The organism is Mycobacterium marseillense, from assembly GCF_010731675.1.
GTDB lineage: Bacteria > Actinomycetota > Actinomycetes > Mycobacteriales > Mycobacteriaceae > Mycobacterium > Mycobacterium marseillense.
Map to the genome: position 1 here is coordinate 57,672 of NZ_AP022584.1, position 113,643 is coordinate 171,314.

Annotated in this window: 107 protein-coding genes (2 of these 107 running past the window's edge); 54 read left to right on the forward strand and 53 right to left on the reverse strand. The window is 64.9% G+C overall.

What is annotated here, in order from left to right; genetic code table 11:
* The 3 genes in view from G6N26_RS00210 to G6N26_RS00220 are tightly spaced (each overlapping or abutting the next) and all read left to right on the forward strand, a layout consistent with a single transcriptional unit that may run on beyond the window.
* Positions 1-571 carry the 3' end of a circularly permuted type 2 ATP-grasp protein gene (locus G6N26_RS00210; RefSeq protein WP_067171561.1) on the forward strand. It extends 1,079 nt beyond the left edge of the window, so the window shows 571 of its 1,650 coding nt (coding positions 1,080-1,650); its start codon lies off the left edge, out of view; the stop codon is at positions 569-571.
* The gene (locus G6N26_RS00215; RefSeq protein ID WP_067171562.1) at positions 571-1,548 is read left to right on the forward strand and encodes an alpha-E domain-containing protein; all 978 of its coding nucleotides are present in this window, start codon (positions 571-573) and stop codon (positions 1,546-1,548) included. The genes G6N26_RS00210 and G6N26_RS00215 overlap by 1 nt, the downstream gene beginning before the upstream one ends.
* Positions 1,548-2,387 (forward strand): transglutaminase family protein, encoded by an 840-nt coding sequence (locus G6N26_RS00220; RefSeq protein ID WP_083015565.1) that lies wholly within the window; start codon positions 1,548-1,550, stop codon positions 2,385-2,387. The genes G6N26_RS00215 and G6N26_RS00220 overlap by 1 nt, the downstream gene beginning before the upstream one ends.
* A 13-nt stretch (positions 2,388-2,400) precedes the next feature.
* On the opposite strand, the gene G6N26_RS00225 is transcribed toward G6N26_RS00220, so the two are convergent.
* Positions 2,401-2,760, reverse strand: a complete 360-nt coding sequence (locus G6N26_RS00225) for a winged helix-turn-helix transcriptional regulator (protein ID WP_067171566.1) — start codon at positions 2,758-2,760, stop codon at positions 2,401-2,403.
* Between the two features lie 93 nt (positions 2,761-2,853).
* On the opposite strand from G6N26_RS00225, the gene G6N26_RS00230 reads away from it, so the two are divergent.
* Both G6N26_RS00230 and G6N26_RS00235 read left to right on the forward strand, forming a co-directional pair.
* Positions 2,854-3,234: a DoxX family protein gene (locus tag G6N26_RS00230; RefSeq protein ID WP_179960270.1), complete on the forward strand. Its 381-nt coding sequence runs from the start codon at positions 2,854-2,856 to the stop codon at positions 3,232-3,234.
* Positions 3,235-3,331: 97 nt separating this feature from the next.
* On the forward strand, positions 3,332-3,994 hold the full coding sequence (locus G6N26_RS00235; protein WP_083015569.1) for a hypothetical protein: 663 nt from the start codon (positions 3,332-3,334) through the stop codon (positions 3,992-3,994).
* A 4-nt stretch (positions 3,995-3,998) separates the two neighbouring features.
* On the opposite strand, the gene G6N26_RS00240 is transcribed toward G6N26_RS00235, so the two are convergent.
* Entirely contained in the window at positions 3,999-4,841 is an 843-nt protein-coding gene (locus G6N26_RS00240; RefSeq protein WP_083015572.1) for a ribonuclease Z, read from the reverse strand.
* A 168-nt stretch (positions 4,842-5,009) separates the two neighbouring features.
* Between G6N26_RS00240 and G6N26_RS00245 the strand changes: the two genes are divergently transcribed.
* Positions 5,010-5,438, forward strand: coding sequence for a CBS domain-containing protein (locus tag G6N26_RS00245; RefSeq protein ID WP_067171573.1), 429 nt, complete (start codon positions 5,010-5,012; stop codon positions 5,436-5,438).
* Positions 5,439-5,555: 117 nt separating this feature from the next.
* Here G6N26_RS00245 and G6N26_RS00250 read toward each other — a convergent pair whose 3' ends face one another.
* Positions 5,556-6,758 (reverse strand): IS30 family transposase, encoded by a 1,203-nt coding sequence (locus tag G6N26_RS00250; protein WP_083020638.1) that lies wholly within the window; start codon positions 6,756-6,758, stop codon positions 5,556-5,558.
* Between the two features lie 97 nt (positions 6,759-6,855).
* The gene (locus G6N26_RS00255) at positions 6,856-7,458 is read right to left on the reverse strand and encodes a type II toxin-antitoxin system PemK/MazF family toxin (protein ID WP_067171575.1); all 603 of its coding nucleotides are present in this window, start codon (positions 7,456-7,458) and stop codon (positions 6,856-6,858) included.
* A 117-nt stretch (positions 7,459-7,575) separates the two neighbouring features.
* On the opposite strand from G6N26_RS00255, the gene lepA reads away from it, so the two are divergent.
* Genes lepA through G6N26_RS00270 form a run of 3 tightly spaced genes read left to right on the forward strand, consistent with a single transcriptional unit; the run spans position 7,576 to position 10,981 of the window.
* A complete protein-coding gene (lepA, locus tag G6N26_RS00260; RefSeq protein WP_082991447.1) occupies positions 7,576-9,447 on the forward strand; it encodes a translation elongation factor 4 in 1,872 nt (623 codons plus the stop codon).
* Positions 9,448-9,449: 2 nt separating this feature from the next.
* Positions 9,450-10,220 (forward strand): sensor domain-containing protein, encoded by a 771-nt coding sequence (locus G6N26_RS00265; protein ID WP_067171579.1) that lies wholly within the window; start codon positions 9,450-9,452, stop codon positions 10,218-10,220.
* Between the two features lie 17 nt (positions 10,221-10,237).
* Complete coding sequence (locus tag G6N26_RS00270) at positions 10,238-10,981, forward strand: sensor domain-containing protein (protein WP_067171581.1); 744 nt, start codon at positions 10,238-10,240, stop codon at positions 10,979-10,981.
* A 10-nt stretch (positions 10,982-10,991) separates the two neighbouring features.
* Here G6N26_RS00270 and G6N26_RS00275 read toward each other — a convergent pair whose 3' ends face one another.
* Positions 10,992-13,040, reverse strand: a complete 2,049-nt coding sequence (locus tag G6N26_RS00275) for a glycoside hydrolase family 15 protein (RefSeq protein WP_067171681.1) — start codon at positions 13,038-13,040, stop codon at positions 10,992-10,994.
* A gap of 127 nt (positions 13,041-13,167) precedes the next feature.
* On the opposite strand from G6N26_RS00275, the gene G6N26_RS00280 reads away from it, so the two are divergent.
* The 5 genes from G6N26_RS00280 to G6N26_RS00300 all read left to right on the forward strand — a co-directional run bounded on the left by G6N26_RS00280 (position 13,168) and on the right by G6N26_RS00300 (position 17,518).
* Positions 13,168-13,362, forward strand: a complete 195-nt coding sequence (locus tag G6N26_RS00280; protein WP_067171583.1) for a hypothetical protein — start codon at positions 13,168-13,170, stop codon at positions 13,360-13,362.
* A gap of 335 nt (positions 13,363-13,697) precedes the next feature.
* Positions 13,698-14,738 carry a sulfate ABC transporter substrate-binding protein gene (locus G6N26_RS00285; RefSeq protein ID WP_083016253.1) on the forward strand — a complete coding sequence of 347 codons (1,041 nt, stop codon included), beginning with the start codon at positions 13,698-13,700 and terminating at the stop codon, positions 14,736-14,738.
* On the forward strand, positions 14,735-15,607 hold the full coding sequence (gene cysT / locus G6N26_RS00290; protein ID WP_067171587.1) for a sulfate ABC transporter permease subunit CysT: 873 nt from the start codon (positions 14,735-14,737) through the stop codon (positions 15,605-15,607). The genes G6N26_RS00285 and cysT overlap by 4 nt, the downstream gene beginning before the upstream one ends.
* A complete protein-coding gene (gene cysW / locus G6N26_RS00295; RefSeq protein ID WP_067171589.1) occupies positions 15,604-16,422 on the forward strand; it encodes a sulfate ABC transporter permease subunit CysW in 819 nt (272 codons plus the stop codon). Before cysT ends, cysW begins: the two co-directional genes overlap by 4 nt.
* 13 nt (positions 16,423-16,435) lie before the next feature.
* Positions 16,436-17,518 carry a sulfate/molybdate ABC transporter ATP-binding protein gene (locus G6N26_RS00300; RefSeq protein WP_067171591.1) on the forward strand — a complete coding sequence of 361 codons (1,083 nt, stop codon included), beginning with the start codon at positions 16,436-16,438 and terminating at the stop codon, positions 17,516-17,518.
* A gap of 4 nt (positions 17,519-17,522) precedes the next feature.
* Here G6N26_RS00300 and G6N26_RS00305 read toward each other — a convergent pair whose 3' ends face one another.
* The 3 genes from G6N26_RS00305 to G6N26_RS26480 form a co-directional block, all read right to left on the reverse strand.
* Positions 17,523-18,266 carry a phosphoadenylyl-sulfate reductase gene (locus tag G6N26_RS00305; RefSeq protein WP_067171593.1) on the reverse strand — a complete coding sequence of 248 codons (744 nt, stop codon included), beginning with the start codon at positions 18,264-18,266 and terminating at the stop codon, positions 17,523-17,525.
* Complete coding sequence (locus G6N26_RS00310; protein ID WP_067171595.1) at positions 18,263-19,930, reverse strand: nitrite/sulfite reductase; 1,668 nt, start codon at positions 19,928-19,930, stop codon at positions 18,263-18,265. The genes G6N26_RS00305 and G6N26_RS00310 overlap by 4 nt, the downstream gene beginning before the upstream one ends.
* Positions 19,931-20,043: 113 nt before the next feature.
* Entirely contained in the window at positions 20,044-20,136 is a 93-nt protein-coding gene (locus G6N26_RS26480) for an Ms4527A family Cys-rich leader peptide (protein WP_350494745.1), read from the reverse strand.
* A 199-nt stretch (positions 20,137-20,335) separates the two neighbouring features.
* On the opposite strand from G6N26_RS26480, the gene hemW reads away from it, so the two are divergent.
* On the forward strand, positions 20,336-21,508 hold the full coding sequence (gene hemW / locus G6N26_RS00315; RefSeq protein ID WP_067171597.1) for a radical SAM family heme chaperone HemW: 1,173 nt from the start codon (positions 20,336-20,338) through the stop codon (positions 21,506-21,508).
* 8 nt (positions 21,509-21,516) lie between these two features.
* On the opposite strand, the gene G6N26_RS00320 is transcribed toward hemW, so the two are convergent.
* Entirely contained in the window at positions 21,517-22,749 is a 1,233-nt protein-coding gene (locus G6N26_RS00320; RefSeq protein ID WP_067171599.1) for a sodium-dependent bicarbonate transport family permease, read from the reverse strand.
* Between the two features lie 712 nt (positions 22,750-23,461).
* Between G6N26_RS00320 and G6N26_RS00325 the strand changes: the two genes are divergently transcribed.
* A complete protein-coding gene (locus tag G6N26_RS00325) occupies positions 23,462-24,814 on the forward strand; it encodes a salicylate synthase (RefSeq protein WP_067171601.1) in 1,353 nt (450 codons plus the stop codon).
* A 173-nt stretch (positions 24,815-24,987) separates the two neighbouring features.
* The gene (locus tag G6N26_RS00330; protein WP_067171603.1) at positions 24,988-26,004 is read left to right on the forward strand and encodes an acyl-ACP desaturase; all 1,017 of its coding nucleotides are present in this window, start codon (positions 24,988-24,990) and stop codon (positions 26,002-26,004) included.
* 337 nt (positions 26,005-26,341) lie between these two features.
* Here G6N26_RS00330 and G6N26_RS00335 read toward each other — a convergent pair whose 3' ends face one another.
* From G6N26_RS00335 to G6N26_RS00355, 5 genes are read right to left on the reverse strand one after another with little or no spacing between them, the layout of a single operon-like run.
* Positions 26,342-27,259: a MerR family transcriptional regulator gene (locus G6N26_RS00335; protein ID WP_067171605.1), complete on the reverse strand. Its 918-nt coding sequence runs from the start codon at positions 27,257-27,259 to the stop codon at positions 26,342-26,344.
* A gap of 14 nt (positions 27,260-27,273) precedes the next feature.
* On the reverse strand, positions 27,274-28,776 hold the full coding sequence (locus tag G6N26_RS00340) for a flavin-containing monooxygenase (RefSeq protein ID WP_083016256.1): 1,503 nt from the start codon (positions 28,774-28,776) through the stop codon (positions 27,274-27,276).
* Positions 28,773-29,693, reverse strand: a complete 921-nt coding sequence (locus tag G6N26_RS00345; RefSeq protein ID WP_067171607.1) for a reductase — start codon at positions 29,691-29,693, stop codon at positions 28,773-28,775. The genes G6N26_RS00340 and G6N26_RS00345 overlap by 4 nt, the downstream gene beginning before the upstream one ends.
* A gap of 26 nt (positions 29,694-29,719) precedes the next feature.
* Positions 29,720-30,568, reverse strand: coding sequence for an SDR family NAD(P)-dependent oxidoreductase (locus G6N26_RS00350; protein ID WP_083016259.1), 849 nt, complete (start codon positions 30,566-30,568; stop codon positions 29,720-29,722).
* 1 nt (position 30,569) lies between these two features.
* Positions 30,570-31,574 (reverse strand): alpha/beta hydrolase, encoded by a 1,005-nt coding sequence (locus tag G6N26_RS00355; RefSeq protein ID WP_083016262.1) that lies wholly within the window; start codon positions 31,572-31,574, stop codon positions 30,570-30,572.
* A gap of 1,282 nt (positions 31,575-32,856) precedes the next feature.
* Here G6N26_RS00355 and G6N26_RS00360 point away from each other — a divergent pair.
* From G6N26_RS00360 to G6N26_RS00395, 8 genes are all read left to right on the forward strand, one after another.
* Positions 32,857-33,753, forward strand: coding sequence for an SAM-dependent methyltransferase (locus G6N26_RS00360; protein WP_083016265.1), 897 nt, complete (start codon positions 32,857-32,859; stop codon positions 33,751-33,753).
* Positions 33,754-34,789: 1,036 nt separating this feature from the next.
* A complete protein-coding gene (locus G6N26_RS00365; protein WP_083016269.1) occupies positions 34,790-35,617 on the forward strand; it encodes a helix-turn-helix transcriptional regulator in 828 nt (275 codons plus the stop codon).
* A gap of 291 nt (positions 35,618-35,908) precedes the next feature.
* Positions 35,909-36,571: a class I SAM-dependent methyltransferase gene (locus tag G6N26_RS00370; RefSeq protein WP_083016272.1), complete on the forward strand. Its 663-nt coding sequence runs from the start codon at positions 35,909-35,911 to the stop codon at positions 36,569-36,571.
* Between the two features lie 284 nt (positions 36,572-36,855).
* Positions 36,856-37,497, forward strand: a complete 642-nt coding sequence (locus G6N26_RS00375; protein WP_232067515.1) for an alpha/beta fold hydrolase — start codon at positions 36,856-36,858, stop codon at positions 37,495-37,497.
* Positions 37,498-37,571: 74 nt separating this feature from the next.
* Positions 37,572-38,990, forward strand: a complete 1,419-nt coding sequence (locus G6N26_RS00380; RefSeq protein ID WP_163648693.1) for an FAD-dependent oxidoreductase — start codon at positions 37,572-37,574, stop codon at positions 38,988-38,990.
* 39 nt (positions 38,991-39,029) lie between these two features.
* Positions 39,030-39,536, forward strand: a complete 507-nt coding sequence (locus G6N26_RS00385; RefSeq protein ID WP_083016285.1) for a cupin domain-containing protein — start codon at positions 39,030-39,032, stop codon at positions 39,534-39,536.
* Positions 39,523-41,088, forward strand: coding sequence for a GMC family oxidoreductase (locus G6N26_RS00390; protein WP_067171621.1), 1,566 nt, complete (start codon positions 39,523-39,525; stop codon positions 41,086-41,088). Before G6N26_RS00385 ends, G6N26_RS00390 begins: the two co-directional genes overlap by 14 nt.
* Before the next feature lie 547 nt (positions 41,089-41,635).
* A complete protein-coding gene (locus tag G6N26_RS00395; protein WP_083016289.1) occupies positions 41,636-43,006 on the forward strand; it encodes a hypothetical protein in 1,371 nt (456 codons plus the stop codon).
* Between the two features lie 137 nt (positions 43,007-43,143).
* Here the strand turns inward: G6N26_RS00395 and G6N26_RS00400 are convergent, their stop codons facing one another.
* The 5 genes from G6N26_RS00400 to G6N26_RS00420 form a co-directional block, all read right to left on the reverse strand.
* Complete coding sequence (locus tag G6N26_RS00400) at positions 43,144-44,307, reverse strand: NDMA-dependent alcohol dehydrogenase (RefSeq protein WP_067171624.1); 1,164 nt, start codon at positions 44,305-44,307, stop codon at positions 43,144-43,146.
* A gap of 29 nt (positions 44,308-44,336) precedes the next feature.
* The gene (locus tag G6N26_RS00405; protein ID WP_083016292.1) at positions 44,337-45,809 is read right to left on the reverse strand and encodes an aldehyde dehydrogenase family protein; all 1,473 of its coding nucleotides are present in this window, start codon (positions 45,807-45,809) and stop codon (positions 44,337-44,339) included.
* On the reverse strand, positions 45,803-46,597 hold the full coding sequence (locus tag G6N26_RS00410; RefSeq protein ID WP_067171632.1) for an SDR family oxidoreductase: 795 nt from the start codon (positions 46,595-46,597) through the stop codon (positions 45,803-45,805). Before G6N26_RS00410 ends, G6N26_RS00405 begins: the two co-directional genes overlap by 7 nt.
* Positions 46,598-46,599: 2 nt before the next feature.
* Complete coding sequence (locus G6N26_RS00415; protein WP_067171633.1) at positions 46,600-47,880, reverse strand: amidohydrolase family protein; 1,281 nt, start codon at positions 47,878-47,880, stop codon at positions 46,600-46,602.
* Positions 47,881-47,998: 118 nt separating this feature from the next.
* Complete coding sequence (locus tag G6N26_RS00420) at positions 47,999-48,631, reverse strand: TetR/AcrR family transcriptional regulator (RefSeq protein ID WP_067171634.1); 633 nt, start codon at positions 48,629-48,631, stop codon at positions 47,999-48,001.
* A gap of 121 nt (positions 48,632-48,752) precedes the next feature.
* Here G6N26_RS00420 and G6N26_RS00425 point away from each other — a divergent pair, with 121 nt between their 5' ends.
* Positions 48,753-49,895: an ABC transporter substrate-binding protein gene (locus tag G6N26_RS00425; RefSeq protein WP_083016296.1), complete on the forward strand. Its 1,143-nt coding sequence runs from the start codon at positions 48,753-48,755 to the stop codon at positions 49,893-49,895.
* A 40-nt stretch (positions 49,896-49,935) separates the two neighbouring features.
* Here G6N26_RS00425 and G6N26_RS00430 read toward each other — a convergent pair whose 3' ends face one another.
* The gene (locus G6N26_RS00430) at positions 49,936-51,030 is read right to left on the reverse strand and encodes a dihydrodipicolinate synthase (RefSeq protein ID WP_083016300.1); all 1,095 of its coding nucleotides are present in this window, start codon (positions 51,028-51,030) and stop codon (positions 49,936-49,938) included.
* A 131-nt stretch (positions 51,031-51,161) separates the two neighbouring features.
* Between G6N26_RS00430 and G6N26_RS00435 the strand changes: the two genes are divergently transcribed.
* From G6N26_RS00435 to G6N26_RS00445, 3 genes are read left to right on the forward strand one after another with little or no spacing between them, the layout of a single operon-like run.
* Entirely contained in the window at positions 51,162-52,400 is a 1,239-nt protein-coding gene (locus G6N26_RS00435; RefSeq protein WP_083016304.1) for a cytochrome P450, read from the forward strand.
* A 15-nt stretch (positions 52,401-52,415) separates the two neighbouring features.
* The gene (locus G6N26_RS00440) at positions 52,416-53,480 is read left to right on the forward strand and encodes an NAD(P)H-dependent amine dehydrogenase family protein (protein ID WP_067171643.1); all 1,065 of its coding nucleotides are present in this window, start codon (positions 52,416-52,418) and stop codon (positions 53,478-53,480) included.
* Between the two features lie 40 nt (positions 53,481-53,520).
* Positions 53,521-54,519: a hypothetical protein gene (locus G6N26_RS00445; RefSeq protein ID WP_067171644.1), complete on the forward strand. Its 999-nt coding sequence runs from the start codon at positions 53,521-53,523 to the stop codon at positions 54,517-54,519.
* A gap of 65 nt (positions 54,520-54,584) precedes the next feature.
* Here the strand turns inward: G6N26_RS00445 and G6N26_RS00450 are convergent, their stop codons facing one another.
* Both G6N26_RS00450 and G6N26_RS00455 read right to left on the reverse strand, forming a co-directional pair.
* Entirely contained in the window at positions 54,585-55,388 is an 804-nt protein-coding gene (locus G6N26_RS00450; protein ID WP_067171646.1) for an SDR family NAD(P)-dependent oxidoreductase, read from the reverse strand.
* 15 nt (positions 55,389-55,403) lie between these two features.
* The gene (locus tag G6N26_RS00455) at positions 55,404-56,183 is read right to left on the reverse strand and encodes an SDR family oxidoreductase (protein WP_067171648.1); all 780 of its coding nucleotides are present in this window, start codon (positions 56,181-56,183) and stop codon (positions 55,404-55,406) included.
* Positions 56,184-56,517: 334 nt separating this feature from the next.
* Between G6N26_RS00455 and G6N26_RS00460 the strand changes: the two genes are divergently transcribed.
* The 3 genes from G6N26_RS00460 to G6N26_RS00470 are packed head-to-tail and all read left to right on the forward strand — an operon-like array spanning position 56,518 to position 59,522.
* Positions 56,518-57,588 (forward strand): spirocyclase AveC family protein, encoded by a 1,071-nt coding sequence (locus tag G6N26_RS00460; RefSeq protein ID WP_083016308.1) that lies wholly within the window; start codon positions 56,518-56,520, stop codon positions 57,586-57,588.
* A gap of 54 nt (positions 57,589-57,642) precedes the next feature.
* Positions 57,643-58,746 carry an NAD(P)H-dependent amine dehydrogenase family protein gene (locus tag G6N26_RS00465; RefSeq protein ID WP_225323246.1) on the forward strand — a complete coding sequence of 368 codons (1,104 nt, stop codon included), beginning with the start codon at positions 57,643-57,645 and terminating at the stop codon, positions 58,744-58,746.
* Complete coding sequence (locus G6N26_RS00470; RefSeq protein WP_083016312.1) at positions 58,743-59,522, forward strand: alpha/beta hydrolase; 780 nt, start codon at positions 58,743-58,745, stop codon at positions 59,520-59,522. Before G6N26_RS00465 ends, G6N26_RS00470 begins: the two co-directional genes overlap by 4 nt.
* Positions 59,523-59,547: 25 nt before the next feature.
* Here G6N26_RS00470 and G6N26_RS00475 read toward each other — a convergent pair whose 3' ends face one another.
* A complete protein-coding gene (locus tag G6N26_RS00475; RefSeq protein ID WP_083016316.1) occupies positions 59,548-61,158 on the reverse strand; it encodes a class I adenylate-forming enzyme family protein in 1,611 nt (536 codons plus the stop codon).
* A 165-nt stretch (positions 61,159-61,323) separates the two neighbouring features.
* Between G6N26_RS00475 and G6N26_RS00480 the strand changes: the two genes are divergently transcribed.
* The 4 genes from G6N26_RS00480 to G6N26_RS00495 all read left to right on the forward strand — a co-directional run bounded on the left by G6N26_RS00480 (position 61,324) and on the right by G6N26_RS00495 (position 65,038).
* On the forward strand, positions 61,324-61,800 hold the full coding sequence (locus G6N26_RS00480; protein ID WP_232067632.1) for a nuclear transport factor 2 family protein: 477 nt from the start codon (positions 61,324-61,326) through the stop codon (positions 61,798-61,800).
* A 132-nt stretch (positions 61,801-61,932) separates the two neighbouring features.
* Complete coding sequence (locus G6N26_RS00485; RefSeq protein WP_083016320.1) at positions 61,933-63,165, forward strand: CaiB/BaiF CoA transferase family protein; 1,233 nt, start codon at positions 61,933-61,935, stop codon at positions 63,163-63,165.
* Positions 63,162-64,394 carry a cytochrome P450 gene (locus tag G6N26_RS00490; protein ID WP_083016324.1) on the forward strand — a complete coding sequence of 411 codons (1,233 nt, stop codon included), beginning with the start codon at positions 63,162-63,164 and terminating at the stop codon, positions 64,392-64,394. The genes G6N26_RS00485 and G6N26_RS00490 overlap by 4 nt, the downstream gene beginning before the upstream one ends.
* Positions 64,395-64,453: 59 nt before the next feature.
* On the forward strand, positions 64,454-65,038 hold the full coding sequence (locus G6N26_RS00495) for a hypothetical protein (protein ID WP_225323245.1): 585 nt from the start codon (positions 64,454-64,456) through the stop codon (positions 65,036-65,038).
* Here G6N26_RS00495 and G6N26_RS00500 read toward each other — a convergent pair.
* Genes G6N26_RS00500 through G6N26_RS00535 form a run of 8 tightly spaced genes read right to left on the reverse strand, consistent with a single transcriptional unit; the run spans position 65,007 to position 71,735 of the window.
* Positions 65,007-65,645 (reverse strand): TetR/AcrR family transcriptional regulator, encoded by a 639-nt coding sequence (locus tag G6N26_RS00500; RefSeq protein WP_067171662.1) that lies wholly within the window; start codon positions 65,643-65,645, stop codon positions 65,007-65,009. The two genes, G6N26_RS00495 and G6N26_RS00500, sit on opposite strands and share 32 nt — an antisense overlap.
* A gap of 12 nt (positions 65,646-65,657) precedes the next feature.
* A complete protein-coding gene (locus G6N26_RS00505; protein WP_067171663.1) occupies positions 65,658-66,827 on the reverse strand; it encodes a lipid-transfer protein in 1,170 nt (389 codons plus the stop codon).
* Positions 66,824-67,276: a MaoC family dehydratase gene (locus tag G6N26_RS00510; protein ID WP_083016328.1), complete on the reverse strand. Its 453-nt coding sequence runs from the start codon at positions 67,274-67,276 to the stop codon at positions 66,824-66,826. The genes G6N26_RS00505 and G6N26_RS00510 overlap by 4 nt, the downstream gene beginning before the upstream one ends.
* Positions 67,273-68,382 (reverse strand): acyl-CoA dehydrogenase family protein, encoded by a 1,110-nt coding sequence (locus tag G6N26_RS00515; RefSeq protein ID WP_083016332.1) that lies wholly within the window; start codon positions 68,380-68,382, stop codon positions 67,273-67,275. The genes G6N26_RS00510 and G6N26_RS00515 overlap by 4 nt, the downstream gene beginning before the upstream one ends.
* Before the next feature lie 20 nt (positions 68,383-68,402).
* A complete protein-coding gene (locus G6N26_RS00520; RefSeq protein ID WP_083016335.1) occupies positions 68,403-68,816 on the reverse strand; it encodes a Zn-ribbon domain-containing OB-fold protein in 414 nt (137 codons plus the stop codon).
* Positions 68,816-69,367 (reverse strand): FAS1-like dehydratase domain-containing protein, encoded by a 552-nt coding sequence (locus tag G6N26_RS00525; RefSeq protein ID WP_083016339.1) that lies wholly within the window; start codon positions 69,365-69,367, stop codon positions 68,816-68,818. Before G6N26_RS00525 ends, G6N26_RS00520 begins: the two co-directional genes overlap by 1 nt.
* Positions 69,364-70,563 (reverse strand): acyl-CoA dehydrogenase family protein, encoded by a 1,200-nt coding sequence (locus G6N26_RS00530; protein WP_083016343.1) that lies wholly within the window; start codon positions 70,561-70,563, stop codon positions 69,364-69,366. Before G6N26_RS00530 ends, G6N26_RS00525 begins: the two co-directional genes overlap by 4 nt.
* Entirely contained in the window at positions 70,563-71,735 is a 1,173-nt protein-coding gene (locus G6N26_RS00535; protein WP_083016347.1) for a cytochrome P450, read from the reverse strand. Before G6N26_RS00535 ends, G6N26_RS00530 begins: the two co-directional genes overlap by 1 nt.
* A 257-nt stretch (positions 71,736-71,992) precedes the next feature.
* Between G6N26_RS00535 and G6N26_RS00545 the strand changes: the two genes are divergently transcribed.
* Positions 71,993-73,453: an aldehyde dehydrogenase family protein gene (locus G6N26_RS00545; protein WP_067171673.1), complete on the forward strand. Its 1,461-nt coding sequence runs from the start codon at positions 71,993-71,995 to the stop codon at positions 73,451-73,453.
* Positions 73,450-75,846: a CaiB/BaiF CoA transferase family protein gene (locus tag G6N26_RS00550; RefSeq protein WP_083016350.1), complete on the forward strand. Its 2,397-nt coding sequence runs from the start codon at positions 73,450-73,452 to the stop codon at positions 75,844-75,846. The genes G6N26_RS00545 and G6N26_RS00550 overlap by 4 nt, the downstream gene beginning before the upstream one ends.
* 23 nt (positions 75,847-75,869) lie before the next feature.
* Here G6N26_RS00550 and G6N26_RS00555 read toward each other — a convergent pair whose 3' ends face one another.
* The 3 genes from G6N26_RS00555 to G6N26_RS00565 all read right to left on the reverse strand — a co-directional run bounded on the left by G6N26_RS00555 (position 75,870) and on the right by G6N26_RS00565 (position 78,267).
* Positions 75,870-76,346 (reverse strand): MaoC family dehydratase, encoded by a 477-nt coding sequence (locus G6N26_RS00555; protein WP_083016354.1) that lies wholly within the window; start codon positions 76,344-76,346, stop codon positions 75,870-75,872.
* Complete coding sequence (locus G6N26_RS00560) at positions 76,343-77,536, reverse strand: amidohydrolase family protein (protein ID WP_083016357.1); 1,194 nt, start codon at positions 77,534-77,536, stop codon at positions 76,343-76,345. The genes G6N26_RS00555 and G6N26_RS00560 overlap by 4 nt, the downstream gene beginning before the upstream one ends.
* A 101-nt stretch (positions 77,537-77,637) precedes the next feature.
* Positions 77,638-78,267 carry a cysteine hydrolase family protein gene (locus tag G6N26_RS00565; protein ID WP_083016361.1) on the reverse strand — a complete coding sequence of 210 codons (630 nt, stop codon included), beginning with the start codon at positions 78,265-78,267 and terminating at the stop codon, positions 77,638-77,640.
* A gap of 50 nt (positions 78,268-78,317) precedes the next feature.
* Between G6N26_RS00565 and G6N26_RS00570 the strand changes: the two genes are divergently transcribed.
* Positions 78,318-78,764: a nuclear transport factor 2 family protein gene (locus G6N26_RS00570; protein ID WP_067166779.1), complete on the forward strand. Its 447-nt coding sequence runs from the start codon at positions 78,318-78,320 to the stop codon at positions 78,762-78,764.
* Between the two features lie 7 nt (positions 78,765-78,771).
* Here G6N26_RS00570 and G6N26_RS00575 read toward each other — a convergent pair whose 3' ends face one another.
* The gene (locus G6N26_RS00575) at positions 78,772-79,674 is read right to left on the reverse strand and encodes a TIGR03619 family F420-dependent LLM class oxidoreductase (RefSeq protein ID WP_067166775.1); all 903 of its coding nucleotides are present in this window, start codon (positions 79,672-79,674) and stop codon (positions 78,772-78,774) included.
* Positions 79,675-79,684: 10 nt separating this feature from the next.
* Entirely contained in the window at positions 79,685-80,785 is a 1,101-nt protein-coding gene (locus G6N26_RS00580; RefSeq protein ID WP_067166771.1) for an acyl-CoA dehydrogenase family protein, read from the reverse strand.
* A 211-nt stretch (positions 80,786-80,996) separates the two neighbouring features.
* Between G6N26_RS00580 and G6N26_RS00585 the strand changes: the two genes are divergently transcribed.
* From G6N26_RS00585 to G6N26_RS00600, 4 genes are read left to right on the forward strand one after another with little or no spacing between them, the layout of a single operon-like run.
* Positions 80,997-82,193 (forward strand): amidohydrolase family protein, encoded by a 1,197-nt coding sequence (locus G6N26_RS00585; protein WP_067166767.1) that lies wholly within the window; start codon positions 80,997-80,999, stop codon positions 82,191-82,193.
* Positions 82,194-82,200: 7 nt separating this feature from the next.
* Positions 82,201-83,169, forward strand: a complete 969-nt coding sequence (locus tag G6N26_RS00590) for an acyl-CoA dehydrogenase family protein (RefSeq protein WP_083016364.1) — start codon at positions 82,201-82,203, stop codon at positions 83,167-83,169.
* A complete protein-coding gene (locus G6N26_RS00595) occupies positions 83,166-84,368 on the forward strand; it encodes an acyl-CoA dehydrogenase family protein (protein ID WP_067166759.1) in 1,203 nt (400 codons plus the stop codon). The genes G6N26_RS00590 and G6N26_RS00595 overlap by 4 nt, the downstream gene beginning before the upstream one ends.
* A complete protein-coding gene (locus G6N26_RS00600) occupies positions 84,365-85,933 on the forward strand; it encodes a class I adenylate-forming enzyme family protein (protein ID WP_067166756.1) in 1,569 nt (522 codons plus the stop codon). Before G6N26_RS00595 ends, G6N26_RS00600 begins: the two co-directional genes overlap by 4 nt.
* A 7-nt stretch (positions 85,934-85,940) precedes the next feature.
* Here the strand turns inward: G6N26_RS00600 and G6N26_RS00605 are convergent, their stop codons facing one another.
* The 9 genes from G6N26_RS00605 to G6N26_RS00645 are packed head-to-tail and all read right to left on the reverse strand — an operon-like array spanning position 85,941 to position 94,839.
* Positions 85,941-87,134, reverse strand: a complete 1,194-nt coding sequence (locus G6N26_RS00605) for an amidohydrolase family protein (RefSeq protein WP_067166753.1) — start codon at positions 87,132-87,134, stop codon at positions 85,941-85,943.
* Positions 87,135-87,190: 56 nt separating this feature from the next.
* Positions 87,191-87,943: an SDR family NAD(P)-dependent oxidoreductase gene (locus G6N26_RS00610; RefSeq protein WP_067166749.1), complete on the reverse strand. Its 753-nt coding sequence runs from the start codon at positions 87,941-87,943 to the stop codon at positions 87,191-87,193.
* On the reverse strand, positions 87,940-88,428 hold the full coding sequence (locus tag G6N26_RS00615; RefSeq protein ID WP_067166746.1) for an SDR family oxidoreductase: 489 nt from the start codon (positions 88,426-88,428) through the stop codon (positions 87,940-87,942). The genes G6N26_RS00610 and G6N26_RS00615 overlap by 4 nt, the downstream gene beginning before the upstream one ends.
* A complete protein-coding gene (locus G6N26_RS00620) occupies positions 88,425-89,894 on the reverse strand; it encodes a class I adenylate-forming enzyme family protein (protein ID WP_083016368.1) in 1,470 nt (489 codons plus the stop codon). The genes G6N26_RS00615 and G6N26_RS00620 overlap by 4 nt, the downstream gene beginning before the upstream one ends.
* Complete coding sequence (locus G6N26_RS00625) at positions 89,891-90,691, reverse strand: enoyl-CoA hydratase/isomerase family protein (RefSeq protein WP_067166740.1); 801 nt, start codon at positions 90,689-90,691, stop codon at positions 89,891-89,893. The genes G6N26_RS00620 and G6N26_RS00625 overlap by 4 nt, the downstream gene beginning before the upstream one ends.
* A complete protein-coding gene (locus tag G6N26_RS00630; RefSeq protein ID WP_083016372.1) occupies positions 90,688-91,503 on the reverse strand; it encodes an enoyl-CoA hydratase/isomerase family protein in 816 nt (271 codons plus the stop codon). Before G6N26_RS00630 ends, G6N26_RS00625 begins: the two co-directional genes overlap by 4 nt.
* Complete coding sequence (locus tag G6N26_RS00635) at positions 91,500-92,759, reverse strand: acyl-CoA dehydrogenase family protein (protein ID WP_083016375.1); 1,260 nt, start codon at positions 92,757-92,759, stop codon at positions 91,500-91,502. Before G6N26_RS00635 ends, G6N26_RS00630 begins: the two co-directional genes overlap by 4 nt.
* A gap of 18 nt (positions 92,760-92,777) precedes the next feature.
* A complete protein-coding gene (locus G6N26_RS00640) occupies positions 92,778-93,584 on the reverse strand; it encodes an enoyl-CoA hydratase/isomerase family protein (RefSeq protein WP_083016379.1) in 807 nt (268 codons plus the stop codon).
* Positions 93,585-93,588: 4 nt separating this feature from the next.
* Positions 93,589-94,839 (reverse strand): hotdog family protein, encoded by a 1,251-nt coding sequence (locus G6N26_RS00645; RefSeq protein WP_083016384.1) that lies wholly within the window; start codon positions 94,837-94,839, stop codon positions 93,589-93,591.
* A 92-nt stretch (positions 94,840-94,931) separates the two neighbouring features.
* On the opposite strand from G6N26_RS00645, the gene G6N26_RS00650 reads away from it, so the two are divergent.
* Positions 94,932-95,765, forward strand: a complete 834-nt coding sequence (locus G6N26_RS00650; RefSeq protein WP_083016388.1) for an enoyl-CoA hydratase/isomerase family protein — start codon at positions 94,932-94,934, stop codon at positions 95,763-95,765.
* Between the two features lie 11 nt (positions 95,766-95,776).
* Here the strand turns inward: G6N26_RS00650 and G6N26_RS00655 are convergent, their stop codons facing one another.
* Positions 95,777-96,643, reverse strand: a complete 867-nt coding sequence (locus G6N26_RS00655) for an SDR family NAD(P)-dependent oxidoreductase (RefSeq protein WP_083016392.1) — start codon at positions 96,641-96,643, stop codon at positions 95,777-95,779.
* A gap of 107 nt (positions 96,644-96,750) precedes the next feature.
* On the opposite strand from G6N26_RS00655, the gene G6N26_RS00660 reads away from it, so the two are divergent.
* Entirely contained in the window at positions 96,751-98,271 is a 1,521-nt protein-coding gene (locus G6N26_RS00660; RefSeq protein WP_083016395.1) for a class I adenylate-forming enzyme family protein, read from the forward strand.
* Here the strand turns inward: G6N26_RS00660 and G6N26_RS00665 are convergent.
* Together G6N26_RS00665 and G6N26_RS00670 are read right to left on the reverse strand one after the other, a co-directional pair.
* A complete protein-coding gene (locus G6N26_RS00665) occupies positions 98,261-98,695 on the reverse strand; it encodes a Zn-ribbon domain-containing OB-fold protein (protein ID WP_083016399.1) in 435 nt (144 codons plus the stop codon). The two genes, G6N26_RS00660 and G6N26_RS00665, sit on opposite strands and share 11 nt — an antisense overlap.
* Positions 98,695-99,840 carry an acetyl-CoA acetyltransferase gene (locus tag G6N26_RS00670; protein WP_067166710.1) on the reverse strand — a complete coding sequence of 382 codons (1,146 nt, stop codon included), beginning with the start codon at positions 99,838-99,840 and terminating at the stop codon, positions 98,695-98,697. The genes G6N26_RS00665 and G6N26_RS00670 overlap by 1 nt, the downstream gene beginning before the upstream one ends.
* A gap of 89 nt (positions 99,841-99,929) precedes the next feature.
* On the opposite strand from G6N26_RS00670, the gene G6N26_RS00675 reads away from it, so the two are divergent.
* The 4 genes from G6N26_RS00675 to G6N26_RS00690 are packed head-to-tail and all read left to right on the forward strand — an operon-like array spanning position 99,930 to position 103,858.
* Positions 99,930-100,721: an HpcH/HpaI aldolase family protein gene (locus G6N26_RS00675; protein ID WP_225323240.1), complete on the forward strand. Its 792-nt coding sequence runs from the start codon at positions 99,930-99,932 to the stop codon at positions 100,719-100,721.
* Positions 100,722-100,764: 43 nt separating this feature from the next.
* Positions 100,765-101,880, forward strand: a complete 1,116-nt coding sequence (locus G6N26_RS00680) for a TauD/TfdA family dioxygenase (RefSeq protein ID WP_067166707.1) — start codon at positions 100,765-100,767, stop codon at positions 101,878-101,880.
* A 28-nt stretch (positions 101,881-101,908) separates the two neighbouring features.
* On the forward strand, positions 101,909-102,991 hold the full coding sequence (locus G6N26_RS00685) for a hydroxyacid dehydrogenase (protein ID WP_067166703.1): 1,083 nt from the start codon (positions 101,909-101,911) through the stop codon (positions 102,989-102,991).
* A gap of 42 nt (positions 102,992-103,033) precedes the next feature.
* Entirely contained in the window at positions 103,034-103,858 is an 825-nt protein-coding gene (locus tag G6N26_RS00690) for an enoyl-CoA hydratase/isomerase family protein (RefSeq protein WP_083016402.1), read from the forward strand.
* A gap of 15 nt (positions 103,859-103,873) precedes the next feature.
* On the opposite strand, the gene G6N26_RS00695 is transcribed toward G6N26_RS00690, so the two are convergent.
* Positions 103,874-105,061 (reverse strand): amidohydrolase family protein, encoded by a 1,188-nt coding sequence (locus G6N26_RS00695; RefSeq protein ID WP_083016405.1) that lies wholly within the window; start codon positions 105,059-105,061, stop codon positions 103,874-103,876.
* Positions 105,062-105,320: 259 nt separating this feature from the next.
* On the opposite strand from G6N26_RS00695, the gene G6N26_RS00700 reads away from it, so the two are divergent.
* Positions 105,321-106,121 carry a TetR/AcrR family transcriptional regulator gene (locus G6N26_RS00700; RefSeq protein WP_083016409.1) on the forward strand — a complete coding sequence of 267 codons (801 nt, stop codon included), beginning with the start codon at positions 105,321-105,323 and terminating at the stop codon, positions 106,119-106,121.
* Here G6N26_RS00700 and G6N26_RS00705 read toward each other — a convergent pair.
* Entirely contained in the window at positions 106,110-107,270 is a 1,161-nt protein-coding gene (locus G6N26_RS00705; RefSeq protein ID WP_067166691.1) for an acyl-CoA dehydrogenase family protein, read from the reverse strand. The two genes, G6N26_RS00700 and G6N26_RS00705, sit on opposite strands and share 12 nt — an antisense overlap.
* A gap of 105 nt (positions 107,271-107,375) precedes the next feature.
* Here G6N26_RS00705 and G6N26_RS00710 point away from each other — a divergent pair, with 105 nt between their 5' ends.
* Entirely contained in the window at positions 107,376-108,395 is a 1,020-nt protein-coding gene (locus G6N26_RS00710) for an acyl-CoA dehydrogenase family protein (RefSeq protein ID WP_067166687.1), read from the forward strand.
* Here the strand turns inward: G6N26_RS00710 and G6N26_RS00715 are convergent.
* Together G6N26_RS00715 and G6N26_RS00720 are read right to left on the reverse strand one after the other, a co-directional pair.
* Entirely contained in the window at positions 108,374-108,790 is a 417-nt protein-coding gene (locus G6N26_RS00715) for a PaaI family thioesterase (RefSeq protein ID WP_067166814.1), read from the reverse strand. The genes G6N26_RS00710 and G6N26_RS00715 overlap by 22 nt on opposite strands.
* Positions 108,791-108,833: 43 nt before the next feature.
* On the reverse strand, positions 108,834-109,742 hold the full coding sequence (locus G6N26_RS00720; protein ID WP_083016412.1) for an enoyl-CoA hydratase: 909 nt from the start codon (positions 109,740-109,742) through the stop codon (positions 108,834-108,836).
* Positions 109,743-109,838: 96 nt separating this feature from the next.
* Here G6N26_RS00720 and G6N26_RS00725 point away from each other — a divergent pair, with 96 nt between their 5' ends.
* A complete protein-coding gene (locus G6N26_RS00725) occupies positions 109,839-110,951 on the forward strand; it encodes an NAD(P)H-dependent amine dehydrogenase family protein (protein WP_067166682.1) in 1,113 nt (370 codons plus the stop codon).
* 44 nt (positions 110,952-110,995) lie between these two features.
* Positions 110,996-111,607: a nitroreductase family protein gene (locus tag G6N26_RS00730; RefSeq protein WP_067166680.1), complete on the forward strand. Its 612-nt coding sequence runs from the start codon at positions 110,996-110,998 to the stop codon at positions 111,605-111,607.
* 162 nt (positions 111,608-111,769) lie between these two features.
* Here the strand turns inward: G6N26_RS00730 and G6N26_RS00735 are convergent, their stop codons facing one another.
* A complete protein-coding gene (locus G6N26_RS00735; protein WP_083016416.1) occupies positions 111,770-112,348 on the reverse strand; it encodes a TetR/AcrR family transcriptional regulator in 579 nt (192 codons plus the stop codon).
* A 197-nt stretch (positions 112,349-112,545) separates the two neighbouring features.
* Here G6N26_RS00735 and G6N26_RS00740 point away from each other — a divergent pair, with 197 nt between their 5' ends.
* On the forward strand, positions 112,546-113,643 hold the 5' portion of the coding sequence (locus G6N26_RS00740) for a cytochrome P450 (protein WP_232067633.1). It continues 117 nt past the right edge of the window; only the first 1,098 of its 1,215 coding nucleotides appear in the window; its start codon is at positions 112,546-112,548; its stop codon lies off the right edge, out of view.

The following is a 113,643-nucleotide window of genomic DNA, read 5'->3' on the forward strand; positions in this document are numbered from 1 at the left end:
CGAGAAACCGCTGCTGGCCAACGTCGAGACGATGCGCTGCTGGCTCGACGACGAACGCGAAGAGGTGCTCGACCGGATCGACGAGCTGGTCCTCAAGCCGGTCGAGGGGTCCGGCGGCTACGGCATCGTGTTCGGCCCGGAGGCCTCCGAGAAGGAGTTGGCCGCCGTCGCCAAGAAGATCCGCGACGACCCGCGGAGCTGGATCGCCCAGCCGATGATGGAGCTGTCGACCGTGCCGACGCAGGTCGGCAGCGCGCTGGCCCCCCGCTACGTCGACCTGCGGCCGTTCGCGGTCAACGACGGCAACGACGTGTGGGTGCTACCCGGCGGGCTGACCCGGGTGGCCCTGGTCGAGGGCTCACGGGTGGTCAACTCCAGCCAGGGCGGTGGCTCGAAGGACACCTGGGTGTTGGCGTCGCGGGCAGCAGACGGCGACCACGAGCTCGGGGCCGCCGAAGTGGTCCGGTCGCTGCCGGATTCCATGGCGGACCCGGCCGCGGACGGTCAGGCCGACACCCCACCGGGCAACGAACCACAGCAACAGCAGCAGCAACAGATCGTGATCCGCTGATGCTGGCCCGTAACGCCGAGGCGCTCTACTGGATCGGCCGCTACGTCGAGCGCGCCGACGACACCGCCCGCATTCTGGACGTGGTGCTGCACCAATTGCTCGAGGATTCCAGCGTCGACCCGGATCAGGCCTCGCGCCTGCTGTTGCGCGTACTCGGCATCGATCCACCAGCGCATGACCTGGACGTGTGGTCGTTGACCGATTTGGTCGCCTATAGCACCAACGCCCAGGGTGGCTCCTCGATCGTCGACGCCATCACCGCGGCGCGCGAGAACGCGAAGTCGGCGCGCGAGGTGACGTCCAGCGAGATCTGGGAGTGCCTCAACACCACCTACCACGCCCTGCCCGAACGCGAACGCGCCGCCAAACGCCTTGGGCCACACGACTTCCTGTCGTTCGTCGAGCGGCGGGCGGCGATGTTCGCCGGGCTGGCCGACTCGACGCTGTCCCGGGACGACGGGTATCGCTTCATGGTGTTGGGCCGGGCGATCGAGCGGGTCGACATGACCGTGCGGCTGTTGCTGTCGCGGGTCGGGGACAGCGCCTCGTCCCCGGCGTGGGTGACGCTGTTGCGCTCGGCGGGCGCGCACGATACCTATCTGCGCACCTATCGCGGTGTGCTCGATGCGGGCCGGGTGGTCGAGTTCATGTTGCTCGACCGGCTGTTTCCGCGTTCGGTGTTCTACTCGCTGCGGCTGGCCGAACACAACCTCGACGAACTGGTCCGCACCCGGCAGAGCCGGATCGGGCCCACCGCCGAGGCGCAGCGGTTGCTCGGGCAGGCCCGCAGCGAGCTGGAGTTCGTCCAGCCCGGTGTGCTGCTCGAGACGCTGGAGAGCCGGCTGGCGGGCCTACAACGCACGTGCCGCGATGTCGGGGAAGCCTTGGCGCTGCAGTACTTTCACGTCACGCCGTGGGTGGCGTGGTCGGACGCCGGTCAGCGCGCCCGGCTGGCCAGCAGGAAAGAGGACGGCTGATGTGGCGGCTGCGGGTGGTGCACACCACGGGATACGCCTATCAGTCACCGGTGACCGCCTCCTACAACGAAGCCCGGCTGACGCCGCGGTCGAACAACCGCCAAAACGTCATCCTCAACCGCGTCGAAACCATCCCGGCAACCCGGTCCTACCGCTACATCGACTATTGGGGCACCGCGGTGACGGCGTTCGACTTGCACGCGCCCCATACCGATCTCACGGTGATGTCCTCCTCGGTCGTGGAGACCGAACGCGCCGAGGCGCCACCCGCCGAGGTGGGGTGGGACGAGCTGCGCTCGGATGCGGTGATCGATCGGTTCGACGACCTGCTCCGCCCGACCGAACACGCCCCGGCCAGCAAGCGGGTCGCCTCGGTGGGCAAGAAGATCAGCAAAACCCATGGGCCGGCCGAAGCCGTTGTCGCCGCGGCCAATTGGGTGCGTGAGGAGCTGGACTACCTTCCGGGCACCACCAGCGTGCACTCGTCCGGGCTGGACGCACTGAAGGCGGGCAAGGGTGTCTGCCAGGACTTTGTGCACCTGTCGCTGATGTTGTTGCGCGGCATGGGAATTCCCGCGCACTACGTTTCGGGTTACCTGCATCCCAAACGCGACGCCGTCGTCGGGGACACCGTGGACGGGCGCAGTCACGCCTGGATCGAGGCGTGGACGGGCGCTTGGTGGAGCTTTGACCCCACCAACGACGCCGAGATCACCGAGCAGTACGTGGGTGTGGGTGCGGGTCGCGACTACGCCGATGTTTCGCCGTTAAAGGGCATCTACTCGGGGGAGGGCGCCACCGACCTCGACGTGATCGTGGAGGTGACCCGGCTCGCCTAGCCGGTATGCAGCGCTACCGTGACGTGCGGTTGGCGTTGATCTCCTCGTGGTGCGCCATGGCCCACCGGGCCAGGGAGATCACCAGCGGTAGCAATGTCCGCCCGAGTTCGGTCAATTCGTACTCGACCCGCGGTGGCACCTCGGCGTAGGCGGTGCGGTCGACCAGGCCATCCTCGACCAGATGCTTGAGCGTCAGGGTGAGCATCCGCTGCGAGATGCCTTCCACGGCCGCCTCCAGCGCGCCGAACCGCATTGGCCCGTCACGCAACGTGCCGATTACCAGCAGGCTCCACTTGTCGCCGATGCGATCCAGGACCTCCCGGACCGCGCCGCCCTCGGGTATCCGCGGCGTCTTTCGTGTGACGTTGGTCATAGCGAAGTCTCCGTCCCGGATACATACATCGGTGTGCCTTATGCGGCCGCCCCAGCGCTGACACACGATGTGGCTACGCACAAATAGTAAGGATTGGAGAGCACCGTGAACATTGCTCTGTGGGTCGTGCAGGGTCTGCTCGCATTCGTCTATCTCGTCGCGGGCGGGCTCAAAGTCGTTCGGCCGCGCGAACGACTCGTAGCGTCGGGCCGACTCGACTGGATGAAGGACCACTCGGACGCCGCTGTCAAGGCCGTCGGCGCGGTCGAGATCGCCGGCGCGCTCGGCGTGATCCTGCCCGAGGCAACCGGCATCGCCCGCATCCTGACCCCGATCGCCGCGGTAGGCCTGGTCATCGTGCAGATCGGCGCAATGCGCGTGCACCTGACGCGTAACGAGCGACAACCTTTGCCGATCAACGTGATTCTGCTGCTGCTCGCGGCTTTCGTCACCGTCGGCCGATCCGTAAGTTGAGCCCTCCGCGAGGGTGCCGCTGTCCTCTCGCCCGATGCGCTAGGTAGCCCGACGCCAAGTCGCCAACGGGCGAGCGGATGCGCGATACCGTTTGGCAATGAACGGTTTCCGTGAAACCGGCGCCCTGACGGCGCTGTCCCTGATTTGCCTCGGGCTGCTCTTCGGCGGCATCGCGATCGGCGTCGCGTTGGGCGGCCTGATGCCGTTGCCGTACGGCCCCGTCGGCGCGGTGGTGGCGTACGTGCGTGCCCAGCCAATGGCCGTGCGCGTCATGGCCGTGGCGACATTCGCGTCGTCGGTCCCGCTGGCGGTCTACGCGGCGACAGCCGCCGCGCGGCTGAGGCAACTCGGCGCCGGCGCCGCGGCCGCCGCGATCGCGCTCACGGGCGGCGCTGTGGCCGCCGGGGCGCTCGGGCTGGCCGGATTGATCGGGTGGACGCTGTCGTGGCCGGAAGTCAGCGTCGACACCGGGTTGGTGAGGGCGCTGTACTTGCTGGTCTTTCTCACCGGCGGCCCGGGCCACATCGTGGCGTTGGGCGTGTTGGTCGCCGCGATGGCTGCGCCCGGGGGAGTGCTGCCCAGGCCGCTCGCCCGGATCGGCCTGGCGATCGCCGTCCTCGCCGAATCGGCGGGCGGGGTGTTGGTCTGGCCCGCGCTGGGGGTGCTGTTGCCGATCGCGCGCGTGGTGACGCTGGCCTGGCTGGTGGTGGCAGGAGTCGCGATTACCCGTGCAGCGCAACGGGATTCGTTGTCCCGGTAGTGCGTCAGGAGGGCGCGTCGATCTGAACGCGGTGCAGGTCGTCGCCGAGCTCGATGCGCCCACTGAACGCCCCGGCGGCCAGCGCCCGCCATTGCTCCTCCTGGCCGGGCACCAGCGCGGGCACATAGTGCGTCATGACAAGGGTGTCCACGCCCGCGCGGGCCGCGGTCGCCGCCGCCTCTTCCACCGACGAGTGGTAATCGCAGATGTCGACGAGCCGCTGCTGCGGGATGGTCGCGACGATGTCCTTGCGGATCACGGTGTGCACCAGAGCGCCTGCGCCGGCCGCCAGCTCGTCCAGGCTCGCGCACGGCACGGTGTCGCCGGCCAGCACCACCGACGCCCCCTCGTATTCGATACGGAAGCCGAGGGTCGGGGCCACCGGCCGGTGATCGGTCGGAGCCACTCGGATCGAGACGCCGTCGCGGTCCCACACGGGACCGTCGGTGTATTCGTGGACCTCGACTGCCGGTGGCGCAGTGAGATCGGCGTGATGGGCGATCCGGTAGCCGACGTCGTGGTGGAAGGCCTTCAGCGTCGCCTCCACCAGTTCGGCGGTGCCGGGCGGCCCGATGATGGGCAGCGGCGCCGGATCGGGGGTGAAGGTGCTGATCCACCGCGTGATGAGGACGTCGCCGAGGTCGCCGACGTGATCGCTGTGCAGGTGGGTGAGCAGCAGCGCCGACAATCCGGCCGCGCCCACCCCGACAGCCGCCGCGCGCTGGAGCACCCCCCGCCCGCAGTCGGCCAGAAACACCTGCCCGCCGGCCCGCACCAGCGTCGACGGCCCCGCCCGGTTCGGGTCGGGGATCGGACTTCCGGTGCCCAGCAGAGTGACCTCGATCATGGCCCTATCTTGCAGGTCCCCGCCCTGAGCAGTGGCCCAATCGAACGATCCGGCCGGTCGCCGGCTTTTGGACACGATCTGTTTGCAGGTTCTGCTGGTGGCTTTTCCGCCGCGCGAGTTGGCCGTAGCCTGATGTGAAGCGGATCACAAACCCGGCTGGAGGCCTCGATGCGGATTGCGGACGTCTTGCGGAATAAGGGCGCGGCGGTGGTGACCATCAACCCGGACGCGACGGTTCGCGAGCTGCTTGCGGGCCTGACCGAACAGAACATCGGCGCCATGGTGGTGGTCGGCGCCGAGGGTGTCGTCGGCATCGTGTCGGAGCGCGACGTCGTGCGCCAGCTGCACACCCACGGTGCCAGCGTGCTGTCTCGCCCGGTATCCAAGATCATGACCAGCATGCTGGCCACGTGCACGAAGGCCGACACGGTCGATGCGATCAGCGTGCTGATGACCAAGAACCGGGTGCGCCACGTGCCGGTCCTGGACGGCAAGAAGCTGATCGGCATCGTCAGCATCGGTGACGTGGTGAAGACCAGGATGGAAGAGCTCGAGGCCGAGCAGCAGCAGCTGCAGTCCTACATCACTCAGGGCTAGTTGCGGGGCGGGCCGGATCGGTCCGCCCCGCCCGGCCCGTCGCGCTTTCGCTCGCCGAACGTGCGATCAGGGCGAAAATTCGGCGGCATTGTCAAGCGGTGAATGCAACATTTTGGGTTAGGCGGCTTGGTCGAGGAGGGCGGTTAGGCGTTGGGCCGGGGTATCGAGGTTCAGCGTGGGTCGGGGGCGTTGGTTGAGGGTGTCTTGGATTCGTCTGAGGTCAGCTTTGGTGTAACCGCTTAAGTCGCTGCCTTTTTCGAACCAGAATCGCAACAGGCGGTTGGTGTTTTCGTTGCTGCCTCGTTGCCACGGTGAGTGGGGATCGCAGAAGTAGACCGGAGCGGCCAGCTGTAGCTGGATGTCGCGCCAGCTAGCCATTTCGCTGCCACGATCCCAGGTGATCGAGCGGCGCAGGTGCTCGGGCAGTTCGCTCATTGCCTCGATCATCGCGGCGGCTACCGTGGCCGCGGTGCGGTCACCGGGCAGGTGCAGCAGGATCGTGAAGCGGGTGCTGCGCTCCACCAGGGTGCCGATTGCGCTGTTGTGGGGTCCCACGATCAAGTCGCCCTCCCAGTGGCCCGGCACGGCGCGGTCATCAGCCTCAGGTGGGCGATCAGCGATGGTGAATTCCTCACCGGCGCTAAACACCCCACGACGATTGTCTGAGCCTCGATGCTTTCGTGCGGCCCGCTTCGTGGACAGGCATTTGTGCAGATCAGCGCGCAAACTGCCGCGAGTCTGCACATACAGGCACTGATAAATGGTTTCGTGGCTCACTTGTGCCAGCCTGTCACCGGGGTGATCGCGGGCCAACACCTCGGCGATCAGTTTCGGACTCCAGCCCTGATCCATCCAGCCTTCGATCATCGCGCACAACGGGTTATCGGCGAGCTTGAATTCCTTGGGCCGCCGCGCTTTCTGCGCGGCCCGCGCATGCGCCATCAGAGCGTGGTAGTCGCCGTCGGCATTGCAGTTACGCCGAATCTCGCGGTAGATCGTTGTGCGGTCGCGACCCAGCCGCTCGGCGATGTCGGCGGCGCTGAGTCCGCCGTCGCGGCCGCGCATGATCTCCACGCGTTCGCTGACACTGAGCCGATGACCCGCTCCACCGGGCAAGGACATGTTGCCCGGCTTGAGCAGGCCACGTTGACCCCGGCCTCCGATATGCAGTTTCATCGCTCCAGCGTCACGCCACCACACCCACGCCCTGGTCGTTGACACGCCCATACCTTGAGCCGCCACAACCAGCGGGGCTCCCCGACATACCCGGTCGAACAACTCCCGACGCACCGCCGGCGAATGCGGAAAACCACTCGGCATCGCAACTCCTAAATCCACGGATGTTGCATTGACCGTATGAATCCGCCCGCCGTTTTCTCGCCGTGAGTACACGCTCGGCGCGACACCCGCGACGAACTCAGCGCCAGGAATAGTCGGCGCGCAGGCGGGCCGCGATCACGTCGAAGATCTCGCGGTCCAAAATCGCCCCCTCGCGCCGGATGCCCTCTTCGGGCACGTCGAGCACGCGGTCCAGCCGGACCCAGCTGGATCTTCCCTCGTAATCCCAACTGCCAGAACCGATTCCAACCCACTCGGGATCGGCGGCGTGGCGCTCCTGGCTGGAGACCATCAACCCGAGCAAAGTGCCGCGGTCGCGTCCCACCACCAGCACGGGCCGGTCCTTGCCCCGGCTGGGGTCGTCCTCGTAGACCACCCACGTCCAGACGATCTCGCCGGGATCGGCCCGGCCGTCCAGGCTCGGCGCGTACACGAGTTTGCGGGCCCGCTGCGCGGTGGGCAGGCTGCTGCTGGTCACCGGACGGCCCGCGACCGTCGCGTCGGACGGTGGCGGCGCCACGGCGGCGATGACGTTCGCGGTGATCCGCACGGCCTGCTGCAACTCGCGCAGGACGGTCTGGGAATTCTGCACGTGCCGGGCCAGCCGTGGGGCCCCGTTGAACACCAGATTCTCGGCAAACCGCTGGAACGTCTTCCACTGCGATTTCCGGGCAGACGCCATATTCGCAGCATAGACGCGAGCAACCGGGCGCGACTGTGTCCAAGTAGGTCTCCACGGCGCTGCCTAGATACGCTGGACATGCCCGCGAACCGCCAGTAAAACGGCCGCGCAGCGCCCATCACGTTTGAAGCAGACCAGGAGATTCCCATCAGCAGTTTCGCCGACAAGACCTTCACCGCGCCGGCGCAGATTCGGAACTTCTGCATCATCGCCCACATCGATCACGGCAAGTCGACGCTGGCCGACCGGATGCTGCAGCTCACCGGCGTCGTCGACGAGCGTTCGATGCGCGCCCAGTACCTGGACCGGATGGACATCGAGCGCGAGCGCGGCATCACCATCAAGGCGCAGAACGTGCGGCTCCCGTGGGAGGTGCAGGGCCAGCAGTACGTGCTGCACCTGATCGACACCCCGGGCCACGTCGACTTCACCTACGAGGTGTCGCGCGCGCTGGAGGCCTGTGAGGGCGCGGTGCTGCTGGTCGACGCCGCCCAGGGCATCGAGGCGCAGACCCTGGCCAACCTCTACCTGGCGCTGGACCGCGACCTGACCATCATCCCGGTGCTCAACAAGATCGACCTGCCGGCGGCCGACCCGGACCGCTACGCCGGAGAACTCGCCCACATCATCGGCTGCGAGCCCGACGACGTGCTGCGGGTGTCCGGCAAGACCGGCGAGGGAGTGGCGGACCTGCTCAACGAGGTGGTGCGGCAGGTGCCGCCCCCGCAGGGCAAGGCCGACGCACCGCTGCGCGCGATGATCTTCGACTCCGTCTACGACATCTACCGCGGCGTGGTGACCTATGTGCGGGTGGTCGACGGCAAGATCACCCCACGCGAACGCATCGCGATGATGTCCACCGGCGCCACCCACGAACTGCTCGAGGTCGGCATCGTCTCGCCCGAGCCGAAGGCCAGCGAGGGCCTGGGAGTGGGCGAGGTGGGTTACCTGATCACCGGGGTGAAGGACGTCCGGCAGTCCAAGGTCGGTGACACCGTGACGACGGCCAAGCACGGCGCCGCCGAAGCGCTGACCGGGTACCGCGAACCCAGGCCGATGGTCTACTCGGGGCTGTATCCCGTGGACGGTTCGGACTACCCGGTCCTGCGCGACGCGTTGGACAGGCTGCAGCTCAACGACGCGGCCCTGACGTACGAGCCGGAGACGTCGGTTGCGCTGGGCTTCGGATTCCGTTGTGGCTTTTTGGGTTTGCTGCACATGGAGATCACCCGCGAGCGTCTGGAGCGTGAATTCGACCTGGATCTGATCTCGACGTCACCCAACGTCGTGTATCGCGTGGTCAAAGAGGACAACACCGAGATCGTCGTGACGAACCCGTCGGACTGGCCCGAAGGCAAGGTCCGCACCGTCTACGAGCCGGTGGTGAAGACCACCATCATCGCGCCCAGCGAGTTCATCGGCACGATCATGGAGCTGTGCCAGTCGCGCCGCGGCGAACTCGGCGGGATGGACTACCTGTCGCCCGAACGGGTGGAGCTGCGCTACACCATGCCGCTGGGCGAGATCATCTTCGACTTTTTCGACTCCCTGAAGTCACGCACGCGCGGCTACGCCAGCCTCGACTACGAGGAGGCCGGTGAGCAGGAGGCCCAGCTGGTCAAGGTCGACATCCTGTTGCAGGGCGAGCCGGTCGACGCGTTCAGCGCGATCGTGCACAAGGACGGCGCCTCGGCCTACGGCAACAAGATGACCACCAAGCTCAAGGAGCTGATCCCGCGCCAACAGTTCGAGGTGCCGGTTCAGGCGGCGATCGGATCGAAAATCATTGCGCGCGAAAACATCCGAGCCATTCGCAAGGACGTGCTGTCCAAGTGTTACGGCGGTGACATCACCCGCAAGCGCAAACTTCTGGAAAAGCAGAAGGAAGGCAAGAAGCGGATGAAGACCATCGGGCGGGTCGACGTGCCGCAGGAGGCGTTCGTCGCGGCGCTGTCCGCGGACGCGGCGGGGGACAAGGGCAAGAAGTAGCGATGCGATTACTCAAAGCGGCGGCGACGCTCGCGGCGCTCGCCGCGTTGGTGACCGGATGTGGGTCCGTGGTCGACGGCACGGCCAAGCCGGCGCCGAACCTGAAGCTGCGGCCGCTGAGTGGTGCCACGGTCAGCAAGGTCCCTCTCGACGGCGCGGCGCTGTCGCGGATGCTCGACCAGACCTTGATCTCCCGCGAGCCGGCCCAAGTCGGCGGCCCCGAGAAGCTCTACCAGGTCAAGCGGTCGACGTCGCAGGCCGGCTGCCTCGGTGTGACGGCGATGCTGCAGAAGAGCGTGTACCGCTCCGGCCCCCAGCCTGCCCAAGTCCAGGACGTCGCGTCGGAGTCCTGGTGGAACAACGGTGAACCCGCACAGGTGATCACGGTGATGGAGGGCGTGGTCACGTTGCCCTCGGCCGCGCAGGCTCAGGCGCTGTTCGCGCAGTTCTCCCAGCAGTGGCAACAGTGCAATGGCATGACGACCTCGGAACAGACCGGCCCGATCAGCACCACGAACGTCATCAGCGATGTCCGCGGCACCGCCACCACCATCGCGGCGACCAAAACCGCCACCTCGGTGCTGCCTAACATGCCGGCCCTGCGGCCCACACCCCAGGCGCGTGCCATCGGTGTCCGGTCGAACTGCCTCGTCGAAGTCGAGGTGGTCTTCTTCGGCGGGCGGCGATCCACCGACCCGGGATCGGCCAACATCAACACCAGCGCACTCGACATCGCGCGCGCCATGATGGACAGGGTCAACGCGCTGAGCTGAGGTCGGAGGGGGAAGAAGTGAAATGCAGCTGGCGTGCGCTGGCCGCTTTGACTGCGGCGCTGCTGGTGGGCGGCTGCACCGAAACCATCTCCGGCACAAGCACTCTGGCACCCAGCGCGGGGCGGGTACCAGCCATTAAACGGGCCTTATTCGACGGTGCCGCCCTGGCGAAGCTGCTCGACCAGCCGTTCCAACCGTACCCGCGTTTCTCGGAGTTCGGGGGCGTCGACAAATTGGGAACCACGTGGGATGAGGCGAAGCCCGCCGACTGCATCGGGGTCGTCCACCTGATGCAGCGGATCGCGTATGGCTCCGCGCCCGTACAGGAAACGGCCGCCGAAATGTGGGTGCACAAAGGTGATTCGGTGAAGGCCGACTTCGTCCAGGAAGGCATCGTCGAGTTGCGGACGGCCGCGGACGCCGACGCGCTGTTCGCGAGGTTTGCCGCGCAGTGGCAGAAGTGCGACGGGACCACGCTGATGGCGCCGCCGACCGATATATACGGTACGGACGCCATCTCCGACGTGCGCGTCCTGGATTCGGTTGTCGCGGCTACGGTTTCGATGGGGTCGGGACCGCATTCGGTCTTGTCGGCTCAGCCCATCGGCCGTGCCCTCGGCGTTCGGGGCAGATTCCTCGTCGAGGTCGCGGTCTACTTCGTGCCCAACACTTATCCGGGCGACAGGGGCAACGCCGACATCGGCACCACCGCCGTCGACCTCACCCACGCGCTCATGGACAGGCTCAGCGCCGTCGCTTGACCGCGGCTTTCTACATCGGCGCGTTCGCGGGCTGGAACATCCCCGAGCCGTCGGCTTCTTCCTCGGCCCGAATGACGTGCACCACCGCGTTGATCAGTGCCAGGTGGGTGAACGCCTGCGGGAAGTTGCCCAGCTGGCGACCGGTGCGCGGCTCGATCTCCTCGGCGTAGAGGTGCAGCGGGCTGGCGTAGGACAGCAACCGCTCGCACAGGCGTTTGGCGCGGCGGACCTCCCCGATTTCGACCAGCGCCGAGACCAGCCAGAACGAGCAGATCGTGAAGGTGCCCTCCTCGCCGGACAGGCCGTCGTCGGTCTCTTCGACCCGGTAGCGCAGCACCAGGCCCTCCTGAGTGAGTTCGTCGGCGATCGCCAGCACGGTGTTGCGCACCCGCGGGTCGTCCGGCGGTAGGAACCGCGTCAGCACCACCAACAGCAGGGAGGCGTCCAGCGCGTCGCTGCCATAGCGCTGAGTGAAGACGCCGCGGGAATCCACGCCGTGCGCCAGGATGTCGGCCTTGATCTCCTCGGCAATGGCCCGCCACTGCTGGGCGTAGCTCTTCTCGCCCTGCCGCTCGGCCAGCTTCGCCCCGCGGTCGAGCGCCACCCAGCACATGACCTTCGACGACGTGAAGTGCTGCGGCTCCCCGCGCACCTCCCAGATGCCGCGGTCGGGCTCGCGCCAGTGCTTGATCGCCTCCTCGACCTGCTTCTTCAGCACCGGCCACAACGTCTCCGGGACCTGCTCGCGCGACTTGGCGTGCAGGTAGAAGGAGTCGAGGATGGAGCCCCAGATGTCGTGCTGGACCTGGTCGAAGGCGCCGTTGCCGATGCGCACCGGCCGGGCCTGGTCATAGCCGGACAGGTGATGCAGCTCTTCTTCGACCAGGCTGCGCTCGCCGCCCACGCCGTACATGACCTGCAGCGGGTGCCGCTCGTTGTGGTTGGCCCCCGAGACGTCGGCGATGAACGCGAAGAAGTCGTCGGCCTCGCGATCGAGCCCGAGCGTGTACAGGCCCCACAGCGCGAAGGTGGAGTCGCGCACCCAGGCGTAGCGGTAGTCCCAGTTACGTTCGCCCTGCGGTGTTTCCGGCAGCGACGTGGTGCTGGCCGCCAGCAGCGCGCCGGTGGGCGAGTAGGTCAAGCCCTTCAGGGTGAGCGCGCTGCGCTGCAGGTACGCCCGCCACGGGTGGTCGGGGAAGTTACCGATGTTGATCCACTGCCGCCAGCACTCGGTGGTCTGCCACATCTTGTCGGCGGCCTCTTCGTAGGTCTGCGGCGCCGGGTGTTTGGTCCAGCTCAGGGCCACGAACACGTCGTCGCCCTCCTTCATCCGGGTGCGTGCGCGCGCTTCCCGGCCCTCCAGCCCGATCCGCAGATTGGTGGTGAGTCGCAGCGTGGGGTGGGCGTCGGGTTGCTTGGTGGCGCGGGCGATGGCCTCGCCGTACGCGTTGGCGGAGTATTCCCAGCTGGCGCCGACCCGGTGGTAGTCGAACGCCGGCTCGCAGCTCATCATCAGTTCGACGGTGCCGCTGACGCAGCGCACCGTGCGCAGCAGGATGTGCTCGGCATCCCAGTCCATCGGGGTGCGGCGATGCGTCCGGGACCGGCGGTCGAGGTCGTGCCAGGGGCCCATGACCAGCGCGTCACGCACGATCAGCCACCCGGTGTGCGTCTGCCAGGTGGTCTCCATGATGAGGCTGCCCGGCAGGTACCGACGGGCCGAGGGCACCGAGACGCCGTAGGGCCCCAACCGGAAGTGGCCGGCGCTGCGGTCCAGGATCGCGCCGAACACGCTCGGCGAGTCCGGCCGCGGCACACACAGCCATTCCACGGATCCGGCGGGCGAGATCAGGCAGGTGGTTTCCCAGTCGGACAGGAACGCGTAGTCGGCGATCGGCGGAAACGGGTTACGCAGGGCTGCGCTGGGAGCGAGGGGCCCGGCCGTGCGCAGGTCGATGGATGAAGTCATCGACGTCGCGGACGCCGATTGAAAGGCGTCGTCGGGCATGTCTTCGTCCGGCTGGGCCGGTTGGTCGTCGGGCTGAACATGCAGAACCATCTGGACATCATCGACCGCGCGGCGGCCCGGCGTCCAACGTTTCGCCGAGGCGGCGTGGCGCGCACTGACCCGGGCGCCGATCTTCACGCATTGGTTTTGTGTGGCGGCGCCGAATAGGGTGAGCTCCGTGAATGCGTTCCTCAACTGGTGGGACGGCAACGAGCTGTGGCTTTCGGGGCTCCCTTTCGTGCTGCAGGCCATGGTGGTGATGCCGGTCGTGCTGGCGGTGGCCTACGTGACGGCCGCCCTACTCGACGGCCTGCTCGGCAAGGGCATCGAGCTGATGCGTCGCGCCCGCCATGCCGGTGAGACCTCCGGGTAACGCGCATGCCCCGCTCGCACGTGACGCTGGTTCTGCTCATCTTGGTGGCGCTGGTGATCGGCACTTGGCTGGTCACCCACCTGCTACACCGGTGAGGCGCCCGCAGCCGCCGCCCGGCCCCGGTCGCGGTGGCGGCACCGTCAATTCCTGTTAGGCTTCCCGCCATGCGCGTGGCGTTTGGCATTCCAGGGTGCTATGCCTTCGTGCACTGTTGTCGCTGACTCCCAAACCCGTGTGCGGTCTGGTTCTGGAGTTCTCGAATTCTCCTGAAGTTCTGGTTGCCTTTCCGCTGAGACGGGACCGAGATCCGATAAATCCCCACCGGAAGGCCTTCGATGGACATCAGGACCGCGTTGCGTTGGCGGCCTGTTCTCGCACTGGTTGCGCTTGCCGGCATAGCGGCAAGCGTCGCCGGGTGCCACGGGGGCGCCAGCGACGCCGTCGGCGGCGGTGGGCTCGCCGGCGCGCACACCAGCATCACGCTGGTTGCCTACTCGGTCCCAGAACCCGGATGGAGCAAGATAATTCCGGCGTTCAATGCCTCCGAGGAAGGCAAGGGCGTGCAGGTGGTGACCTCCTACGGCGCCTCCGGTGACCAGTCCCGCGGCGTTGCGGACGGCAAGCCGGCCGACGTCGTGAACTTCTCCGTCGAGCCCGACATCGAACGATTGGTCAAGGCCGGCAAGGTTTCTCAAGACTGGAACACCGATGCTACCAAGGGAACTCCGTTCGGTTCGGTGGTCACGCTGGTAGTGCGCAAGGGCAACCCGAAGAACATCAAGGATTGGGATGACCTGTTGCGGCCCGGCATCGAGGTCATCACGCCCAGCCCGCTCAGTTCGGGGTCGGCCAAGTGGAATCTGCTCGCGCCGTACGCCGTCAAGAGCGAAGGCGGCGCCAACAGCGCGGCCGGTGTGGATTTCATCAAGAAGCTGGTGACCGAGCACGTCAAACTCCGTCCCGGATCGGGCCGCGAAGCCACCGACGTCTTCATCCAGGGCAGCGGTGACGTGCTGATCAGCTACGAGAACGAGGCCATCGCGACCGAGCGGGCGGGCAAACCCATCGACCACGTCAACTTGCCGCAGACCTTCAAGATCGACAACCCGGTCGCCGTCGTCAACACCAGCCCCCACCTGCAGGCAGCCGTCGCCTTCAAGAACTTCCAGTACACCGCGGCGGCCCAAAAGGTTTGGGCGCAGGCGGGTTTCCGGCCGGTCGACCCGTCCGTCGCCGCCGACTTCCGCGCCCAATACCCGGTGCCGGCGAAACTGTGGACCATCGCCGACCTCGGCGGCTGGAGCGCGGCGGATCCGCAGCTGTTCGACAAGAGCACCGGCAGCATCACCAAGATCTACACCCAGGCCACCGGATGACCGCCATCACGCCGGACCCTATGGCGATCCGACCCGAACTCAGCGGCGAGCCCGAGTACGTCCCGCTGCCCGGCCGAGGCCGCGGCACCACCGCCCTGCGGGTCGGGGTGGCCACGGTGTGGCTGTCGGTGATCGTGCTGCTGCCGTTGGCGGCGATCGCCTGGCAGGCCGCCGGTGGCGGCTGGCACGCGTTCTGGCTCGCGGTCACCTCGAACGCCGCGTTGGAGTCGTTCCAGGTGACCCTGACGATCTCGGCCGGGGTGACTGTGCTCAACCTGATTTTTGGTCTGGTGATCGCGTGGGTGCTGGTGCGCGACGACTTCGTCGGGAAGCGCCTCGTCGACGCCATCATCGATCTGCCGTTCGCGCTGCCCACCATCGTCGCCAGCCTGGTCATGCTGGCGTTGTACGGCAACAACAGCCCGGTGGGTCTGCACCTGCAGCACACCGCGTGGGGCGTGGCGGTGGCGCTGGCCTTCGTCACGCTGCCGTTCGTGGTCCGCGCGGTCCAACCGGTGCTGCTGGAGCTGGACCGCGAAGTCGAGGAGGCGGCGGCGTCGCTGGGCGCCAGCGGCCCCAAGATCTTCACCTCCGTGGTGCTGCCGGCGCTGCTACCCGCGTTGTTGTCCGGTGCGGGCCTGGCCTTCTCCCGCGCGATCGGCGAGTTCGGGTCGGTGGTGCTGATCGGCGGCGCGGTGCCGGGCAAGACCGAAGTGTCATCGCAGTGGATACGGACATTGATCGAGAACGACGACCGCACCGGCGCGGCCGCAATATCCATTGTGCTGTTGGCGATTTCGTTCGTGGTCCTGCTCATTTTGCGGCTCGTGGGTGGGTACGCGGCCAAACGCGAGGAGCTGGCCGCATGACGTCGTCCGCGGGAGTCCGCTATTGGTTGCGATTCGTGGCGCTCGGATACATCTTCGTGTTGCTGGTCGTGCCCGTGTCGTTGATCCTGTGGCGGACGTTTCGGCCCGGGTTCGGCCAGTTCTACGCCTGGGTCAGCACTCCCGCGGCGATATCGGCGCTGAACTTGACGCTGCTGGTCGTGGCGATCGTGGTCCCGCTCAATGTGGTTTTCGGCATCCCGACGGCATTGGTGCTCGCGCGCAACAGGTTTCGTGGCAAGGGCGTGCTGCAGGCGATCATCGACCTGCCGTTCGCGGTCTCGCCCGTCATCGTGGGCGTGGCGCTGATCGTGTTGTGGGGCTCGGCCGGTGCGCTGGGGTTCGTCGAAAAGGACCTTGGGTTCAAAATCATCTTCGGTCTGCCGGGCATCGTGCTCGCCAGCATCTTCGTCACCCTGCCGTTCGTGGTGCGTGAGGTGGAACCGGTGCTGCACGAGCTGGGAACCGACCAGGAGGAGGCGGCGGCGACGCTGGGTTCGGGCTGGTGGCAGACGTTTTGGCGGATCACGCTGCCGTCCATCCGGTGGGGCCTGACCTACGGCATCGTGTTGACGATCGCACGTACCCTGGGGGAATACGGTGCGGTGCTCATAGTGTCGTCGAACCTGCCGGGGAAGTCGCAAACACTGACATTGCTTGTTTCGGACCGATACAACCGCGGCGCCGAGTACGGCGCCTATGCGCTGTCGACCTTGCTGATGGGGGTTGCGGTGCTGGTGCTGATTTTCCAGGTGGTTCTCGACGCCCGTCGCGCCCGAGCGGCGAGACAGGCCTGACGAGGAGGACGACGTGACAGACACCGGTACCGGCCGGGACGACCTCGCCATCATCGTGCGCGACGCCTACAAGCGCTATGGCGATTTCGTCGCGCTGGACCACGTGGACTTCGTCGTGCCCACGGGGTCGCTGACGGCACTGTTGGGACCCAGCGGGTCGGGCAAATCGACCCTGCTGCGTACCATCGCCGGTCTCGACCAGCCCGACAGTGGCACCGTCACGATCTACGGTCGTGACGTCACCCGGGTGCCACCGCAGCGCCGCGGCATCGGGTTCGTCTTCCAGCACTACGCGGCGTTCAAGCACCTGACCGTCCGCGACAACGTGGCCTACGGGCTCAAGGTCCGCAAGCGGCCCAAATCCGAGATCAAGGACAAGGTCGACAACCTGCTGGAAGTGGTGGGGCTCACCGGTTTTCAGGGTCGCTATCCCAATCAGCTCTCCGGCGGTCAGCGACAGCGGATGGCGCTGGCGCGAGCGCTGGCGGTCGACCCGCAGGTGCTGCTGCTCGACGAGCCGTTCGGCGCGCTGGACGCCAAGGTGCGTGAGGATCTGCGGGCCTGGTTGCGCCGCCTGCACGACGAGGTGCACGTCACCACGGTCCTGGTCACCCACGACCAGGCGGAGGCGCTGGATGTCGCCGACCGGATCGCGGTGCTGAATCACGGCCGCATCGAGCAGATCGGATCGCCGACCGACGTCTATGACGCCCCGGCGAACGCGTTCGTGATGTCGTTCCTCGGCGCGGTATCCATGCTGAACGGAACTCTGGTGCGACCGCACGATATCCGGGTGGGTCGCACACCCGAGATGGCGGTGGCGGCCGAAGACGGAACCGCGGAGTCCACCGGTGTGGCGCGGGCCGTCGTCGATCGGGTGGTGAAGCTGGGTTTCGAGGTGCGCGTCGAGTTGACCAGCGCCGCCACCGGCGGTTTATTCACGGCGCAGATCACGCGCGGCGACGCCGAGGCCCTGGCATTGCGCGACGGCGACACCGTGTACGTGCGTGCCACCCGGGTCCCACCGATCGCCCCCAGTGCGGCCGAGCCTGGTCGCGAAGCGGACGAGGATGAGAACACGCTGACATCAGCGTGACGTCTTACGAGGCGTGCAGCCCGCACTCCGTCTTGGACAGACCCTGCCAGCGCCCGCTGCGCGGGTCGGCGCCCGCCAGCGGCTTGGCCGTGCACGGGGCGCAACCGATCGACGAATAGCCTTCGTAAATCAGCGGATTGACCAACACGCTGTGCTCGTCGATGTAGTTCTGCACGTCGTCGTCGGTCCAGGCGACCATCGGGTTGACCTTCACCAGCTTGAAGCCCTCGTCGAAGCCGACCACCGGGGCGTTGGCGCGTGCGGCGGTTTCGCCCCGGCGCAGCCCGGTCACCCACGCCGAGTATCCGCGCAGCGTCTTGCCCAGCGGAGCCACCTTGCGCAGCCGGCAGCATTCACCGGGATCACGCGCGAACAGGTCCTTGCCCAGCAGTTTGTCCTGCTCGGCGACGGTCTGCTCGGGAGTGACGTTGAGCACCCGAATGTCGTAAACGGACTCGATGGCGTCGCGCGTACCGATGGTCTCCACGAAGTGGTAGCCGGTGTCCAGAAACACCACCGGCACACCCGGGCGCACCTTGGCGGCCAGGTCGATCAACACGGCCTCTTGCATGCTGGAGGCCACCACGTAGTTACAGGTGGCCCACCCGCGCGGCCCGTTGATGCCGCCGAACGTCTCGTCGGTCCAGCGCAATACATCGCTGGCGCTCGCACCCTCGAGCTCGGCCGCGCCCCGGGCAGCGAGCTCGCGCAGCTCGGCCTCTGAATGTCTGGTCGTTCGTTCGCTCATCGCAAATCGTCCTCGTCTGCCCTCATGGCCCACTGTGCGAAACGTTCACCCTCGCTGCGATATTTCAGGAAGTTGCGTGCGACCCGCTCGATGTAGTCGCAGAGTTCGTCGCTGGTGACCTTGTGCTGACGTAATTTTCGGCCGAAGCCGCTGTCCTGGCCCAGGCTGCCACCCAGGTGTACCTGGAAACCTTCGACCGAGCCGCCTTCCCCGTCGTCGACCATCTGGCCTTTCAACCCGATATCGGCGACCTGAATGCGCGCGCACGAATTGGGACAGCCGTTGAGGTTGACGGTGATCGGAACATCGAGCTGCAGGTTGATGTCCGCGAGCCGACTTTCCAGCTCGGGCACCAAAGATTGCGCCTTGACCCGTGTCTCGGCAAAAGACAACTTGCAGAACTCAATCCCCGTGCACGCCATCACATTCCGCCGCCACTGTGAAGGCTGCGACTGTAGGCCGAGCCCCTCCAGGCCGGCGATCAGCTCGTCGAGCTTGTCGTCGGGGACGTCGAGGATCACCAACTTTTGGTACGGGGTCAACCGGATGCGGTTCGAGCCGGCCGCCTCGGCCAGGTCGGCCACTGCGGACAGGATGGTGCCCGACACCCGTCCCGCGATCGAGGCGACGCCCACCGCGTTGAGCCCGTTCTTGAGCCGTTGCACCCCGACGTGGTCGATCGGATGCTGGAGCGGCTCGGGTGCCGGACCGTCGATCAGCGGACGCTTGAGGTACTCGGTTTCGAGAACTTCACGAAACTTCTCGATGCCCCAGTCCTTGATGAGGAACTTCAGCCGCGCTTTGGAACGCAGCCGTCGGTAGCCGTAGTCGCGGAAGATCGAGGTCACCGCGTGCCAGACCTCGGGCACTTCCTCGAGCGGCACCCAGGCGCCGACCCGTTGGGCAAGCATCGGGTTGGTAGACAGTCCGCCGCCAACCCACAGGTCCAGGCCGGGGCCGTGTTCGGGGTGGTTGACGCCGATGAACGCGATGTCGTTGACCTCGTGCACCACGTCTTGCAGGCCCGAGATGGCGGTCTTGTACTTGCGCGGCAGGTCGGCGAAGTCGGGCTGGCCGATGTAGCGGCGGGCGATCTCGTCGATCGCCCAGCTCGGGTCGAGCACCTCGTCGAGAGACTCTCCGGCCAGCGGCGATCCCAGGATCACGCGGGGGCAGTCACCGCATGCCTCGGCGGTCTGCAATCCGACGTCGGTCAGCCGCCGCCAGATTTCGGGGACGTTCTCGACCTCGATCCAGTGGTACTGGATGTTTTCTCGGTCGGTGATGTCGGCGGTGTCGCGTCCGAATTCGGTGGAAATCTGGCCGACAGTGCGCAATGCGGCCGTCGACAGCGCGCCGCCGTCGCAGCGCACCCGCATCATGAAGTACCTGGCTTCGAGCAACTCGGCGTTGTCGTCGCCGGTGAAGGTGCCGTCGTAGCCCTGCTCACGCTGGGTGTAGAGGCCCCACCAGCGGAAGCGTCCGCGCAGGTCGCTCTTGTCGATGCTGTCGAAGCCGTTCTTGGCGTAGATGGTTTCGATGCGCTCGCGCACGTCCAGCGGGGCGCCGGCCTGCTTCATCTCTTCGTTCGGGTTCAGCGGCTCACGATTCCCCAGTGCCCATTGGCCTTCGTTACGGGCCTTCGCGGGTCGGGCGGTGGTCATCGGAAGTTCTCCTTCAAAAAGATCGCCAGCGCGGCCAGCACAGTTCACCGGCACTTATGGGCGGCACGGAACCGTCAGCCAGCTGGAGACACAGTGGGGCTGGGTCTACCACGTCAAGGCAGACAGATACAGCTGCAAACGCGCTTGAGATCGATGTGCCGTCGCGCCACTAGCACAATGTGCGGGCTGGGCTGGGCGACAGTCACGCCACCATTGTGCCATGGATGCCGAGGGGCCGCGCAACCAGGTCAAACCTTGACTCACCATGATTAAAACTACCGGGCAAGCCTGGGAGACCGGTCCGCGAAGCCCCAGAGGTTCCTGAGATCGCTTCCCGCGACGTCGGTCGTCGCGCCGGCGGGTTCGACGCCCCGGGCATACCCGTCCGGCGTGGGATCATTTGGCATGGCCATTCGCGAGGAGCCGGTCGACCTGCCCGACGTTCGGGTGGTCGCCGGGCGGCCATTTGGCATCTATGTGCATGTGCCGTTCTGCGTAACGCGGTGCGGCTATTGCGATTTCAACACCTACACCCCGGCCGAGCTGGGGGGTGTCAATCCCGACGCCTGGCTGGGCGCGCTGGGGACCGAGCTGAAACTTGCGTCCGCGCGGCTGCAGGCGCCTCAGGTGAGCACCGTGTTCGTCGGGGGCGGCACACCCTCGCTGCTCGGCGGCGCGCGCCTGGTGACGCTGCTGGACATGGTGCGCGACCACTTTCCGCTGGCAGCGGATGCCGAGATCACCACCGAGGCCAACCCCGAATCCGCCTGGCCGGACCTCTTCGACGCCATCCGCGCGGCCGGCTACACCCGGGTCTCGCTGGGGATGCAATCGGTGGCACCGCGGGTCCTCGGTGTCCTCGACCGCATTCACACGCCGAACCGATCGGCGGCCGCCGCCCGCGAGGCGCTGGCCGCGGGCTTCGAACACGTCAGCCTCGATCTGATCTATGGAACTCCGGGGGAGTCCGACGACGACCTGCTGCGGTCGGTCGACACCGCCATCGACACCGGCGTCGACCATGTCTCGGCCTACGCACTGGTGGTCGAGGAGGGCACCGCCCTGGCGAGGCGAGTGCGGCGCGGTGAGCTGGCCGCTCCCGATGACGACGTGCTGGCCCACCGCTACGAACTGGTCGACGCGCGACTGAGCGAGGCGGGTATGTCCTGGTACGAGGTGTCCAACTGGTCGCGACCGGGTGGTGAATGCCGGCACAACCTCGGCTACTGGGACGGCGGCCAGTGGTGGGGCGCGGGACCGGGCGCGCACGGATACGCGGGCACCACGCGTTGGTGGAATGTCAAGCACCCCAACGCATATGCCGAGAGGTTGTCGGCGGCTACGCTGCCCGTCGCGGGATTCGAGCAGCTCGACGCCGACACGTTGCACACCGAAGACGTGCTGTTGAGAGTCCGCCTGCGCCAAGGTCTTCCGGTTGACCTGTTGAGTGCGGGGGAGCGGGAGCGCGCCGCGGGTGTGGTGGCCGACGGGCTGCTGGTGTCGGCCGGTGACCGGCTTGTTCTCACGGATCGGGGGCGCCTGTTGGCCGACGCCGTCGTGCGGACGCTATTGGGGTAGCGGGCCGGTCAGACCCCGAACCACTGCTCGACGACCCGGGCGATCTCGATGTAGAGCGGGATTCCGACGGTGACGTTGTAGGAGAACGTCAGACCCAGTGAAGCGGCTAGCGGCAACGTCGGGCTCGCCTCCGGGATGGCGAGGCGCTGCACCGCCGGGACGGCGATGTAGGAGGCCGCGCCGCACAGGACCGCGAACAGCACGTAGGTCCCCGGCTTGAAGTGGGTGTGGGTCAAGGCGGCGTAGCTGCAGGCGACGAAGATACCCAGCGTCGCAAAGACATTCGGCGCCACCAGACCGAAGACGACGAACCCGGGCCCCGCCGAGCGAAGGTCCTTCAATTTGCGGGATGCGGTCATGCCCATCTCGAGCAGGAACAGGCACAGCACACCCTGGAAGGCCATCACGAAGAACTTGTCGTCGTCCGCGACGACCTTCTGTCCCTGCAGCCCGCTGACGAGGCCGATGATGATGCCGCCCATCAGCAGGACCAGTCCGGGATTGAGGAACACTTCCTGAAACAGCTCGCGGGTCAAGATCGGCATCCGCTTGGCCTTGGCGCCGGCCGGGCTCTGGCCGGGCTCCCAGTGTTCCGCCTTTTCCATCGAGAGTTCCAGCTCTTGCTCGATGCCCGCTTCCTGGCTTTCGAGGCTCTGGCCGTGTGAGGGACGTGCGGCGGTGCCGGGGCCGACCCCGACCCTGGCGGGTGGGGTGTAACCAGCCTCACCGGGCATGTAGCCGGCCGAGTCCATACCCCGATGCCGCAGGCGGGCAACGAAATACAGCGCCACCAGGCAGCCGGGGATCTCCATCACCGCCAGCATCACCGGCATGTAGGCGTTGAATGCGATGTTCACGGCTGCCAGGACGGCCACGCAGGTGGCGAAGGTTCCCGCCGAGTCGGATCCGTAATAGCCGGCGACCGTGGCCATGTCGACCCTCCGCAGCGACTTCAATCGGCTGAGTCCCAGGTAGGCCAAGCTTCCGATGACGAAGTTGAGCACGAAGCCCAGCACCATGAATCCCACGATCGCGCCGACACTAGATGCGCTGACCTGTGCGAGCTCTTCTCCGCCGTGCCAGCCGATGGCCAGCAGCAGGTACATCGTCAGCCCCTGATAGATGACGTAGGGGAATTCGAATCGCACCTTCAGGATCGGGATCAGAAACCCGAAGTAGAAGAACAGCAGCAGCGGCTTGAAGAGGTTGTGGGTGAAGTTGTGCCAGAACTCTTGCAGCATCGATGCCTCCGTTGGTGAGACGCGCTGGTCAGGGGAAGCACCGTCCGCACGCGGAGCAAACACGAAACATCCCTACGACCGTGAAGAACTTATCCCCGCTGCTGCCGCCCTGCCACTCGAAAGCGCGGCGAGGAATCGAGGCCTACTGGCCCCCTTCTGTGTCGTAAAAGCACTGTTCACAGAGGGTTTTAGCAAGACGGAACCCGGTCCGCGCCGGCGCCGCGTCGCACGTGAGTTTGGTGTGAGGCTGCTGTGGATTTACTGTGAAGTAAAAAACGCCCAGCGGGCTGGCGAGCTAAGCGACGGCGTGAAGCCGGCCCCTTTGTCGATGGGTCACTGACAGCCAAGCCGACGGTGAGCAGTGGGTCGTGATGTCCCCGAAGTCCTCGACGCGGAAAACCGCAAGGACGCCACGGGAAGAGTCTCGCGGTTAGAACCAGCCGTTGCGCGACGACGACGTAAACGATTGGGAAACGTTCGAGGTGGCGAGCCTCACAACCGATCGCCGGGGCCCGGTCTTGCAAGTCGGCGGCGACCGGTCTAGCTGCGCCAACGGAACGGCCGGAGCGACGGATCGGCGCGTTCCGGCGGGTAGCCTCGGCTGCGTCAGGCTTTGACTCCGAGGGAGTTTTAGCTGAATGCGCCCCGCGAGGACCAAACTCCGTGGGATCGGTTGCGCACAGCTACATAGGTTAGGCTACATTTACTAACCGTGACCGAGGTCAGCGTCGAGACAAGTTCCACCGGTTCTGCGTCGCCATCGATCCCGCTTCCCGCCCATATCGACCCGGCGGACTTGGCGGCCGAGTTGGCCGTGGCGCTGTCCGAACGCGTCGGGGAAGAGTATCTGCTCTACGAGCGCGGCGGGGAATGGGTGCTGGCCACCGGTGTGCACGCCATGATCGAGCTGGACAGCGACGAACTGCGGGTGATCCGCGATGGGGTCACGCAGCGCCAGCAGTGGTCGGGGCGGCCCGGGCCGGTGCTGGGCGAGGCCATCGACCGGCTGCTGCTGGAAACAGACCAACTCTTCGGCTGGATCGCCTTCGAATTCGGGGTCTATCGCTACGGGCTGCAACAGCGCCTGGCACCGGGAACCCCGCTGGCGCGGGTGTTTTGGCCGCAGGGTCGCATCGTGGTGTCCCGGGAGGCGATTCGCCTGTTCGACGCGTCGGCCGACCACCGCGACGTAGTGCTGGGTGTGCTCGGTGACGGCCTGTCCACGCTGCGCGAGGCCTCGGCGGTCGACGTCGTCGCCGACACCTCCGAGTACCGCGAACGTGTCGCGTCGGCCGTGGCGGAGATCGCGGCGGGCCGCTACCACAAGGTGATCCTGTCCCGTTCTCTCGAAGTGCCTTTCGCGCTCGATTTCCCGTCCACCTACCGGCTGGCCCGCCGGCACAACACCCCGGTGCGGTCGTTTCTGTTGTCGCTGGGTGGAATTCGTGCCGTGGGCTACAGCCCCGAACTTGTCGCCGCGGTCCGTCGCGACGGCGTCGTGGTCACCGAGCCGCTGGCGGGCACCCGGGCGCTCGGTCGCGGCGAGGCGCGCGACCGCGAGGCGCGCGATGACCTGGAGTCGAACTCCAAAGAGATTGTCGAGCACGCGATTTCGGTGCGAAGTTCGTTGCAGGAGATGACCGAGATCGCCGAGCCCGGCACCGCCGCGGTCACCGATTTCATGACGGTGCGCGAACGGGGAAGTGTGCAGCACCTCGGATCCACGGTCAGCGGGCGTCTGGGCACGTCGAACGACAGGATGGACGCGCTCGAGGCGTTGTTCCCGGCCGTGACCGCCTCGGGCATCCCGAAAGCGGGCGGGGTCGAAGCGATCATGCGCCTCGACGAAGGACCGCGCGGGCTGTATTCGGGTGCGGTCGTGATGCTTTCGGCCGACGGCGGGCTGGACGCGGCGCTGACCCTGCGCGCGGCCTACGAACGTGACGGTAGGACCTGGTTGCGGGCCGGCGCCGGCATCATCGAAGAGTCCACGCCCGAGCGTGAATTCGAAGAGACATGCGAGAAGTTGTCCACGCTCGCGCCCTACCTGATTGCGCGCCCGTAGGCGCTTGATGGTTCACCGGCGCTGCTAGCCGGCCCTTTCTGTTCGCCTCGTCACGATTTGGCCGCGGGGACTTTCGGCCCTATTTGGCGATGGCTGTGGCGTGTCATCTTTATGTAACCGCATGACACAGATACATCGCGCGTCGTAGACCGCCACAATAACTGGAGGCTTCCGTGTCCAAGGACCTGACTAACCTGCAGCTACTTCACGAACTCGAGCCGGTCGTCGAGCGGCTGCTCAACCGTCACCTCTCGATGTTCAAGGAATGGAGCCCGCACGATTACGTCCCCTGGTCGGACGGCAAGAACTTCTACGCACTGGACGGCCAGGATTGGGAGCCGGGCCAGACCCATCTTCCCGACGTCGCACAGGTGGCAATGGTCCAAAACCTGTTGACTGAGGACAATTTGCCGTCGTATCACCGCGAGATCGCGATGAACTTCAGCATGGATGGCCCGTGGGGCCAGTGGGTGAATCGGTGGACCGCGGAGGAGGCCCGACACAGCACCGCGCTGCGCGATTATCTGGTCGTCACCCGCACCGTCGATCCGGTGGAATTGGAAAAGCTGCGGCTTGAGCAAATGACGAGAGGCTTCAGCCCGGGCCAAAACCAGCAGGGCGATATGTTTGCTGAGAATCTGTTCGACTCGGTCATGTACGTCTCGTTTCAGGAATTGGCCACCCGTGTCTCGCACCGCAACACCGGCAAGGTCAGCAACGACACCATCGCCGAGCAGCTGATGGCCAGGGTGTCGCACGACGAGAACCTGCACATGATCTTCTACCGGGACGTCAGTGCCGCGGGCCTGGACATCGCGCCCAACCAGGCGATGAAGTCGGTGCATCGGATTCTGCGCAATTTCAAGATGCCCGGATTCACGGTGCCCGAGTTTCGACGCAAGGCGGTCATCATCGCCGTCGGCGGCGTCTATGACCCGCGCATCCATCTCGACGAAGTGGTCATGCCCGTATTGAAAAAGTGGCGCATCTTTGAACGCGAAGACTTTACGGGTGAGGCCGCGCGGATGCGCGACGATCTCGCCCTTTTGGTCAAGGAACTCCAGGTCGCCTCCGAGAAATTCGACGAATCCAAGCAGCGGTACCTCGAGCGCGAGGCGCGAAGGACCGAGAAGATCACCGCCAGCAAAGTCCTTCAGACGAAAGGAACGCTGACGCTGAGCGGGCACTGATTGGCGTTATGTGCAGCGCAAGCGCAGGCTTATGGCCGCGCGATGCGCAAATTCTCAATGGCCAGTTAAGGGTTGACAGCGAAGATCCGCCATTCTCATGTTTTTTCGCAGAGTTGCCCTTAGCATCTGTCCCAACTTCAACGGGATGGAGTGTTCATGTCTGGCCTCAAGTCGAAAGTCCTTCTTGCCGTGGTATTGGCCCTCGCTTACCCGACGGCCGCGGCCTGCACGGGCACTTTCACGTGTGCAACCTGCACGGTCGACACCGGTACGGGGCTGCTTTAGCTCGCGCACTTATCGCCAGGCGGCCGAGGACAATCCCGAATGCCACCGCCGCTCAGGCTGAAGAACTCGACTCGACGAGATAGTCCGCCAAGATGCGGCTCACCAGCGATTCGATGTTGGATTCGATCGACGACGCGAGTGTGGCGGTGACCGTCGCCACCGCTTGTGTCCGGAAGCGTACGAGCATGGTGATCAGCTCGGCGATTTCGGCGTCGGCCGGCAGCGGCTCGCCGGGCCTGATGCGCTCCAGCACGTGTTCGGCTCCGGCGCGCACCAGCATGTCGCTGATCTTGTCGATCTCGGGGACGATCTGCTCGTGCAGGTCGATGAGCTTGTCCAATTCGACGCCGTAGCCGCGGATCTCGTTGAACGCGTCGATCAGCTTCGGGCGGGTGATCGTGGCGCGGGGCCCGTCGATCCGGATCACCTGAAGCGCGACCAGCCGCTCGAAGGCTCGCGGATCGTCGACGAGCCGCTGGGCGTCGGCCAGCGGCATGGTTTCCGGCTTCTCGGTGGTCCACGGTCCCGCGATGGCGGTTTCGAGGCCCAGCACGTCGCCGAGGTTCTTGCCTTCCTCCCACGCGCTGAGCATTTCTCGGACGTGCGCGATGGTGTAGCCGCGGTCGAGCATCGAGGTGATCAGCCGCAACCGGGTCAGGTGGGTGTCGTTGAACAGCGCGATGCGTCCGACGCGTAGGGGTGGCGGCAGCAGCCCGCGGTCACGGTAGACGCGGATGTTGCGGGTGGTGGTGCCGGCCAGCCGGGCCAGGTCGTCGATTCGGTACTCGCCGGAGTTCGCGGCGCCTTGCGGGTGACGGACCGCCGCGTCGAAAAGCTGGGACACCGCGGACTCGATGAGTTGGCGATACTCCCGCGACTGGCGCCGCACGCGTTTGGGGGCGCGCCGCACGTTGTGCAGCACGCTGGCGATCGTGCCGGGTTCGGGCCGCGACGCACGCTCGCTTGCCATGTCAGTGCGCCATCTCAGGCGGACCGGGTGGCGTGCGCCCGGGCGCGCGCCACCGCCTGATAGTCCTCATACCGGAAATCCCTCATCTGGCGAAGATACTGCGTGGCGAAACCGGGATACATCGAGCCGTTGAATCCGTCCTTGGTGAGGTACCAACTGCGGCAACCCGACATCCACGTCGTCTTGGTCAGCCGGCGCTGCAGGTCCTCGTTGTGGCGACGTTGGACCTGTTCGCGTACATCGAGATAGCGCAGGTCCTCGTCGAGGATGGTTTTGATGCCGCGTACCACGTAGTCCAGCTGGCCCTCGATGTAGACCAGCAGCGAGTTGTGCCCCGGCCCGGAGTTGGGGCCGGTCATGACGAACAGGTTCGGATAACCGTGCACGTTGATGCTCTTGTAAGCCTGTGCGCCATCGGCCCATTCGGCGGCCAGCGAGCGCCCACCGAGCCCGGTGACCGGGAAGGGCGGACCGGTCAGGTGCACGTCGTAACCGGTGGCGAACACGATGCAATCGAGGTGGTGCTCGATGCCGTCGCTGGTGCGGATACCCACCGGGCTCAACGTGGCGATCGGCCAGTCGATGAGCTTGCAGTTGTCGCGTTGCAGCGCGGGGTAGTAGTCGCTGGATACCAGCATGCGCTTGCACCCCGGCCTGAAATCGGGCGTCAGCTGGCGCCGTAGCCACGGATCCTTGACCTGAGCGCGCAGGTGCGCCCGCCCGAGCCGGGCGGCCAACGATGTCAGCGGCGTATCCCAAACCAGCGCCGTGGCGCTGGCTTCGTGGCCCCAGTAGAGGGCCTGACGCGCAAGCTGTTGGGTGGCAGGGACTTTGGCGAACAAGGATTGCAAGGTGGGCGGGGTGGCGGCGTCCAAGCGCGGCAGGACCCAGCACGGCGTGCGCTGAAAGACCTTGACGAACTCGGCCCTCTTGACCAGCTCGGGGATGATCTGGATGGCGCTGGCCCCAGTGCCGATGACCGCGACGCGCTTGCCCGCGAAGTCGTAGTCGTGATCCCAGCGGGCGCTGTGGATCTTGTGGCCGCGGTAGCTGTCCAGGCCGCGGATGTCGGGAAAGCTGACATCGGACAGCGGACCGGATGCCAGTACGACGCTGCGGGCCCGAAATTTCTTGCGGTTCTTGGTGGTGGCGGTCCAGACGCCGGCTTCCTCGTCGAAGGACAAGCCCTTGACCTCGTGGCCGAACTTGATGCGGCCGCGGATGTCGAACCGGTCCGCCATGTCCTCGAGGTGGCGATAGATTTCCGGGGCGGGGGAGTAGGTTCGCGACCAGGTCGGGTTTTTGACGAACGAGTACGAGTACAGCAGCGACGGGACGTCACAGCTGGCACCCGGATACGTTGTGTCGCGCCAGGTTCCGCCCACGCGGTCGGCGCGCTCCAGTATCACGATGTCGTCGACTCCGGCTTCGGCCAACCGGATCGCCGCGCCCAACCCGGTGAAGCCGGCCCCGATGATGAGCGCCGCATGAGCAGCGTTGTTGTTCGCCATGCTCACGCCGCCGGCTCGTGGGTGAGTTCGTTAACCCAGGTCGGTACCGACGGGAGCAGGGGCCGCGGATACCGGTCGGACAGCCACACCATCGAATTCGCCAGCAGGTGGTACGGGTGGCGTGGATTCGTGACGACTCCGGCGTAGCGCCTCAGGAAACGATAAGTCGGTACCCGCCTGGTACGTTCGCCGCGATCGCCAAGCTCTTTGAATCGTTTCACGGCCCGGTAAAGCCGCTCGGGCTCCATACCCATGGCGGTGATCTCGTTGCGGATCCTGTTGATCAGCGGTGCGCCCATGATCGCACCGATGATGAGACCCGGTGTGGCATTGTGACCGACGAAGTCGATCAGCAACCGCCGGATCTTCGCGTGCCCGATCATGTCGAGAACTTCGAAATCGACGACCAGATGGCGTGATTCGTCGTTGTTGATCTTCTCGAAAACCTGGTGGCACACCGGGTCGTGCACCTCGTCGAGGAGGAATTTCAACAAAGCGCCGTCCAGGGCGACCTCGAGCATCGGAATGACGGTGCCGAGTAGGGACAGCGGCATGTCGTCGGCCCAACGGTCCAGCCAGTCGATCGCCAGGCGGATGTTCACGTTCGGTTCGGGAATCTCGCCGTCGGTGAGCATGCCCCAGCGCTTCATCAGGGCCAGTTCGGCGTTGGCGTGGCGCTGCTCCTCGGCATGGAAGTAACGGTAGATCTCGGCGATGGTCGGTGTGGGCGCCTTCTTGGCCAGCGCCGCGAAGCCCCTGGCGCCGATGTTCTCGATCCAGCACAGGTCGGCCATGAAGGCCTTGAGTTGTGGCCGCTGTTCATCGCTGATCGTGTCGGCGCCGGGGGCGTCCCAGTCGATGTCGGCGAGTGCCCACTGCCGGTCTTTGATCTTGGCGAGCATGGCTTCCATGTCGATGGCCATCGGGAGCTCCTTTGCGCGTCGGGTGTTCAGGGCAGGTTGATGCGGGAGAGCAGGCCGGCCGTACGCGTATAGGCCTGCGGGGCCAGGCGTTTGATGTTCCAGCCGACTTTGGCGTCGAACTGCGGCATGCAATACAGCTCGCCACGATCGTGCGCGTCCAGGCAGCTCCGCGCGACCTTCTCCGCGGACAACCCGGTCCAGCGCATCAATTTGGCGGCAAGCTCGCTGGATTGTTCGCTGATGCGGCCGGACTCGAGGATGTTCGTCTTGACGAAGGTCGGGCACAGCACGGTGACCCGCACCGGTGTTCCCGCGAGTTCGGCGGCCAGGGTCTCCGATAGTGAAAGGACGCCAGCCTTGCTCACGTTGTAGGCGGCCATACCAGGAGCGGCGCCGAACGCCGCCGCGGAGGCCACGTTGATGATGCCCCGGGGAGTGCGGGACGGCTCGGCGTTGCGCAGGATCGGGGTGAACACATGGCAGCCGTGAATCGGGCCCCACAGGTTGATGCCGAGGGTCCACGCCCAATCGTCCAGCGCCGCATCGCCGATGGCGGCGCCGCCGGCGCCGACACCGGCGTTGTTGATCACCAACGTGGGCGCCGCCGCGAACCAGGCCTGTGACTGTTCGGCCAGCGCGTGCACCTCGTGGAATCGCGATACGTCGCAACGGATTGCGATGGCTCTGCCGCCCTGCTCGGTGATCGCGTCGGCCGTCCGTTGCGCTGCGGCTTCGTCGATGTCGCTGCACACCACCGCGCCACCGCGACGGCCGAGTTCGACGGCAAAAGCGGCGCCGATACCGCTTCCGGCGCCGGTCACCACCGCCGACGCGTTGCGGCTGATTTTGGGATTCTTGAGAAGTCTGTCCAGCATGTCAGCGGGCCTCCTCGGCCAGGGTGCGGGCGTCTTGCAAGGTGTGGGCGATGAAACGCGCGACATAGGCCATGGCCTTGGCGGCCTCGGGCGTCATGCGTGGCAACGCCTGGAAGACGTGCACCTGGTGCGGCCAGACCTGCAATTCGCACCTGCCCCCGGCGGTTTGGATGTCGGCGGCGAGTTGGCGCGCGTCCTCTCGTAGCATCTCGGCGCCGCCGGCCTGGATCAGGGTGGGCGGCAGCGCGGGGCCGCCCGCGACGTCGAGCGTCAGTCGCTGGTGGGTGAGCTCGACGCCGCTGTGGTAGAGGCCGACCAACCGCACCGCGTTCGCCGCGCTGGTGGCGGGGTCGGGGCGAATCCGTTCCCGGGCCAGCGCCAGCGCGAAGGTGAGGTCATACAGGGGAGAGAACAGCACTTGTGCGGCCGGGTGCTCGATCCCGGGTTGTAGCAGCAGATCGACCGACAGGTGGCCGCCGGCCGAATCTCCGGCGATCACAACCTGTTTCGGCGGCACACCGCAGGCGGTCACCAGCCAGTCCCAGCCCGCGCGCACGTCGTCGGCCGCGGTGGGGAAGCGGTGACGTGGGGCCAGCCGGTAGTCCACGCAGAACACCGGAAGTCCGGTCAAGGAAGACAGCCAAGATGTCAACCGGCGGTGCGTCTTTGGCGAACACACGGCATACCCGCTGCCGTGCACGTAGTAGATGGCCCCCACTGTTGTCGACGAGCGCTCGGCTTCGCTGGTGGGAGTGCGCGGCCCGTAGACCCATTCGCCCTTGACGCGGCGGCCGTCGGGCAGCCGGGTATCGACCGGTTCGACCCGCGTGCCCGCCAACGAAGGGCCAAAGGTTCCCATGATCCTGGCAATAATCTGACGCGACAGCCACAGCCCCCAGGCTCGCTCGGGCGGGATCACGCTGGTGATCGGCCGCAGGGTGTACGCACTTACCGCTGCCGCGCCGCGGGATCGCAGCGACCCGCGAGCCGGAACACCGTCCGTCATACAACGCAGTCAATAACAAATGGTGACATTAGTCAATGGCAGCTTTGGGCGCGTCGGGGAGTCGCGGCCTCAATTGAGATGTCGGGGATCCACGGCGCTTTTACGAAAGCTGCGATTCTGCGAGACCTCAGGTGCATCAGGCGGTGTAGACCTGTGTGGCCATTCCTGGGACAACTAGTACCTGGATAGCGATCGGCCGCGGCGGAAACATGGGTGGTGAGTGTTGATTTGATCGGCCCTTGCTTATAGAGGAGAACGTTGACCGAACTTCTGGATTGGGATGCTGCCTACCCACGAGGTAGCCACCCTTGGTGGCCTGCCACTGTGGAGTATCGGCGGGCCGCAGCCGCCAATCGCCGAACGCCGATGATACCGTCGTCGGAATCGATCGCAGTGCGATCGCAAAAGCCTACGGCGCCTGGGAAAGCGGCAAGCGGCGGCTGTGCGACGCGACGTTGGTGGTCCGCCGACGCGACAATCCCGACTGGGTACGATGCTCGGTTTCGGCCGTTTGACAGCGCGTTGTCCGATACGCTTCCGGCAACGTGCCGCGATGAGTACCTGGATTCAATGCGGCGCGCAGTGGCGTCTGGGGCGCCGGCTTGTATTCTGACATTTACGCGAGACGCGTTTTCTGAAGATCCCGGGTATCCGATTCCGAGCTTAGTTTCCAGAAGCGAACTGGGCGAGCCTGTTTCCGGGAATTGGACTCCCTGCGAGGTCGGGCCGGCCTTGATTCACGTGTATCCTCCGCGAGTCGCTCCGAGTTGCCAGGTCGATTCGGACGTCGAGGGACGGGAGAAGCTGCCTGCGCCTCTGTCAACGGCCCCCCGAGTATGACCGCCGCTTTTCGGCCGGCAGATGGTGAGCGCATACCAACGTGGGTCGAATGCGCGGTGCTAGGCATGGTCGTCACGTTCGAGCTGCCGCAGCACTGGGGCCTGGCATCGATAGCCCGTGGTGTGGGCACGGTTAGTCGTCAACTCGCCGCTGCAAGCAAACAGCGCACAAGATGGACCAGTCGGAATCGCGCGGGTCTGCAACCCTCCGTTGCTCTGCACCAGCGAGCGATTTCTTGGCTGCTCAGGAGCTCGACTTTTCCGCACCGTCACGGTGTTCGGGCCAGACCGCTGCGCCGAAACACAATGAATCCGAGTGGATCTGGGCCTGCCGCAAATAAAGGACGGTGGCCGGTGTCATCGCGGTCGGCCAGCTTCATCAATGCCGCCGGAAACATATTTCAAAGCACGTGACAACGTTCTGCAACAGCGGGAGGATATGAATGAGTCGTTGCAACGACGACACCTGGAATCTGGCGACGAGCGTGGGCGCGACCGCGACACTGGTCGCCGCCGCCAGGGCGGCTGCCAGCAGGCAAATCGATCCAATCATCAACGATCCGTTTGCTGCACCATTGGTACGCGCGGCCGGTGTCGAGCTGTTCGCACGGTTGGCCGGCGGCGAGGTGGAATTTGCAGACATCGGAAGTGGCTGGCTTCCAGACTTTTTCGGTGTTCGGACACGGTTCTTCGACCGCTATTTCCTTGCTTCGCTGTCAACTGGAATCCGGCAGGCGGTGATAGTAGCCTCCGGGCTCGACTCGCGCGCCTACCGGCTGACGTGGCCTACGGGCACGGTCGTCTACGAGGTCGATCAACCTGAGGTAATCGCGTTCAAGGATTCGACTCTGTCTGCGCTTGGCGTCAAACCAGCTGTGGAACTGCGAACGGTAGGAGCCGATCTACGCTATGACTGGACAAATACATTGCAGCAAAAAGGATTCGACTATGCCAAGCCGACCGCTTGGATGCTCGAAGGATTGATGATCGGATACCTCCCAGGTGAGGCGCAGAATCACATGTTAGACCGAATCAGCGCGCTGAGCACACAGGGCAGCCAGATGATCGCGGACCATTTGCCGGCTAAATCGCGATCCGTGGGCTCAATCATTACGGGCCTCGCAGACCAGTGGAGGCAGCATGGCTTCGACATCGACTTCAATCACCTCACCTATCCCCACGACCAGAACGACGCCGAAGGACATCTTCAAGCGCTCGGGTGGCACACCACCGCGTATCGCTTGACGGACTTGCTGCTGGATGCCGGGGTGCCCGCCGGAAGCATCGATGCCGGCCCGAACGGACCAGGCGCAGTGCACTACCTCACGGCTGAGAAATAGCCCCCGTGACTAGGGGGGTGGGTTAAGCCTGCAACCGCGATCAGACAGGACGAGTCGATAACTGCTATGGAGAGAAGTCTGGCACTACCAACGTCATTCGAATCGGCCCAGCACATTGCCGCCGCGAAGAGTCTGCGCTATCCGCGCGGCATTTCAACGAAAGCCTGTCAGCTATGACGACGCCGTCACAGCCCCACACATCTGCAGACTGTGAAGCCGGTCAACGCGATCCCCGCAGGAGGCTATCGCTATTGAACATGTTGTATCGGTTAATATTTCGGTCAGCATACCGTGGGAATGACTACGGCTACCTCGTGCAAGAAACCATGATGAAGGCCTACGTCGTATTGGGATCGTGCTCTGGTCGAGCCGTCGCCCGCGGCAGGATCAACCGGCGGAAGAAGCGCTGATCTTAAATTGGAGGCGCTAGGAGGGCAACGCAGGCCAGATCCGCTGCCGTTGAGCGCTATTGGCACACTTGCATATCGACGACTACCCGTTCCGCTCATCGGAAGTGGTCACTGTGGCCCTGTGGTGCGGGGCGTCGAGATCATCTTGACGCTTCAGGAAGCAGCCGATAAGCGCGAAGGGACGACTCATCATGCTGTTCCGCCCGGGTCACGTTCTGTGGGATGAACGGCCGGGTTCGCCTTGCCGATCCGATCCGGCCAACCGGAAGCTCGCAGAAGTAAAAATGCTGTGGCAGGGCGACGACTCTAAGGCAGCGCTCGTGTGCATCGAGCCGTCCCGCGAATCGGAACCGCTGCGATGGTTTACCTCGCGAGGGCGGATGATTCGCTAGTAGCCGACAGCCGATTGCGAATGAGAGTGCCCTGCGCCTGGACCCATCAGCGCCGTACAGGTCTGTTCCACATCCGCCCGGCCGCGGCCGATCAAGATCCGATGGGCGATGCGGGCGCCGCGACCGCCTGGCGATCCATTTCCGGGGCAGGCGCCGGCGCTGGTGAAGGGAGGCGCAGCAGTGTTGCTTTGCCTGGTACTGGGGGGCCCGTCGTGGCGGCGCTATTGTTTTCTCATGCCTGATCGTGAACCGCTGGCGGCGTTTCTTCGGGCCCGTCGAGAACGGTTGAAGCCTGCTGATGTCGGCCTTGCCGACAGCGGGCGTCGCCGGGTGGCGGGTTTGCGTCGTGAGGAAGTGGCGATGCTTGCGGGCATAAGCGCCGACTACTATCTGCGGCTTGAGCAAGGCCGAACGACTCAGCCCTCTGATCAGGTACTCGCGGCTTTGGCCGGCGCGCTACAACTCGATGATGACGCGGCCGAGTACATGCGCAACTTGGCTCGGCCTGCTTTACCACGCCGTTCCGGTTCGGCCGCGCCGGTTGAGAAAGTTGATCTCGGCCTGCGGACATTGATTGACAATTGGCAATTGATTCCCGCATATGTTCAGGACCGGCACATGAACGTTTTAGCGGCCAACTCGATGGCTCAAGCGCTGTTGCCTTATTTCGCACCGGGATTCAACCAGCTGCGGACGGCGTTTTTGGACTCGGACTTTCCCGCTTGGGTGCGCAACTGGGACGAGGTAACCGAGATGCTCGTGTCATGGCTTCGGTTCAACTTCGCCGAAGACCGCTCAAACGACCCCGAACTGGTATCGCTCATCAACGAGCTCAGCGACGCTAGCCCACGGTTTCGCAGCTTGTGGGCGCGCCAAGAGGTCAAGCAAAAGACGAGCGGGCCAGCTCCGTTCTACCACCCCAGAGTTGGGCCGCTCACGCTGTGTTACCGAGTATTCATGCTGCCCGACATGAGGCAGACGATGATTGCCTACTACGCCGAACCTGGCACGCGTTCGGAGGAAAGCTTGCGTCTGCTCTCCAGTCTCGTGCATTCGGGGTAGCCGGTCACCCGGCTCCGTGCGTTGTCATCCGCACCGCTAATGGGGATGCGGCCCTTTGGGTTGTGGGTCGAGCGCAGCCATAGGAGTGGTTGCGTCACTCACTGAAGTTTGGTTCACAGAACGGTGGACGTATGGCGTTGTCTCAGCGCGGCTTCAGTGGCTTCGTGGGGAACCTGTGATTGCCAATACCAGGAAAAGACGGCTCTGGCTACCGGTCGCGTGCCGCGTCAGCATCGGGTGGTGAGGATTCGTCGCCTGGCCAGCGGGCAGCGGTGCGCATAGGAGGATTCGATGGCAGAACTGATGGATTGGGACGACGCCTACCACGAGAACGGGATCTTCAGTGGCCTGCCGCCATGGGGCATCGGTCGACCGCAACCACAGATCGCCGACCTCATCAGTCAAGGGATGTTTCGCAGCGATGTGCTCGACGCCGGCTGCGGCTACGGTGACACTTCGCTTGTTTTGGCGGCGTTGGGCTACACCGTCGTCGGAATCGACCGAAGTGTGATTGCGATAGACGCGGCAGTCGAGGAGCGCCGCCGCCGACGGCTGCCCAACGCAACGTTCGTGTCGTCCGACATCACGTCCCTTACTGGTTACGAAGATCGGTTCGCGACCGTCGTCGACAGCGCGCTGTTTCATGCACTTCCGGTAACGAAGCGCGACGACTACTTGAATTCGATACGCCGGGCGTCCGCGCCTGGCGCCTCGCTGTACATCCTGACATTCACCCAGGCGGCGTTCCCCGAAGATCCCGGATATCCGATTCCCAACGTAGTCACGAGAAACGAACTGGGCGACGCAGTAGGCAGGCATTGGACCATCGATGAGATCCGGCCGGCGTTCATTCACGCCTATGCGCCACAAACCCGTTCAAGCCCCAGGTTCGATTTGGACGCCGACGGATACGAAAAGCTGCCGGCGTTGCTACTCACCGCCCACCGGCCTTGACGAAACAAAGCGGTGGCGACCTCTAAACCCCATGATCGCAATGATCATCAGCGTAGGTCTCGGCCGAAACCATCACCCGCAACAACAAATTCGCGTCTCGGACGACGGGCGCCGCTGATGCCCGAGCAGCCCCCTCCGCGCCGGCGGCAGCGACTTGGAAATCAGCCAGCCGGATAGGGATAACTACTTCGCAGCTGCACGACTCTCTAGGAGATAACGTGAGACCTGTCCCGACATACGTGCTCATCCCGGGCGGCTGGCATGCAGCCTGGTGTTGGTGGCCAGTGGCCAAGCGGCTTCGCGCTGCAGGCCATCGCTCGATCGCATTGACTCTGCCGGGTCTCAACGACGGTGAGGATCCGTCGGGTTATCGGCTCACCGACGCGGTGGACTACGTCGTCAGCCAAGTACGCGGGCTCGAACTTGACGTCATCCTGGTTGCGCACAGTTGGGGCGGCTATCCCGCCACGGGCGCGGCTGCACTCCTCGCGGAACAAGTCAGCAAGGTCATTTACTTCAACGCGCTAGTGCCGGTGTGCGGCAAGTCGCTGGTTGACGATCACCCACCCGCCGGCCGCGACTTACTGCTGCATTTGATCAACGATTCGCCTGATGGCGCGATTGCACCGACTCTGGCCTACGTTGAAGAGCTGTTCATGCAGGACACCGCGCCGATACTGCAGCGGATGGTGGCCGATCTCCTGACACCGCAGCCCGGCGGTTACTTCCTAGACGCTTTGCATGTCGATCCCGCAGCTCTGACTGTGCCTACCGCCTACATCGCCAGCGAAGACGATTGCGCACCCCAATGGTCGGCGGCGGAATTTGCGTCCCGACTCGGCGTCGAACCCGTCTACGTTCCAGGAACCCATCTGAGCATGCTGACCCACCCAGACGAAGTGGCCGAAGCAATCATGGCCGCCTGAATGCTTGCGGCTCAGGGACTGACAGTGAGTCGACCACCAGCCGTTCGAAAATCGCGAGAGCCTAGGAGGGGCCGATGACACACGCGGATCGGAACACCGCCGTCGTCTTGGGGGCAAGTATGGGCGGCCTGCTGGCCGCACGAGTCCTGGCCGACTTCTACCAGCGGGTCACCGTGGTGGAACGTGACGTCCTGCCCGACGTTCCGGTAAACCGGCGTGGCGTGCCGCAGGGACGACATCCGCACGCGCTGTTGGGCAGGGCCGTGGAAATAATCGGCAACCTGTTTCCCGGCATATTCGATCAGCTGACAGCCGATGGCGCCATTAGGTGGGACGACGGCGACATGTCGAGATTCTGGTCGAAGTTCGCGGGCCATCTAATGGTGCGCTCGTCAATTCCCGACCCCGCATCGTTGACGGACTATCACCTGAGCCGACCGCTTCTCGAGCACGCGGTACGCCGTGCAGTGCGCAAAATACCGAACATCGAGTTTCTTGAAGAGCACGACTTCGTGGGCTTAACAGCCGACACCGATCGTGCCCGTATCACCGGCGCGCGCGTCCAAAAGCGTGGTGGCACAGACGAAACCGTGATCGCCGCGGATCTCGTTGTCGACGCGACCGGGCGGGGGTCCCGCGCACCGGTATTCCTGGAAGAACTCGGATACCGCCGGCCCCGGGAAGACGAGATCGAGGTACGAATCGCATACGCCACTGTGCCCGTGCGTATTCCGCGCGGAACGCTGCACGAACTCGTGGTGACCAACTATCCCATTTCGTCCCGCCCGACGATGTTTGCCATGTTCGCCTGCGAGAACGATATGTATCTGGTGCTCGGCGGCGGCGTCGGCGGCCAAGATCCGCCGGCTGACGTGACCGAATTGCTCGACCTCGCCGCCACACTTGCTCCTTCCCACATCACCGCAGCCCTGCAGTCGGCTGAGATCCTTGGCGACCTCGCGCAGTATCGAATTCCGTCCAACCGGTGGCGACGCTATGACAAGCTGGCCCGACTGCCAGCGGGGTTACTCGTGTTCGCGGACGCAATCTGTTCGTTCAACCCCATTTACGGTCAAGGCATGACCGTCGCCGCCCTCGAAGCCGAGGTGCTACGTGACTGTCTGCGCCGAGGAGACCGTAACCTGCCGGGACGGTTCTACGGCAAGTCGTCCAAAAAGATTCGCGTGGCTTGGCGCACGGCGGTCGGCTCAGATCTGATGCTCCCGCAGGTCCCCGGCAGACGGCCGCTGTCCGTTCGCGTCATGAACTCCTACATGGACCGGGTTCTCACCGCAGCCGAGACGGATTCGCTTGTAGCGCAGCAATTCTTCCGGGTGGTGCAGATGCTGGACGGCCCCTCAGCGCTGATCCGCCCGCACATAGTTGGCTGCATCGCCAAGGCAAGCATGACGCGGAAGCGCTGTCTTCAGCCGGTCGACCGGATCGGGCAACCACGCCAGTGCGGCACGCTCGGCACCGCCTGGCCCAAATAGCAAGTAATAGAACCAAATAGCAGTAATAGAAAGGAAGACATGGGAGCGTTGGAGGTTTTTGGACCCATCGTCGAGTTCCTGACGCCGGAAGACGACGAGCAGGTATGCGTCATGCGCGCGGTCATCCCCGCCGGGGCGACGGTGCCGCTGCACAGCCACGACGATTTTGAGCATTTCTACATCCTGGCCGGCGCGCACCAAATCCTGGTCCAAGGCGACCGCGGCCCGCAATGGCACGACGCCTGCGCCGGGGATTATGTCCGGTTGCCGGGCGACGTTCCACACGCCATTCGAAACGCCTTGGAAGAACCCGCCGTCGTCCTGATAGTAACCACGCCACGCATGGGCACGTTCTTCCGCGAAGTCGGGCGGCCCGCGGGTTCCCCGCCACCGACTGCCCACGAGGTCGGTCGCTTCCTCGAGATAGCGGAACGTTACGGGTACCTGCTGGCAACACCGGAACAAAACGCAGCGGTCGGCATCACGCTGCCCGCCTCATCGCGTGACGAGCCCCCCGAGCTGGAGAACACGCATGCTGCTATCTGAGATTGCGCCACACTACGACTTTGTGGTGTGCGGGTCAGGCTCATCGGGATCAGTGGTGGCAGGGCGACTCGCCGAAGACCCGGATGTCACCGTGCTCTTGCTGGAGGCCGGCGGTACCGACGACGTCCCGGCCGTCCAAAATCCCTTGCAATGGCCGCACAACCTAGGTAGCGAGCGCGACTGGGGGTTCGTCTCGGAGCCGAATGCTCACCTCAACGGGAGATCGATCTCGCACTCCATGGGCAAAGTGCTCGGTGGGGGGTCCAGCATCAACGTGATGGCATGGGCACGCGGGCACCGCAGCGACTGGGACTACTTTGCCGCCGAGGCGGGCGACGAATCCTGGGGGTATGAGTCGGTGCTTGAAATCTATCGTCGGATCGAAGACTGGCACGGGCCCGCCGACCCCGACCGCGGTGTCGGCGGCCCGCTCTTCAACGCACCCGCGCGCGAACCCAATCCGCTGGCCGCGGCGATCGTTGAGGGCGCACGCTCGGTGGGAATCCCTAGCTACCCAAGCAACAACAGCGCCATGATGGTGGCCGAGGGCGGTGCCTCTCTCATTGATCTCCGACTACGCAATGAGATGCGGCAGTCGACGTTTCGCGGCTACGTCTATCCGCTTCTACAACGGTCGAACCTTTCAGTTCTCACCGGTGCGACGGTGACACGACTGCTCTTTAAGGACAAGCGGGTGACCGCAGTGGAGTTCTACTGCGGTGGGACGAATTACAACGTTTCCGCGATGAGCGAGGTGGTCATTTCCCTTGGTGCGATCAACACGCCAAAAGTACTTATGCAGTCAGGCATCGGCGACGCTGATGAGCTGCGCCGCTTCGCCATACCCGTTGTGTCCCACCTTCCCGGCGTGGGACGAAACTTTCAAGACCACCCGCGTATCGACTGCGTATGGGAGTACCGCGAGCCGCTCGAGCCGCACAACAACGGGGCAGAAGTGATGGTCCTTTCCAAAAGCGACCTTGTACTCGAGGCTCCCGATCTGCAGATATGCGTTGCGGAATTGCCCTTGTCCAGCGCAGAAAATATCGCCGTCTATGGACTACCGGAGCACGGTTGGACGGCGTGTGCTGGCGTGCTCCGACCAAAGAGCCGCGGGCGGGTCCGCCTAACCGGCCCGGATCCGGCCCACCCGGTGGCGATCGAGGACAACAGGTTGGCGCACGAAGAGGACTTCAAGGCCGCGCTAGCCGCCGTTAAGCTGTGCCGCGAAGTCGGTAACTCGGTTCCGGTGCAACGCTTCAACAAACGCGAGGTGATGCCCGGCGATCTGGCCAACCATGAGCTTGAGCGGTTCATCCGCGACGGGACTGAAACCTTCTGGCATCAATCCTGCACGGCGAAAATGGGTCGAGACGCCATGTCGGTGGTGGATGCAAATCTTAGAGTCTATGGGGTAGAGGGACTTCGAATCGCCGACGGCTCGATTATGCCGCGCATCACCACCGGCAACACGATGGCTCCCTGTGTAGTGATTGGAGAGCGTGCAAGCGACATTCTCAAAGCCGAGCACGGGCTAGCACGGACCGGCTGAGCACAGTCCTGGGCGCGCCCGCGGCCGCAACCCGCATGCGCTCGCCAGGGTGTCGAGCACACAATAGCAGCGAGATCGCTTGTCGATGTTACTGGCGTTGGGGGCTGAACATACTCTTGGACAACGTGTTTCATCTAACGTGGGGCAGCGCGGAGGGGCGCTTGTCAGCTTCTGCACTGAACTGCGCACTTCCTAGTTGCTCTCACGTGACGCATTGGTCTTCATGCTGACACGGCCGCGCCGATCCAGAGCTTGGCGAAGCGGCCCACATTCGACGTCTGAAGAAAGGACACGAATTTGAGAAAGATGGCAGATGACATCACTTGAGATAGTCGGAAGCGCCGCAGTTCAGAGCAACCGCGGTATGACACGGAGTTTGAGAACCTACAACTGTTAGCTGGCCGAGCTTCAGCAGCACCGAGAGTCTTCGGCCTCGGTCCCGACTACGATCGCGGACATGGGACTTCGGCAAACACACCCGCCGCACGAGGGGACCGGGCGGTCGAAACGCTCGAAGGCTTGCCGGGCGGAACGAAAGTGAGCGCACATGTCTGACGCGCCGGACCAATCTGCCGATGACCTAGTCGCGCAAGCTATCACCAACTGGCAGTCCACTCATGACGAGTGGGGGCCCAACCATGAGTTGACTCTGACTGCGCTGCTCGCTCTTGCATCCGCGCGCTGGAGCGCCGGCGACAGTCTCGGCGCGGTGCGGGACGCCGACATCGTGCTGGCGGGGCGGCGCGAAACATTGGGCGCTGAACACCCCTCCACCCTCCCGGTGGCCGGGTTGGTCGGGATTTGGCACTACGTGCGCGGCGACGCGGGGGCACTCGAGGAGCTGCGCGAGCTCGTCCCGGTGATGATCCGCGTGCTCGGCGCTGAACACCCGGACACGTTGTGGGCCGCGCACACGTTGGCTGCGGGTTTGGACGGCAGCGATGATCCCGCCGGGCGCCTGGTGCGTTGGGTGCAATTATGTGGCGCCGAAACAAGGGCATTCGGCCCTCGTCATGAGTTGACGCTGTCCGCGGCCTACGGCGTGGCGGTAGCCCGCCACGCGCTGGGTGACCCCTTCGGCGCCAGTGCCGATGCGCTAGTTGTTGTGGGCTACCGCCGACGACTCCTGGGAGAACATCATCCTGACACGTTGGCCGCACAGCTATCGCGGTTGAGTTGGATGTGTGAGGCCCAGGGGTGCAACGATCACACTCTGAAAGAGTTCGACGAGCTGATCGTGGCCCTGCAAAACGCGGTCGGCCACGACCACGAACACACCCTGGTCGCCCGCTACAACCGCGCTAGGTGGACACCGGAGACGTTCAACGAAATCGAGCGAATCTCCGAATGGGAAGTCATCGCCGAGGATCTCGCGCGTGTCTTCGGCGAGCAGCACCCGGTAAGCCTCGGCGCCGTCCAAGCGCTCGCCGCGGCCCGTGCTGAATGGGAAGACAGCCTCAACGAGATCCGCAACATTGCCTTTGATCTATACGTCGATGCCGAATCTGAGGACCGTGGCATCGATGTCATGCCCGGGCGGGATTGGATGAACCCGGGCAACCTCGACGAAGACGCCCAAGACAAGGTCGCCGAAGACGCCGACGAACAACGCTCCGAACGGGCCGATCTGATGGAGCACGCGACCGCGGTCAAAAAGGCGCTTGCGGTTACCGCGCGAACCCGCGGCAACGACGACATCGAAACCTTGCAATGGCGGTATTACCTTGCCTGGTGGTTGTGGCAAGGCCACGAATTCGACCCCGCCGGACAACGCGCCCGAAAACTCATCGACGACTGCGTGCGCCTGCTCGGTGATGACCATCCGCTCACCGGCGCGACGCGCGCACTCGAACACCACATCACCAATCGTGAATGGGCTGGGCTAAGCCCGTTTTGGGATGGCAGCGCTTCGATTTGACTGCAGTCCGCGGTCTTGCGGCCTGTCCCCAGCGGGTAGCCGTCAGGTCAACGACGCCCGCACCGCCGTCGTCAGTACCGGTGGGCGAGTTCCGTCGGGTGTCATGGTGTTGCAGCGCGCAACCTGACGTCGCGACGCTATTCGAAAGCGATGACGCCGCGGATGTTCTTGCCGGCGCGAAGGTCTTTCATGGCCTCGTTGATGTCGTCGAGCTTGTATTTCTGCGTGACCAGCTCGTCGAGCTTGATCAGGCCCGCCTCGTACATCGCCAAGAGTTTCGGCATGGCCTCGCGCGGGTTCAGCTCGCCGTAGAGCACGCCTTTGAACGTCTTGCACGAACTGACCATGTCAGTGAGGACGATCGGCACCATCAGGTCGGTGATCTTCGGCATCCCGGTCAGCACACAGGTTCCGCCCTTGCGCAACAACATCATCGCGGTGAATATCATGTCGCCGGGCACGACCCCGGGTGTGAGAACGACCCGGTCGGCCATCACGCCCCAGGTGATCTCCTTGACCAGATCCGTTGCGGCACCGGTGTCGGCAGCGGTATGGGTGGCGCCGAACGTCGGTGCGATCTCACGTTTGAACTCATTGGGGTCGACCGCCACGATGTGCTTGGCGCCGGCGACTTTCGCGCCCTGCACCGCGTTCATGCCGATTCCGCCGACACCGACTACGACGACGGTATCGCCGGGTTGCGTGCCTGCCGCCACCGATCCCGACCCGAATCCCGTCGTCACCCCGCAGGACACCAGCGAGGCGGCCTCGAGGGGGATCCAGTCGTGGACTTTGACCAGCGAGCGTTCGGAGGCCACCACGTACTCGGAGAAAGTGCCGACCTGCATCATGGCCATCAGGTCTTCGTCGCCGAGGTGGCGACGGCGGGTGCCGTCGGTGGTCATCGCCTTGCTATAGATGTCAGCGCCCACGTCGCACAGGTAGGTGTAGCCGCTGGCACACCATCGGCAGTTGCCACAGGCGGGCAGGAACGAGACCGCCACGTGGTCACCGGGCTTCAGCGTCGTCACCCCGGGCCCGACCGCTTCGACGACGCCGGAACCCTCGTGCCCGCCGAGCATGGGAAACCATTCGGGCACCGGAAGGCCCGACGCCCGCATCATCTCCTCCATCTCCGCGGTCGGCACACTGTCGCCGGTATAGAAGTGTTCGTCGGAGTGACAGATCCCCGCATAGGCCATTTTGACCAGCACTTCGCCCGCGTGCGGCGGATCGAGCTCTACTTCGGTGACTTCCCAGTCCACACCGACACCGCGCAACACCGCTGCTTTGGACTTCATCGCTTCTCTTTCGTTCGGGCGGGCTCCGGTCATGAAGCCGGCCAGCCGACAGTCTTTGTCTCGGTGAAGATCTCGAGTCCCTCGATGCCGCATTGCCGGCCGACGCCCGACTGTTTGTAGCCGCCGAAAGGCGCGTCTGCGCCATACCAGAGCCCGCCATTGATGCCGAGCGTGCCGGTTCGGATCCGACTCGCCACGGATTTGGCGCGGTCGAGGTCGTTGGCGAACACCATGCCCGACAGGCCGTAGATCGATTCGTTGGCGATCCGCACGGCGTCGTCGTCGCCGTCGAATCCGATGACCGAAAGCACCGGCCCGAAGATCTCCTCCTGCGCGATGGTCATCTTGTTGTCGACACTCGCGAACACGGTCGGCTCGACAAAATAGCCCTTCGGCAGGTGCTTGGGGATCCCGCCGCCGGTGACCAGTCGGGCGCCTTCCTGCTTGCCCTTCTCGATGTATCCCAGGACCCGGTCATGCTGCTTCTTGGACACCACGGGCCCCTGCAGCACCGAGGGATCGGTCGGGTCGCCGTATTTGTTCTTTTCCATGGCGGCCTTGACGATTTCGACCGCTTCGTCGTAACGAGAGCTCGGCACCAGAAGGCGGGTGGGCATCGCGCAGCCCTGCCCGGCGTGCATGCAGATGAACGCGCTGCCGCCGACCGCGCCGCTGATGTCACCGTCTTCGTCCAGCACCGTGTACACGGACTTGCCGCCGAGTTCGAGGAAGGTGGGTTTGACGGTCTCGGCAGCGGCGGCCATGACGCGCCTGCCGGTGGCCGTCGATCCGGTGAATGCCACCATGTCGACCAACGGCGACGTCGAAATCACCTCCCCGACAAGGTGCTCAGAGGAGGGGACGATGTTGATCACCCCGGGCGGGATGTCGGTGTGTTCGGCGATGATCCGGCCGATCCTGGTGGCGTTCCACGGCGTGTCCGGGGCGGGCTTGAGCACGCAGGTGTTGCCCATCGCCAGGATGGGGCCGATCTTGTTGAGGACGATCTCGAAGGGGAAGTTCCACGGGGTGATGACACCGACGACGCCGACCGGTTCTTTCCAGACCTCGCGGGCCGTGAGGCTGCCCATGCCGAACGCGTCCTTGTCGGGAAGCGGACGCTTCCAGGCGAATTCGCCGATCATGTCGGCGGGCCAGGTCAACGCCTCGTTGAGGGGCACGTCGAGTTGCGGCCCGTAGGTGGACAGCACGGGGCAGCCCACTTCGGCGACGAGCTCGGTGCGCAGCTCCTCACGTTCCGCCTCGAGCGCTGCCTGCAATTGCCGCAGTCCGGCGGCGCGCGCATCGCCGCTGCGTGACCACTCGGTGTTGTCGAACGCATGCCGCGCGGCGGCGATGGCGCGTTCCATGTCGGCGCGGGTCCCGTCGCTGGTGGCGCCGAGGACCTCTTCCGTCGCCGGGTTGATGTTGTTGAACTGCCGTCCGGTCTCGGACTCGACGAGCTTGCCGTCGATGAGCATTCGGGATTCGTGGTTCACCATTGCCGAAGTTCCTTCACTGCGTCGGAGGCGCGCGGGGCCAGTGTGAGAGAGGGAATGAAACTGCTATTGCCGCAACGGATGACAGAATGGACGACTTCGGTCAGGTGTTCGGCGTCGACGAGACCGCCCAGCATGTACTTGTTCTCCATCCAGTACTTGATGGCCGATTCCAGCGCGTCGGGGTCCCAGCTCTTGTTGAACTCGGTCTGCGCGTCGCCGCTGCCGCCGAGGCTGTCGCCCACGGCGAGACGGGTGAAACCGATCTCCGGGTGTTCGATGCGCCACGCCTCGACGAGCTTGTCCAGCGCGCCCTTGGTGACGGCGTAGGACCCGAGCAGCGGCCACGGCGTCGTGTAGGAGGCGCTCAGCGACGACAAGTACACGGCCGATCCTGCCGCCGCGGCCAGGTATGGCGCGGCGGCCGCTGTGACCAGCGAGGCGCCGGTGACATTGGTCGCGAACAACTGCGCCCATTGTTGTGCGGTCACCTCACGCAGTGGCGCCAGCACGCCCATGCCGGTCGTGTACACCAGGGCGTCGAGGCCGCCGAGCGCGTCGGCCGCCTCGGACATGGCCTTTTGGCAAGCGTCGGTCACGGTGACGTCGCAGGCGACGGCCACCGCACCGTTACCGGCGTCCCTGGCGGCGTCGACCAACCTGTCGTATCGGCGCGCCAGCAGCGCGACGTGCGCGCCCCGCTGGGCGAGCCCGGTGCCGATGCATCGGCCCAGACCGGCGGAGGCGCCGACGACCGCGACTCGCAGCGGTGGCTGTCCCGTGTCAGCCATTGTCAGACATCGAGTTTCGCGCTGACGGAGCCGAGGGTCGCGCCCGCGGTGCGTTCGAACCGGCCATGGTCGAAGCTGCGGATCTCGACGTCGTGGTCGCTGGCCCCGGCGCGCAGGGCGCCCACGGTGCATTGGTCGCGGGTTCGGTGTTCGAACGGGTCGAACGAATACCACCGGCAGGCATTCTCATAGGTGATCTTGTTGACCTCGTCGTCGGGCAGGCCCGCCATGACGAGCGCGAGTTCCTCGGCCGCCGTTGGCCACGACGAATCGGAGTGCGGATAGTCGCATTCCCAAGCGATGTTGTCGATGCCGACGTCGTGGCGCAGCTTGACACCGATCGGGTCGGCGATGAAGCAGGTCAGGAAGCGCTCCCGGAAGACCTCGCTGGGCAGCCGGTCACCGAAGTCCTGGCCCGTCCACAGGTGGTGCATCTCGTACGTGCGGTCGAGCCGGTCGACGAAGTACGGGATCCACCCGGTGCCGCCCTCCGAGAGGGCGAACCGGACGTCGGGGAACTCCTTGATGACTCGCGACCACAGCAGGTCGGCGGCTGCCGAGCAGACATTCATCGGCTGCAGCGTGATCATCACGTCGATGGGGGCGTTGTCGGCGGTCATCGTGATCTTGCCCGACGACCCCAGGTGGACCGAGAGCACCGTGTTGGTGTCTGACAGCGCCCGCCACATCGGATCCCAGTACTCGTCGTGGAAGCTCGGGAAGCCGAGGGTGGCGGGATTCTCGGTGAAGGTCACTGAGTGGCAACCCTTCTCGGCGTTGCGGCGGATCTCCTTGGCGCACAACTCCGGATCCCACAGCACGGGCAGTCCCATTGGCAGGAACCGTCCGGGATAAGAGCCGCACCACTCGTCGATGTGCCAATCGTTGTACGCCCGGGTGACGGCGAGAGCGAGGTCTTTGTCGGGATGCGTGGCGAACAGCCGGCCCGCGAAGCCGGGGAAGGACGGGAAGCACATCGACCCGAGCACACCGCCGGCGTCCATGTCCTTGACTCGTTCATGGATGTCGTAGCAGCCGGGGCGCATCTCGTCGAAGGCGGTGGGTTCGATGCCGTACTCCTCGCGTGGGCGGCCCGCCACGGCGTTCAGGCCGATGTTGGGAATGATCGCGCCGTTGAACGTCCAGACCTCCGAGCCATCGGGCTGCCGGATCACCCGGGGCGTCTCGTCGGCGTATTTGTTCGCGACCCTGCCCTCGAACAGGTGCGGCGGCTCCACCAGATGGTCGTCGACGCTCACCAAGATCATGTCTTCGGGCTGCATGGGTCTCCTAGTGCAGAAGCTGAGAGCGAGGCTATCAGGTCGTAGAGGAACTATATTCAGTTACGGAAATGTACGTTCTCACACCGGCGGCATTCGGCCAGGGCTTTGGTCAGGATAATTACCGGCGCAATACTTTTCGGGGCTCGACGGCGAAGGAGAGCAGCAGCCGGTCGAGGACCTTGGCGGCCCGACGGCGCGCCTTTGTGGGATTTGCGGCATGCGCTACCAGAAGCGAGGCCTCCTCGAGCGCGGCGACGAGCATGTGCGTCAGCTCCCCGACGGGTTGGTCGTCGATGATGCCCGCTGCGATCGCCTCGCGGACCACGTCGTTGATGAGGGCGATGCTGTTGCCCTCCTGAATTTCGCGCAGGGTCTGCCAGCCCAGCACCACCGGCCCGTCGACCAGTATCACCCTCTGCACGGCGGGCTCGGTGGCCGCTTCGAGAAATCCGTGCAGACCGCGGCTGAGCCGCTCCCAAGGGTCCGCTCCCGGTGGGGGAGCTGCGATGGATTGCAGCGTGAGATCGTTCTCGACGTCTTCGAAGACGGCGCGAAACAGCTCGGCCTTGTCCTTGAAGTGGTGATAGAAGGCGCCGCGCGTGCCGACGCCCGACTTCGCCACGAGGTCGCCGATGCTTGTATTGAAGAATCCCTGTTCCACGAACAATTCCCGACCGGCGTCGATCAAGTCGCGACGGGTCTGCTCGCCACGCGCACGCCGATCGTCGTCCGCTCCACCGCGCTGCGCCATGCCGACGATCGTAGCAACATTCAGCCTGAATGTTGAGTGCCACGTGGCAGCGGTGTCAGCGCACGGCACCGCGCCACGGCACGATCCCTTGTTCCAACCTCCATCCTGTATGTTGCCGGCTATGGCAGACGAGGTTCGCGCGTACGGTTCGGTCGCTCCCCTGAAAGTCGGCTTGCTCAACGACTATCCGACCTCCGGCGACACCGACAACGACACCTTCGCCGCGCTGCGGCTGGTGATGGACGAAGCCTATGACTCCGGACTGCTCGACCGGCCGATCGAACTCGTCACACGCAATGTGGTGGGCTTGCCCAACGGTACCTATCTCGCGGTCGAACGGGCCTTCGACGAGCTCGTCGCGGAGGGCTGCCTGGCGATTTTCGGGCCGTGGGTATCGGACAACGTGGTGCCACTGCGTTCCCACGTCGAGGCCACCGCACGGGTTCCGATCGTCACCCTGTCGGGGTCCGAGGGGGCACTTGGCGAGTGGTGCTTCGCGCTCAACAACGGCTCGATGCCGGAGGAGCCGGTGATGCTGGCCGCGGTGATGATCGGCGATGGTCGGTCGCGCATCGCCATCGCCTACGAGTCGTCGCTCATCGGCAAGGAGTACCTGGCCTTCGCTCAAAGAGCCTACGATGCGGCGGGCTTGAAAGTCGTTACGACCGTGGCGATTCCCCAGGTCGAGGCGGACAAGTCCAAGGCGGTCGCCGCGTTGCGCGCGTCGGACCCCGACGCGCTGGTGCACGTCGGATTCGGGCATGGGTTGTGGGGTTTCACCGATGCGCTCCTGGCCGCGGGCTGGGATCCGCCGCGGTACACGACGACGGCCTTCGAAATGGCGCACATCAATGCCGAATGGATGCGACACCTGTCCGGCTGGATCGGCCTGGACAGCTACGACGAGCGCAATACTGTCGGACAGGCCTTCCTCGACCGCTTCGAGGCGCGGTACGGTCGCCGGCCGCGACATTCGATGCCGGGCCTGTCGCACGACGCCGCCACCGTGATCGTGCGTGGGCTCGCCGCGGCGCGCCCGCTGACCGGCGAGGGTGTGAAGAACGGAATAGAGCAGGTGAAGCTCATCCCGTCGGCCAGCGGGGCACCGGGGACGTTCCTGAGGTTTGGCCGGTTCATCCGACAGGGCTGGATGGGATCCGACTATCTCGTCGCCCGGCGGGTACTGCCCGACGGCAGCGCACACGTTTTTCACGCGGCGCCCAGCGACCACATCGCCCGCGCGGTCGCGTCCACATCACGCTAACGTCATCAAGCGCGCGTCGAGCGTGGGGGATATGTACACGTTATGACCATTTTTGGTGCATAGCACCCACGTTCGGCAAGCCGAGTTGGATCGCGCCGAACACCGGGGCGGTCACGATGCCTGGTGGTTGGGCAAGCACGTAGGGAATGGCGCGAACCGCGCCCATCGCGATCATCAGGTGACCAGGCATGGCGTGCTGGCCCGAAGGCGCCACGCCATCGAACCCCACGTCGAGCTGGAGTTCAAAGCTCGGCTCACCTTTGATGACCGCGCGGATCAGCGGCGCCTTCTCGCCGGGCGCCAGCGGTGCCATGCCCCACTGGGGAAGGTCGCGGGTGAGCACCCATTCCTCGTGAATGGCCAGCAACGGGCGCCCCGACCAGTGGCCGACCCACGAGAACCGCTGCCCGACAACCGTTCCCGCCTCGATCGTGCCCGCCAGGACCTCGATGTCGTGCGGCAGCGTGGTGGCGTCGACCTCCACATCGATGTGCGAGAGTGTGATTCCCAGTACGTCGGCCGTGGCGTTGAGGGCCTGGCGGTAGGCCATGTCGAGCTTCTTGATGATCGGGGAGTCAATGCTGACATCTTCCGGCGGTCTGCCCATGCCCATGAGGTCCACCAGCATCGGCCGACTATCCACGGCCGAAACGTCGGTGGCCTCGTAGAGATCGATGCGGTCGATGGTCTTGCTCAGCCCTGTCACCGTCGCGACGAGTCGTTCGAACATGAAGCCCGGGTTCTCGCCCGCCGCGTGAAAGCGTGACCCGCCCTGATGGCACGCGCTCGCAAAGGCCGATGCGGTCTGCACGCCGTAGGTGGGTAGGTGGTTGTACGACGTCGTGGTGATGACGGTGCTGCCCGCCGCCAGAACGCGGCAGATGTCCTCCGCGTTCGTCTCGATGGCGTGGGCCTTGCTGGCCGCGTGCACGACGACATCGGCACCCAGGGCGATGATCTCGTCCTTGTCCGCCGTGGCGATCACGCCCGTCGTCGGTGGCAGCCCGCAGAGCGCGCCGGCGTCGAGGCCGGCCTTTCCCGGGTCGTACACCAGCACACCCACCAGCTGATAATGCGGATTCTCAATAAGCTCCCGCAGCGCGGCCCGCCCGACGGCGCCGGTCGCCCATTGCACGACTCGAATGACCAATCGAATGCTCCAGGTTGCGCTTTCGGATTTCCCTGAGGTTCTGGTTGGTTCAACCTACATCATGTAGGTTTGCAACCGACAAGGTGTAGGTTGAACGTCCGTACGGGAGGTGGCACGTGGCGGAGCCTTCGGTTACTGACGACATCGAGCAACGCATCCGCGAGGCGCAGGAGAAGTTCAACGCCGGAATGGGCGCCGACGGCGACGCGACCCCCTACCCGCTGCTGCGCGAGCTCCGCACCAAGGCGGCCGTGCACCCGGGCTGGCCGGAGATGGGCGGTCCCGAGGACGGACCTGAGGGCACGAAGACCTTCACGGCGTACTCGTTCGACGCGGTCAAAGCCGTCTTCACCGACAGCATCACCTTTAGCACCCGGATCTATGAGGACGTGGTGCGGCCGCTGCAAGGTCCGACGATCCTGGAGATGCAGGAACCCGAGCACGCGACGTATCGCAGGTTGCACGAATTCGCTTTCGCCAGATCCTCGATGAAACGCTGGGACACCGAACTCGTTGGGCCCCTCGTGGATCGCACGATCGCGAGGTTCCGCGACGACAAGCGCGCCGACTTGGTCACCGCGGTGTTCATGCCGATCCCGGTCCGAATCATCGCCGCCCTACTCGGGTTGCCCGAATCCGATATCGGTGAGTTTCACCGGCTGGCGATCGACCTGCTGGGCTTTCGTGCCGATATGGACACCGCGATGAAAGCCTCGGCGGAGATGAAGGAGTACTTCGTCGGAGTCCTGGCCGACCGGCGAAAGTCGCCGAAGGACGACATGGTGACCATCTTGTCCCAGGCCGAAATCGACGGGGTCAAGATGTCGGACGAACAAATCTACGGATTCATGCGCAACCTCCTGCCCGCCGGCGCGGAGACCACGTCACGCTCGACCGCCAGCCTCGCGTTCGGCCTGTTGACCCACACCCACCAACTCGATGCGGTGCGCGACGACCGCAGCCTGTTGCCCCAGGCGATCGAAGAGGGCATCCGGTGGGAGACGCCGCTGCTCAACTTCATCCGGGAAGTCAGCGCCGACACCGATTTTTTCGGGCACCATATCCCGAAGGGTTCGACGATGGTGGTCAACCTCGGCAGCGCCAACCACGACGAAACACGCTGGGACGACGCCGAGTCCTTCGACATCTTCCGGGAGCGCAAGCCGCACATCGGATTCGGCCACGGCGCCCACGTCTGCTTGGGAATGCACCTGGCGCGGTTGGAGAGCACCAAGATCTTCAACGCGCTGCTCGACGAACTGCCGGGGCTGCGGCTCGACCCCGACGCACCGCCGCCCTACGTGACCGGCACGATGTTTCGTTCGCCGCCGCGCCTCGACGTCGTGTGGGATTAGAGGAGATCGCCTGACATGACTCGTGTGATCCAGTGGGCTACCGGGGTAACCGGAACGATGTCGTTGCGGCACGTCTTGAGCCGGCCGGACATGGAACTGGTCGGCGTGCGGGTCTACGACGCGGGAAAAGCCGGGATCGACGCGGGCACGCTGTGCGGGGTGCCCGAGGCAGGAGTGCTGACGTCTGCCGATCGCGATGCGATCATCGGCACCGAAGCGGACGTCGTGCTCTACATGGGCAAAGTGGAGACCGACACGCCGGGCTGCTTCGCCGATGTCTGTGATCTGTTGACCTCGGGCAAGAACGTGGTGGCCACCGGAAGCCGGTTTGTCCATCCTCGTTCGCTGCACGAATCGCTGGCGGACGCAATCGAAAAGGCTTGCCGTGCCGGCAGTTCCTCGTTTCTCGGCGTGGGTCTATATCCGGGCTTCGTCGGTGAGTCGCTCACGCCGATCCTGTCCCGGCTGACCGAGCGCACCAATCGGATCAGTGTGCGGGAGGTGCTGAATTACTCGACCTATGCCAGCCACGACCTGATCTTCAACGCGATGGGCTTCGGTCACGCGCCCGATGATCCCACCCCGTTGCTGACCAACACCGACTACGCGGCGAGCGCATGGATCGGCAGCGCGACGGTTCTTGCGCAGGCGCTCGGACTCCGTATTCGGTCCGTCGAGGGGTTCCGCGAGGTCGTGACGACACCGCGGGCGCTGACGGTGGCCGCCGGGGAGATCCCAGCCGGAACCGTGGGCGCCATGCGCTTCGGCGTCGTGGCCGACTGCGGAGAAACCACACTCGCCGTCGAACACCTCACCAGGATGGCCGACGACCTGGCCCCCGACTGGCCGACGGAGATCGGTTATGCGGTGACCTTCGAGGGCACGCCCAACATGACCCTTCAACTCGTGATCGGCTCCCACGAGGAGGACCACGCCGAGCAGGGCTGTCTGGCCACCGCCATGCACGCCATCAACGCCATCCCTGCGGTGATCGCGGCTGAGCCAGGACTCTACGACTTGTCGACGATCACCCCGTTCGTCGCGCACTGGACCGGACGCGGCGTCATACCCGCCACATAGGCGCCTACCCTGCGTTGCCGCGGCGAAGCGAGGAGAGTTAATGCCCAAATCAATTGATTTTGAGGTCCTTCGCGATATTCCGACCCGCGACCACTATCGGCGCGAATGGGCCCCAAGCCCAGGGATGGGACTGTCGGGAATCTGGCTCGGCGCCGTCGTCGCCGACGCATCCGGTCACAACTACTGGGGGGTGCGAGGATGTGACGACTTTCTCACCGGAATGACTCACGTCGTGTCGCCGGTGTGCGGATTTCGCTCGCTGCCGAAAAATCTTGACATCGAAGCGCCCCACCTTTACCCCGAGTACTCGACGATCGACTGGTACGAACCGCTGCAGTACGCCGATGATGGAGAGACGGTGCAGCTGTCGTATCCGAGTGGACGGATCGAACGCGATGCCAACGAGTTCCACTGGTATGACGCCAGCAACCGATGGGAAATACACGGGCGGACCGTCAGCGACATCGTCCTCACGCACGTACCCGCGCAGGACGGCATCGACGACGACGTTTACTACCGCCATGAGCTGATGTATGCCACCGGCACGGTCGACGGTATCGAGGTAGCGGGCTACGCACACCAGGACTTCGCGTACGGACCACCGAAAAAGGTGTACACCGAACTTCCCATCGCCCGGCAGCTGCAAGGTATGTGGGTGTCCTGGCTGCACGAGTTCGACGATGGGCGGTTGGGCGGCGGCAGCTTCTGGCAGGGCCGCGAAGGTGTGGATTTCGGTCCGGGCTATCAGCTCAAAGATGGTGTCACCACGGTGCACGACGATGTCACCGCGGAGCCAACGTTCAATAAAGCCGGACGGATGAGAGCGCTGGACGTGACCATCGGCACCGATTCATACAGCTTCGCGTTTGAATCCGGCGGCAGCCCGCTGCACGTCTTCGGCTCCGTGACAAGCACATTGTCGGGCGTGCGGCCAGCGCGAAGCTGGTGCTGGGTGGAGTACACCGGAAATATGCTGACACCGGCGCTGCTCGACGCGGCTACCGCGGTGTTCGCGCTGGCGCGTGGGCTCGACCGATGAGGTTGGCCGGCAACCGCCCACTACATCGACGAGTTCGCGCGCATTCGAGATAGGCCGACCGAAGGTCAGATAAAGTCGGAGCCACCGTCGACGTTGACGGTGGCGCCTGTCACGTAACCGTTTCGCCGTGACGCCAGATAGGCGGTGGCGGATGCGATCTCTTCGGGCAGTCCGGCGCGGCCGACATCGCAGGGATGACCGTACGTGGTCTCGACCCAGGTCATCACGTGCTTTGGATCCGATGCGTCGAGCCCATCAGCGGCAAGAACCTCCCGCAAGTTTTCGGTGAAGCTAGCCGTCACGATGGTACCTGGGCAGACGCAATTGACCAGGATGCCCTCGGCGCCAAGACTTTTAGACAGGTTTTTGGTGAAGCTCGACAGAGCCGATTTAGCGGCCGTGTAGGCGACCAGGCGCGAGCTCTGGCGCTGGATCGAGTGCGCCGAGAGTGTGACGATGCGGGCCCATTCCGCCGATCGCAACAGTGGCAGCGCGGCCCGCACCGAGCGCACAGCGGAGAGTGTGCCGAGGTCGAATGCGGCGTACCAGTCGTCGTCGTCGAGATCTTCGAACGCGCCCGCATTCGGACCGACGGTGTGCACCAGGACATTCAGGCTATCCCAGGCATGACCAACGGACGCAAACGCCGATGTGACGGACTCGGCATCGGACATGTCCACGCTGATCGTCAGCACTTCGGGAGCGCCGGCGGCGCGGATTTGTCTCGCAGCCGAGTCCAATGCAGTCTGGCCGCGCGCCATGATCGCCACCGAAGCGCCCTCGGCGCCCAGACTTTCGGCTATCGCCAACCCCATTCCCTTGCTGCCTCCGGTGACGACCGCCGTTGCGCCGTCGAAACCCAGGTCCATCGGGTAGGCCTTCCTTTACCGGCTGCCGGTGAATGTGGGCTGGCCCTTGATGATCCGGGGAGCCAGGTGAACGATCTCGCTGACCACGGTGGGGTTCGCGTGCGACATGGCGATGAGGGAAAGGATTGCGTTGGCCACGTCCTCGACGGTGGACATATCGTCCGGAATTTGACCACCGCGCGCCCAGCTCCGGTAAAGATCAGCCAACAAGTCGCGATCGGCCCCACGCAGGATTTCGGTGTCACAAGTGGGGCCGACGCTGACGCGGATCACGGCGAGCTCGGGATGTTCGGCCCGCCAGGAGCGCAGGATCTCATCGAGCGCGGCCTTGCTCGCGTGGTAGGCAGCCACACCCGCGCGGGGGCGGCCGACATCGTGGCTCGACGCGATGACGACCGTTGCGTTGTCGGTCAGGTGGGGGAGGGTCGTTCGCAGTACGTGGGAGGCGCCCACGGCGTTGACGGCGTACGCGTGCAGCCAGGTCTCCACGTCGGTGTCTTCGATCAGCGCGAACGGCACCACGGCACTGGTGAATACGACGGCGTCGAGCTTCCTGAAATTGGCAACAACGCTGCTGATGACGGATTCCACGGCGCGCGGATCGGACACGTCGAGCTCGTGTGCCGATCCTCCGAGCCGATCGGCCAGTTCTGACAGGCGGTCTATCCGCCGCGCGGCGAGTGCCACCGCCGCACCCCTGGCGTGGGCGGCAAGGGCCAACGCCTGTCCGATGCCGGAAGATGCCCCGACGATCAACATCCGCGTCCCCGCGATGCTGGAGTGCCGGTCGCTCATACTGTGCTTCCTTTGGGTGATTTCATGATGGACGACTGCACAGACGCTACCCCGATTCTCGCATGAGAGAATTATTATTCTCATTCGGGTACCGGCTGAGCTCCGATCAGGGACGGACCGGCGGTCAACGGCAAGGTGCTGCCGGCCGGAACGTCGGCACACCCGCGCAAGCACCAGACCAAATTCAGCCGAGTTCAGCCGAAAGCTTGTTTGCGAAGGGCGAAAACGCATATTCTCGACTGGTCGAGGGTCCATGGAGTCTGACGATTGACAACGCTGAGCGAGCACGTGCCACCGGTGTGCGAGGTCGGGCTACGCTGCGGGTGAGGCTGGCATGACGAACACCGTGGACGCGGCAAGTGAATCAGGCGCCGTCAGGCCTGCGGACACGGGTATCAGTGGTTTGTCATGGCCGTCTAGGGCCGGGTGGGGCTTGTTCGTTATCGCTTACCTGGCCTTTGCGGTCGTAACCGTCGCGACTGTCCAGTCGGGCACTCACGGGGATGCGCGCACAGCTAACCCCACTCCGGGCCCGGCGCCCTATCCGCCGTTCCTCGGCTTCGATAATTGGCCGCTGGTCGTCGCGCTGAGTTCCATCCCGCTGGCGACCGGTCTGATCGCAACGCTGGTGTGGCTCTCGGTACGACAGCGCAAGGTGCATTGGGCAGTGGTGATCGCGTTCGCCGGCCTGATCACCGGCGCGCTGGATCCGTTGGCCAACTGGGCGACGTTCGCCATCTTCGACCCGCGCATGCTGCACTTCCCGTCGTCATGGCCGTATATGAATATTGCTCCGAACCTCGAGCCGGCGCTGTCGTTCCTCGGGGGTTATGCGGCCTATTACCTCCTCAGTGGGCTGGGAATCCTCCAACTGCACGACAGCTTTTTGGATCCGATAGTCCGGCGCACCAGTTGGCTTGCGCGCCACCGCCTTGCCGCGGTCTTCCCGGGCGCGTTCCTCATCGCGATGCCGCTCAACACGCTCGTCCAGCTCACCTGGTTAAGGTTCGGCATCTTTTACTACTCCGAGGCGGTCGGACCCGTCCTGCGGATCCACCACGTGCATTTCCCACTCATCATGGCGGTGTACGACTCGTTCATCTTTGCGATGGTCGCGGTCATGTGCGTCCGCGACGATGGCGGCGAACTCGTGCTGATCACCCGGATCGCGCGCCGGATTCCTGCGCGACCGGGCCGCAACAAGGTCACACTGACGCGCCAGCTCCTCGTTTCGGCTGCAGTGGGTCTGGTGTCGTTCGGCATACCCCTGGCGGTGCTGGCCGGCCTGCGCGCTGCAGGGCTGTCTGAACCCGCTTACGAGCAGAACCCGTATCCGAATCTCAAGGTATACGACCCTTACGGGCATCTCGAGGAATCGGGCAAGCCGGGGCCTTTCTACAAGTGATCCACTTCGTTCGAGTCGTACCGGCTCGGTTGATAGTGAGCGGAAGGAGCGGCGATGACTGATGACGCCGTCGATCGGTACCGTGTCGTCCACATCGGGACAGGGCTCACAGGAAGAGAAGCGTTGCGGGCAACGATTCTAGACCCGGCCCTGGATCTCGTCGGCGTAAAGGTGTCAACGCCGAGCAAGGTCGGAGCCGATGCGGGCCTACTGTGTGGTGTCGAGGGGGTGGGAGTGACGGCAACAGCAGACCTAGCGGAAATCATTGCGCTAAAGCCTGATTGCGTGTCCTACTGCGCAACAGCGGTCCGCCGGGAGGAAGACGCAATCGCGGATATCGCCGCGCTGCTGGAGTCGGGGATCAACGTCGTGACGATCTCCACAATCCCGATGGTGTACCCGGACGCCGCGCCGCATCACTGGCGTGAACCGCTTGATTCGGCCGCCAAAAGGGGCGATTCGACGTTCTACGCGACCGGTAGTGAGCCCGGCTTCATCAGCCTCAATCTTCCGACCGCCCTTCTCTCCGGTGCGGGCAGGGTGAGCTCCTACCGGATGGATGAATACGCGGTCGACTTGGACAGGGCTTATCCCATTTGGGATGTGCTGCATGAGTCGATGGGTTTCGGCAAGCCGGATGGCCACGTCCCGGCCCGTATCGCCTCGGGCAAGGTGAATCATGACTGGGAGACGGTCGTGCGCTATATCGCGGACCTGCTCGGCATCGAACTCGACGGCGTAGAACTCGACTGGGAGACATTGTTGGCCCCTGTCGATCTGCCAACGGCCCTGGGCGTGGTGCCGGCGGGCACGATTTGTGGGCACCGCTGGCGGCTGGCCGGAGTGGTCGGTGACCGAAAAGTGGTCGCCGTGCAATACTTCGCGACCGTGAGTTCCACCCCGTGGCCCGAACAGTGGCCCAAGCCTTCGCGTGAGGGACAGGGCGGCATGGTTTTTCGTGTTGAAGGCAACCCCAGTATGAGCCTGGAACTGTATTTGGAACAACCGAGCGATCAGCGGATCAATCCGGGGATCACGGCCACCGCAATGGCCGCGGTGAACGCCATTCCTAGCGTGGTGGCCGCGCCGCCGGGCGTCATCGAATCACCGCTGGCCGGAGCCGGAATCGTTAGTCGACTCTCCCGCACCCGACGGTGACCGTATTCGCGCTGCTGCACGGCGGGCTGCTTTACGGCTCCTGCTGGGATGCGGTGCGTAGAGAGTTGCGGCGGCGAGACCACCGCGCGATCGCACCAGATCTCCCCGTCGACGACGACTCGGCAGGAGCGCTGAAGTGGGCACAAGTGGCGATCGATGCGATCGAGCGAGAAGTTGACGGCGCTCCCGAGGATGTTGTCGTTGTCGCACACTCGATCTCGGCACTGTGCGCACCCGTCGTCGCCACCTTGTACCCGGTGCGCCACATGGTGTTCGTCGGTGGGCTCCTGCCCGTCCCCGGCCAGTCGTTCATCGACCACCTTGGCGCCAACCCCGACGCGATCACATTTCCCGAGCCGCAAGAGCATGGTAAAGGCCCGTTCGGCCTTACCTGGGAGTCGGTGCGCGAAGGCTTCTACCATGACTGCCCGGAAGCGTTGGCACGTCGAGCATTCGAGGAACTGAGGTACCAATCATTCACCGTCTTCACCGAGCGGTGTCCGATCAGCCGCTGGCCCGATACGCCGTCGACTTACGTGCTCATGCGGGACGACCGCGCGGTGGGGGAGTCGTGGGCCCGGCGCAATGCGGTCGCCAGGATCGGGGCACAGGTCGTCGAATTGGACGGCGGCCACTCGCCCTTCTTTGCCCGCCCTGGCGAGGTGAGTGCGGTGCTCCTGGGTTTAGGGGATCGCAGAGGCGCTGCACGCCATACCGTTGACGCTGATGACCGCGAAGATGCCCAATGGTCAGGCTGTCAAGGCAATCCAGACTGACGGCGAAGCTTGCCGACTCAGCCCCCTAAGGCCGTGTCAGCATCTCGCTGAGCTGCTGGGCCAGTTCCGACTTCTTGAGCTTTCCCGTCGCGGTGAACGGCAGGTCCTGCTTTGCGGTGACCCAGACGAATTTCGGTACCTTGTACGCCGATAGCCTCGCACGCAACTGCGCGCGCAAGGACTCGCCGTCGAGCACCGATTCGCCGCGCGGCACCACCGCCGCGGCGACCACCGTTCCGCCATCGGTCTCGGCGCCGACCACGTACGCCTCGAGCACGCCGTCGCAATCGGTCAGCGCCGATTCCACTTCGCTGGGTGTGACGTTGGTGCCGCCGCCCGTCTTGATCAGCTCGCCTAACCGCCCCGTGAATTTGATCCAACCGTCGTCGTACCCGATGCCGCAGTCGCCCGTGCGGTAGTAGCCGTCCGCGGTGAACACCTCCTCACGCTCACGCTTGTGCAGGCGTTGCATCAACGAGTATCCGCGAACCCAGATTTCGCCTGGCGTGCCCACGGGCACCGGCTGGCCTGTACCGGGGTCGACCAGCAGATGGTGCAGCCCTTCGATTGGCAGACCGCCGGTTTCGGACCGATCGGGCGGCTGCGGCAGATACGGGTCGACCCCGATGTGATTGCCACACAGTTCCGTCATCCCCAGGCCACTCGAGCCCTTGGGCTGACGCTGGGGCGGCACCATCGCGGGCATGCTGGTGCGTTGCACAGAGCTCAGGTCGCGTACGGGAAACTCGGGATGCTCGGCCAGCGTCTTGCCCTGCTGCGGCCAGCCCAGCGTGATCGTCGCGCGGTGGCGCTCTATCAATTCCAGCGCTTCTGCTGCGTCGAACGCGGGTTGGGTGACTAGTGTCGCGCCGTGGTGGATCACCGCGAGTAGCCCTGTGATCAGTCCTCCCACCCAGAAGAAGGGCATGGCTGTGAACATCACGTCATCGTGGGTGACGCCGTACATGAACGTGAGATTGTAGGTGTGCCGCACGAGTGTGCCCTGGCTGTGCACGGGCCCCTTTGGGTCGCCGGTACTGCCCGAGGTGTAAATGATGGTCACGTCATCGGCTGGTGTCACACACAATTCCACGTCGACCAGGAAGTCGGCGTCGTCGGCCGACATCTCGCGATCACCGTCGATCGCGGTCATCCACGGCTGATCGGATGCTCCCCACACCGCAATGGTCCGCAGGAACGGTGCTTTTCGTACCGCGATATGGCCGGGCTCGCGCTGATCGGCCAGCCCTGGCAGCGCTTCCTGCAGTCGGTCCACAAAGTCGTGGTTGCGAAACTGCGACGATGCGAAGATCGCGCGCAGATCCGCATGGCGTGCGGTCCAGGCGAGTTCGGACGCCTTGTAGAACGTATTGAGCGGCACCGCGACTGCGCCGATGCGTGTGGCGGCAAACCAGGCTAACGCCCAGTCGATGCTATTCGGTATCAAGATTCCGACGTGGTCCCCCTTGCCTATCCCCTCGGACAACAGGGCGACCGCCAGCGCAGCTGAACGGCGGTCAAGGTCGCGATAGGTCAATTCCTGCCCACCCACGATGAGGAACGGCTTGTCCCCGAAGCGTGCCGCGCAGGACCTCACCAGAGCAGGAATCGTGGGCACGATGTTCGGGAAGGGCATGACCGCAGGATAGTAGGATTTACGCGAAACGAGAACATAGGTTCTCATTTGGCTTCCGCTTACAATTCGGCCATGGCTACCGAATCGGAGCGTTGGGCCGGCCTCGATCGATTGGACCGGCTGGAATCGAGCGTCGCGATCAGTCAGTTGCCCAGCCGGTACGCCATGGCCCTCGACGCGCGCGATCTCGGCGAGCTGGTGGCGCTGTTCGTCGACGATGTCGATGCGGGCGCCGAGGGTCGCGGCAGGGATGCCTTGAGGCGCTGGTATGACCGGGTGCTGCGGCGTTTTTACCGCAGCATTCACTTGATCTGCGGCCATCAATTCGATTTCGTCGACGCTGACCACGCCATCGGCTCTGTGTATTGCCGCGCCGAACACGAGGACGGCGACGGGTGGTTCGTGATCACGATGCTCTATGACGACGTGTACGAGCGTCGCGACGGCCAGTGGTATTTCGTCAAGCGTCGGGAGCATCCTTGGTACTCAGTCGATGTGACCGAGCGTCCCGGTCCGGAGTTCATGCGCTGGCCGGCAGACATCACGTTGCGCGCGGCCATGCCCCATCGCATGCCGACCTGGCGGTCCTTCTGGGCCGACGGAGACGCTGCGCTTCCCGGGCATCTGTCAGCGCGCCCATAGCATCCGACCGGGTTGCGCGCACGTCGGCGCGGTTTACAAAACCCGCCGAAACTGACATTCTCGTTTGATGTAAGCAGGCGTTTCCGCCGTTGCTAACCTGTTAGTGCGCTCGCACCCATACCACTGCGATCAATGGAGGCCACCATTTCCGTCGACAAAGTGCTCAATGGTGTTCGCGTGCTGGAGGTCGCCGCATGGACCTTCGTCCCCTCGGCCGGCGCCGTGCTGGCGGAGTGGGGCGCCGAGGTGATCAAAGTCGAGCCGCGCGAGGGCGGTGACCCGCAGCGTGGCCTCGTCACGATGGGCATCGTGGACGAGGGCGGTGGCACGGTCAACTACATGATTGAGATCCCGAATCGGGGGAAGAAATCGATTGGCGTCGATCTGAGCACTCCCGTCGGGCAGGATGTCATCCGTAAGCTCGCGGCCACATGCGACGTATTCCTCACCAGTTATCTGCCGAGCCGCCGCAAGAAGATGGGCATCGACGTCGATGACATCAGAGCCGCGAATCCCGGCATCGTGTATGTGCGCGGGTCGGGCCACGGCCCGAAGGGCCCCGATTCGGACAAACCGGGCTATGACGGCGTCTCTTATTGGGCTCGCGGCGGCATCGCCACCATGCTCACCGAAGGCGCAGACGAGTTGGTGCGGTCGCGTCCGGCGTTCGGAGATCTGCTCGGAGGCATGGCAATTGCGGGCGGGATCGCGGCCGCGCTGTACAAGAAGGCGACCACCGGCCACGGGTCGGTTGTCGATGTCTCCTTGCTCGGGCTCGCGGCGTGGAACCTCAGTCCGGATGTCGCAGTGAGCCAGATCCACGGGGGTAGCTCGATCCCGAACTACAGCCACGCCGACGCGCCCAATCCATTGGTGGGGACCTACCGCACCAAGGACGACCGCTCCATCCAACTGATGATGCTGCAACTCGACAAGTTCTACGCGGAAGCGATGCGCGCCATCGGCCTCCCGGAATTGATCGATGACGAGCGATTCGCCGATCCGGCATCGCGATTCGACAATCGGACGGAACTCATCGCACTCATGGACGAGGTGTTCGCACGACGCACACTCGCCGAATGGCGCGAACAGTTGTCCGGAATATCCGGCGCATGGGGCGTGGTGCAGACACCGGAAGAGCTCTGCCATGACCCGGCGGTGACCGCCAACGGCTATGTCGCGAACACCACAACGATGAACGGTTCGCCGTACTCGCTGCCCACCAACCCCGTCCAGTTCGACGAACGGCCCGTCGTCCCGCCGGGCGCACCCGAACACGGCCAGCACACCGAAGAAGTACTGATGGAAGCAGGATTGGACTGGGACACCATCGCGAGTTACAAGGAAACCGGAGCGATCCTATGAGCGCAACGCAGTCACAGATTGCGTCGGATAACCCTGTCGACTTTGACCCGTTTTCGGACGACTTCTTCAACGGGGCGTTCGACACCTACCGGCGCCTGCGCGACTCGGCCCCCGTCTATTACAACGCAAAGTGGGACTTTTGGGCCCTGACCCGCTATGACGACGTCGCGCCCGCCACCAAGGATCACAAAACCTTCTCGTCTGCTAAGGGCGCCACCCTCGACATGGTCAAGGCGCACGACGACGCGCTGCCGGTCCCCAAAGTGATCATCTCGATGGACCCCCCCGAACACCAGAAGATGCGCAGGCTGGTAAGCAACGTCTTCACCCCGCGCGCCATCGCCGCGCTGGAAGACATGGTGCGCGAGAAGGTTTACGAGCGCATCGATGCGCTCGACCCAACGTCCTTCGACGTGGTGGCCGACTTCTCGGCCTTGTTTCCGAACGAGGTCATCACCACCATGTTGGGAGTGCCGAAGCAGGACCGCGACCAGATTCGGCTCTGGCTCGATCTGCTGCTCGAACGTCGACCGGGCGAGATCGCCACCACCGCCGAGGGTTACGAAGCCTCGACGAAGACTGGCATCTACTACTACAACCTGGTGCAGAAGCGTCGGGCCGAACCCCGCGACGACATGATCAGCCGTCTCATCGAGACCGAGATCGAGCGAGACGGACAGGTTGAGAAGCTCACCGACGTGGATATCACCGGGTTCGCAACGATGCTCGGGGGAGCGGGCGCGGAGACCGTCACCAAGCTCGTCGGCAATGCCATGGTCGCCTTCGCCGACTTTCCCGACCAGTGGCAGAAGTTGCAGGAGGACCGCGCCAAGATCCCTGCGGCAATCGAAGAGTTGTTGCGTTACGAGGCGCCGTCGCAGTACCAAGTCCGTACGGCCACTCAGGACGTGATGTTGCACGGCAAGGTAATTCCCGAAGGAAGCTCCGTCTTGCTGGTCACGGGATCGGCGACGCGCGATGAGCGAATGTTCCCCGAACCCGACCGGCTGGACATCGACAGGGAGCGCAAGATGGGCTTCAATCTCGCGTTCGGGTACGGCGTGCACAGCTGCTTGGGGGCGGCGCTCGCGAGGATGGAGAGCCGCATCGCGCTGGAGGCGCTGCTCGATCTCCTCCCCGAGTACGAAGTCGATCGCAGCGGGTTGCGGCGGGTGGCGATGTCCAACGTGTGTGGGTGGTCGAATGTGCCGGTGCGCAAAACGGACTGAGTTGTGTTCGGCGCTGATGAACAGCACACTGTGCGCAATCGTTCGAGAAAGTCGAGAGAATGATGTCTGACCGAATGACTCGGCACCGCAGAATCGCCCACGCAAAATGGGAGACCTACGCGAAGGCACCGGAGACCGGAAAGATCACCTACGGCGACGAGTGGATCTACGCACCGGACGCCGTGATGATGTGCCCCCTGTTCAACGACGGTGCCGAGCTGCCCATGGCCGACCTGGCGTCCGAGAAGGTGCTGGCGGCCATGCAGAAATTTGCGCCGGACGGCGACATGCTCACCTGCGAATTTCGCATGTGGTGGAAGCACATGCCCGACTTTCGGATCGTCACCCCGTTCGACTGTACGGCGGCGGACTGGGGTTTCGCAGTCCGCGACACCTATGCGGGAACGCTGGCTGACGGGACGGTGCTCAGACTCCACGAATGGGATTACGTGTGGACCAACGAAGAAGGTCTTATAAGGCGATGGCACTGGTTCGTCGATTCACGGGAGTGGTTCCCGTTCCTCGACCTGATAGGCCTCGATCCCGACGGCCTGACGTACCAGGACTACACCGCCAACTTCCTGCGCGAAGGTAGCTCGCCGGCCGCTGACACTAAGTCGAGTCTCCTGCGGCGGCCAGGTTGACCCGCATCGCGCCCCGGCGCCCGGCGTTCAGGAAACCGCGCACTACGTATGCCCGTACGAAGGCCGCGACCGCCGTGTCATCGCTCATGTCGAGGTAGGGCGAAGGAGTGGTGAACAGCGAGAACAGCATCCGCGCAAACCATTCCGTTGCCGACCGCACATCAAGGTCACTGCGGACCTCGCCCGTCAGTCGTGCGGCCGACACATACGGTGCGAGGAATTCGCTGCATTCCCGCAGCAGGGTCGACGCATTCTTGGTCAACATCAGGCTGACTTCGTCCTGGTCGAAATACGACTCCGGTTCCACCACCCGGCGGGCTTGAGTGACGAAAACGCCCGCCCGGACCAATTTTTCCTCCAGGGTGCTACCGCCGTGGCGGTCGATCGCCTTGGCCAGCCTGCGATAGAAGCCCTGAGACGCCGCCTCCGCGCAGGCCTCGACAATCGTCTCCTTGTCCCGGAAGTACTCGTAGAAGGTGCTTCTGGATACATCTGCGACACGTGCGATGTCGACGATCGTCGTCTTCCGCAATCCGTGCGTCCGGAAGCAGGCGAACGCCGCCGAGATGAGCACCTCGCGTGTGTCGACGGCCGTCGCGTGCGTCATCTGGAATCCCGCTCAGCGATCGGGTGCGAGGATCAGCCCGCTCGTCGGAACACCGGTACCCGACGTGACAAGCACGTGTTCGACGTTGTCAACCTGATTATGGGACGTGCCCCGCACCTGGCGGACACCCTCGGTGATGCCGTTCATGCCGTGGATGTAGGCCTCACCGAGCAGTCCGCCATTGGTGTTGATCGGCATCCGGCCACCCAGCGACAATTCCTCGACCGAGACGAAGTCCTTGGCTTCCCCGCGTCCGCAGAATCCGAGCTCCTCGAGTTGGGTAAAGACGAAAGGCGTGAAATGGTCGTAGAGGAAGGCCGTCGAAATGTCTTGCGGTTTAAGGCCCGAATCCCGCCACAGCTTGTCGCCGACGACACCCATTTCGGGAAGGCCCGTGATCTCCTCGCGGTAGTAGCTGGTCATCACCTCGCCATCGTAGGCGGCGCCTTGCGCGGCGGCCGCAATGACGGCGGGCGGCTGGGCCAGGTCGCGCGCTCGCTCGACGCTGGTCACCACCATGGCGACGCCCCCGTCGCTTTCTTGACAGCAGTCGAGCAGTCTCAGCACGGGCTCGATGATCCACCGCGATTGTTGGTGCTGCTCAATGGTTATCGGCTTCTGGTAAAACCAGGCGTCGGGATTGTTCGCGGCATGCTTGCGGTCGATGACCGAGATCTTGCCGAAATCGGCGTTGGTAACGCCGTAGGTGGTCATGTAGCGCTGGGCGTGCAAGGCGACCCAGGCGGCCGGTGTCATGAATCCAAACGGCGCATAGGGGGCCATCCATAGTGGCGTTACGCCCGCTTGACGGCCGGCGCCCCCAAAGCGGAATCCGGAACGTTCGTTGAACGCGCGGTAGCACACCACCGCCTCTGCCACGCCGGTCGCGACCGCCATGGCGGCCTGCATGACGGTTCCCGCGGCCGCGCCACCGCCGTGTGGGACCCTGGTGAAGAACGTCAAATCCCGGATGCCGGCATTGCGCGCGACCTCGATCTCCTCGTTGTCGTCGACGCTGAAGGTGACCATGCCGTCGATGTCGGCGGGACGAAGGCCGGCGTCGTCGATGGCGGCTTTGACTGCCTCGCAGGCCAGTTGCATTTCACTGCGGCCGGATTCTTTGGAGAACTCGGTTTGGCCGATCCCGGCGAGGGCGGCTTTGCCGCCGATACCGTTGTTCATGCATCCACGCCTTCGAGCAGGCTGAGTACCGCGGTCCCGGAGACGTGATCGCCAAGGCTGTTGGTGCCCTTGAAGGTGACCTCGATGAATCCTTCGCCGTCGGCCGACGATTTGTCCGTGACGGATCCCGTGAATCGCATCGGGTCGTTCGGGTATGCCGGCACACCGAGACGGATGGATAATTTCTTGATCATCGCCTCGGGGCCCGCCCAGTCATGCAGGAACTTCGCGCAAAGTCCGTTGGTCGTCAGGATATTCAAGAAAATGTCCTTCGATCCCTGGGAATTCGCGAAATCGCGATCATGGTGTACGGGCATGTAGTCACGGGATGCGATGGCGCCGGCGACGATCAGTGTGGTGGTCACCGGAACGTCCATCGGCGTGACTTCGTCGCCCACCTTGATGGAGTTCCACGCCAGCGTGGTGGTGCGGTCGACGGTGGAGGTCATGTGTTTCCTTCCGAGTATGCGGCGCCGAGACGGGCGAGTTGTTGAGGGGCCGATCCCAGCGACAGTTCGATTTGCTTGGCCCACAGGAAATAGCGGTGAAGCGGGTAGGTGACGTCGATGCCCATACCGCCGTGGACCTGTTGTGCCGACGCGACGACCCGCGCTCCGGCTTCGGCCGCCCAGAACTTGGCGATGGCGGCCTCGCGGGCCGCGGGTCGGCCATCCGCGATCAGCCACGCCGCGTGCCAGGTGGTCCACCGTATCGCCTCGACGTCGATGAACGCATCGGCCAGCCGCTGCTGCACGGCCTGAAATGAGCCGATCGGCCTACCGAACTGCTCGCGTTGGCTCGTGTAGCTTGCGGCGATCTTCAACGCCCGCTCGGTCACGCCGACCTGCATGGCGCAGAGTCCGACGAGCGCCCGAGTGTACAGCGAGTCGACGGCATCCCGGCCGCCGGCTTTGTTGAGTCGGTGCCCGACGGCACCAGTGAATTCGACGTCGGCGTAGGGCTCGCCGTTGGTGATTTCGGCCGGTGTGACTAGGACGCCCTCGGTAGCCGTCTCGACGACGAACAGGCCCGGCCCGTCGTCGGCGTGTGCCGAAACCACGATGGCGTCGGCAAGCTGCGCGGCGGGCACGAGCTCCTTGGCGCCGTCCAAGATCCAGGCGTCGCCATCGGGCCGTGCGGTGGTGCGTGGGGCGGCCGGGTCGGAGCTTCCCGGTTCGAGGAGCGCGGCGGTCAGGATCGTGCTTCCCTCCACCACCTTCGGTAGGTACCGCCGCTGAATGGTCGAGTCACCATGCCGCGCAATCGTATCCGCGCCGAGCACCAAGGTCGCATAGACAGGCACTGGCGCGACGCTCCAGCCCACTTCCGCGAGCAGCACGCCGAGGTCGAGGAAGCTGCCACCGCTGCCGCCGACGGATTCGGGTAGCGCGATGCCCAGCAAGTCCGACGACGCCAGCTCACGCCATAGCGCGGGGTCGAAACGATTCTCGCCCGAATCCAACTCGGTGAGGTGTTCGGGCGTGGCGCGGTGCTCGAAGAGCTGGCGGGCCACCTTGCCGACGGTCTCTTGTTCTTCGGTGAAGGAAAAATCCATGTTCGCCTGGTGCCTCGTGTTCAGCGCGCGGGCCGGAACTGGTGCAGCACCAGCTCGTCCCCGCTCGGGATTGCTTCGAACTTCTCGTAGAAGACCTCGACGGGCATCCCGACGTCGATGGCTGCCGGTTCGATATCGCACAGGTTCGACACGATGCGGACGCCTTCGTCAAGCTCTATCAGTGCCACGACATAGGGGTATTGGAGGAAGGGGAGTGGCGGGTATTGCGGCATCACGAAGCTGTAAACCGTTCCGCACCCGGTTGATTCGATGGAATCCCAGTTGAGTGACTGGCAATTCCCACACATCGGGCGGGGCGGCACCCGCAACGTCTTGCAGTCGGCGCATCGCTGGATCAGCAGCTTATGGTCCTCAAGGCCCGACCAAAAGAATTCGGTGTCCGGGCTGATCGACGGAGCGAGTCTGGTCGCCATCAGCTTCCCGTCTTGAATCGCAGCGTGCGGAACCATTGGCGGCCGATGACTTCGCCGTTCTGATCGCGGTAGGTGGTCACCCACGTGACGAAGAATCCGTTGCCCATCGCGGTCGTCTTCTCGTCGGAGATCGAGTCGAAAACCGTCTCACCGGTGATCACGTCGCCGACGCGGGGATAGCGTTCGATCTCGAACTCCGAGTTTGTCGCGATGATGCCCGTGTAGCCCGCGTCGGACAGGAATTGCAGCGGATTCGTCTTGATCTCGATCGGCACGCCGCCGCGCTCATGGATGCCGGCGAGCTTGGGCGGAGGCATCGTCCAGCTCTGCAACATCACCGGCGGGGAAACCAGGGCACCGTAGCGGGAGTTCTCTGCGAACTCGGGATCAAGGTAGGCGGGATTCATGTCGTCCAACGCGTACGCCCAGTGCCGGATCATCGCGGCGTTCACCGGATCAGGGGCGCGGGAGGGTCTGCCGACTCCGTCGGTGGGCGTCCCGATCAACGCGTCGAGGCGCTCGCGCAGGTCGTCTTTGGCTAGCTCTGTCACGTGGATTTCCCCTTTCCGGAGGCCCGCGCGTCTCGGGGTGCGCGGGGCATCCCAAGGCCGGCCATAGCGATGATGTCGCGTTGAAGCTCGTTGGCTCCGCCGCCGAACGTGTTGATGACCGCCAGGCGGTATGCGCTCTCCAACTCGCCCTTGAGCGGCGCCGCCGAGCCCTTGCGCACACCGGCTTGTCCCACCACTTCGAGCAGTTCGCGGGCGACCTGCTGGGTGAGCTCGGTGCCGAATACCTTTGCCGCGGAGGCCTCGCCCATCCCGAGTGCGCCCGAGCTCATGGTCGCGTTGACGCGCAGGTTCAGCAGGCGGTAGGCGGCGACTTGCGCTTCGACTCGGGCCAGGGCCTGCCGCACCCAGGGCTGGTCGATGACCATGCCTTCGTCGAGCGGTGTCGTCGATGCCCATTTGAGCGTCTTGATGAACAGCGGCTCCAGGGCACCGAGATTGCCCAGGGCGGCGCGTTCTAGGTTGAGTTGGTTCGTCACGAGCGTCCAGCCCTGGTTTTCGCCGAGCACGATGGCGCTCTCGGGTACCCGGACGTCATCGTAGAAGGTGTAGTAGGTGGACACCCCCGGCATCGTGTGTAGCGGCTTCCAGGAGAAGCCGGGTGAGTCGGTCGGCACGATGAACAGGGTGATTCCCTTGTGCTTCTTGACGGTTGGGTCGGTGCGTGCCGCCAGCCAGATGTAGTCGGCGAACTCCGCACCGCTGGTGAACATCTTGGAACCGTTGATGACGAACTCGTTGCCATCGCGTACCGCGGTGGTACGTAGCGACGCGAGGTCGCTGCCGGCGCCCGGCTCCGAGTAGCCGATCGCGAAATCGACGGTGCCCTTGAGGATCGCCGGGAGGAACTTGGCCTTTTGCTCCTCGGTGCCGTACTGAATGAGCGTGGGGCCTACGGTATTCAGGGTGACAAACGGCAACGGCGCGTTGACCTTCCGCGCCTCCTCCGAGAAGATGTACTGCTCCAGCGCGGTCAGCCCGCCACCACCGTATTCAGCCGGCCAGGCGACTCCGAGTAGCCCGGCCTCGCCGAGAGCACGCCTGCACTCGGTCATCGCGGCACCGCCCTCGGTGAGGTTGGCCACGGCGGCGCGGCGCTCCGGGGTCATCACGGCCTCGAGTCGGGTCCGGTAGTCCTTTCGGAGCTGATCCTGTTCAGGCGTGTAGTCGAAGTCCATCAGTTGTTCGCTCCCAGCCGGACCGGCATGCGTTTCACGCCGGGCACCATGGTGGCGCGAAGTCGTGACACGTCGCCGGTGAGCTCGATCGTGGGATAAGCGCCCAGCAGCACCTCGAACATCACCCGGGCTTCCAGGCGGGCGAGCTGCGCGCCAAGACAGGCGTGCTCACCGGCTCCGAATGCTATGTGAGGGTTGGGATTACGGGTGATATCGAACTCTTCGCAGGTGGGCCCGAAGATCTCTTCGTCGCGATTGGCGGCGCCGTAGAGCATGACGACGGTGTCGCCGGCCTTGATCTGTTGGCCGCGGATCTCGATGTCCTCGGTGGCGTGGCGGGCCATGTGGGTGACCGGGCTGGTGTATCTCAGCATCTCCTCGACCGCGCTGGGTAGCAGCGATGGGTTCGATCGGAGCAGCGCGAACTGGTCGGGGTGGTCGATCAGGGCCAACGTGCCCAATGCGATGAGGTTGCGCGTGGTTTCGTTGCCGGCGACCAACAGCAAGAAGGAGAAGTTGAGCAGATCCGCATCGGACAGCCGCTCGCCATCGACCTCGGCCGCAGCCAGGATGCTCAGCAGATCATCCTGCCCGCTGACCTCGCCGGAGCGCCGCGCACCGATGAGCTTGGTGAAGTATTCATAGAGTTCACCGAGCGCGACGATCGAGTCCAGCTCGATGTCTGGGTCGGCGGTGCCGACCGCCGCGTCCGACCACGCGCGGAATTGCTCCCAGTCTTCGGGCGGGGCACCTAGCATCTCTGCGATCATCCGGGTGGGAAGAGGCGCGGCAATCTCCTCGGCGAACTCGTAATCTCGCGATGGGTCGATACTGTCGATGATGCCCTTCACGATCTGGCGCACCTTGGGCTCGAGCAACTGCACCTGCCGGCGGGTGAAGCCGGAGTTGATGAGCTTGCGGAGCTGCCGGTGGCGGGGAGGGTCGGTGAAAATGAGGTTGCCTTCCTGAACGGGTTCAGGCTGGCTGGGATCCGGAATCGTGATGCCCTTCGTCGACGAGAAGGTGAGTGGGTGGCCCGAAACGTAGCGGACATCCTCGTACTTCAATAGCGCCCAGAAGTTGGTGACGTCGTTCCACACCACTGGCGTCGTGTTGCGGAGTTCCCGGTAGGCCGGGTAGGGATCGCCGGCGTAGAAGTCCGGAGAGTGCAAGGGAACAGTAGAAGTGGGCACCGCATGCCTTCCTTGGACACTGGGCTGACCGGACAGATAATGCAAGAATGTCCGTTTCCATGTTGTCTACAGGAGAGCTAGATCATCTGTCAATCGCCGCATATTTGGCTAGAGCTGGCTCAAATTAGCTGTTGACGGCGTTGCGGTCGGCGTGTACACACAGGTTGAGTATGTAAGTTATCTCGGTGGCGTCGCCCGCGCTGCTTCATGATCGTGCAGTCAGGAAGGCAGGCAGGATGGCTGGGTCGCGTTCGCTCCTCGAGGCATACGGTCACTACATCGGCGGCCAGTGGACCGACCCGGACAGCGGACGCTACGACGTCGTCAATCCCGCCACCGAGGCGGTGATCCAAACGGCGCCCGACGCGAGCGTGGCGCAGGTCCGGCAGGCGGTCGCCGCGGCCAGGTCCGCCTTCGATACGGGTCCGTGGCCCGCGGCCGCGCCCGCGGAACGGGCCCGATGCCTGCAACAACTCAGCGATGCGCTGATGGCCAGGGACGAGGAGGTCTACGAACTCGCGCAGGCTGAGTGGGGTTGTTCCGCAAACGAACGGCTGATTCACGTCGACGGACCGGCATTCATGGTCGGCCATGCCGCTCAGCTCGCCACGGAGCCCGCCGAGGCGCCGATGGATGCGTGGGGGGCCGCGGGCACCACGCTGCTGCGCTACGAACCGCTCGGTGTGGTGGCGGCCATGACGCCGTGGAACTTCCCGCACACCCTCAACGTCATGAAGCTGGGCGCGGCACTGGCGGCGGGAAATACGCTGGTGCTCAAGCCTTCGCCGCTGACACCGCTGGCAGGGCTGGCGTTGGCGCGAATCATCGACGAGGACACGGACATTCCCCCCGGCGTCGTCAACGTGGTGACGCCGACCAGCGTCGAAGCCAGCAGGAGCCTGACCTTGGATCCGAGGGTCGACATGGTGAGCTTCACCGGTAGCTCTGCCGTCGGCCGCGACGTGATGGCAGGCGCGGCGACCACGATGAAGCGCGTTCTGCTGGAATGCGGGGGCAAGTCGGCGACCATCCTGCTGCCCGACGTCGACGTCAGCGACGACCTGTTGGAACGGCTGTTGTTCGAGGGATGCACGATGCATGCCGGTCAAGCCTGCATTCTCAACAGCAGGTTGCTGCTGCCCGAGGCGATCCACGACGAGGTGGTGGACCGGCTCGCCGCACTGTCCCGCGGGGTCGTGATCGGCGATCCCGTCGATCCGGCGGTCACCATGGGTCCGTTGATCAGCCGCGAGCACCTCGACCGTGTCGAGGGATTCGTCAAACGCGCCGAAGCCGACGGCGCGACCGTCGTGGCCGGGGGAGCCCGCCCGAAGGATCTGAGCAGCGGTTTCTATTTCGAGCCAACGATACTCACCGACGCATCCGCCGATTCGTACATCGCGCAGGAGGAGGTGTTCGGTCCCGTGCTGACCGTGTTGCGGTATCGCGACGACGACGACGCGGTGACCATCGCCAACAATTCGTCCTACGGGCTCGGCGGGGCGGTGTGGGGAAGCGACATCGACCGTGCGGTGGCCATCGCCCGCCGGATCAGGACCGGACAGGTTTCGGTCAACGGCACGATCCCCGGCGACGCGCCGTTCGGAGGCTTCAAGCAGAGCGGCATCGGTCGGGAGGGCGGCGTGATGGGACTGCGGGCCTACATGGAGCCCAAGGCCATCGGGATACCCGCGTGAACCGACCCCTGGCGGGCTTGCGCGTCGTCGAGTTGGCCTCCGAGATCGCGGGTCCCTATTGCACGAAGCTACTCGTCGACCTCGGCGCCGATGTGTGCAAAATCGAGCCCTCGTCAGGCGATCCCCTTCGCCGCTGGGGCCCGTTCCCCTCGGGCCATCCTGATCCGGACCGAAGCGGTCTGTTTGAGTACCTGAACGCCGGAAAGCGCGGCACCACACTTGATTTCGCACATCAAGGCGACATCACACTGCTGCGCGACACTATCTCCCAGGCGGATGTGCTCGTCGAGGACCTGCCCGCTGGTGCGCCTGAGCGCCTGCAGTGGGGGTTGGACGAGGGCAACCTTTCCCACATCAATCCGAACCTTGTCGTGGTACGCATCTCGACCTTCGGGCAGGAGGGGCCGCTGCGCGACCGGGTGACGACTCCGCTGACCCTGCAAGCGGCCTCGGGTTGGATCAATGTCCGTGAGCCCGGCCGGGCGCCGGTTCAGGCGGGTGCGCGCATCCCCGAATACATCGTGGGCGGGTACGCCGCCCTCGGCGCGCTCACCGCGCTCCGCATCGCCGCGGCCGGAACGAACCGGCCGGTCGAGGTGGACGTGTCGATGTTCGAGTCGCTGCTGTCGACACTGCCTTACCCCATGTTGATGGCCGCACGCCTGAAAAGTCTCGGCCTGCCGACTAATTCCAAAGCCGCGCCGATGCTGGGCATCGTGCACGCCGCCGACGGTTGGATCGGAATCAACTGCCTGACCGGCCAGCACTGGCTGGACGTGTGCGCAATGGTCGGACTGCCCGAGTTCGGCAACCATCAGCTCGCCGTCATGCTCGGCGGCCCCGAGCGCGACGAGTTCTTCGCCAAGGCCCAGCCCTTCCTTGAATCGATGTCCGTTGCCGACCTGGTCGAATTGAGTCAGGCCATGCGAATACCCGCGGCGCCGATCTGCGCAGGGGACACCATCCTGAACTGCCCGCAGTACGCCGAGCGAGGCTTCTTCATCGAATCCGCCACGGAAACATGGCGATTCACCCGACCGGGTGCGCCGTTCCGGCTGTCGAAGACCCCGGTGCCGCCGCCGCTGGCCGCGCCTGCTGTCCGAGCGGGCGCGGAGGCGACGTGGAGCAAGCGCGACGCACCGCGCCCGACGGGTGACGTCGTCGACGTCTCTTTGCCGTTCGCCGGGCTGAAGGTGTTCGACTTGAGCACTTTCTGGGCGGGTGCGTATCTGACGTGCTACCTCGGTGCTTTCGGGGCCGACGTAGTCAAGGTCGAGTCAATCCAGCGACCCGATGGACATCGCTACTCGGGTGCCCTATTGCGCCAAGGCGACGACTGGTACGAGCGAGGTCCGCTCTGGCAGGGAACCAATCTCAACAAACGCGACATCACTCTTGACCTCACCTCTGCGACCGGCCGGGACCTGGCGCTGCGTCTGGCTGCTCAAGCCGATGTGGTGGTGGAGAACTTCTCGCCGCGCGTGGTCGAACAATTCGGGCTGGACTACGACTCCATCGCGCGCCTCAATCCCGGCGTGATCATGGTGCGAATGCCCGGATTCGGGCTGCACGGACCGTGGCGTGACTACGTGGGCTGGGCGCTGAACATCGAACAGGTATCCGGCATGTCGGCCGCGACCGGTTATGCGGACGGCCCGCCGTGCAATCTGCAGGGGCCCGCCGACCCGATCGCCGGAGTACACGCCTGCGTCGCGCTGCTGGCCGCCCTCGAACACAGGCGGTCCACCGGTGAGGGGCAGCTGATCGAGGCGGCGCAAATCGAGGTTGGCGCCGCGGTGACAGCCGATCCCGTCATCGAATACTCGTTGACGGGATCGGTGCGGCCGCGCGAGGGAAACCGCCACCGCGAATACGCGCAGGGCGTCTATTCGACCGGCAATGTCGACGAGTGGGTCGCACTCTCGGTGCGTGATGACGGTGACTGGCGAGCGGTGCTGGACGCCATTGATCGTCCCGACCTACGCGACGACCCTAGATTTGCCTCCGCCGCAGCGCGCCGGGAACACCACGACGAATTCGATGAGGTACTAGCGAATTGGACATGCGGGCGAACCGCGGAGGAAGTCGTGGCAACGTTTGGCCGGCATGGCCTGCCCGCCGAGCGACTACTGACGGCCGACCGGATGTATGACGTCGAGCAACTCGACGCGCGCGGCTTCTATCAGGACCTGGATCATTCGATCACCGGCCGACAGAGGTTTCCCGGCTGGCCGTTCCGCATCACGCCGGGACCCGCACACCAGCACAGGGCCGCGGCGCCGACACTCGGGCAGCACAACGCCGAGGTGCTTGGAGCGCTTGGACTTTCCGCCCAGGAGATTGCCGCGTTGCGGGAGCAACGAGTGATCGGGGAACGTGTTCTGAACGCGTAGTCGATGAACTCGGCCCAGTTCGGTCAGGCGTCGACCATCGCGGCGATCGTGTCGACGACGCACGCCGGGCGGTCGCTGCCCTCCACTTCGACGGTGACGCGAACCGTGGCCCGGCCCCCCTTGTCGTTGCGCTCGACCTTCACCAGTTCTGCCCCCGCCCTGATGCGGGAATCGACCGGTACCGGCGCGGGGAAGCGCAACTTATCGCTGCCGTAGTTGACCTGCATCGCCAATCCGGTCACCCGGTAGATCTGTTGCACGAGAATGGGTACCAGCGACAATGTCAGGTACCCGTGCGCGATGGTCTTGCCGTAGGGGCCGGCGGCCGCCTTCTCCGGGTCGACATGAATCCATTGATGGTCACCGGTCGCCTCGGCGAATAAGTCGATTTCCTTCTGAGTGACCTGGCGCCAGTCGCTGAAACCGAGGTGCTCGCCGACGTGAGTCTCGAAGTCTGCGATTCCGTCGTAAACTATCGGGGACGTGGGCGCCTGGGTCATGCCGGAACCTTGAGCCCTAATTGCTCAATAGCGTTGCCGCCCATGATCTTCGCCTTGGCGTTCTCCGCGACGCCGTCAAGCCGGTCGACGAAACTCAGTGGATCACCGATGCCCTCAGGGTGCGGGAAATCGGAGCCGAACATCACGTGATCCTCGCCCATGATGTCGATAATCCCCTTGAGGTCGTCCTCGAGGAACGGATGGATGTAGATGTTCCGCTTGAACACCTCGACGGGGTGCTCGTCGAACTCCTTGGGCATGATCTTGTACGCGGTGTTCAACTGTTCGAGCAGATTGCGCACCCATCCGCTGCCGTTCTCGACGCAGAAGATCTTCAGATCGGGGAAACGGGACAGCGCGCCGTGACAGATCATCGCGGCCAGGGTGTCCTCGATGGCGCGATGGCCCATCACGACCTCGCGTAACGCGCTCGGCTTGAAGGACAGGTACTCGTCACCGCCCTCCCACTCCATGAGGTGCTTCTGGTAGCCGCTGTCCGACGCGTGCATGGTGACCGGCATGTCGGCGTTCACGACTTCTTCCCAGAACGGATCGAACTCGGGGAGGCCCATGGACCGCGAACCGCCGAAGCGGCTGGGCACGGGTGCGGGACGCACCAGGAACGTCTTCATGCCGTGCTCGAGGCCCCAGTGGAATTCCTTGATGGCTTCGTCCACCAGGGGCAGGCAGATGACGGGGGTCGCGAAGATTCGGTCGTGATAGTTGAACGTCCAGTGCTCGGCCATCCATTCGTTGAGGGCGTGAATGATCGCGTGCGTGAGGATAACGTCGTCGGTCGTGCGTTCCTCAATGAGGCTGGCGAGGGTCGGGTACATCACACAGCGGTCAATGCCCAGCTCGTCCATCAGCTCGAGGCGGGGAGCGGGATCCTGATACGCGGGAATGACATCCATTGCTTCGCCCACAAATTCGCGGAAGTTGAGGCCTTCGGGGTTGTTACCGAGGAAGTAATCCTCGGCGCTACCTGGCCTGGCGACGCGCGCGAAAGTCGGGTTGGGGATCATATGGCTGATGTGGTCCTTGACGACGAGCTTGGGGCGGCCATTGACCTCGACGTAGCCGACCTTTCCGCGATGCTCCTTCGGTAAGTACTTCGTGAGCGCGTCCGTCGTCTCGTACATGTGGTTGTCGATGTCGAAAACCGGGTACGGCAAGGAACGGGAAGACATTGAACTTTCCTCCTGAGCAGCGAATATGATCATTTACGCTATCTGAGAACGACGTTATCATCCTGGGAGCGCCACATCCAGATCGGGGTAGTCCCAGCGCTTCAGTTCAATGCTCTCCACGCGTCGACGACGGCGCCAGACCGGGTTACGGTGGCGAGCAGGGACAGGGTGTTGTCGATGAGCGAATCGGCATACTCGCGCGGGTACCCACTTACTGCATCCCGTGGCAAAACGAATTGGTAGCCGCGGTTGACCGCGTCCATCACGAAATTCGTGATCGCGACGTTGACCGAAACTCCCACGCCCACAATCGTCTTGATGCCCAGGTTGCGAAGGACGGAGTCGAGATCGGTACCGCACATGGGGCCGACGCCGTGTGTGCGGGTCAGAATGAGGTCGGTATCGCGGGGACCCAACTCCGGCAGCACCGACGCCCCCGCGCTGCCCGGAGTGAGGTCGGCGTCAAAGGACTTGCCCGCCGCGAACAGCCGGGCGTTGGTGTTGGAGCCCCGGCCGTCGGCCCGTCGTTGGATCAGGCAGTGCACGACCGTGACGCCCGCCCCTCTTGCCGCGTCGAGCAGTGCGGCGATGTTGGGAACTGCTTCGCGGCGCGCTTCTTCGGCGAGTAAGGGGAGCCCGGCCTGCGGGCCTATCACCCCGTTCTGGCACTCCTGGGTCACGAGCGCGGTGGTTGCGGGATCGAGCAGTTCTTTCAGGCTGGGTTGCGGCATGAGAATAGACGTTATCGTGTGCTGGAAAGCAATTTCCACGAGGAGGGCCGATGGAGATCTGGGAGCTCGAAGCGAGGGAGTCGGTACGGCAGACGTTGGCCGACTACACTGCCGCCACCGATCGATTCGATCTCCGGGCACTGGCGGCATGCTTCTGTGACGAAGGCGTGCTCGAATTCACCGGCGGCACCGAGCCACTGACCGGGCCCGCGCAAATCGAGGCCGGACTCGGTGCGGCGATCACGCGGCCTTTGCAACCGGGGGCGCCGGCCCGGCAGCCACCGACCCACGTCCGCCACCACGTCTCCAGCATCAAATTCGCATCGGTGGCCCGCCACAGGGTCGAGGTCAGCAGTTACTTTGCCGTCCACACCGACATCGGGCTCGACCATTGGGGCCGCTACCGTGATGTCCTCGTCCCTGCGCGCGGCCGGTGGCTGTTCGCTCATCGCAGGATCGGCGTGGACGCGTTCGCGGCCAACAGCCTGATGGCCTGAGGAGGCGTCATTGCGTGATGAACTCTTTGGCGAACGCGCGCGAACGGTCGATGAGTTCGGTGCGGTCGGTGCCCGACGGCGCGATGGTGAGCCAGGTGACCCCGGCCGCGGCAAGGTTTTCGATGGTCGCGTGACGTTCGTCGGCCGATCTGCTGTCGTCCAACAGATTTCCCGCGGAAAAGCAGATGTCCAACGGTGCGGTGCGGCCGATTTCGGCTGCGTATTGTTTGGCCCAGTCGATGGCCTGCCGCAACTCGTCGATCGTCGAAATCTCCGCGGTGCGCGATGCCGCGGCGTAGCCGAACGTGTTAAACGGTGCCCATCCCTGCGCGCGCGACACCGCCCGGCGCACGGCCGGCTTGCTGTTCCCACCGACCCATACCGGTGGGGGAGTCGTCGGCAGCGGGCGCAGCCGCACACCGCGGGCGGCGAATGACGTCCCCTGGTAGGCGATGTCCTCGCCGGTGAGCACCTTGTCCAGCACGTCCAGTGCCTCGTCGAGCAGAGCGCCCCGGTTGTCGAAATCGATTCCGAGGGCCTTGAATTCGGGTTTGAGATATCCGGCAGCAGTTCCGAGGATGAGGCGCCCCTTGGACAACGCGGCGAGGCTCTGGATCGATTTGGCGCCGAGAAACGGATTGCGGTAAGCGGCGATGTAGACATTGGTCAGCAGCTTGATGTCGGTCGTTACGGCAGCGGCGAAAGCCAACGCGACGAATGGATCGAGGGCGTGGTGGCCGCCGTGGTCGAGCCATTTCGCGTCGGGGGCGGGGTGGTCGGTGACGTGGACTGCCGCGAATCCGCTTGCCTCGGCCATTCGTGCGATGTCGGCGATCGCTTCGGCGGTGACGAACTCGTCGACAGCCGCGACACGATGAGTCGGCAGTTCGAGGGAAAAGGAGACGGTCACGAGGATCCTTTCATTCAGAGACGAGCGTGGCCAGGCGCTGGGCGTGGTAGTCCGGGTCGCCGAAAATCAGCTGACTCACCTTGGCGCGCCGGACGTACAAATGCGCGTCGTGTTCCCAGGTGAAGCCGATGCCGCCGTGGATGCGCATGTTGTCGAGCGCAACCTGCAGGAAGGCCTCCGAACACACCATTTTGGCGACTGACACGGCGGTCGGGAGGTCATCGGTTCCGGCCACTTCGGCCGCATGCGATTCGGCCGATCGCGCGCCCTCCACCTGAATCAACATGTCGGCGCACCGATGCTTGACGGCTTGGAAGCTGCCGATGGCCCGACCGAATTGAATTCGATTCTTGGCGTAGTCGACGGCCATATCGAGGCACCGTTGCGCCGCGCCGACCTGTTCGGCCGTTAGCGCGACGAGCGCGAGGTCCGACGTGCGGGCAAGGAAGTTCGCGGCACCACCGTCCGTTCCGATCAGCTCTGCCTGCGCGCCGTCGAACTGCACGCGGGCCACCTTGCGGGTGCGGTCGAGCCCGGCTAGCGGTGTGCGACGAAGGCCGTCGGACCCGGCCCGTACCGCGAACAACGAGATGCCGGCGGTCGTCCTGGCTGCCACCAGGACGATGTCCGCGGTGTGACCGTCGATCACCAGCGGTGCCACACCGTGGATCCGATAGCCGCCACCGGCGCCGTCAGCCACCAGCGTCACGGCGTCGGGGTCCCAGGCGCCGAGTTCGCCGTTGAGGATCAGCGTCGCGGTGCTGGAGCCGTCGATGAAGCCAGGAATCAGCTGTTCCGCCGCCGCGTCGTCCTCGCTGGCGAGAACGGCTTGTGTCGCCAGCCCTATCGTGGCGAAAAACGGGGAACACGACAGTGCGTGTCCCATTTCCTCGAAGACCACCGCAAGTGCGACCGTGCCGGCGCCGGCGCCACCCCAGCGCTCGGGCACAGCGACGCCGTGCAGGCCCAACTCAACGGCCATCTGGCGCCACGAGTGCTCGTCGTAGCCTGTTTCCGTCGCCATTAGGCTGCGAACGGTCCCGCTGGGCGAGGTCGCGGCCAGGTAGTCGCGTACTACGCCGCGCAGGTCATCGAGCTCATTTGTCGGCACGCACGTCCCCCGACGCGGGTTCGAGGGGCCAGCCGATCACATTGTCCTTCAGCGGATTTGATGGGCTCATGTCTTCCTCGGTGCGGTGGCGGCCGGACCGGCACCGCTCATGCGGGCGCCTGGTCATCCCGACTGGGATAGCCATTGCCGGATCAGGATAGTATGTTTTGTGAAAATAGAGAATAAGCATTCTCGCCTAAGGAGCGAAGCGGTGACGACGAAACTCGACTACGGCATCTTTGACTGCGACACCCACTGCTACGAGACGCGGGACGCGTTCACTCGTTATCTGCCGGAGGAGTTTCAGGACCGGGCGATCACCACCGTGCGCGGGGCGGACGGCGTTGAGGTGATCCTGGCGGGGCGCCGGGTCGCCACCTTCAACAGCGAAGGGGGACTGGGTCTCGATGTCGCTTACCGGCCGGGCTCGCTCAAGGAGATGCTCCGGCAGATGGGATCGGGCAACCCCGAGGAGTCCTACGAGCCGCAACCGATGCAACCGGAGTTCATCGAGCGTACCGCGCGGCTCGCCGTCATGGCGGAGCAAAACATCGAGCGTATGGTCATCTATCCCAGCGGTATGGCCCTGGCCGCCGAACACTACGTCGATGACACCGCCGCGCTGTATGCCAATCTGCGCTCGTTCAATCGATGGTTTGACGAAGAGTGGGGTTTCAACTACGAAGACAAGGTTTTCGCCACCGCACTGATGTCGTTGCGAGACTTGAACTCTGCGATCGCGGAGACCGAGGCGATCATCGCGCAGGGTGCAAAGTTCGTGCTCCTGCCGACTGGGCCGGCGTACGGTCGATCACCCGGCGACCCGTACTTCGACCCCATCTACGCACGCTTGCAGGAGGCCGGCTGCATCCTGGTGTTCCACATCATGCCGTTCTGGTACTTCAATGCGATCTCGCCCGCCTGGGGCCAGAACTCCGACCCCGCTTCCTGGCACATGTCGGCGTGGCAGTGGATGAACGTGTACGGGCAGCGGCCCATCGAGGAGACGCTGTCCGCACTCATTTTCGACAACCTCTTCGGTCGCTTCCCGGGCCTGAACGTTCTTGTGGCCGAGCACGGAGCGGAATGGGTGCCGTTCTTCGTCAAGCATATGGACAAGAGCCGTGGCATGGGCCGCAACGGTCCGTGGATCGGTGGAAAGCTGACGGAACGGCCGTCGGTGATCTTCCGCCGTCACGTCCGTGTCGTGCCGTACCCCGAAGACGACATTCCAGCGATTGTCGCCGGCTTGGGATACGACGACTGCTTGGTGATGGGCTCCGATTATCCGCATGCCGAAGGCCTGGCTGTGCCGGCCGAGTTCGCCAAGCTGCTCGATCCGCTCGACGACGCCGCCAAGCGGCGGATCATGCGCGACAACGCCGACCAGCTGCTCTTCCGGAGTTAGCAGCGGCATGGCAGAGCAGGACTCAGACGGCGTCGACCTCGACCTGCTGAGGGCGTCGGCGCGGGAGTTCCTGGCTGAACGCGGCGAGCAGGAATCCATCAAGGACCTTGCGGCGATGGACTGGACCGGCCTGCTTGTCGACGAGAACTTGGGTGGCGTCGGCCCCCGTCCGGCCGAAACCTGCGTCGTAGCCGAGGAACTGGGACGAGCAAACGACAGGTCTGCTTGGTTGGGAACCACACTGTCGGCCGCGGCCCTCGCCTGCGCGCCCGACGACGTCCGGGACGAATTGCTGCCGGGCCTGCTCTCCGGCGCGACCGCAGCGGGCTGCGCCGTCGCAGATCGCTGTGCGCGGGTCATTCACGGGGACGCGATCGACCTCGCCGTTATGCTGGGACACAACGGAATTCACCTGTTGCGCGACTTGGATCCCGCGAGGTTGGTACCGGACGGAGATCTGCTGGACGTCACCCGAACTGTATGGCGTATCGACTTCACGGCCGCGCCCAGCACCCTGATCGGACCGCCCGAACGCGCCAAGGAGCTGATGGCGGTGGCGCGGCTGCTCGTTTCCGCCGACTCCGTCGGTGCCGTGTCGATGACCCTTGAGCGCCTGACGGCATACCTGAGAGAACGGGTGGCGTTCGGGGTGCCGATCGCGAGCTTCCAAGCGATTCAGCACCGCCTCGTCGAGCTGTTGCTCTTCGAGGTCAAAGCACGCGCGGTCGTCATGAGGGCGGCGCGCGCCATCGCCTCAGCCGACGCACGAGCGCCCGTGTTGACGGCCGCGGCGCACGCCTTCGTCGCGGCGAAAGCCGCGGCCGCCGTGGACGAATGCATGCAGCTGTCAGGCGGCATCGGATTCACCTGGGAGTATCCGCTGCACCACGAACTGCGCCGGGTCTTCACCAACGGTCAGCTGATGGGCACGGCACGCGCGAGTCGGCAGCTGCTGGCGGAGGTGTCCGGCTGGTGAGCGTGTTCGGGAACCGGCCGACGGAGGCGCAGCTGATCGAATTCAGGGATCGGGTCAGGGCGCACATCGTCGAACACGCACCGGCGATCGAAGCGCGTGAAGGCCATCGAGCCCCTGAGACCGCCGAGCAGGAAGCGTTACTGCGCGCCTGGTTCGCCGGCCTGTTCGAGGCGGGCTTCGTCGGCGCGGACTGGCCGGTCGAACACGGCGGTCGCGGCGATTATCATCCGCTGCACGATCGCATCGTGAGCGAGGAGATTCTGCGCGCCCGCGCACCGCGCCCGGTGGACCAGGTGAACCTGGCCGCCCATGTGCTCCTGCACTTCGGATCCGATGACCAGAAACGCGCACTGCTGCCGCCGATTCGGCGCGGCGAACATATCTGGTGCCAGCTACTGAGCGAGCCCGATGCCGGCAGTGACATCGCCGCAGTGCGCAGTCGCGGTGCGCACCGAGACGATGGCAGCTGGCTGATCGACGGGCAGAAGACCTGGATCACCGACGGACACTGGGCCGACATGGGCCTTGCACTGATCCGCACCGACACGACCTCGGCGCGCCACCACGGCCTGTCGGTATTCATCGTCCCGCTCTCGGCAGACGGCGTCGAGGTTCGCCCGATTCGCACGATCGGTGACGCGATCGAGGTCAATGAGGTCTTCCTCACCGGAGTCAGACTGGATGCCGACAGCCTGATCGGCGAGGTGGGTGACGGCTGGTCGATCATCATGGCGGGCCTGGATTTTGAACGATTCGGCATCGGCGGGAACGTCATCCTGCTGGAATTGCTGATCGACGACCTCGTCGCGGTGGCCCGGCACGCACATGTCGACGGCAGGCCGGCGTTAGAGTGCGGCGACGTCCGCCAGGCCGTCGCCGAGCTGGCCGTGGAGGTCGAAGTGGCCAAGGCGTTCATCGACGATCACGTGGAGCGCCTGACATCGGGCGATGAACAACCGGGTGACGGCTCCATCGCCAAGCTGAGTTTTGCGGAGACATATCACCGCGTCGCGGCCTACGGCGCGGAACTGGCAGCGTATGCGACGGTCGCCGGTGGTGCAGACCAGGAACTGCAGAAGGCCAAACAGAGGTTGCGTGAATGCTGGCTATGGTCGCGGGCTTACACGATATCGGGTGGCAGCTCGGAGATGATGCGCAATATTCTTGCCAAGCGCCGACTGCACCTGCCGAGCCGATGACCTCACGTCCTGCCGCGCAGACCTACTGGTCCCTGGTGGAGACCGCAGCGCGGGCGCACCCCGACTGGGTGGTCCTCGCGGACGACTATGGGCGCCGGCTGTCCTGCGCACAGCTGCGGGATTCCGCACTGACGTGTGCGGCGGCGCTCGCGCAGCGGGGGATCGGTGCGGGCACGGTGGTGTCCTGGCAACTGCCGACCACGCTGGAGACGATGGTCGTCATGACGGCGCTGGCGCGCCTCGGTGCGATGCAGAACCCGGTGCTGCCGATATGGCGGGAAAGCGAACTGCAGCTTGTGACAACACAACTCGGGACCGAAGTCATGATCGTCCCGGGATTGTGGCGCGACTTCGACCACACCGCGCTCGCGTATCAGCTCGCCCGTGAACGTGCCGGTGAGCGGCCCATGTCCGTCGTGGTCGTCGACCACGACGCACCCATCAACGACGGGCTCCGCCTGCCAGCCGGCGACCCGAGGGCGCTGCCACCGCCGCCGAGCGGCGGCGAGGAACCGCGGTGGATCTACTATTCGTCGGGCACGACGGCGGCACCGAAAGGAGCGCGGCACTGCGACCGGTCGGTCATCGCCGGCTCGGCAGGGGTCATCGGGATCGTCGGGGCGTCCAGTCGCGACGTCAACCCGATCGCGTTTCCGGTTTCGCACATCGGAGGCGCCGCGATGCTCGCCGCGGCCCTGCTCACCGGGATGAAGCTGGTGCTGTTCGACGCCTTCGACCCCGTCGAGACCCCCGTCGCCATCGCGGCGCATCGCCCGACTCTGCTGGGCAGCGCGACGCCCTTCTTCGTCGCCTTCATGGCGGCGCATGCGAAGCATGGTGACGAACCGCTCTACCCCGATCTGCGGGGCTGCGTCGGAGGGGGTGCGCCGATCACCGCCGAGCTCGGTCACCAAGTGCGACAAACGCTTTCGGTCGACGGCGTGGCCAATGCGTGGGGTTTGACCGAATTTCCGGTCGCCACCTCTCAGGCGCCGAACGGTCCCGCGGAGCTACTGGATCACACCGTTGGCAAACCGGTGGCCGGCGTTGCGATACGGGTCGTCGACCGAGCTGGACAGCAGGTGCCGCGTGGCACGGAGGGGGAGCTGCGGCTCAAGGGGCCGCAATGCTTCCTCGGCTACGTCGACGCATCTTTGGATGCAGAGGCCTTCGACGCCGAAGGATGGTTTCGCACAGGAGATCTGGGCCGCATCGACGACGACGGCAATGTCGTCGTCACCGGCCGGATCAAGGATGCGATCATCCGTAATGCGGAGAACATCTCGGCCTTGGAGGTCGAGGGTGTCCTGGCGAGTCACCCGGCGGTGGCCGACGTGGCCGTCATCGGTGTACCCGATGAACGGACCGGCGAGCGGGTATGCGCCGTCGTCGTGGTGCGCCCAGGCGCGGCGGTGACGCTCTCGTCGGTGTTCGAACACTGTCAAGCGCGAGGCCTGAGCAAGCACAAAACCCCCGAACGACTCGAAATCGTTGATGCGCTGCCTCGCAACCTCACCGGCAAGGTGCTCAAGACCGAACTGCGCGCCCGGTTTGGGAGGCGGTGAACCTCGGCTAGATCCCGATGAGCTCTTTGAGGTTGCCACCCATCACTCGTGCGGTGGTCGCCGCGGGGAGATCCCCGAGTTCCTTGACGAAGTCCGCGGGCTCGGCCAGTCCCTCGGGATGCGGGTAGTCCGACCCGAACATCACGCGATCCGCACCCAGGATGTCGATGAGGTGCGACATGTCCTCCTCGTGGAACGGGTTGATCCACACGTGTCTGCGGAAGACATCGCAGGGATGCTCGCTGAAGTCGTATGGCCTCTTGCGGTATACGCGGTCGAACACGTCCAACAGGCGGTGTGCCCACGAGCCGCCGTTCTCGACCACGCCGATGCGTACCCCGGGGAACCGCTCGAAGACCCCGTGCGCGATGAAGGCCGCAAGAGTGTCGAAGATGTTTCGGCTCTCCTCGTAGATGAAACCACGCAGCTTGCTCAGCGCGAATCCGTTGAACTCCGTAGCTTCCTCCCAGTCGTCGACGTAGCGCTCATAGCCGGAGTCCGAGTTGTGCATCTGCACCGAGATACCGGAATTCTCGACCAGTCGCCAGAAATCGTCGAACTCCGGCAGCGCCGGCGACCGCGACGTGCCGTCCGCGCGCGGAACGGGTGCCGGCCGGATCAGTACCGTCCGGGCGCCATTGTTCAGGCACCATTCGAGCTCCTGCACGCCCAGCGCGGGATCGTTCAGCGAGATCGCAGGAACGGGGAAGATTCGGTCCTTGTAGTTGAATGTCCAGTCGTCGAGTAACCACCGATTGAACGCATGCGTGACCGCGTGGGTGAGCTCGGTGTCGGATTTGATCCTTTCTTCGAGCATGCCCGCTGTCGTCGGAAACATCACGGCGCCGTAGACGCCCTGCCGGTCCATCAGCGCCAGGCGTAGGTCGGGCCGCCGGAACTCATCGGGGCAGCGGATCGGTTCGGCAAGTTCCCGCAATGTCTTGCCCTCTGGGTTTATGCCCCGGAAGTAATCGGACCAAGCGCCCGGAGTGGGGATCACCTCGTATGTCGGGTTGGGGATGCACTCGGTGACCGTGCCCAAAATCTGTAGCTTCTTGCGGCCGTTGACGTCGATGAACTTCAGCGCCTCGGAGTACTTCTCCGGCAGATACCGGGTGTAAGCGTCGATGGTTTCGTACATGTGATTGTCGGCGTCCCACACTTCGAACGTTTTGTCGTCGTTCACCCGCGCCTCCAGCATGTGAGAGAATGTTGATTCTCAAGATAGCAAACGATTGTATCCGTCGACGACCCGGCTCAGAGGTTCATGAAATGCCCACCGTCGACACCCAGCGTCTGACCGGTGATGTATCTCGCTGACGGCCCAACCAGGAAGGACACCGCGGACCCGATGTCGCGTTCGGGATCGCCGATCCGGCCGATCGGGATCCTGCGGGAGAGGCGTTCTTCCATCGCGGCGTCCGCTTCGATCGCGGCGGTCATTGCCGGAGAGTACGCCAACGGCGAGACGACGTTGACGGTGATCCCGTGCGTCGCCCACTCGCGGGCGAGGCTCTTGGCGAAACCGCGAAGCGCACCTTTCACCGTCGCGTAAAGGGGGAGCGTCGCGCTGCCCTCGATACCTGCAGGCGACGTGAAGACCAGGAATGACCCGTCGCGCTCGCGCAGCGCATCGAACGCCGCGGCGGCGCAGTGTCGAGCGCCGCGCACCGACACGGAGACATGCTCCTCCCATAGTGCGCGGTCGACCTCCTCGAGCCGATGCGGCTGACTGGATCTGTTGCTCGTGGCGTTGTGCACGACGGCGTCGAGTCGTCCCGTTGCGGCGACGGCGACGCCGACGGCATCGACGACCTCTTCCGGCGCCGTGACATCGCAGCGCGCCCAGATCGCAGCATGACCGCGCGCGGATATTTCGTCGGCGACACCGGTGTCGGAGCGGGATGCGACGACGACATGCGCACCGTCGGCGGCCAATGCCATCGCGATACCGCGGCCCACGCCGGCGCCCGAGCCGGTCACCAGGACCGTATGGCCGCCGAGCGTCATGGCAGCATCACCGATCCACCGTCGACGACGATGGTTTCGCCGGTCACGTGCTCGATGTCGGGACGAAGCAGAAACAGTGCGGTCTCGACGATCGACCCAATCAACTTTTCGTCGTCGCGCACCGCGGCGATGGTCAGATGCGAGGCGTCAACCGGGGTCGCGAAGAGGCGTGCGGGAGCCGCGATGATGTTGACCCCGATCGCTGCTGAGGCCCATTGCCGCGCAGCGGACTTGGCCATCGCCCGAATGCCTTCGAGAGCGGTCGTGTAGGGCACCGCGCCAGCGGCGCCCGCCATGCCGACCGTGGACAGCACCAGCACGATCCGTCCGCCCCGCGGCCGCATCGACCGCCATGTGGTCTGCAGCGCGACCAGTGCCCGCCACATCGTCTCGTCGGCCCCGACCGCCTCTATGACGATGGTGTCCCCGATCTCATCCAGCGCCATCGACAGTGCCGGCGCCGGGTCGAGGGCGATGATGGTCACGCGCCCGCCCGCGCTGCCAGGTCGCGTTTGACCACCTTGCCGACATCGTTGCGCGGCAACTCGTGGACGAAGAGCACGCGTACCGGAACCCGGTAGGGCGTCAGGCGCTCTCGGCACCACGACACGAGACCGTCTTCGGAGACCGAATCATCGCTTCGCACGACGAACGCCCATGGCACCTCGCCCAGCCGGTCGTCCGGAACACCCACCACAGCGGCTTCGCGCACGCCGTCGGCAGCCAGCAGGACGTCCTCCACGGTGCCGGGAAACACTTTGAGGCCACCGCGATTGATCATGTCCGATACCCGGCCGTCGAGCCAGAGGAAGCCGTCGTCGTCGAACCAGCCGAGGTCGCCGGTGTGGAACCAGCCGTCGTCGGTGAGTCGGTCCAGGAAGGTTGGATCGATCTTCCGGGCGGCCGTCGTGGGCGTGCGGACCATCACCTCGTCGTCGGCGATCGTGACGTCGATGCCGGGCAGCGGCCTGCCGACCGAACCCAGTTTGGTCTCGCCCCACTCGCGGGCATCGGCGGCCGACCAGCCCACCACCTCGCCCCCGAGTTCGGTCTGGCCGTAGGAGTTCAGCACTATCACCCCGAACTTGTCCCGGAACCGGCGCGCCTGAACGGGCGACAGGGGAGCGGTGATCGACCGCACGATCTTCAGTGGCGCGAGGTCGGCCACCGAGTCGTCGTGCAGAACCATGGTCAGCGCCGCGGGTGGCAGCACCGTGGAGCGCAATTGGTGTCGCTGGACCAGCGCGGCGAAATCCGACGGAGAGAACCGGTCCATCAGCACGACGCCCGAGCCGGCCCGGAAGGCGAACAACACCTGGTAGATGCCGGCCCACAGCGACAACGATAAGGGCACCAGGTTCGGCATCGGCGGGCGCTTTGGTTTGTCAGCGGGTTTGGAGGCAGGTTTCGTCCCGCGGAGTTTGGCCAGCAGCCGGTCAATCAGATCGAGCACCGTGGTGTGACGGAGCGGCACCGGTTTCGGCGGACCCGTGGTGCCTGACGTGAACTGCAGTAGGGCCACATCGGCGTCGTACTGCCGAGGATCGATGGGATTTCGAGACCCAGCGGTCGTTGACCACGACCCGTCCTTGCCCCGCAGTACCGGCAACCCGAACGTCGTGAAGCGTTCGGCCAGTTCGGGAGTCGTGACGATGGCGACGGGACGCAAAGTCTCGAGCTGGCTGACGATCTCCGCATCGGCCGCCCTAGGGTTCAGCGGTGTGTATACGCCGCCGGCGCACCACGTGCCGAACAGCGCGGCGACGGTGGTGGCGTCGTTGGGCAGCATCGCGGCGACCACCTGGCCGATAGCCAGTCCGCTGTCAGTGAGCAATGTGCTGAGCTGATCCGCACTGGCAGCCAACTCTTCGCGCGACATTTGGCTTTCCCTGGACCCGGCCATGTGCACGGCGACCTCGGGCAAACCGTCCAGCAGCCCGACGAGACTCACGAATCGGCCTCCAGCGGAGCCCAATTCGGAGTTCGCTTGTCCGCGAAGGCAAGCGGCCCCTCGTTCTGGTCCGGGTGCCCCCACATCGATGTCAGGTGCTTCGCGCCTTCTCGGCATGCGTCCGTCAGCCCGTATTCGAGCGCGCCCCATAGTGCCCGCTTGGTGGCCCGCATCGCTGCGGGGGAGTTCCTGGCAATCTTTTCGGCGAGTTCCTGCGCGACATCACGCAGACTGTCGGGTGGGTCGACCACCTGGCTGATCATGCCGAGCTCGTATGCCCGTTGGGCACTGAGCCGTTCGTGGCTGCCGACGAGTGCCATCCGTAACACTGCCTCGGCGGGCATCTTGCGCATCAGCGCGATCGTCTCCAGCGCGCTGACCTGACCTATCGACACATGGGGGTCGACGAACGTCGCATCCGACGACGCGATGACGATGTCGGCGTCGGCCACCCAGTGCAATCCGCCGCCCGCACACACGCCATTGACGGCGGTGATGACCGGCTTCTCGACATTGCAGTGCCAGGCGCTCAACTTCAGATCCAGTGTGCGCATGGTCTCCTGAAATTGCAGCACGGCCTCGCCGTCGAGTTCCTCGACATCGGCGCCGACCTGAAAGGCCCGTCCGTTTCCGGTGTGCACGATGACGCGGACATCGGGATCGGTGTTCAATTCCGCCCACGCCCTGGGAAATTCCTCCCGCATCACGACGTCGTAGGCATTGAGGCGATCTGGGCGGTCATTGATGATCCATCCGACGGGACCGCGCCGTTCGACGATGAGTCTCTGGTATGTCATGAAACCTCCGCGACATCTGGCAGCGGTTGCCACTGCGGTATGCGCTTCTCGCGCCACGCCCGGACGCCCTCGGCGTGGTCCGGGTGATTGCGCAGTCGCCAGATCTCATCGGTGGCATCGCTGCGCGCCTGCGTCATTCCGACTTCCAGGGAGCGCCAGAGGGCCTTCTTGGTGGCGCGCATCGCGGTCGGCGAATTCGTGGCGATCGCGGCCGCGAGTCGCCCCGCTGCCGCCCGGAGTTGATCAGTCGGCACGACCTCGGACACAATCCCCAACTGGTGGGCGCGTTGCGACGAGAGGCGTTCAGTCCTGCCGCTCAGCGTCATTCGAAGCGCGGCCTCCATCGGAGACTTGCGCAGCAGCGTGATGGCCTCGTAGGCGACTGCCTGGCCGATCGACACGTGGGGGTCGACGAACGACGCGCCCTCGGCCGCGATCACGATGTCGGCGTCGGCCACCAGATGCAGACCGCCCCCGGCGCACACCCCATTAACCGCGGCGATCACCGGCTTCCAGACGCCGCAGTGCCACGACGAGATCTTCAGCTCGGCGTCTCTTGTTCGGCGGGAGTGAAGTCGCATGGCCTCCTTGTCCCGCGCGACCTGGACGACATCCATTCCGGTGCAGAATGCCTTGCCGTTGGCGGTGTTGACGATCACTTGGACCCCGGGGTCGGCATCGAGCACGGCCCACGCGGATTCGAGTTCGTCGAGCATCAGGGCGTCGAAGGCGTTGCCCGCGTCGGGCCGGTTGAGAATCAGCCAGCCGATCCCGTCGGCCTTGGTCACCACCACGCGTTTATAGCCACTCACGAGCGGGGGATGCCCTTCCAGGGCTTGCCTTTCCAGGGGTCAGGCTCCTTGGGTAACCCGAGGACACGCTCGCCGAGGATGTTCTTGTTGATGTCGGTGGTGCCCCCCTCGGTCCCGTTGGCGAGGCTGCGCATCATCCCCTGGACGTCCCGGGGCAGCGCGTCCGGATCGTCGGTGGCGGGCCAGGCGATCGTCGCCGTACCCAGCAGATCGACCATCAGGTCCTGAATCTGCTGATTGAGGGTGGCCTGGTGCACCTTGCCGATCGAGGACGCCGCACCCGGTGACTGTCCGGCTGAAAGCGCGGCGCGCACACGCTCATTGGTCCAGCCGCGGACCTGCTCTTGCGCCCACAGGCGCATCACCTTGTTCCGGATCACCGGATCGGCCCAGCGGCCGGTCTCCTTGGCGAGTGTGATCAGACGATCGGCGCTCGAGCCACCGAGGCGGCCCATCCCACCCGAACCCGAGCCCGACACCATCTGTCGCTCACTGGACAGCGTCGAAGCACTGACGCGCCAGCCATCGTTGACGGCGCCGACGCGGTGGGCATCGGGGACCCGCGCTTCGTCGAGGAACACCTCGTTGAATTCGGCCTCACCGGTGATCTGCCGAAGCGGTCGCACCTCGACACCCGGCTGGCGCATGTCGAGCAGGAAGTACGTGATGCCCTTGTGTTTGGGCTGATCGGGATCGGTCCGCGCCAACAGGATCGCGAAATCAGCCTCGTCGGCCCACGTGGTCCATACCTTTTGGCCGGAGATCACCCAGTCGGCGTCGTCTCCCACGCCGTCGCGGACCGCTCTGGTGGCGAGCGACGCGAGATCCGAGCCCGCCCCCGGCTCGCTGAACAACTGGCACCACTTCTCCTCGTTACGCACGATCGGTGGCAGGAAACGTCGGCGTTGCTCTTCGGTCCCGTGGCTGAACAACGCGGCGGCAGCGTTGTTGAGCCCCAGCGGATTGAGTCGCGCCAGACGCAGCGGCGCGAGCACGCCTTCGATTGCGCGCGCGACATCGTTGTGGACGCCGAGGCCCCCGTGGTCGGGGAGCCATGTGGGCGCCACCAGGCCCGTGCCGGCGAATTGCGGGTACCAGCGCCGGTAGTCGGCGGGGGTGCGGACGGCCCGCAGCACCGCTGGTCCCTCGGCCGCGGCCGAACGCCACGCGGCCGGAACCTCGGCGTCGATCCATTGCCGCACTACCGCGACCGCCTCGTCGACCGGGGTGCCCGGGGTGATCGGTAGCTGTGTCATGGTCTTCTCAGCATTTCATCAGCGGCCCGAGAATTCTGCGTCGCGTTTGTCGCGGAACGCTGTCAGGCCCTCCTTGAAATCCTCGCTGCGACTAGATAATTCGAGTGCTAACGCCTCGTTTTGGAGATGGCGATCAAGATCGAGGCCGTTGCCGCTGTGCAGCAGCCACTTGGTGAGTCCGAGCGAAACCGTGGGCGCTTCACCCAGTTCTCTGACGAGTTGTTCCGCCACCGAGGGCAATTCGTCGGATGCGCAGGCGCCATGGATGATGCCCCACTCGGCGGCGGCGGCTCCGGTGAGCTCCTGACCCAGCATCAGCAGTCGCCGGGTTCGTACCAATCCGATGAGCCGCGGGAGCAACCAGGCCGCGCCGCTGTCCGGGGTGAAACCCCGGGCCATAAAGGGTTCCCAAAACCGGGCGTCGTCGGTGGCGACACAGAAGTCTGACGCCAGCGCGATGTGGAAGCCCAGCCCGATCGCCCAACCGCGGACTACGCAGACAATGGGCACCTGCGTCTCCAGCATCAACGGGATCAGCCGATTGGCCTTGTTTGGTAGGCGGCGCTGCGTACTGCCCACACGCGGTTTGCGTTCGGATTTTGCGTTGTTGGCGATCAGGTCCGCACCCGCGCAGAAGTCCGGTCCGTTGGCATCGATCCTGATGACCCGTACCGATTCGTCAATGCCGGCACCGGCCAGATGAGCGATCATCGCGTCGAGCATGACGTCGTTGACGGCATTGCGGCGGTCGGCACGGTCGAGGGTCAGCCGCAGGATCGGGCCCTGCTGTTCGGCCAGAAGGCCAGGGACACGGGGGTAACTCATGTGCTCAGCGCTCGGCGAATTGTTCGGTGACGGCGGCCAGCAGCTCGCTCAGGTTCGCAGCTCCGCCCGGCGGGTCGGGCAGTCGCACGGGCCCTCGGTCGCGGCTGGGCAACAGGATGGTCGCGTGTCCGGGTGCGGTGATCTGGCCGCGGTGGTTGGTCGCCGCGAGCTCGAGGTCGACGGCGGGGCGTTCACCGTCGGCGAGGTATTTGCGAACGACGGTGCCCGTGACGGTGTGGACGTCGCCGACGTAATTGAACAGACGGAACTCGCAATCGAGCTTCCACAGCCAGGCGTCATCACCCATCCAGTCCGTGCACAAGTGGATCAGCCACGTCTCGCGCATGCGCCCGTAGTCGAACGTGGTGGGATTGCCCGCGTTACGGGCGGCGTCGGGCTCCCAGTGCACCCGCTGCTGGGCATCGGGGACGCCATACTCGTTGGGCGTGTAGAAGCGGGGGATGCGCTGCCGGTTGCGCCACGCCAGTCTCAGTGGACGCACACCGTACATGCCCATACCCATGCCGACGTGCCAGCAGACCATGTCGGTGACCGTCAGCGGACCCTTTGTCAGTGACCCCAAATCGTCGCCTTCGTTGACGTCTTCCCACCACCGCGGCTCGGCGCCGCGCGGGCTTTCGCGCGCGTAGCGTTCGTCGAACTCGGCGATCTCGTCCGCGGTCCACGTCTTGAGTTCGACGGCTTCGTATTTCTTTCGGCCGCGAGCCTTGCCGCGCTCGGTGCGAATCATGTTGCGGTACTGGCCGCCCAAGATGGTGCCCTCGTCGTCGCGGAATACCTGGGCGGACCATTCGTGGATGGCGCGGTCGGCGAATTCGCTGCTCTTGTCGAGCGCGGCCACCAGGGCATTGCGCCTGAAGACGCGGTGGTTGGCGCGCAGCGGTGCCCACCATTCCCGGGCCGATGAGGCGTAGAAGGCGTGTACCCCGCGCAGCGGGTCGCCCTTGGTCAGTGCGCGGTCCTCGTCCGAGAGCGTCGTGACTTCGTCCTCCCCGATCAGCGTGTCGCCGCCGACGAGGGCGGGTGGGGCCACAGACTCTCCCCATACAGACTTCGCGGCGTATTCGGGATCGGCCCACAAAGGATTGGCGTCACCGTAGCTTTGGGCGACGTGACGAAACGTGTCCTCGTTGGGGCGGTAGTAGTGCGGCGGCTGCGTGTGCGGGACGGCGATGCCGATGGTAGCCCGCAACCTGGCCAATCCCTCATCGGTGATCAGGCCCGTCTGCCCCATCGGATTGCCTCCTCGTTGTGGCGGCCCGTGTCGTAGCCCGGACAGGGTGGAAATTAAGATACCCGAAAAACGGAAACGCCGTTAACGCAGGGGTGAGCGAGATGTCAGAAGAAGCATCCGGAATCGTGTGTGCGATCGACAACGATGGTGTCGCACGGGTGACGATAAATCGCCCGGAAGCGGGAAACTCGTTGTCGCCGTTGGCGCGTGACGCCGTGACGGAGGCCTTCGTGCGGGCCAATGAAAACCCCGCAGTCCGCGCGGTGCTGTTGAACGCCACTGGTAGTAGGCACTTCTGCGCCGGCGCTGGACTCGCACCGCGGCCGGATGGCGCGGCGGCCGCCGCCGGGCCGACATCAAGGCGCCCCGGCGACATCGCGCGGATGCTTCAGCAGGGTTGGCAGCGGCTGGTCGCCTCCATTCTCGACTGTGATAAGCCGGTGGTCGCCGCGGTCAAGGGTACCGCCGCCGGGGCCGGCGCGAGTCTGGTTCTGGCGTGCGACCTGGTCGTGATGTCAAGGGAGGCAAAGCTTGTCGAGGCATTCGTGCAACGCGGGATCCTGCCGGATTCCGGTGCCATCTACCTTTTGACGCGCATCGTGGGCCTGCGCAAGGCGACCGAACTGTTGATGCTCGGTGAGCCGGTCGATGCGGCCGCGTGCGAAAGGCTCGGCCTGGTCAACCGCGTGACCGCTCCGGACGACACCGACGCGGTCGCCGAGGAACTCGCCGGCCGTTTAGCCGCGGGGCCGACGGTGATGCTGTCGCTGACCAAGCGGCTGTTGTCGGTGTCGTCGGAGTCTGATCGGCACCGCGCATTCGAGCAGGAGGCATGGGCGCAGGAGGTGGTGTCGCGCACGGCGGACCTTCAGGAAGGCCTCGCTTCCTTCGCCGAACGCCGCGCGCCCAGGTTTCTCGGTCGCTGACGACCCGCGCGTCAGCCGGTGGCGGGCCCGCCGCGAATGGTGAAGGTTGCGCTGTCGTCGATCTCCTCGATCGACTCTGCCACCGACTCCGCGGTCAGTGCCGTGTCCTCGATTCCCTTGGTGACGCCGATGAACACCCGTGACACTTTCCCAGCGCCCACCGAGTAGGTGTGCGCGGTGCGGTCGCACGACCGATGACACAGATAGACCACGACGGGTGTGACGAGCTCTGGCTGCATGGCCTTGCCGGCTTCGCCCATGATGTCCTCGGTCATTCGGGTCAACGCGATGGGGGCGATGGCGTTGATCGCGATGCCGTTGCGGGCGCCTTCGATGGCGAGGACGTGCATCATGCCGACCAGGCCCATCTTCGCGGCGCCATAGTTGGCCTGCCCGAAATTTCCGAAAAGCCCAGTGCCCGAAGTTGTCTGGACGATTCTCCCGTAATTCTGCGCCCGCATAACCGGCCAGACTGCCCGAGTGACGTTGAACGCTCCGGAGAGGTGCACAGCCATGACGGCTTCGACCTGATCGGCGGTCATGTTCTTGAACGCGGCGTCGCGCAGGATTCCCGCGTTGTTCACCAGCACATCAACCTGTCCGAAGGCCTCCATCGCGGTTGCCACGATCGCCGCGCCGCCCTCCTCGGTGGCCACCGAGTCGCCGCTGGCGATCGCGGTACCCCCGGCCGCGGTGATCTCGTCGACCACGGCTTGGGCCGCCGAGATCGATGCTCCGCTGCCGTCCACGGAACTGCCGAGGTCATTGACCACGACCCTGGCACCGCGCCGGGCCAGTTCGAGCGCATGGCAGCGGCCGAGTCCACCGCCGGCCCCGGTGACGATGGCTACCTGGTTGTCGAAAGTCATTGCATGCATGGGGGAGAGGTTACATTTACCTAATCGAGAGCAGTCATTTGCATCGGAGGAAACCCATGACTGGCCCGACTGAGTTGCTACGAGAGGCGCGCCGCCGCGCCGACGAAATGCGGCCCCGTTACCGCGCGGCCGGTTTCTGGGCGGCGGAGCCGGGCGACGCGGTGCGATGGACCGCGTCCCGGCACGCTGACCGGGTCGCCGTGGTCGAACGAGGCACCGAACTGACCTACGGCGAACTGGACAAGCGCATCGATTCGGCCGCCCACGCGATGGTCGATGCCGGCGTTGCTGCGGGCAGCGCGCTGGTGCTGGTGGTCGGTAACGACGTGGATTCCGTGGTGTCGATCCACGCCGCGCTGCGGGTCGATGCGGTGGTTCTGCTCGTGCCGCGTAGTGCCGGCGCCGCGCAGATCGCCGACATCCTCACGCGCACCGGTGCGCAATTCGGCGCGGCGCCGAACTGGGCGAAGATCACCGACCCGGAACTGTCGCGATGTCGTTGGATCGAGTTCGGTGACGACGACCGAATGGGCGCCGGCCGGCCCGCCCGCCCACTGCGGCCGGCAGATGAGCCGTGTTTCGTGCTCTACACCTCGGGGACAACCTCTCGGCCCAAGGGCGTGATCCACTCGCTGAGCACGTTGACCATGGCTTCGGCGAATTACATTGCCGCGGCGGGACTCGGTTGCGACGATCGGATCTTTTTGATCAGCCCGCTCGCATCGGTCACGGGGGTCCTGCAAGCCCTGTTCATCGGTCCGATGCTGGCGGTACCGGTGATCCTCGAAGACCGCTGGGACCCTTCGGCGACCTGCGACCTCCTCGTCGCATCGGGTGCGACGTGGTACGGCGGCCCGGACCGGCTGCTGAACCGGATGCTCGATGAGGCCGTCGCCCGCGACGCCGCCGTGCCCTTACGCGCGGTGTATCTGGGCGGCACGATGCTGGACCGGCGGATCGTCGAACGCATCGAAGACGATTTCGGCATCGTCGTCATGCGCGCCTATGGCTCTTCGGAGATCCCGGTCAGCACGTCCGGCCTGCGAACCGAACCCCGAGAGGTTCGCCACGCCGACGACGGAGTGGCCCTCGGCGAGGTCGAGGTGCGGGTCGGTTCCGTGGCCGAACCCACCGAGTGCTGCATCAAGGGGCCGCACACATTTCTCGGTTATATCGACGCCGAGGACGACCAGCACGCCTTCGAGGGTGAGTGGTTCCGCACCGGCGATGTGGCGGAGGTCGTCGACGGGCGGGTGCGGATCATCGGCCGGATCAAGGACATCGTGATTCGCAATGGGCTGAAGATCCCGGCCGCCGAAGTGGAGGAGGCCGTCTCGAGGATCCGCGGTGTGCGCGAATGCGCGGCCTACTCCGTGCCGGACGCCACCACGGGTGAGCGACTGGCGATGGCGGTCGTGCTCGAACCCGGTATCGAGATGTCGCTCGCTGAGGTCGCCCGGGCTCTCGTCTCGGAAGGACTGCCGAAATACAAACTGCCCGAGGAGCTTGTGTTCTGGGACAAGCCCCTTCCGGTCAACGCCAACGGCAAGGTCGACCGCGCCAAACTCGACGCCAGAGCGGCCGGGCGAGAGCGATTGCTCGCCGACCGCCTTGTCACTACGGCGTGAGCGACCCTGCCGCCGAGGCCCCGCCGCCAGCAGGACGGAAGACCGGGACGACGAATCCATCTTCGTCATCGCGGAAGGCGATCACCAAATCCATGCCGGCGCATAAATCTTCGATCTGGCAATTCTCCACGACCGTCATCAATCGCGGCCCCTCCGCGAGGTCCACCATCGCCAACACGTACGGGGTGCGCACATCGAAAGGAGCCGCATTGTGGTGGATGACGCTCCACGTGTAGAGCCGTCCGCGACCGCTGGCCTGTGCCAACTCGACGTCCTCACCCCAACAGTGCGGGCAGAACGGCCGTGCGTACAAAGATGTCTGGCCGCAGGACCCGCAGACGTTCACCATCAGCTTGCGGTCCTGCGCGGCTGACCACCACGCTCGGCCGTCGGCGTCGACCGTGGGCCGATCAGGAGCCGTCATCACTGCCTCCCGAGAATCATTGTGGCGCTGTGGGTAAAGAAGCCGCCCATGGCATGGACGCACCCCAGCGCGGCCCCGCTGACCTGGCGCGGTCCGCATTCTCCGCGCAACTGTCTGACCGCCTCCACCATGAGGAACATCCCCCGCATACCAGGATGGCAGGAAGCCAGGCCACCGCCGTCGGTGTTGGTGGGCAGCGCCCCGCCTGGCCGAAGCGCGCCGGACTCGATGAAGGGCCCCCCGTCGCCCTTGGCGCAGAAGCCGAGGTCCTCCACGGTCAACAGGACGGTGGAGGTAAAGGAGTCGTAGAGTTGGCACACATCGATGTCCGCCGGGCCGATGCCGGCGCGCGCGAACGCGAGTGGACCCGAGCGCGCCGCAGGCGACGTCGTGAAATCGGGCCAGTGGCTCATGCTCACGTGCGACGTCGCGTCGGCCGCCCCGAGAATCCAAACCGGTTCCTTCGCGCAGTCCCGGGCCACGCGCTCGCTGGCAAGAACGACCGCACCGCCACCGTCGGTGCGCAGGCACACATGCTTGGAGGTGAACGGGTCGGCCAACATCGGCGCAGCCGCGACATCCGCGATGGTGATGCGCTCTCGGTCAAACGCGTTGTCGTTCAGGGCCGCCCACTCGTGGGCTGCGACGGCGACTTCGGCCAGTTGGTCGACCGTGGTGCCGAATTCGATCATGTGGCGCCTGGCCGCCATGGCGTATTTGGCAATCAGAGTGGGGCCGTAGGGCGCCTCGTACTGCAGTGCGCCACCGGTTCCCATGGCCGCAGCTGACGCCCGTACTTGTCGCTTGACGTCGGAACGTGCGGTCGACGCATAGGTCAGCAGAGCGACATCAATTTCCCCGGCCGCGATCGCGCCGGCTGCATGACCGGCCATCACTTCCCACGAAGATCCGCCGACGTTGGTCGCGTCGACCCAAGTCGGCCGTAGGCCGAGGTACTCGCTGACTTCTACGGGCGGAAGCAACGTTCCGTGCCCACCGAAACCATCGATGTCCTCCTTGGTGAGCCCGGCATCCGCGACAGCCCGCCGCGACGATTGAGCCATGAGAGCCATGGCGGTCTTGTCGGGCACCCGGCCGCACTCGGACAGGGCTGCGCCCACGATGGCGACGCGGTTCGACGGCATAGCTAATGGTTATCACATCCCTGTCCCGGCTGATAACGACCATTGACGATATTGTGGAAACGATATTCTCGGTCCGCTACCGTGTGCCTATGACGACGACGCTGCGGGACGCGTTGCGCGGAGACGCGCCGGTGCTCTGCCTGGCGTTGCTCAGTGCGCGCACTCCTGACGTTCCCGCGATCGCGGCCGCATGCGGATACGACGCCGTTTACGTCGATCTCGAGCACACAACCACGTCGCTGGACACTGCGCAGATGCTGTGCGTGAGCGCACTTGGCGCGGGAATTTCCGGCCTGGTGCGGGTGCCGTCCCACGATCCCAGCGTCATCGCGAGAGCCTTGGACGGCAGCGCGGTAGGAATCATTGTGCCCCATGTTAATTCGAAGGAAGAAGCAAAAGGTGTGGTCCGGGCTGCGCGCTTTCCGCCGATCGGTAGCCGGTCCATCTCGGGTCTAAATGCGGTCAGTGGATACACACCGCGAGGAGCGCCGCAATTGGTGGACTTGCTCGAACGGCGCACCGTTGTGGCGGTGATGGTCGAGACTCCAGAGGCGGTCGAAGCATCCGACTCCATCGCCTCGGTCGATGGGGTCGACATGATCCTCATCGGGCCGAGTGATCTGACCGCGGCGATGGGCATCCATGGGCAGTATGAGAATGAGCATTTCCATCGTGCAGTAGAATCGGTCGCGGCGGCTTGTCGTGGTCACGGCGTGGCGCTCGGCATCGCCGGAATAAAGTCAGTTGACCTGCTGAATCGATTCGTGGGACTCGGATTGCGATTCATCTCGGCGGGCACCGACATCGGGATGATGACCGAGGCGGCCACAGCGCGCGCGCAAGCGCTTCGCGAACTGCCGAGCCATCAGCGAGCCGAATGACACCGAGTAGCCGAAAGCGACGCCAACCCCACAGGAGGACCGGATGCCGACAACCATCTACACCGAACGCGTCACCGACCCCATGGCGTGGACCGGCGCGGACTTCGCGAGCAAGGAAGACTTCGCCTTCGACCTGTCCGCCCGCAATGTGGCTGCGCTGGAATCGATCCTGGTCAAGACAGCCGGTAAAGACCGCGACGACATCACTCCGGAGGATGCTCGGCACCCAGACCTCGACGACGATCTGGGACGGCTCTACCGGGACCTGATGTTCGGCAAAGGCCTGGCATGCGTGCGGGGCTTTCCGGTCGATCAGCATGAGGTTGAAGACCTCGAACGCATCTACTGGGCGTTCTGCACGCATCTGGGCTATCTGGTGTCGAACAACTCCTTTGGTCACCGCATGGTGCGCGTGCAGGAAGAGATCCTGCCCGGCGGAATCCAACCCGCGCGCGGCACGAAGTCTCGCGCCGAACTCGCCATGCACAACGATGCCGCCGACATCCTGGCGCTGCTGTGCGTCTACCCGGCGGCCCAGGGCGGCGAAAGCCAGTTCGCGAGCGGTCCCGCCGCGCACAACCGAATCCTGGCCGAACGCCCCGACCTACTCGACGTGCTCTATCAAGGCTTCCCGCACCACCGACGCAGCGAACAACCGGATGACCAGCCCGATATCACCCCTTACGACGTTCCGGTCTTCTCCCAGATCAACGGGCGAATCTGCATCAACTTCACCTACAGCAGCATCTTGCCGGCGATGAAGACCCTCGGCCGCGAATTCACCCCGAAACAAGAAGAGGCCGTCGAGCTGCTTCGCAACATACTCGTCGACCAACAAGTCGAATTCCGTTTGGAATCCGGGGAAGCGGCCGTGGCCAACAACTTCGCGATGTGTCATTCCCGGTCGGACTTCGTCAGCAGCAACGACCCCAAGAAAGCCCGCTGCTTTCTGCGCGCCTGGATGGAGGTCCCCCGCGAGGATCGTCGCCTGCCGATCGGCCGTGAGTACTTCCACATGGAAAACAAGGATTTGCGGCTCGGATACGACGTGGTGCCCGGACGTGACGGCGCAATCGCGCGCAACGACTACCGCAACGTCGACAACGCGCTGGCCGACATGTTCAAAGCGGCGCAGGCCAAGCCGAAGGCTCGGCCATGACTGCTGGCGCGACAGGTGCACCGGGAAGATGACCGACGCGCCACGACCGCGGTTGGTCGTCGAGCGGTGGACTGATCCCGCCGCTGGGGACATCTTGGAAGGTTCCGGCATTGAGATCGTCAAACTCGATCTGAGCGCCCCCACCGAACACGGTTGGGCAGCACTGGAATCCGCACACGGCTATCAAGTAGCCACACGAACCGATGTCGCATCGGTCGCCGATGGCGCACAGTGGCTGGCCGGGCAGGCATTGATCGCGCGCTGTCCGACCCTGCTCGCCGTCTGCTCAGCCGGGGCCGGATATGACGTCATCGACGTCGATGCGTGCACGCGCGCGGGGATAGCGGTGTGCAACAACTCTGGTCCGGGCGCCGAGGCGGTGGCCGAGCACGCGCTGGGATTCATGCTCGACCTCGCCAAGAAGATCACCGTCTCCGACCGGGTATTGCGCAGCGGTCCGCTCGGTGACCGGCAGTCCCTGCGCGGAAGTCAGCTGCTGGGCAAGACACTCGGTGTCGTCGGGCTCGGCGCCATCGGTGGACGTCTTGTCGAGCTGTGCGCGCCGCTCGGCATGGAGGTCCTGGTCTTCGACCCCTACCTCGACGACGCGGCCGCACGATCACGCGGTGTGCAGCGGGTTCCTCTCAGCGAGCTGCTCGAGCGTTCGGACTTCGTACAAGTGACGTGTCCACTGACCAGAGAGACGCAAGGGCTCTTCGGCAGAGCCCAGTTCGCCGCGATGAAGCCGACCGCCTTTTTCATCACCACGGCGCGCGGCCCCGTCCATGACGAGGAGGCGTTGTTCGACGCGCTCGTCAACGGTCGAATCGCCGGAGCAGGTCTCGATGTGTTCCACGAGGAGCCGCCACGGCAGGACAACCCCCTGCTGCGGCTCGACAACGTCGTTGCGACACCGCACACCGCTGGCATCACCGTGGAGGCGGCGCGGGACATCGCCGTGGCGACCGCCACTCAGTGGCAGACGATCTTCGAAGGCCGGATGCCGCCCCGCTTGCTGAACCCGGATGTCTGGCCACGTTATTGCGACAGGTTCCACGACATCCTGGGTGTTCACCCGACCGCCCGCGTCGCCGCGGCCGCCGCCGAATGACATCGATTGTTGCCCGACGCGCTGAGAGGGGAGCCTGACCCGGTGACACACTACGACACGATCGAGGTCGAGGTTAGGGGTCACACCGCTTGTGTGACCCTCAACCGTCCTGAGGTGCTCAACGCCGTCAACGACGAGATGATCGCCGAACTGGCCGTGGCCTATGCGGAAATCGAACGCTCGCAGGATATCTGGACGGTGATCATCACGGGCGCCGGCCGCGCGTTGTGCGTCGGGGCGGACGTCAACAAGGCCGCCGACCACGACATGGAGAACGCGGCGGGAATCGACAACCAGGGCGAGCCCATTCTCAGTTCGATGCGGCAGTGGGATGCGCCGCAGGAGGCGACGCCGCCGTGGCTGCAAATGACCAAGCCGATCATCTGCGCCGTCAACGGCATCGCGTGTGGTGCGGGGATGGACCTCGTGACCACGGCGGACATCACCGTCGCCTCGGAGCGCGCGACGTTGATGGATCCGCATGTCAGCATCGGCGTGACCTCCGGGCGGGAAGGGGTCAGGCTCGCCCGCATACTTCCGCTACCGGTGGCGATGCGGCTGATCTTGATGGGCAAGCACGAAAAGCTGGACGCGCAGCGCGCTTATGACCTGGGCGTCTTCACCGAGCTGGTCGCGCACGACGCGCTCATGGCACGCGCCTGGGAGATCGCCGACGTGGTGAATTCGAATGCGCCGCTGGCGGTCCGGGGTTCACGAATGGCCGTGCGCAAAGGGCTGTCGATGCCCATCTACGAGGCAGAGCTTCTCGCCGAGAACTACCGGATGAAGGTGGCCCTGACGAAAGACGCCATCGAGGGACCGCGCGCGTTCCTCGAGAAGCGCAAGCCCGACTGGAAGGCCCTGTAGCGCTTCGCAACCGCCCTACACCATTCCGAAGAAGTTCTTCGCGTTGGTGGACAGCACCTTTCGCTTGGTTGCCTCGTCCAGCCCTTCCGTCGCCTTGTTGGCGACCTCGGTGCTGCGCGGCCAGTTCGTGTCGTTGTGTGGGTAGTCGGTTTCGAACATGAGCTGGTCCTCACCGACCAGATCCAGGATGCGGAACGCGACCGGATCGCCGAAGGTGGAAAACCAAACCCGACCGGGTACCTGACTGCTCGGCGGTTCGGTCAGCAGGGGGTGGATCCCGCCCCACGCCCGCCGGTCCTCCCAGACCTCGTCGACGCGCTGCAGGTAGTACGGGATCCAACCCGCTTGCGCCTCGGCGAACGCGAGCTTGAGGTCGGGGAACTGCATGAGCTTGCCGGAGAACAGCCAGTCGACCAGCGCGATAGTGCAATTGACCGCCATCAGCGCGCTCGTCACGACATGCGGAGAGTCGGGCGAGGACTTGGTGAGCGAAGAACTCGACCCGATGTGCAGCATGATCCCCACCTGGTTTCGCTCACATGCGGCGAAGAACGGGTCCCAATAGCCGCTGTGAATGGACGGCAGATCCAGACGAGAGGGCAGCTCGGAGAAGCACACGGCGTGCATGCCACGGGCGGCTACCCGTTCGACCTCCTTGACGGCGAGGTCGACGTCCCAGAGCGGGATGATGCCCAGCGGGATCAGCCGACCGTTCGAACTCCCGCCCCACTCGTCGATCTGGAAGTCGTTGTAGGCCTCGACGCAGAGCTGCGCGAGCTGTTTGTCCTTGCCGTAGAGGAAGCGTTGACCGCAGAAACGGACGAGGGTATTGGGGAAACACGCCGAGGCCTCGATGCCGGCGATGTCCATGTCGGCGAGCCGATCCGCCGGCCGGAAGCAGCCGGGGCGCATCTCGTCGTAGGTGATTGGGTCGGTAGTGAGTTCGTCGATTTCGTAGCCGGCGGCCGCGCTGATGAGGGGGATCGGGATAATGGCGTCCTCGTAGTGCCAGATGTCTGCGTCCCGGCCCTCGTCGTCCTCGACGAACGCGACGTCGGACGTGACGGACGGGTCCATGCGCCCGCGGGTGCGAACGATCCGCGGTCCGATGTCTCGGTAGCGCTCGGGTAGTCGGCTGGTCCACAGATCTGCCGGCTCTACCAGATGGTCGTCCGGCGAGACGATTAGGATATCTGCGCTCAACGCTGCACTCCTTCGGGAACGGCAACGGCTTCAATTCGTGGCACATTGATACGGAAATGAGAATGACCGTTTCCACGGTACCGCATCGGGGTCGTCTCGTGCGCCGGGCACCTCCAGATGGAGGGAAGACCGGGGCGCCGGCGCGGCGATCGCGGGCGCGGTCCATGCGGGCAACAGCGACTTACGCGCAGTGAGAATCAACATACGCGTGTAGGTAGATCGCACATTTTCCGTAGCGGACGCGTATTCTTACCGCATTATGCCTACGAAGAAGCCTGCCGGTTCCGCCGATTTCGAAGCCGGTTTAGAACTTGTCGATACCGAGGTCGAGCTGCCCGGCACGTGGCAGCAACGCACGATCGATCGGCGGTTGAGTACTGCCAGAGCGCGTGCCCTCGCCCGCAGTTCGCGGTTTTTGGCCACCGCGCTCGAATTGGTAGAGGAGTCGGGCAAGGCCGACTTCACTATCCAGACGCTCATCGACAGGTCGAATCTGAGTCTCCGCGCTTTCTATCAACATTTCGCGGGCAAAGAAGAACTCATGTTGGCGCTCTACGAGAACGTGACAAGTCAGTTCACCGAGGACATCCGGCAGGATGTCGCCGCGGCCGACGGTCCGATGGAGCAACTCGAGGCCTTCTGCCGGGGCGTGCTGTCGCGTGCGGAATCGTCGGAAGCCGTCGGCGGCCGGGTCATGACGATCTACAACCTGAGCCTGGAGATCGAGCGGCCGGACGACTTCGCCAAGGTGTGGGAGCCTCACCTGAAGCTCCTGACGAAGATCATCACCTCGTGCGCTCGGGCCGGCCTGGTACGCACCGACCTGACCCCCGCGCAGCTGACCACGTTGCTGAACACGACGCTCACCGCGCTCGCCCAGATCGGTGTTTTTCATCTGGGCGGCAAAGGTTCCAAGCTGACCGAGGACCAATTGTGGGCGTGGTGCAAGCAAGCGGTCACGCCGCCGGTCCCGGATGCCAAGGCCAAGCCTGCGCGCAAGGCGTCCGCGCGTGCCGCGTCTGCCGGCCGGGCCGGACGGTCTAAGAAACTAACGGGGTAGGCCGAGCCCGCGCTGGGCGATGATGGAGCGCTGAACCTCGCTGGTGCCCGCATAGATCGTGGTGCCCAACGAGAACCGGAGTGAGTGGTCGAACCGGCCGCGCTCGGGAGCGGTTGGTTCGAGGTAGCTGCGTAACCCGTCGGGGCCGACGAGTTCGACCACGTCCTGGCTGGCGCGTTCAAGCGCCTCGGTGCTGAATACCTTGGACATCGGTCCCTCGGCCACCGGTATGTCGCCCTGTTCGAGCATCCACACGCACCGTCGCTGCAACAGCATCGACACCTCGGTCTCCATTGCGATGCGGGCCAGCCGGCGCCGGACGTCGGTTTTCGCGATGGGTGGTGAGTCGTCGTCGGCGTGACTGGTGGTGGCCCAGCGCTCGGCATGGTCCAGCAATCGGATCAGGTGCGGGCCCCATCCGGATGCGTGCTCGTCCTGCAACGACAGGCCGAGCACCTGCCACCCGCCATCGACTTCGCCGATCCGCCATTCGTCGCCGATGCGGACATCGCTGTAGAAGGTGATGTTGGTGCGTTCTCCAGAGAGGGTCCACACGGCTTGTGCCGCAAAGCCTTCGGAGTCACACGGCACCAGAAACATGGTCAGTCCCTGGTGTTTCGGTTTGTCCGTGTTGGTGCGCGCGAGGAGAAACACGAAGTCGGCGATGTGACCGTTGGTGGTGAACATCTTGGAGCCGTTGATCACCCAGTCGTCGCCGTCGCGCACGGCCTTGGTCGCGGCAGCCGCAACGTCCGACCCGCATTCGGGTTCGGTGAAGCCGAGGGCGATGGTGATCTCGCCGCTGACCGCACCGGCCAGGATGCGATCCTTCAGCGCCGGGGTACCGACCTCGCGAATGATCGACGCCACCATCCGGGTTGTCTCGGAGAGGTACACCGGCGCGTCGAAGCGCATGAGTTCCTCTTTGACGACCTGGTCGTCCCATGCGTTGCGATTCTGCCCACCGAACTCGACGGGCCACGCCGGGGCGAAATAGCCCTTGTCAACCAGGCCTTTGGCGAACGCGTCGTCGTGCGCGACGCCGCTCCGGTAGATGCGTTCCTCGAATTCGGGAGTCAACACGTCCTGAAGATGGGCACGGATCCCGTCGCGGTAGGCCGTGGTGTCTGCGGCGAGCTGAAAATGCAATGTCTACACGCCAATCTGTCGTCGTATATGCCCTGGGTAGCACAGACGATAATGCTAATCTCAATTTTGAGAGTAACCATATCCGCATGTGATTGGACGTCAATCGTGGACCTGAGCCTAACGGGGGAGCAGAGACAGTTGGTGGATTCGTTCGCCGCGCTGTTTGCGCGTGAGTCGACCTCGGAGCGAGTGCGTGCCGCTGAACCGTCGGGCTTCGATCTCAAGCTGTGGGAAGCATTGCGGGACACCGGGGCAGTGGAGATGGCGGTCGGTGAGGGAGCCGGCGGATGGGGTGCCACCGAACTGGAACTTGCGCTGATCGCCGAGCAGTGCGGCCGCGCGGTCGCGTCGGCGCCTGTTATCGAGGCGCAGGTTGCCGCGCGACTGCTGGCAGCATCGGGCGAGGCCGGCGCAGGGCTGCTCAGCGCGGCCATCGCGGGTGACCGTCTGGTGACGTTTGCGCCGCGCGCCGAGCGTGGTGGCCAGCTGAGGCTGGTACCGGGCGGGGCGGTGGCCGACCACGTGATCGCCCTTGCGGACGGGCGACTGCTGGTGGTGCCGATCGAGAAGAACCGCACGGCAGTGGAAAACCTCGCGTCATTGCCGCTGGCGGACATTTCGATTGAGAACGAGCCCATGGTCCTCGCGGACGATACGTGGGCGCGCGACCTGTTCGACGGCGCTCTCGACCTGTGGCTCACGCTCACGGCCGTCGCGCTGGCCGGTGCTGCCAAGAAGGCCCTCGAGATCGGCGTCGACTACGCCAAGCAACGCCATGCCTTCGGGGCTGCGATCGGCAGCTTCCAAGCGGTGTCCCACCCGCTGGCCGACAGCGCCACCGCTGCCGACGGGGCGCGGCTGCTGGGGCTCAAGGCGGCGTGCGCATTCGCCGACGAGCCCGAACGCGTACGGGAACTGGCCGCGATGGCATTCGCATTCGCTTACGAGACGGCGCGCGATGCCACGCGGCGTAGCCTGCATATCCACGGCGGATACGGGTTCGGCATGGAGGGCGACATCCAGCTTTACTATCGCCGGGTACGGGGCTGGGCAATGGTTTTCGGCGAACCAGCCGTCGCCCTGGACCGGGTGGCCGACGCGCGCTACGGTGCCGCTGCGGAGTGAACAGGATCGCGCGACGCAAGGATCGCAAAGCTCAGCGTGGCGCGTGCCGCGAGCCGGTTTCGGCCAACGTCGCAGACGTCGACGCCGACAACGATCATCCGCTTTCCCGCGCGCACCAGCGTGGCGATCGCACGCGCGGGCCCATCGACGATCGGGGCCAGGAAATGGATGGACATGTCCGCGGTTCCCGCCCCGCCGCCGTCGCCGGCATATTTGACCGCAAGGCGCCCGGCGGCGACATCGATGAGTGTGGCTACGAGTCCCCCCTGCAGCGCGCCGCGCAGGTTCGTCAGGTCCGGCCGGTTGTGCAGGTCGACGACGACCGAATCATCGGTGTCGACGACGTCGTAGAACGGCAGCTGGGCGAAGAGATGCCCCGGAACGGTGACGTCCATGGGGCGTGGCGCCGCGGGCGAGTTGTTGGTCACCGGCACAACGTTAGACGCCGGACCGGACCTGATCTTTGACGGCCAATACAACCGGGGGAGCGGTCCGCCAGTTCGGCACCCCTTGCTCTTCGCCCGCGGTGGGGAGCTTGTCCTCGCGGATCTGGGCCCAGTGTGAGTGATTCAGTTGGTGCAGCGCGAAACACGATTGCAGCGCGTTGTAAAAGCCCATGTTGTCGACTGATTGGTTCACCGATTCCTTGATGAGCAGGGCCGCCATCGTGGGCACTTTCGTGATCCGCCGCGCCAACTCCAGCGTGCGCTCGGCGAGTTCGTCGCGCGTGAAGATCTTGCTGACCATGCCGAGCCGGTAGGCCTCTTCGATCCCGATCGCGTCACCGGTGAGCATGAGCTCCTTCGTGCGGCGCGGTCCGAATTCCCAGGGATGGCCGAAGTATTCCATGCCGCACATGCCGAGCCGCGTCCCCACCACATCGGCGAAGCGCACCTCTTCGCTTCCCACGATGAGGTCGCAGGCCCAGATCAGCATGAGACCTGCTGAGAACACGTCGCCGTGCACCTGGGCGATCGTGATCTTGCGCAGGTTGCGCCAGCGCAGGTTGTTTTGAAAGAAATAGTGCCATTCCTGCAGCATGGTCCGCTCCGCGCCGTCGCGCGTACCTCCATTGATGGCCACGGTGGGGTGCTGGCCGGGCCCCGGACCGAACTCGGCACGCGCCTGCTTGGAGCCGATGTCGTGACCGGACGAGAACATCGGGCCCTCGCCGGCCAGGACGACGACGCGGACGGTGTCATCGGACTCGGCGCGGGCAAACGCCTCATCGAGTTCGACCAGCATGCCCCGATTCTGGGCGTTGCGCTGGTCGGGGCGATTCAGCGAAATCCGAACGACCATGCTGTCGTCGAAGGTCTCCCACTTCAAGAATTCGTAATCGCTCACCGTTCGCCCCTTTCGTCCGCATCCGGTAATGGTGTTATCAATATATGAGAAGGTATGTTCTCACAGATCGGCTGGTGTTGGCCGGAAGGGGTGCAAATGGCGGACGGTCAAGGCAAGCCACGAGTAATCCTGTGGGGCCCGGGCCAGGTCGGCGTCGGTGCGTTGCGTGCCCTCATCGCGCACCCCGGCTTGGAGCTGGCCGGGGTGGTGGTGCATGCGGAAGCCAAGGACGGCAAGGACGCCGGCGACTTGTGCGGAATGCCCGCGACTGGGGTCATCGCCACGCGAAACATCGACACCGCATTGTCGGTGGACGCAGACGTGGTGGCCTACTTCGCATCGGGTGACTATCGCTATCACGATGCGGCGCAGGACATCGCGCGCTGCCTGCGAGCGGGCATGAATGTGGTGTGCACCGCGTTGGTGCCGATGTGCTATCCGCCCGCAGCCGACAAGGAAACCGTCGAATTGCTCGAGGCGGCCTGCGCAGAGGGCAGCACCAGCTTCTTCAACAGCGGCGTCGACCCAGGCTGGGCCAACGACGTGATCGCGCTGACGATGACGGGCTTCAGCAGTCGTGTCGATACCATCACCATGCTCGAGATGCTCGACTACGGCCCCATCAATCAACCCGACATCATGTTCGACTTCATGGGGTTCGGGCACGCCCCCGACCACCCGGCCCCGCTATTCGACCCCGAGCGGCTGGCCGCGCTGTGGGCGCCGATCGTCCACCTGGTGGCCGACGGCGTCGGACTCCCACTCGACCGCGTCGACACCTCCATCGAAAAATGGTTGGCCACAGAGCGATACGAGGTTGCGTCGGGCTGGATCGAGCCGGGCACCATGGGAGGTATGCGATTCAAGCTCGCCGGCATCGTGGGAGGTGAAGAGCGCGTTGTACTCGAACACATCACCCGTATGGGCGACGGTTCCGCGCCGGGTTGGCCGCGGCACCCATCACCGCACGGCGGCTACCGGGTCATCGTTGACGGGCTGCCCACCTACACCGTCGATATCGAGATGCATGGGCGGGAGAACAACATGCGCGGCCTGACCTACGCGACCGTCATGCGTGAGCTCAACGCCATCCCGGCCGTGATGGCCGCCCCACCGGGTGTGTTGTCGACCCTCGATCTGCCTCTGGTTACCGGTCCGGTGCGCGGCGGAACCTGGCACGGCGTGCTGCCCTCCACGGTGGCGCCGTGAGCGAGCGACCCGGCCCGCAAACGTCGGCGGATCTCTGGGAGGTCATGCGCACCGCGTCGGCGGTGCGGCGCTATCGCGACGAACCCGTCTCCGAGGAGGCGATCGACACCTGTCTGCGCGCTGCGAGTTGGGCTCCGTCCGGCGGCAATCAACAGCCGTGGAAGTTTGTCGTACTGAAATCGAGCAGTTTGCGCGACGTGGTCACCGCCGCGGCCCACCAGACGTGGGACGTGATGACCGAGTTCTATCGGCTTTCGATGCCTGAGAACGCGGCGGACGACCCCAAATCGCGCGTTCTGAAAGCGATGGCTGAGCACATGAGCGTCGGTGGCGCGGCGCCTGTGCTGGTGCTGTTCTGTGTCCAGCCGCAACGGGGAACCACTGAACTACAGCAGGGCGGGTCGATCTTTCCGGCCGTCCAGAATTTCCTGCTGGCGGCCCGGGCCCAAGGCCTTGGAGCGGCGATCACCCTATGGCACGGGTCCTGCGAGGACCAGCTGCGGTCCATGGTCGGTATCCCCGACGACTGGAAGATCGCGACTCTGCTCACGGTGGGCTGGCCCAAGGGCGGGCACCACCCAGTGCGGCGGAAACCACTTGATCAGGTGGCGGCGATTGATCGTTGGGATCAATCGTGGAGCACCGCGATGGCATGACGGCGGTGCCGGCGGCTGCGTGGTCCGACGCATCGAACTCAATCGACGAGGGAACGTAACGATAGCCGAAACGGCTTACACAGCACCATGATCGGCACACTCGTCGCGGCAGCGATTGAGGCATCCCGCTGGCCTTCCGGGCCGCGCGGCCGAGCTCCCAGCTTATTTTTTCGGGGCGGAACGACCGATCGCGTCGTTGGAAAATGATGCGCCGAGGAAGCGCTGCACGATCGCACGTTCATCCGCTGGGGCTTTGAGTGGCCAGCACCAGAGGGCGAAAAATACGCGGATGAGCCACTGCGCGGCCAGCGGGTCCGGGTCGGTCTGGCCGAGCATTTCGGCGGCAAACCGCGTGACCGCCGGTGAGGTGGTCAGCCATTCACTGCCAGGCGCCAGCTGCGCCGATCGCATGAGATCGGCGAGCGGATCGGAACCCAAGCGCCGCAAAGCGACGTTGGTGGCCGTCACAACTCGCTCTGGGCCGCTCAGTCCGTTGATCGCGTCACGCACCGTAGCGAGGATGCGGGTGGCCTGAATGCCAACCACGGCATCGCGAATGGCCGCCTTGCCGCCGGCGTGCCGGTAGATCGTCGCCGGCGAGCAGTGCACCTTGGCTGCCAGGGCGTCGATGGTGAAGGCATCGTAGCCGCCGCTGGAAATCAGGTCGGCCGCCGCGTTGTAGATGCGTTCAGCGGCCGCACTGCTGCGGTCGCCACCCACCAGCCAGTCGCCGTGCGACATCTCGTGAACGCCTCCCGCCGTCCAGAAAAGTGATTAGAGTATTCTCTCACAGTGAGAATTCTGAGGTACGTTTTCTTAGCAATTTCGCAGGTGGTGTGGTGCCACCGCTCCTGGCCGGGCCGTCGGCACGCTTGATCGTTCATCAACTTCGCCGCGACGTATTGACGCTGCTTGTGCGTGCGTCCCAACCTGAATCGGTGACGGTATTGGCTGACCCGGCCCAGTTCTTCGGCGCCGAGTCCCTGCAGGACCCCTACGCGCTGTATGACCGGATGCGTGCCGAGGCACCCGTTCATCGCATCGGCGATTCGGTGTTCTATGCCGTATGTGGCTGGGACGCAGTCGTTGACGCCGTAACGCGGGTAGAGGACTTCTCGTCGAACCTCACCGCGACCATGGTCTATCACGACGACGGAACGGTCACCGCGTTTCAGATGGGTGAGCTGGGAGCCGCCATGCACGCGTTGGCCACCGCAGACGATCCGACCCATGCGGCGCACCGCAAGCTTCTCCTGCCGCACCTGTCCGCCAAACGCATTCGCATCATCGAGGACTTCGCCGGCGAGACGGCCGCTCGCCTCTGGGAGGAAAACCTGCGCGACGGGCGCATCGAGTGGATGAGCGCCATGGCGAACAGACTTCCGATGATGGTGGTCGCCCGGCTATTGGGCCTGCCCGATACCGACGTCGATGATCTCATTCGGCTTGGCTATGCCACCACCACGCTGTTGGACGGCGTCGTCACCGCCGCGCAGCTGGAAAAAGCCGGAGCCGCGGCCTTCGAACTCTCCAGCTACGTGATGGAACATTTTGAAAAGGCAAGCGCAAACGAGGAATCCGGCCTCATCGCAGATCTGGCTGCGCGCCATGCCTCTGGCGAGTTGGAGCAGACTGCCGCACTCGGGATCATGTTGACGCTGTTCAGCGCCGCGGGCGAATCCACGGCGTCGCTGCTCGGCACCGCGACATGGATTCTCGGCACACGCCCGGCTATTCAACAGCGGGTGCGCAACGAGCCCGGGCTGTTGAATGTGTTCATCGAAGAGGTGCTGCGTTACGAGCCGCCATTTCGCGGTCACTATCGGCACGTGCGGCGCGACACCGCGCTGGACGGCGTCGAGGTCCCGGCCGATGCCCATCTGCTGCTGATGTGGGGCGCCGCCAACCGCGATCCGGTGCAGTTCGAAGCTCCCAATGAATTCCGTCTCGACCGCGGCAGCGGCAAGACTCACGTGACTTTCGGCAAGGGCGTGCACTTTTGTGTCGGGGCTGCGTTGGCTCGGTTGGAGGCCCGC

Bases quoted from the DNA above. Each gene is read 5' to 3' on its own strand.
- G6N26_RS00215 (WP_067171562.1), top strand. From the start codon at position 571: ATGCTGGCCCGTAACGCCGAGGCGCTCTACTGGATCGGCCGCTACGTC.
- G6N26_RS00220 (WP_083015565.1), top strand. From the start codon at position 1,548: ATGTGGCGGCTGCGGGTGGTGCACACCACGGGATACGCCTATCAGTCA.
- G6N26_RS00225 (WP_067171566.1), bottom strand. From the start codon at position 2,760: ATGACCAACGTCACACGAAAGACGCCGCGGATACCCGAGGGCGGCGCG.
- G6N26_RS00235 (WP_083015569.1), top strand. From the start codon at position 3,332: ATGAACGGTTTCCGTGAAACCGGCGCCCTGACGGCGCTGTCCCTGATT.
- G6N26_RS00240 (WP_083015572.1), bottom strand. From the start codon at position 4,841: ATGATCGAGGTCACTCTGCTGGGCACCGGAAGTCCGATCCCCGACCCG.
- G6N26_RS00245 (WP_067171573.1), top strand. From the start codon at position 5,010: ATGCGGATTGCGGACGTCTTGCGGAATAAGGGCGCGGCGGTGGTGACC.
- G6N26_RS00250 (WP_083020638.1), bottom strand. From the start codon at position 6,758: ATGCCGAGTGGTTTTCCGCATTCGCCGGCGGTGCGTCGGGAGTTGTTC.
- G6N26_RS00255 (WP_067171575.1), bottom strand. From the start codon at position 7,458: ATGGCGTCTGCCCGGAAATCGCAGTGGAAGACGTTCCAGCGGTTTGCC.
- G6N26_RS00265 (WP_067171579.1), top strand. From the start codon at position 9,450: ATGCGATTACTCAAAGCGGCGGCGACGCTCGCGGCGCTCGCCGCGTTG.
- G6N26_RS00275 (WP_067171681.1), bottom strand. From the start codon at position 13,040: ATGGTTCTGCATGTTCAGCCCGACGACCAACCGGCCCAGCCGGACGAA.
- G6N26_RS00285 (WP_083016253.1), top strand. From the start codon at position 13,698: ATGGACATCAGGACCGCGTTGCGTTGGCGGCCTGTTCTCGCACTGGTT.
- cysT (WP_067171587.1), top strand. From the start codon at position 14,735: ATGACCGCCATCACGCCGGACCCTATGGCGATCCGACCCGAACTCAGC.
- cysW (WP_067171589.1), top strand. From the start codon at position 15,604: ATGACGTCGTCCGCGGGAGTCCGCTATTGGTTGCGATTCGTGGCGCTC.
- G6N26_RS00305 (WP_067171593.1), bottom strand. From the start codon at position 18,266: ATGAGCGAACGAACGACCAGACATTCAGAGGCCGAGCTGCGCGAGCTC.
- G6N26_RS00310 (WP_067171595.1), bottom strand. From the start codon at position 19,930: ATGACCACCGCCCGACCCGCGAAGGCCCGTAACGAAGGCCAATGGGCA.
- hemW (WP_067171597.1), top strand. From the start codon at position 20,336: ATGGCCATTCGCGAGGAGCCGGTCGACCTGCCCGACGTTCGGGTGGTC.
- G6N26_RS00320 (WP_067171599.1), bottom strand. From the start codon at position 22,749: ATGCTGCAAGAGTTCTGGCACAACTTCACCCACAACCTCTTCAAGCCG.
- G6N26_RS00335 (WP_067171605.1), bottom strand. From the start codon at position 27,259: ATGGCAAGCGAGCGTGCGTCGCGGCCCGAACCCGGCACGATCGCCAGC.
- G6N26_RS00345 (WP_067171607.1), bottom strand. From the start codon at position 29,693: ATGGCCATCGACATGGAAGCCATGCTCGCCAAGATCAAAGACCGGCAG.
- G6N26_RS00350 (WP_083016259.1), bottom strand. From the start codon at position 30,568: ATGCTGGACAGACTTCTCAAGAATCCCAAAATCAGCCGCAACGCGTCG.
- G6N26_RS00355 (WP_083016262.1), bottom strand. From the start codon at position 31,574: ATGACGGACGGTGTTCCGGCTCGCGGGTCGCTGCGATCCCGCGGCGCG.
- G6N26_RS00360 (WP_083016265.1), top strand. From the start codon at position 32,857: ATGAGTCGTTGCAACGACGACACCTGGAATCTGGCGACGAGCGTGGGC.
- G6N26_RS00365 (WP_083016269.1), top strand. From the start codon at position 34,790: ATGCCTGATCGTGAACCGCTGGCGGCGTTTCTTCGGGCCCGTCGAGAA.
- G6N26_RS00370 (WP_083016272.1), top strand. From the start codon at position 35,909: ATGGCAGAACTGATGGATTGGGACGACGCCTACCACGAGAACGGGATC.
- G6N26_RS00380 (WP_163648693.1), top strand. From the start codon at position 37,572: ATGACACACGCGGATCGGAACACCGCCGTCGTCTTGGGGGCAAGTATG.
- G6N26_RS00385 (WP_083016285.1), top strand. From the start codon at position 39,030: ATGGGAGCGTTGGAGGTTTTTGGACCCATCGTCGAGTTCCTGACGCCG.
- G6N26_RS00390 (WP_067171621.1), top strand. From the start codon at position 39,523: ATGCTGCTATCTGAGATTGCGCCACACTACGACTTTGTGGTGTGCGGG.
- G6N26_RS00395 (WP_083016289.1), top strand. From the start codon at position 41,636: ATGTCTGACGCGCCGGACCAATCTGCCGATGACCTAGTCGCGCAAGCT.
- G6N26_RS00400 (WP_067171624.1), bottom strand. From the start codon at position 44,307: ATGAAGTCCAAAGCAGCGGTGTTGCGCGGTGTCGGTGTGGACTGGGAA.
- G6N26_RS00405 (WP_083016292.1), bottom strand. From the start codon at position 45,809: ATGGTGAACCACGAATCCCGAATGCTCATCGACGGCAAGCTCGTCGAG.
- G6N26_RS00410 (WP_067171632.1), bottom strand. From the start codon at position 46,597: ATGGCTGACACGGGACAGCCACCGCTGCGAGTCGCGGTCGTCGGCGCC.
- G6N26_RS00415 (WP_067171633.1), bottom strand. From the start codon at position 47,880: ATGCAGCCCGAAGACATGATCTTGGTGAGCGTCGACGACCATCTGGTG.
- G6N26_RS00420 (WP_067171634.1), bottom strand. From the start codon at position 48,631: ATGGCGCAGCGCGGTGGAGCGGACGACGATCGGCGTGCGCGTGGCGAG.
- G6N26_RS00425 (WP_083016296.1), top strand. From the start codon at position 48,753: ATGGCAGACGAGGTTCGCGCGTACGGTTCGGTCGCTCCCCTGAAAGTC.
- G6N26_RS00440 (WP_067171643.1), top strand. From the start codon at position 52,416: ATGACTCGTGTGATCCAGTGGGCTACCGGGGTAACCGGAACGATGTCG.
- G6N26_RS00445 (WP_067171644.1), top strand. From the start codon at position 53,521: ATGCCCAAATCAATTGATTTTGAGGTCCTTCGCGATATTCCGACCCGC.
- G6N26_RS00450 (WP_067171646.1), bottom strand. From the start codon at position 55,388: ATGGACCTGGGTTTCGACGGCGCAACGGCGGTCGTCACCGGAGGCAGC.
- G6N26_RS00455 (WP_067171648.1), bottom strand. From the start codon at position 56,183: ATGAGCGACCGGCACTCCAGCATCGCGGGGACGCGGATGTTGATCGTC.
- G6N26_RS00460 (WP_083016308.1), top strand. From the start codon at position 56,518: ATGACGAACACCGTGGACGCGGCAAGTGAATCAGGCGCCGTCAGGCCT.
- G6N26_RS00465 (WP_225323246.1), top strand. From the start codon at position 57,643: ATGACTGATGACGCCGTCGATCGGTACCGTGTCGTCCACATCGGGACA.
- G6N26_RS00475 (WP_083016316.1), bottom strand. From the start codon at position 61,158: ATGCCCTTCCCGAACATCGTGCCCACGATTCCTGCTCTGGTGAGGTCC.
- G6N26_RS00480 (WP_232067632.1), top strand. From the start codon at position 61,324: ATGGCCCTCGACGCGCGCGATCTCGGCGAGCTGGTGGCGCTGTTCGTC.
- G6N26_RS00485 (WP_083016320.1), top strand. From the start codon at position 61,933: ATGGAGGCCACCATTTCCGTCGACAAAGTGCTCAATGGTGTTCGCGTG.
- G6N26_RS00490 (WP_083016324.1), top strand. From the start codon at position 63,162: ATGAGCGCAACGCAGTCACAGATTGCGTCGGATAACCCTGTCGACTTT.
- G6N26_RS00495 (WP_225323245.1), top strand. From the start codon at position 64,454: ATGATGTCTGACCGAATGACTCGGCACCGCAGAATCGCCCACGCAAAA.
- G6N26_RS00500 (WP_067171662.1), bottom strand. From the start codon at position 65,645: ATGACGCACGCGACGGCCGTCGACACACGCGAGGTGCTCATCTCGGCG.
- G6N26_RS00505 (WP_067171663.1), bottom strand. From the start codon at position 66,827: ATGAACAACGGTATCGGCGGCAAAGCCGCCCTCGCCGGGATCGGCCAA.
- G6N26_RS00510 (WP_083016328.1), bottom strand. From the start codon at position 67,276: ATGACCTCCACCGTCGACCGCACCACCACGCTGGCGTGGAACTCCATC.
- G6N26_RS00515 (WP_083016332.1), bottom strand. From the start codon at position 68,382: ATGGATTTTTCCTTCACCGAAGAACAAGAGACCGTCGGCAAGGTGGCC.
- G6N26_RS00520 (WP_083016335.1), bottom strand. From the start codon at position 68,816: ATGGCGACCAGACTCGCTCCGTCGATCAGCCCGGACACCGAATTCTTT.
- G6N26_RS00530 (WP_083016343.1), bottom strand. From the start codon at position 70,563: ATGGACTTCGACTACACGCCTGAACAGGATCAGCTCCGAAAGGACTAC.
- G6N26_RS00545 (WP_067171673.1), top strand. From the start codon at position 71,993: ATGGCTGGGTCGCGTTCGCTCCTCGAGGCATACGGTCACTACATCGGC.
- G6N26_RS00555 (WP_083016354.1), bottom strand. From the start codon at position 76,346: ATGACCCAGGCGCCCACGTCCCCGATAGTTTACGACGGAATCGCAGAC.
- G6N26_RS00560 (WP_083016357.1), bottom strand. From the start codon at position 77,536: ATGTCTTCCCGTTCCTTGCCGTACCCGGTTTTCGACATCGACAACCAC.
- G6N26_RS00565 (WP_083016361.1), bottom strand. From the start codon at position 78,267: ATGCCGCAACCCAGCCTGAAAGAACTGCTCGATCCCGCAACCACCGCG.
- G6N26_RS00570 (WP_067166779.1), top strand. From the start codon at position 78,318: ATGGAGATCTGGGAGCTCGAAGCGAGGGAGTCGGTACGGCAGACGTTG.
- G6N26_RS00590 (WP_083016364.1), top strand. From the start codon at position 82,201: ATGGCAGAGCAGGACTCAGACGGCGTCGACCTCGACCTGCTGAGGGCG.
- G6N26_RS00600 (WP_067166756.1), top strand. From the start codon at position 84,365: ATGACCTCACGTCCTGCCGCGCAGACCTACTGGTCCCTGGTGGAGACC.
- G6N26_RS00605 (WP_067166753.1), bottom strand. From the start codon at position 87,134: ATGCTGGAGGCGCGGGTGAACGACGACAAAACGTTCGAAGTGTGGGAC.
- G6N26_RS00610 (WP_067166749.1), bottom strand. From the start codon at position 87,943: ATGACGCTCGGCGGCCATACGGTCCTGGTGACCGGCTCGGGCGCCGGC.
- G6N26_RS00625 (WP_067166740.1), bottom strand. From the start codon at position 90,691: ATGACATACCAGAGACTCATCGTCGAACGGCGCGGTCCCGTCGGATGG.
- G6N26_RS00635 (WP_083016375.1), bottom strand. From the start codon at position 92,759: ATGACACAGCTACCGATCACCCCGGGCACCCCGGTCGACGAGGCGGTC.
- G6N26_RS00640 (WP_083016379.1), bottom strand. From the start codon at position 93,584: ATGAGTTACCCCCGTGTCCCTGGCCTTCTGGCCGAACAGCAGGGCCCG.
- G6N26_RS00645 (WP_083016384.1), bottom strand. From the start codon at position 94,839: ATGGGGCAGACGGGCCTGATCACCGATGAGGGATTGGCCAGGTTGCGG.
- G6N26_RS00655 (WP_083016392.1), bottom strand. From the start codon at position 96,643: ATGCATGCAATGACTTTCGACAACCAGGTAGCCATCGTCACCGGGGCC.
- G6N26_RS00660 (WP_083016395.1), top strand. From the start codon at position 96,751: ATGCGGCCCCGTTACCGCGCGGCCGGTTTCTGGGCGGCGGAGCCGGGC.
- G6N26_RS00665 (WP_083016399.1), bottom strand. From the start codon at position 98,695: ATGACGGCTCCTGATCGGCCCACGGTCGACGCCGACGGCCGAGCGTGG.
- G6N26_RS00670 (WP_067166710.1), bottom strand. From the start codon at position 99,840: ATGCCGTCGAACCGCGTCGCCATCGTGGGCGCAGCCCTGTCCGAGTGC.
- G6N26_RS00675 (WP_225323240.1), top strand. From the start codon at position 99,930: ATGACGACGACGCTGCGGGACGCGTTGCGCGGAGACGCGCCGGTGCTC.
- G6N26_RS00680 (WP_067166707.1), top strand. From the start codon at position 100,765: ATGCCGACAACCATCTACACCGAACGCGTCACCGACCCCATGGCGTGG.
- G6N26_RS00685 (WP_067166703.1), top strand. From the start codon at position 101,909: ATGACCGACGCGCCACGACCGCGGTTGGTCGTCGAGCGGTGGACTGAT.
- G6N26_RS00700 (WP_083016409.1), top strand. From the start codon at position 105,321: ATGCCTACGAAGAAGCCTGCCGGTTCCGCCGATTTCGAAGCCGGTTTA.
- G6N26_RS00715 (WP_067166814.1), bottom strand. From the start codon at position 108,790: ATGGACGTCACCGTTCCGGGGCATCTCTTCGCCCAGCTGCCGTTCTAC.
- G6N26_RS00725 (WP_067166682.1), top strand. From the start codon at position 109,839: ATGGCGGACGGTCAAGGCAAGCCACGAGTAATCCTGTGGGGCCCGGGC.
- G6N26_RS00730 (WP_067166680.1), top strand. From the start codon at position 110,996: ATGCGCACCGCGTCGGCGGTGCGGCGCTATCGCGACGAACCCGTCTCC.
- G6N26_RS00735 (WP_083016416.1), bottom strand. From the start codon at position 112,348: ATGTCGCACGGCGACTGGCTGGTGGGTGGCGACCGCAGCAGTGCGGCC.